This window comes from Clostridium sp. 1001283B150225_161107_B6 (genome assembly GCF_015556325.1).
Classification (GTDB): domain Bacteria; phylum Bacillota; class Clostridia; order Lachnospirales; family Lachnospiraceae; genus Enterocloster.
This window is the reverse complement of record NZ_JADNMD010000009.1, coordinates 57,672-173,014: the sequence shown is the minus strand read 5'-3', so window position 1 is coordinate 173,014 and position 115,343 is coordinate 57,672. Positions and strand designations below refer to the sequence as shown.

Annotated in this window: 111 protein-coding genes, 1 tRNA gene, 1 pseudogene and 1 riboswitch (2 of these 114 cut by a window edge); of the genes and pseudogenes, 19 read left to right on the top strand and 94 right to left on the bottom strand. The window is 50.9% G+C overall.

Annotated features, from left to right (window positions below; genetic code table 11):
• Window positions 1-1,131 carry the 5' portion of a sensor histidine kinase gene (locus tag I2H39_RS19735; protein WP_138311171.1) on the bottom strand. It extends 219 nt beyond the left edge of the window, so the window shows 1,131 of its 1,350 coding nt (coding positions 1-1,131); the start codon lies at window positions 1,129-1,131; the stop codon falls past the left edge of the window.
• Entirely contained in the window at window positions 1,128-1,853 is a 726-nt protein-coding gene (locus I2H39_RS19730) for a LytTR family DNA-binding domain-containing protein (RefSeq protein ID WP_138311172.1), read from the bottom strand. The genes I2H39_RS19735 and I2H39_RS19730 overlap by 4 nt, the downstream gene beginning before the upstream one ends.
• 184 nt (window positions 1,854-2,037) lie before the next feature.
• Here I2H39_RS19730 and I2H39_RS19725 point away from each other — a divergent pair, with 184 nt between their 5' ends.
• Complete coding sequence (locus I2H39_RS19725; protein WP_138311173.1) at window positions 2,038-2,403, top strand: hypothetical protein; 366 nt, start codon at window positions 2,038-2,040, stop codon at window positions 2,401-2,403.
• Between the two features lie 19 nt (window positions 2,404-2,422).
• A complete protein-coding gene (locus I2H39_RS19720) occupies window positions 2,423-3,448 on the top strand; it encodes a GGDEF domain-containing protein (RefSeq protein WP_195627341.1) in 1,026 nt (341 codons plus the stop codon).
• Here the strand turns inward: I2H39_RS19720 and I2H39_RS19715 are convergent.
• Both I2H39_RS19715 and I2H39_RS19710 read right to left on the bottom strand, forming a co-directional pair.
• Complete coding sequence (locus tag I2H39_RS19715; protein WP_195627340.1) at window positions 3,409-4,611, bottom strand: acyltransferase; 1,203 nt, start codon at window positions 4,609-4,611, stop codon at window positions 3,409-3,411. The genes I2H39_RS19720 and I2H39_RS19715 overlap by 40 nt on opposite strands.
• Window positions 4,592-5,431 (bottom strand): AraC family transcriptional regulator, encoded by an 840-nt coding sequence (locus tag I2H39_RS19710; protein ID WP_138311176.1) that lies wholly within the window; start codon window positions 5,429-5,431, stop codon window positions 4,592-4,594. The genes I2H39_RS19715 and I2H39_RS19710 overlap by 20 nt, the downstream gene beginning before the upstream one ends.
• Window positions 5,432-5,642: 211 nt before the next feature.
• On the opposite strand from I2H39_RS19710, the gene I2H39_RS19705 reads away from it, so the two are divergent.
• From I2H39_RS19705 to I2H39_RS19690, 4 genes are all read left to right on the top strand, one after another.
• A complete protein-coding gene (locus tag I2H39_RS19705) occupies window positions 5,643-8,144 on the top strand; it encodes a TIM-barrel domain-containing protein (RefSeq protein ID WP_195627339.1) in 2,502 nt (833 codons plus the stop codon).
• Window positions 8,145-8,213: 69 nt separating this feature from the next.
• Complete coding sequence (locus tag I2H39_RS19700; protein ID WP_138311178.1) at window positions 8,214-9,239, top strand: TRAP transporter substrate-binding protein; 1,026 nt, start codon at window positions 8,214-8,216, stop codon at window positions 9,237-9,239.
• A gap of 15 nt (window positions 9,240-9,254) precedes the next feature.
• Entirely contained in the window at window positions 9,255-9,755 is a 501-nt protein-coding gene (locus I2H39_RS19695; RefSeq protein ID WP_138311179.1) for a TRAP transporter small permease, read from the top strand.
• Window positions 9,755-11,056, top strand: a complete 1,302-nt coding sequence (locus I2H39_RS19690; RefSeq protein ID WP_138311180.1) for a TRAP transporter large permease — start codon at window positions 9,755-9,757, stop codon at window positions 11,054-11,056. Before I2H39_RS19695 ends, I2H39_RS19690 begins: the two co-directional genes overlap by 1 nt.
• A 75-nt stretch (window positions 11,057-11,131) precedes the next feature.
• On the opposite strand, the gene I2H39_RS19685 is transcribed toward I2H39_RS19690, so the two are convergent.
• From I2H39_RS19685 to I2H39_RS19675, 3 genes are read right to left on the bottom strand one after another with little or no spacing between them, the layout of a single operon-like run.
• Window positions 11,132-11,854: an amino acid ABC transporter ATP-binding protein gene (locus tag I2H39_RS19685; protein ID WP_138311181.1), complete on the bottom strand. Its 723-nt coding sequence runs from the start codon at window positions 11,852-11,854 to the stop codon at window positions 11,132-11,134.
• The gene (locus I2H39_RS19680; RefSeq protein ID WP_002573031.1) at window positions 11,838-12,506 is read right to left on the bottom strand and encodes an amino acid ABC transporter permease; all 669 of its coding nucleotides are present in this window, start codon (window positions 12,504-12,506) and stop codon (window positions 11,838-11,840) included. The genes I2H39_RS19685 and I2H39_RS19680 overlap by 17 nt, the downstream gene beginning before the upstream one ends.
• 25 nt (window positions 12,507-12,531) lie before the next feature.
• Window positions 12,532-13,437 carry an ABC transporter substrate-binding protein gene (locus tag I2H39_RS19675; RefSeq protein WP_195627338.1) on the bottom strand — a complete coding sequence of 302 codons (906 nt, stop codon included), beginning with the start codon at window positions 13,435-13,437 and terminating at the stop codon, window positions 12,532-12,534.
• A 226-nt stretch (window positions 13,438-13,663) separates the two neighbouring features.
• Between I2H39_RS19675 and I2H39_RS19670 the strand changes: the two genes are divergently transcribed.
• Window positions 13,664-14,563, top strand: coding sequence for a polysaccharide deacetylase (locus I2H39_RS19670; RefSeq protein ID WP_195627337.1), 900 nt, complete (start codon window positions 13,664-13,666; stop codon window positions 14,561-14,563).
• Window positions 14,560-15,390: a polysaccharide deacetylase gene (locus I2H39_RS19665; RefSeq protein WP_138311184.1), complete on the top strand. Its 831-nt coding sequence runs from the start codon at window positions 14,560-14,562 to the stop codon at window positions 15,388-15,390. Before I2H39_RS19670 ends, I2H39_RS19665 begins: the two co-directional genes overlap by 4 nt.
• Window positions 15,391-15,418: 28 nt before the next feature.
• On the opposite strand, the gene I2H39_RS19660 is transcribed toward I2H39_RS19665, so the two are convergent.
• The 7 genes from I2H39_RS19660 to gcvT all read right to left on the bottom strand — a co-directional run bounded on the left by I2H39_RS19660 (window position 15,419) and on the right by gcvT (window position 23,177).
• Window positions 15,419-16,018: an SOS response-associated peptidase family protein gene (locus I2H39_RS19660; RefSeq protein ID WP_138311185.1), complete on the bottom strand. Its 600-nt coding sequence runs from the start codon at window positions 16,016-16,018 to the stop codon at window positions 15,419-15,421.
• A gap of 111 nt (window positions 16,019-16,129) precedes the next feature.
• Window positions 16,130-17,530, bottom strand: a complete 1,401-nt coding sequence (gene lpdA, locus I2H39_RS19655; RefSeq protein ID WP_195627336.1) for a dihydrolipoyl dehydrogenase — start codon at window positions 17,528-17,530, stop codon at window positions 16,130-16,132.
• 35 nt (window positions 17,531-17,565) lie between these two features.
• Window positions 17,566-18,606, bottom strand: coding sequence for a lipoate--protein ligase (locus I2H39_RS19650; RefSeq protein WP_138311187.1), 1,041 nt, complete (start codon window positions 18,604-18,606; stop codon window positions 17,566-17,568).
• Between the two features lie 128 nt (window positions 18,607-18,734).
• The gene (gcvPB, locus tag I2H39_RS19645) at window positions 18,735-20,168 is read right to left on the bottom strand and encodes an aminomethyl-transferring glycine dehydrogenase subunit GcvPB (RefSeq protein WP_195627335.1); all 1,434 of its coding nucleotides are present in this window, start codon (window positions 20,166-20,168) and stop codon (window positions 18,735-18,737) included.
• Complete coding sequence (gene gcvPA / locus I2H39_RS19640) at window positions 20,165-21,532, bottom strand: aminomethyl-transferring glycine dehydrogenase subunit GcvPA (RefSeq protein ID WP_195627334.1); 1,368 nt, start codon at window positions 21,530-21,532, stop codon at window positions 20,165-20,167. Before gcvPA ends, gcvPB begins: the two co-directional genes overlap by 4 nt.
• An 86-nt stretch (window positions 21,533-21,618) precedes the next feature.
• A complete protein-coding gene (gene gcvH, locus I2H39_RS19635; RefSeq protein WP_138311190.1) occupies window positions 21,619-21,999 on the bottom strand; it encodes a glycine cleavage system protein GcvH in 381 nt (126 codons plus the stop codon).
• Window positions 22,000-22,070: 71 nt separating this feature from the next.
• The gene (gcvT, locus tag I2H39_RS19630) at window positions 22,071-23,177 is read right to left on the bottom strand and encodes a glycine cleavage system aminomethyltransferase GcvT (protein ID WP_138311191.1); all 1,107 of its coding nucleotides are present in this window, start codon (window positions 23,175-23,177) and stop codon (window positions 22,071-22,073) included.
• A 138-nt stretch (window positions 23,178-23,315) separates the two neighbouring features.
• Window positions 23,316-23,460, bottom strand: a riboswitch (glycine riboswitch).
• 296 nt (window positions 23,461-23,756) lie between these two features.
• On the opposite strand from gcvT, the gene I2H39_RS19625 reads away from it, so the two are divergent.
• On the top strand, window positions 23,757-24,647 hold the full coding sequence (locus tag I2H39_RS19625) for a DUF3881 family protein (protein ID WP_347708595.1): 891 nt from the start codon (window positions 23,757-23,759) through the stop codon (window positions 24,645-24,647).
• A gap of 264 nt (window positions 24,648-24,911) precedes the next feature.
• A tRNA-Arg gene (locus I2H39_RS19620) sits at window positions 24,912-24,988 on the top strand.
• Window positions 24,989-25,336: 348 nt separating this feature from the next.
• On the opposite strand, the gene I2H39_RS19615 is transcribed toward I2H39_RS19620, so the two are convergent.
• The 31 genes and pseudogenes from I2H39_RS19615 to I2H39_RS19465 form a co-directional block, all read right to left on the bottom strand.
• On the bottom strand, window positions 25,337-26,728 hold the full coding sequence (locus I2H39_RS19615) for a tyrosine-type recombinase/integrase (RefSeq protein ID WP_007862346.1): 1,392 nt from the start codon (window positions 26,726-26,728) through the stop codon (window positions 25,337-25,339).
• Entirely contained in the window at window positions 26,706-27,143 is a 438-nt protein-coding gene (locus I2H39_RS19610; RefSeq protein WP_002569113.1) for a helix-turn-helix domain-containing protein, read from the bottom strand. The genes I2H39_RS19615 and I2H39_RS19610 overlap by 23 nt, the downstream gene beginning before the upstream one ends.
• Before the next feature lie 104 nt (window positions 27,144-27,247).
• A complete protein-coding gene (locus tag I2H39_RS19605) occupies window positions 27,248-27,475 on the bottom strand; it encodes a helix-turn-helix domain-containing protein (protein WP_002569114.1) in 228 nt (75 codons plus the stop codon).
• 30 nt (window positions 27,476-27,505) lie between these two features.
• A complete protein-coding gene (locus tag I2H39_RS19600; RefSeq protein WP_002569115.1) occupies window positions 27,506-27,886 on the bottom strand; it encodes a type II toxin-antitoxin system PemK/MazF family toxin in 381 nt (126 codons plus the stop codon).
• A 487-nt stretch (window positions 27,887-28,373) separates the two neighbouring features.
• Entirely contained in the window at window positions 28,374-28,922 is a 549-nt protein-coding gene (locus I2H39_RS19595; protein ID WP_006059623.1) for a sigma-70 family RNA polymerase sigma factor, read from the bottom strand.
• A 300-nt stretch (window positions 28,923-29,222) separates the two neighbouring features.
• The gene (locus I2H39_RS19590) at window positions 29,223-29,759 is read right to left on the bottom strand and encodes a hypothetical protein (RefSeq protein WP_002592913.1); all 537 of its coding nucleotides are present in this window, start codon (window positions 29,757-29,759) and stop codon (window positions 29,223-29,225) included.
• Between the two features lie 104 nt (window positions 29,760-29,863).
• Window positions 29,864-30,478 (bottom strand): ImmA/IrrE family metallo-endopeptidase, encoded by a 615-nt coding sequence (locus tag I2H39_RS19585; protein ID WP_002592912.1) that lies wholly within the window; start codon window positions 30,476-30,478, stop codon window positions 29,864-29,866.
• Between the two features lie 11 nt (window positions 30,479-30,489).
• Complete coding sequence (locus tag I2H39_RS19580) at window positions 30,490-30,858, bottom strand: helix-turn-helix transcriptional regulator (protein WP_002569119.1); 369 nt, start codon at window positions 30,856-30,858, stop codon at window positions 30,490-30,492.
• A 131-nt stretch (window positions 30,859-30,989) separates the two neighbouring features.
• On the bottom strand, window positions 30,990-31,952 hold the full coding sequence (locus I2H39_RS19575; protein WP_006773000.1) for a WYL domain-containing protein: 963 nt from the start codon (window positions 31,950-31,952) through the stop codon (window positions 30,990-30,992).
• Window positions 31,953-31,980: 28 nt separating this feature from the next.
• Window positions 31,981-32,121, bottom strand: coding sequence for a hypothetical protein (locus tag I2H39_RS19570; RefSeq protein ID WP_006059618.1), 141 nt, complete (start codon window positions 32,119-32,121; stop codon window positions 31,981-31,983).
• Window positions 32,122-33,000 carry a DUF4261 domain-containing protein gene (locus I2H39_RS19565; protein ID WP_008816764.1) on the bottom strand — a complete coding sequence of 293 codons (879 nt, stop codon included), beginning with the start codon at window positions 32,998-33,000 and terminating at the stop codon, window positions 32,122-32,124. It abuts the gene before it with no gap.
• Window positions 32,997-33,872, bottom strand: a complete 876-nt coding sequence (locus tag I2H39_RS19560) for a hypothetical protein (RefSeq protein ID WP_054354337.1) — start codon at window positions 33,870-33,872, stop codon at window positions 32,997-32,999. Before I2H39_RS19560 ends, I2H39_RS19565 begins: the two co-directional genes overlap by 4 nt.
• Before the next feature lie 26 nt (window positions 33,873-33,898).
• A complete protein-coding gene (locus tag I2H39_RS19555) occupies window positions 33,899-34,678 on the bottom strand; it encodes a hypothetical protein (RefSeq protein WP_008816762.1) in 780 nt (259 codons plus the stop codon).
• Between the two features lie 27 nt (window positions 34,679-34,705).
• Window positions 34,706-35,350 carry a DUF3885 domain-containing protein gene (locus I2H39_RS19550; RefSeq protein ID WP_008723402.1) on the bottom strand — a complete coding sequence of 215 codons (645 nt, stop codon included), beginning with the start codon at window positions 35,348-35,350 and terminating at the stop codon, window positions 34,706-34,708.
• Window positions 35,351-35,365: 15 nt separating this feature from the next.
• Window positions 35,366-35,725, bottom strand: coding sequence for a hypothetical protein (locus I2H39_RS19545; protein ID WP_008816761.1), 360 nt, complete (start codon window positions 35,723-35,725; stop codon window positions 35,366-35,368).
• A gap of 11 nt (window positions 35,726-35,736) precedes the next feature.
• Window positions 35,737-36,273 carry a hypothetical protein gene (locus I2H39_RS19540; protein WP_006059612.1) on the bottom strand — a complete coding sequence of 179 codons (537 nt, stop codon included), beginning with the start codon at window positions 36,271-36,273 and terminating at the stop codon, window positions 35,737-35,739.
• A 26-nt stretch (window positions 36,274-36,299) separates the two neighbouring features.
• Window positions 36,300-36,851 carry a DUF4304 domain-containing protein gene (locus I2H39_RS19535; RefSeq protein WP_006059611.1) on the bottom strand — a complete coding sequence of 184 codons (552 nt, stop codon included), beginning with the start codon at window positions 36,849-36,851 and terminating at the stop codon, window positions 36,300-36,302.
• 9 nt (window positions 36,852-36,860) lie between these two features.
• The gene (locus I2H39_RS19530) at window positions 36,861-37,724 is read right to left on the bottom strand and encodes a CbrC family protein (protein ID WP_008816759.1); all 864 of its coding nucleotides are present in this window, start codon (window positions 37,722-37,724) and stop codon (window positions 36,861-36,863) included.
• 15 nt (window positions 37,725-37,739) lie between these two features.
• Complete coding sequence (locus I2H39_RS19525; protein WP_195627332.1) at window positions 37,740-44,432, bottom strand: DUF2185 domain-containing protein; 6,693 nt, start codon at window positions 44,430-44,432, stop codon at window positions 37,740-37,742.
• Window positions 44,433-44,474: 42 nt separating this feature from the next.
• A complete protein-coding gene (locus tag I2H39_RS19520; protein ID WP_002588993.1) occupies window positions 44,475-45,449 on the bottom strand; it encodes a hypothetical protein in 975 nt (324 codons plus the stop codon).
• An 11-nt stretch (window positions 45,450-45,460) separates the two neighbouring features.
• Window positions 45,461-45,871, bottom strand: a complete 411-nt coding sequence (locus tag I2H39_RS19515; protein WP_008816756.1) for a hypothetical protein — start codon at window positions 45,869-45,871, stop codon at window positions 45,461-45,463.
• Window positions 45,868-46,818 carry a hypothetical protein gene (locus tag I2H39_RS19510; RefSeq protein WP_008816755.1) on the bottom strand — a complete coding sequence of 317 codons (951 nt, stop codon included), beginning with the start codon at window positions 46,816-46,818 and terminating at the stop codon, window positions 45,868-45,870. Before I2H39_RS19510 ends, I2H39_RS19515 begins: the two co-directional genes overlap by 4 nt.
• 15 nt (window positions 46,819-46,833) lie before the next feature.
• Window positions 46,834-47,133, bottom strand: a complete 300-nt coding sequence (locus I2H39_RS19505) for a hypothetical protein (RefSeq protein WP_008816754.1) — start codon at window positions 47,131-47,133, stop codon at window positions 46,834-46,836.
• A gap of 25 nt (window positions 47,134-47,158) precedes the next feature.
• A complete protein-coding gene (locus I2H39_RS19500) occupies window positions 47,159-47,407 on the bottom strand; it encodes a S6 modification enzyme RimK (protein ID WP_195627331.1) in 249 nt (82 codons plus the stop codon).
• Window positions 47,404-47,844: an Imm51 family immunity protein gene (locus tag I2H39_RS19495; protein WP_006773011.1), complete on the bottom strand. Its 441-nt coding sequence runs from the start codon at window positions 47,842-47,844 to the stop codon at window positions 47,404-47,406. Before I2H39_RS19495 ends, I2H39_RS19500 begins: the two co-directional genes overlap by 4 nt.
• A 27-nt stretch (window positions 47,845-47,871) precedes the next feature.
• Window positions 47,872-48,818 (bottom strand): annotated as a pseudogene (locus tag I2H39_RS19490) (DUF4241 domain-containing protein).
• Window positions 48,819-48,823: 5 nt separating this feature from the next.
• Complete coding sequence (locus I2H39_RS19480) at window positions 48,824-49,150, bottom strand: DUF5713 family protein (protein WP_002588986.1); 327 nt, start codon at window positions 49,148-49,150, stop codon at window positions 48,824-48,826.
• Window positions 49,151-49,186: 36 nt separating this feature from the next.
• Window positions 49,187-49,690, bottom strand: coding sequence for a DUF2004 domain-containing protein (locus I2H39_RS19475; RefSeq protein WP_195627330.1), 504 nt, complete (start codon window positions 49,688-49,690; stop codon window positions 49,187-49,189).
• An 11-nt stretch (window positions 49,691-49,701) separates the two neighbouring features.
• Window positions 49,702-49,935: an immunity 17 family protein gene (locus I2H39_RS19470; protein ID WP_002576934.1), complete on the bottom strand. Its 234-nt coding sequence runs from the start codon at window positions 49,933-49,935 to the stop codon at window positions 49,702-49,704.
• A gap of 53 nt (window positions 49,936-49,988) precedes the next feature.
• A complete protein-coding gene (locus tag I2H39_RS28910) occupies window positions 49,989-50,159 on the bottom strand; it encodes a hypothetical protein (RefSeq protein WP_166434156.1) in 171 nt (56 codons plus the stop codon).
• 107 nt (window positions 50,160-50,266) lie between these two features.
• Window positions 50,267-50,809, bottom strand: a complete 543-nt coding sequence (locus I2H39_RS19465) for an SLOG family protein (protein ID WP_006059597.1) — start codon at window positions 50,807-50,809, stop codon at window positions 50,267-50,269.
• Window positions 50,810-50,966: 157 nt separating this feature from the next.
• Here I2H39_RS19465 and I2H39_RS19460 point away from each other — a divergent pair, with 157 nt between their 5' ends.
• A complete protein-coding gene (locus tag I2H39_RS19460; RefSeq protein ID WP_002576937.1) occupies window positions 50,967-51,281 on the top strand; it encodes a helix-turn-helix transcriptional regulator in 315 nt (104 codons plus the stop codon).
• Window positions 51,282-51,469: 188 nt separating this feature from the next.
• Here the strand turns inward: I2H39_RS19460 and I2H39_RS19455 are convergent, their stop codons facing one another.
• The 9 genes from I2H39_RS19455 to I2H39_RS29295 form a co-directional block, all read right to left on the bottom strand.
• Complete coding sequence (locus I2H39_RS19455; protein WP_195627329.1) at window positions 51,470-52,882, bottom strand: relaxase/mobilization nuclease domain-containing protein; 1,413 nt, start codon at window positions 52,880-52,882, stop codon at window positions 51,470-51,472.
• Between the two features lie 54 nt (window positions 52,883-52,936).
• Window positions 52,937-53,263 (bottom strand): hypothetical protein, encoded by a 327-nt coding sequence (locus I2H39_RS19450; RefSeq protein WP_006773027.1) that lies wholly within the window; start codon window positions 53,261-53,263, stop codon window positions 52,937-52,939.
• Window positions 53,260-54,114 carry a nucleotidyl transferase AbiEii/AbiGii toxin family protein gene (locus tag I2H39_RS19445; RefSeq protein ID WP_002595844.1) on the bottom strand — a complete coding sequence of 285 codons (855 nt, stop codon included), beginning with the start codon at window positions 54,112-54,114 and terminating at the stop codon, window positions 53,260-53,262. The genes I2H39_RS19450 and I2H39_RS19445 overlap by 4 nt, the downstream gene beginning before the upstream one ends.
• A complete protein-coding gene (locus I2H39_RS19440; protein ID WP_002588981.1) occupies window positions 54,111-54,707 on the bottom strand; it encodes a type IV toxin-antitoxin system AbiEi family antitoxin domain-containing protein in 597 nt (198 codons plus the stop codon). Before I2H39_RS19440 ends, I2H39_RS19445 begins: the two co-directional genes overlap by 4 nt.
• Before the next feature lie 121 nt (window positions 54,708-54,828).
• Window positions 54,829-55,128, bottom strand: coding sequence for a CD1845 family protein (locus I2H39_RS19435; RefSeq protein ID WP_002588980.1), 300 nt, complete (start codon window positions 55,126-55,128; stop codon window positions 54,829-54,831).
• A gap of 155 nt (window positions 55,129-55,283) precedes the next feature.
• A complete protein-coding gene (gene mobC, locus I2H39_RS19430) occupies window positions 55,284-55,622 on the bottom strand; it encodes a plasmid mobilization relaxosome protein MobC (protein WP_002588979.1) in 339 nt (112 codons plus the stop codon).
• Between the two features lie 2 nt (window positions 55,623-55,624).
• The gene (locus I2H39_RS19425) at window positions 55,625-56,443 is read right to left on the bottom strand and encodes a DUF3849 domain-containing protein (RefSeq protein WP_195627328.1); all 819 of its coding nucleotides are present in this window, start codon (window positions 56,441-56,443) and stop codon (window positions 55,625-55,627) included.
• Window position 56,444: 1 nt separating this feature from the next.
• Window positions 56,445-63,980, bottom strand: coding sequence for an SNF2-related protein (locus tag I2H39_RS19420; RefSeq protein WP_243281825.1), 7,536 nt, complete (start codon window positions 63,978-63,980; stop codon window positions 56,445-56,447).
• Window positions 63,981-64,099: 119 nt separating this feature from the next.
• On the bottom strand, window positions 64,100-64,456 hold the full coding sequence (locus I2H39_RS29295; RefSeq protein ID WP_081016879.1) for a TnpV protein: 357 nt from the start codon (window positions 64,454-64,456) through the stop codon (window positions 64,100-64,102).
• Between I2H39_RS29295 and I2H39_RS29290 the strand changes: the two genes are divergently transcribed.
• A complete protein-coding gene (locus tag I2H39_RS29290) occupies window positions 64,443-65,210 on the top strand; it encodes a hypothetical protein (RefSeq protein ID WP_243281824.1) in 768 nt (255 codons plus the stop codon). The two genes, I2H39_RS29295 and I2H39_RS29290, sit on opposite strands and share 14 nt — an antisense overlap.
• 95 nt (window positions 65,211-65,305) lie before the next feature.
• Here I2H39_RS29290 and I2H39_RS19415 read toward each other — a convergent pair whose 3' ends face one another.
• The 22 genes from I2H39_RS19415 to I2H39_RS19315 all read right to left on the bottom strand — a co-directional run bounded on the left by I2H39_RS19415 (window position 65,306) and on the right by I2H39_RS19315 (window position 86,175).
• On the bottom strand, window positions 65,306-65,521 hold the full coding sequence (locus I2H39_RS19415; RefSeq protein WP_002576226.1) for a transposon-transfer assisting family protein: 216 nt from the start codon (window positions 65,519-65,521) through the stop codon (window positions 65,306-65,308).
• A 1-nt stretch (window position 65,522) separates the two neighbouring features.
• Window positions 65,523-68,924, bottom strand: coding sequence for an LPD28 domain-containing protein (locus I2H39_RS19410; protein WP_195627326.1), 3,402 nt, complete (start codon window positions 68,922-68,924; stop codon window positions 65,523-65,525).
• Between the two features lie 6 nt (window positions 68,925-68,930).
• Entirely contained in the window at window positions 68,931-69,209 is a 279-nt protein-coding gene (locus I2H39_RS19405) for an immunoglobulin (protein ID WP_195627325.1), read from the bottom strand.
• Window positions 69,206-71,305, bottom strand: a complete 2,100-nt coding sequence (locus tag I2H39_RS19400; protein ID WP_195627324.1) for a type IA DNA topoisomerase — start codon at window positions 71,303-71,305, stop codon at window positions 69,206-69,208. The genes I2H39_RS19405 and I2H39_RS19400 overlap by 4 nt, the downstream gene beginning before the upstream one ends.
• A complete protein-coding gene (locus tag I2H39_RS19395; protein WP_009298984.1) occupies window positions 71,286-71,993 on the bottom strand; it encodes a hypothetical protein in 708 nt (235 codons plus the stop codon). The genes I2H39_RS19400 and I2H39_RS19395 overlap by 20 nt, the downstream gene beginning before the upstream one ends.
• 150 nt (window positions 71,994-72,143) lie before the next feature.
• Entirely contained in the window at window positions 72,144-72,896 is a 753-nt protein-coding gene (locus tag I2H39_RS19390) for a DUF4366 domain-containing protein (RefSeq protein WP_009298983.1), read from the bottom strand.
• A complete protein-coding gene (locus I2H39_RS19385) occupies window positions 72,886-73,137 on the bottom strand; it encodes a DUF4315 family protein (protein WP_008723337.1) in 252 nt (83 codons plus the stop codon). Before I2H39_RS19385 ends, I2H39_RS19390 begins: the two co-directional genes overlap by 11 nt.
• Window positions 73,138-73,166: 29 nt before the next feature.
• Window positions 73,167-74,876, bottom strand: coding sequence for a CHAP domain-containing protein (locus tag I2H39_RS19380; RefSeq protein WP_118583039.1), 1,710 nt, complete (start codon window positions 74,874-74,876; stop codon window positions 73,167-73,169).
• On the bottom strand, window positions 74,869-75,243 hold the full coding sequence (locus tag I2H39_RS19375; RefSeq protein WP_002569211.1) for a DUF3851 family protein: 375 nt from the start codon (window positions 75,241-75,243) through the stop codon (window positions 74,869-74,871). Before I2H39_RS19375 ends, I2H39_RS19380 begins: the two co-directional genes overlap by 8 nt.
• A 2-nt stretch (window positions 75,244-75,245) precedes the next feature.
• Window positions 75,246-77,645, bottom strand: coding sequence for a VirB4-like conjugal transfer ATPase, CD1110 family (locus tag I2H39_RS19370; RefSeq protein WP_195627371.1), 2,400 nt, complete (start codon window positions 77,643-77,645; stop codon window positions 75,246-75,248).
• On the bottom strand, window positions 77,602-78,057 hold the full coding sequence (locus I2H39_RS19365; protein ID WP_195627323.1) for a PrgI family protein: 456 nt from the start codon (window positions 78,055-78,057) through the stop codon (window positions 77,602-77,604). The genes I2H39_RS19370 and I2H39_RS19365 overlap by 44 nt, the downstream gene beginning before the upstream one ends.
• Before the next feature lie 20 nt (window positions 78,058-78,077).
• The gene (locus I2H39_RS19360; RefSeq protein ID WP_118020467.1) at window positions 78,078-78,947 is read right to left on the bottom strand and encodes a VirB6/TrbL-like conjugal transfer protein, CD1112 family; all 870 of its coding nucleotides are present in this window, start codon (window positions 78,945-78,947) and stop codon (window positions 78,078-78,080) included.
• Between the two features lie 69 nt (window positions 78,948-79,016).
• Window positions 79,017-79,235: a Maff2 family mobile element protein gene (locus tag I2H39_RS19355; RefSeq protein WP_003525154.1), complete on the bottom strand. Its 219-nt coding sequence runs from the start codon at window positions 79,233-79,235 to the stop codon at window positions 79,017-79,019.
• A 219-nt stretch (window positions 79,236-79,454) separates the two neighbouring features.
• A complete protein-coding gene (locus tag I2H39_RS19350; RefSeq protein WP_055224632.1) occupies window positions 79,455-81,284 on the bottom strand; it encodes a VirD4-like conjugal transfer protein, CD1115 family in 1,830 nt (609 codons plus the stop codon).
• Entirely contained in the window at window positions 81,281-81,781 is a 501-nt protein-coding gene (locus I2H39_RS19345) for a PcfB family protein (RefSeq protein ID WP_008723309.1), read from the bottom strand. Before I2H39_RS19345 ends, I2H39_RS19350 begins: the two co-directional genes overlap by 4 nt.
• 100 nt (window positions 81,782-81,881) lie before the next feature.
• Window positions 81,882-82,193, bottom strand: a complete 312-nt coding sequence (locus tag I2H39_RS19340; RefSeq protein ID WP_008723307.1) for a DUF5720 family protein — start codon at window positions 82,191-82,193, stop codon at window positions 81,882-81,884.
• Between the two features lie 23 nt (window positions 82,194-82,216).
• Window positions 82,217-82,984, bottom strand: coding sequence for a phage antirepressor KilAC domain-containing protein (locus I2H39_RS19335; RefSeq protein WP_002589066.1), 768 nt, complete (start codon window positions 82,982-82,984; stop codon window positions 82,217-82,219).
• 36 nt (window positions 82,985-83,020) lie between these two features.
• Window positions 83,021-83,899, bottom strand: a complete 879-nt coding sequence (locus tag I2H39_RS19330; RefSeq protein ID WP_006059572.1) for a DUF6017 domain-containing protein — start codon at window positions 83,897-83,899, stop codon at window positions 83,021-83,023.
• Window positions 83,900-83,966: 67 nt separating this feature from the next.
• Complete coding sequence (locus tag I2H39_RS28905) at window positions 83,967-84,155, bottom strand: hypothetical protein (RefSeq protein WP_006059571.1); 189 nt, start codon at window positions 84,153-84,155, stop codon at window positions 83,967-83,969.
• A 28-nt stretch (window positions 84,156-84,183) separates the two neighbouring features.
• On the bottom strand, window positions 84,184-84,456 hold the full coding sequence (locus I2H39_RS19325; RefSeq protein ID WP_007862445.1) for a DUF5720 family protein: 273 nt from the start codon (window positions 84,454-84,456) through the stop codon (window positions 84,184-84,186).
• Window positions 84,457-84,467: 11 nt separating this feature from the next.
• On the bottom strand, window positions 84,468-85,397 hold the full coding sequence (locus I2H39_RS19320; protein ID WP_195627322.1) for a ParB/RepB/Spo0J family partition protein: 930 nt from the start codon (window positions 85,395-85,397) through the stop codon (window positions 84,468-84,470).
• Window positions 85,354-86,175, bottom strand: a complete 822-nt coding sequence (locus I2H39_RS19315) for a ParA family protein (protein ID WP_195627321.1) — start codon at window positions 86,173-86,175, stop codon at window positions 85,354-85,356. The genes I2H39_RS19320 and I2H39_RS19315 overlap by 44 nt, the downstream gene beginning before the upstream one ends.
• Before the next feature lie 609 nt (window positions 86,176-86,784).
• On the opposite strand from I2H39_RS19315, the gene I2H39_RS19310 reads away from it, so the two are divergent.
• Window positions 86,785-87,642 (top strand): DUF4397 domain-containing protein, encoded by an 858-nt coding sequence (locus I2H39_RS19310; RefSeq protein WP_195627320.1) that lies wholly within the window; start codon window positions 86,785-86,787, stop codon window positions 87,640-87,642.
• Window positions 87,643-87,849: 207 nt separating this feature from the next.
• The gene (locus I2H39_RS19305) at window positions 87,850-89,046 is read left to right on the top strand and encodes an NADP-dependent isocitrate dehydrogenase (protein ID WP_138310258.1); all 1,197 of its coding nucleotides are present in this window, start codon (window positions 87,850-87,852) and stop codon (window positions 89,044-89,046) included.
• Between the two features lie 67 nt (window positions 89,047-89,113).
• On the opposite strand, the gene trpB is transcribed toward I2H39_RS19305, so the two are convergent.
• The 6 genes from trpB to I2H39_RS19275 all read right to left on the bottom strand — a co-directional run bounded on the left by trpB (window position 89,114) and on the right by I2H39_RS19275 (window position 98,812).
• Window positions 89,114-90,331 (bottom strand): tryptophan synthase subunit beta, encoded by a 1,218-nt coding sequence (gene trpB / locus I2H39_RS19300; RefSeq protein ID WP_138310259.1) that lies wholly within the window; start codon window positions 90,329-90,331, stop codon window positions 89,114-89,116.
• 57 nt (window positions 90,332-90,388) lie between these two features.
• Window positions 90,389-93,433 carry a GGDEF domain-containing protein gene (locus I2H39_RS19295; protein WP_195627319.1) on the bottom strand — a complete coding sequence of 1,015 codons (3,045 nt, stop codon included), beginning with the start codon at window positions 93,431-93,433 and terminating at the stop codon, window positions 90,389-90,391.
• A gap of 215 nt (window positions 93,434-93,648) precedes the next feature.
• Window positions 93,649-94,959 (bottom strand): O-acetylhomoserine aminocarboxypropyltransferase/cysteine synthase family protein, encoded by a 1,311-nt coding sequence (locus I2H39_RS19290; protein ID WP_138310261.1) that lies wholly within the window; start codon window positions 94,957-94,959, stop codon window positions 93,649-93,651.
• Window positions 94,960-95,092: 133 nt separating this feature from the next.
• Window positions 95,093-95,923 carry an AraC family transcriptional regulator gene (locus I2H39_RS19285; protein ID WP_138310262.1) on the bottom strand — a complete coding sequence of 277 codons (831 nt, stop codon included), beginning with the start codon at window positions 95,921-95,923 and terminating at the stop codon, window positions 95,093-95,095.
• A 299-nt stretch (window positions 95,924-96,222) separates the two neighbouring features.
• Entirely contained in the window at window positions 96,223-97,485 is a 1,263-nt protein-coding gene (locus tag I2H39_RS19280; protein ID WP_138310263.1) for a Glu/Leu/Phe/Val dehydrogenase, read from the bottom strand.
• A gap of 40 nt (window positions 97,486-97,525) precedes the next feature.
• Window positions 97,526-98,812: an aminotransferase class I/II-fold pyridoxal phosphate-dependent enzyme gene (locus I2H39_RS19275; RefSeq protein ID WP_195627318.1), complete on the bottom strand. Its 1,287-nt coding sequence runs from the start codon at window positions 98,810-98,812 to the stop codon at window positions 97,526-97,528.
• A 130-nt stretch (window positions 98,813-98,942) separates the two neighbouring features.
• On the opposite strand from I2H39_RS19275, the gene I2H39_RS19270 reads away from it, so the two are divergent.
• The 3 genes from I2H39_RS19270 (at window position 98,943) to I2H39_RS19260 (ending at window position 102,314) form a co-directional block, all read left to right on the top strand.
• Window positions 98,943-99,908, top strand: coding sequence for a LysR family transcriptional regulator (locus I2H39_RS19270; protein WP_138310265.1), 966 nt, complete (start codon window positions 98,943-98,945; stop codon window positions 99,906-99,908).
• Window positions 99,909-99,974: 66 nt separating this feature from the next.
• The gene (locus tag I2H39_RS19265; protein WP_195627317.1) at window positions 99,975-101,855 is read left to right on the top strand and encodes a PEP/pyruvate-binding domain-containing protein; all 1,881 of its coding nucleotides are present in this window, start codon (window positions 99,975-99,977) and stop codon (window positions 101,853-101,855) included.
• A 255-nt stretch (window positions 101,856-102,110) separates the two neighbouring features.
• Complete coding sequence (locus tag I2H39_RS19260; protein WP_138310267.1) at window positions 102,111-102,314, top strand: cold-shock protein; 204 nt, start codon at window positions 102,111-102,113, stop codon at window positions 102,312-102,314.
• 135 nt (window positions 102,315-102,449) lie between these two features.
• Here the strand turns inward: I2H39_RS19260 and I2H39_RS19255 are convergent, their stop codons facing one another.
• The 3 genes from I2H39_RS19255 to I2H39_RS19245 are packed head-to-tail and all read right to left on the bottom strand — an operon-like array spanning window position 102,450 to window position 103,571.
• Window positions 102,450-103,064: a manganese catalase family protein gene (locus I2H39_RS19255; RefSeq protein ID WP_138310268.1), complete on the bottom strand. Its 615-nt coding sequence runs from the start codon at window positions 103,062-103,064 to the stop codon at window positions 102,450-102,452.
• Window positions 103,064-103,366, bottom strand: coding sequence for a spore coat protein CotJB (locus tag I2H39_RS19250; RefSeq protein ID WP_138310269.1), 303 nt, complete (start codon window positions 103,364-103,366; stop codon window positions 103,064-103,066). The genes I2H39_RS19255 and I2H39_RS19250 overlap by 1 nt, the downstream gene beginning before the upstream one ends.
• Complete coding sequence (locus I2H39_RS19245; RefSeq protein ID WP_138310270.1) at window positions 103,359-103,571, bottom strand: spore coat associated protein CotJA; 213 nt, start codon at window positions 103,569-103,571, stop codon at window positions 103,359-103,361. Before I2H39_RS19245 ends, I2H39_RS19250 begins: the two co-directional genes overlap by 8 nt.
• Window positions 103,572-103,824: 253 nt before the next feature.
• Here I2H39_RS19245 and I2H39_RS19240 point away from each other — a divergent pair, with 253 nt between their 5' ends.
• Complete coding sequence (locus I2H39_RS19240) at window positions 103,825-105,165, top strand: sodium-dependent transporter (protein ID WP_178332055.1); 1,341 nt, start codon at window positions 103,825-103,827, stop codon at window positions 105,163-105,165.
• A 116-nt stretch (window positions 105,166-105,281) separates the two neighbouring features.
• Window positions 105,282-106,685: an MATE family efflux transporter gene (locus tag I2H39_RS19235; RefSeq protein WP_195627316.1), complete on the top strand. Its 1,404-nt coding sequence runs from the start codon at window positions 105,282-105,284 to the stop codon at window positions 106,683-106,685.
• Between the two features lie 7 nt (window positions 106,686-106,692).
• Here the strand turns inward: I2H39_RS19235 and otnK are convergent, their stop codons facing one another.
• The 9 genes from otnK to gdhA form a co-directional block, all read right to left on the bottom strand.
• Complete coding sequence (gene otnK, locus I2H39_RS19230; RefSeq protein WP_195627315.1) at window positions 106,693-107,925, bottom strand: 3-oxo-tetronate kinase; 1,233 nt, start codon at window positions 107,923-107,925, stop codon at window positions 106,693-106,695.
• Between the two features lie 14 nt (window positions 107,926-107,939).
• Window positions 107,940-108,602 (bottom strand): aspartate/glutamate racemase family protein, encoded by a 663-nt coding sequence (locus I2H39_RS19225; protein ID WP_138310273.1) that lies wholly within the window; start codon window positions 108,600-108,602, stop codon window positions 107,940-107,942.
• Window positions 108,603-108,617: 15 nt separating this feature from the next.
• A complete protein-coding gene (locus tag I2H39_RS19220; RefSeq protein WP_138310274.1) occupies window positions 108,618-109,286 on the bottom strand; it encodes a class II aldolase/adducin family protein in 669 nt (222 codons plus the stop codon).
• Between the two features lie 47 nt (window positions 109,287-109,333).
• Window positions 109,334-111,235: a BglG family transcription antiterminator gene (locus tag I2H39_RS19215; protein WP_207746894.1), complete on the bottom strand. Its 1,902-nt coding sequence runs from the start codon at window positions 111,233-111,235 to the stop codon at window positions 109,334-109,336.
• Between the two features lie 49 nt (window positions 111,236-111,284).
• Window positions 111,285-112,664 (bottom strand): PTS transporter subunit IIC, encoded by a 1,380-nt coding sequence (locus tag I2H39_RS19210; RefSeq protein ID WP_138310276.1) that lies wholly within the window; start codon window positions 112,662-112,664, stop codon window positions 111,285-111,287.
• Between the two features lie 22 nt (window positions 112,665-112,686).
• Window positions 112,687-112,968 (bottom strand): PTS sugar transporter subunit IIB, encoded by a 282-nt coding sequence (locus tag I2H39_RS19205; protein ID WP_138310277.1) that lies wholly within the window; start codon window positions 112,966-112,968, stop codon window positions 112,687-112,689.
• 4 nt (window positions 112,969-112,972) lie between these two features.
• Window positions 112,973-113,449, bottom strand: coding sequence for a PTS sugar transporter subunit IIA (locus I2H39_RS19200; protein ID WP_227147667.1), 477 nt, complete (start codon window positions 113,447-113,449; stop codon window positions 112,973-112,975).
• Between the two features lie 356 nt (window positions 113,450-113,805).
• Window positions 113,806-114,066: a hypothetical protein gene (locus tag I2H39_RS19195; RefSeq protein WP_227147665.1), complete on the bottom strand. Its 261-nt coding sequence runs from the start codon at window positions 114,064-114,066 to the stop codon at window positions 113,806-113,808.
• A 270-nt stretch (window positions 114,067-114,336) separates the two neighbouring features.
• On the bottom strand, window positions 114,337-115,343 hold the 3' portion of the coding sequence (gene gdhA, locus I2H39_RS19190; RefSeq protein ID WP_138310279.1) for an NADP-specific glutamate dehydrogenase. The gene runs 328 nt beyond the window's last position; the window shows 1,007 of its 1,335 coding nt (coding positions 329-1,335); its start codon lies beyond the right edge, outside the window; the stop codon is at window positions 114,337-114,339.

Genomic DNA, 115,343 nt, shown 5'->3' with positions numbered 1-115,343 from the left:
GTTTTTATTTTTCCTGCTGATGCGCAGGCGGATGGAGCATTTTGCATCCTTCTCCCGAAGGCAGGCCTCCACTGCATTTTCCAGCAGATTGCCCAGGATAACCGTCACCTCGGTATCCGATACAGGGCAGGGTTCCGGGTAGTCTGCCTGGGCTTCAAAGCGTATTTTATGCCTGCGGGCCAGGGAAGCATAGTAGCAGACCAGGGCATTGACCACCTGGTTGCGGCAATAGATTTCCTGGATATCCGGCGGCAGCTCTGTCTTGTAAATCTCAATGTACTCAGCCAGGCCGGACCTGTCATCCCGGTCTATATAGGACTGCACCACAGCCAGATGCTGACGCAGGTCATGGCGCGCCTTTTTCATGTCCTCCATGTGGGCCGACATGGTTTCATACTGCTTTTTCTGGGCCAGGAGGCTTCGGTCCGCATACTTTAACTCCTCCTCCAGCTGGGTCTTTCTGCGGGATATCTCCAACACCTTCAAAAAAACATAAGACACATAGCAGGTTCCAAGCAGCATCAGATACCTGGAAATCAGAAACTGCCAGGAAGCATATGCATATACATCCTGCACCGTACAGTAAAGCATGCCGAACAGGGTGGAAAACAAAGGGATTTTCCACATATACCGCCACATTCTCCGGTCGTCCATCTTCAGTGCCTCTTTTACCGTATGTTCCAGGAAATGAAGTATGAAAGGATAAGTGAGGAGCAGCAGTACCACCCTGGCTATATTATATATGAGATAAGGGTGGACCTCTGAAAAATCCCAAAAAAAGCGGCTCTCAATAAAATTGGCATTGCCAAACACAAAAAAGGACCAGGCCATCAGGAGCAGGTAGGTAAACATCAGTTTCTGGAACTGTTCCCTGATTAATAAAAATGAACACGTCAGATTAAACAGCATGAAGCTGTACCGCATCAGGGTAGTCCAACGGGCGGCAGCCTCATAGCCGCCCTGATTGATAAGGCAGAAGGCTGCGCTGTTCACACACGAAACAGCCGCCATCATCAGTACCACATACCTGTACCGGATTTTCAGCTTGTCCCTGTGGACCCAGTATCTGGGAAGGCCAAAGGGCATGAAATCCAAAAAGGGAAACAGCAGCGTCATAGCTGTATCCATCATAGTAAATCCTCCTCCCTTGCCCGCCGGAACATGTACTGTGAAAACCGGCTCCTGATTTCCTTATGGTCCCGCTTGCGAAACGGAACCCGTTGGCCGGTATCCATGAGGAACTCCATCTCCTCCATACGCCCAACACGGTCCATGTTAATGATAAGCCCCCTGTAACAAGGCAAAAACTGAGGATAAGCAGACAATACTGTCTCCAGAGACGCAAAGGGTACCCGGTATCTCAGGATACCCTGCCTCCCTGTATGTACCTGCACATAATGGCCGTCCCGGTCACACCAGAGAATATCCTTTAACAGTATCCTGTCATCCCCCAGGGCAATGAAACGGGCATTTAATATCTTTTCCACCCGCGCCAGCCTCATGGTCCTCTCAAATGCTTCATATGTAAAGGGTTTTATAAGATAACCGCAGGCCCTGACCCCATAGCTGTCCACTGCATGGTCATGGCTGGTGGTAACAAAAATCAGGGCAGCCGCCTCATCCCGTTTCCTTATCTCCCTGGCAGTGTCCATACCGGACATGCCATCCATGTACTGGTCAATGAAAATCAAATCATATACCTGGGGCCGGAAAGCGCCAACAAACCCGGTCCCGCTTTCAAACTCATCCAGTTCCGGTACTTCCCCTTCATAATTCTCACGGATATAGCGCATCAGATATTCTTTTATCTCCTGCCTGCACATCACTAAATCGTCGATAATGGCAACCCGCATAAAATTCCCCCTTTGATAGGCAAGAAATACCTTCCTGACTTCATTTTACATAAAACAGACACTTATGGCAAATGCAAAATCAGGCCAAAAGCTGCAAAATCAGGCCAGCTTATTGAATGTACGGCTGAAAAACGGTATGTTTGAATCAGATGTTTGAATCCACTTAAGAAAGGGGGAGCACTGCATGAACATCATTATCTGTAACGACAACCTGCCGGAACGGACCCTAATGATAGATTACATCCTTAAATGGGCCTCGGCTAAATGCCTGGAAATGCAGATTGGAACCTGTAAAAACTGGGCGGAACTGGCTGCTGCCCTGGAAGGAAGGGAGTGGGACCTGGTTATTGTTGCCCTGGACGGCGTGCGGGGCCTGGATACCGCAGCCAGTGCACAGCTGCTCTCCAGGCGGCTTATCTGGATTTCCGACCTGGATTTCGGGGTACAGGCATACCGTATGTGTGTCAGCTATTTCTTCATGAAGCCGGTCAGCTGCCAGAAAATGCAGCGGGCTCTGGAATGTGCCCTGGAAGTACAGAGCACACAGTAATATCTGGAGGGATGTTTAAATGAAACAGAGACAGCAGACAGATACTGTCAGGAAGACGCGCAGACAGCTGGAGCAGGAAAATTGTGCCCTCCAGTCCCTGGCGGAACTGGACGGACTGACCGGACTGTATAACCGTATCACCATGGAGCGCAGGGTAGATGACCACCTTCGCTGCAAACAGCCCGGAACCATGATTGTCCTGGACCTGGACCATTTCAAGCAGGTAAATGACCGTTACGGCCACATTGCCGGGGATATGCTGCTGTGCACCATTGCGAGCGTATTGAAAAAGATGTTTAACGGGCAAAATCTGGTGGGGCGCGTGGGTGGGGATGAATTCGTTATTTTTATACCCTCTATTCTGGAGGACGCCAGGACAGCCGGTGAATGCCTGCGGATTCAGGAACGGTTCCGCGAAGTGCGGCTGGGCGATTCCATCCTGATTAAACTGTCCATTACCATAGACAGTGCAGACAGCCTGACCTGCAGTAAATACCGGGATATGTTTGACTGTGCGGACCAGAAAATCATGGCGAAAAAACGTCTTCGCAACTTAAAGAACGGGACCGGCTATGCATCCCCTGCCAGGGAGCCGGCAGGCATACAGCCTGACATGAGCCTGATAGCCAGGGAGATGGAAGAGAAGGAAATCCCGCCAGGGGCCTACTGCCAGGATTACGAAACCTTTAAACAAATCTACCGGCTGGAGGAAAGGCGCCTCAGAAGGGATAAAAAAAGGGCCTTCATCATCCTGTTTACCCTGACAGACCGGAATAACGGTTTCCTCCCCCTGGATAAAAGAGATGCTGAGATGGATATGCTGGGGGAGGAAATCAAACAGAGCCTGCGCATGGGAGATGTGTTCACTAGGTACAGCAGCTGCCAGTACCTGGTCATGGTGCTGGATGTGTCCTTGGAAAATGTGGATGTCATTGCAGAGCGCATATGCAGCTCCTACTACCGGGTACACCAGGAAACGGCAGACAACCTGGTTCTGCACCGCAGCTATCCCTTAAAGCCCGCCCGCAGACGTCCCAGGACCTGACGGCCCCGGCAGGACTTTATCCTGTCAATTGCGCACTGGAACAACAGCGGCAGCGCGATGGCCCATATAAGATACACCACACGGAACTGAGGCAGATTTTTGGGGAAATAGCAGTACCAGAGATCTGCCTTGTACTGTTCAAAACTGAATCCCACAAAGAGAGGCGTGTACTTTGCCATGGCCGCAAACAGGGTTTTCAGTACCATAAGGGCCATAATATGGTGCATCATCACTGCATATGTATGGCTGCCGAAATACCGGAGATACCGGCTGTCCTCAAAGGCCCGGGCCAGGATACGGCATACCCTGAGCCAGAATGCGATGCCCAGCCCGGCCGTGATGTAGGGCAGCAGGATTCCCGTAAAACCGTTGCAGAAGGCCACGGAGTAGATGAGAGGGCGGCCGGACATGGCCAGAACCAGCTGGACTGCCAGGATGATGCCAAAGTACAGGCAATGGTCCGCCCTGTCCCTTTGCTCCAGCTTCTCCCTGTACAGGGTGCCTGCACCGTAGCAGGGCAGCAGGAACATCATGCGCACCAGTGTAAGCCATCCGTCCTGGTACCGTCCGGAGCGCGCCAGAAGGATGCCTCCGGCCCCTATGGACAGATACAGAAGAAAGACTGCATATTCAGAATCCATTCCCTTTAAAAGGCGGCGCAGGAGCACATTGGCCATCTCCACCAGAAACAGGGCAGGCACAAACCAGGCAGCCAGGTTATATTCAAACTGGTGTCCTGTAATAAATGGCTCCGCCAACAGATTCCACAGGTTCAAATCCCCCCCAAAGGCAAAACCAGCCAGATGAAGTACCTGTGCAATCATGCCGTAAATCAGATTGTATACCATATACGGTCCCAGCAGCCGGACTATCTTTTTCCTGGTGTATGCCCCCAGCCGGTTTTCGCTTCCCTTTTTATAAAAATACCCGGAGATAAAGGCGAACAAGGGCATGTGAAAGGAGTAGTAGGGCACCAGTCCCCCTATATCCAGGTAACTGTTATTGAGATGGCCGTCCACCACAAAAACCATGCCCAGGGCCGACAGAATGCAGAACTGCATATTGAGGCCGTCATGGGACTGTACCCCGGGGCGCGCCTGGCCTGCGTTGCACCGTTTCTCCGCCCCGCCTGTCCCTTTTCCGTCAAATCGTCCTTCTGCCATGTCCGGCCTCCGTTTTATATATTTTTCTGAAATTAGACGGGGTCATGCCCATGACCGACTTAAACACCCTGTTAAAGTGAGTGATGTTGGAGAATCCGGTATCACGGCTGATTTCCGTTATATTCTTATCTGTTTCCATGAACATCCTCTGGGCATTCATCACCCGTGTGACGTTCACATACTGGATGATGGTGCTGTTGGTATACCGCTTGAACTCCCTGCACAGGTAGTAGGGACTTACATAGGACATCTGGGCCAGCTGGTCAATGGATATATCCTCCTGGTAATTTTTATGGATATAGCTGATTACATCTGTAATCCGGTTGCGCTTTTCCGGCTTAACCGGTGTCTGTATTTTCCTGGCAATGGTCAATAACGCCATGTTTAACAGGGTATGGATATAATCCTCATGGTAAGCCTGAGGTTCATCCTGTTCCTTAAGCAGGTCGTCCAGCATGCGGTGCACAACCTGCTTTTCCCGCTGGTCCGGCTTATATACCCCGGTTCCCTGCTCCAGCACCTTTAACAGCGGACGGGAATCCACTTCCTCCCTGGCAAAATACACCAGGAGCCGCTTAAAAGGCACATTTTCCTGGCCGTAGGAGTGGTGCATCACATAAGGGGAAAATATAAGAAATTCCCCCGGATGAATGCAGTAGAGCTGGTCCTGGATGATATGGAACCGTTCACCCTCCTCCAGATAGTACAGTTCAAAATAATCGTGATAGTGGGACTTTGACATATTGTCATTGACCCCCTGTATGCGTTCGCCGGCAATGCTCCTTCCCTGGGCCATCATGATTCCAGCCTGGTCAATCAATCTGTTTCCCCCTTTCTTTGGTACATATATCCAATTCCCATGTTTTTATAACCGTAAAATACACGGAAACATCATAGCGCTTCCAAATTAATACAGCAAGATATGTTTAATTTCAACCATAAAACTGCAAATATTGTCTAGTTTAGGCGGCCTTAATTCTATATGATAATAACATAAAACCGGTTGAAATAAAACAAGGAGGCAACAATTTATGAAGGTTTGTACGAATGCTTACACAGTCATTAAAAAGGATAATTACTTTTCAGTGACGACAAACAGTGTGGAAATCCGCATTCTTTTTCTGACTGATTCCATCCTGCGCATCAGGGCCGGGTTTGACGGCGATTTCGCAGAGGAATCCTACAGCCTTGTGATGACAGCATGGGAGGACCGGATGGACGATTTCCTGAAAGGCCGCAGAATACGGGTGGCTGCAGCGGATGCAGTCCTGTCGGACGGGGACAGGGAGGCAGTGATTGAGGGAAGCCTCTTAAAGGTAGTGGTGGAGAAGGACCCGCTGCGCATCTGTGTATACGACAAAGAAGGCACCCTGCTTCACGCGGACATCCCAGACCTGGCCTATATGGAGGACAGCAACCACCGCCGGATTCACACCAGCGAGATTTCACCGGAAGATTGCTTTTATGGTTTTGGAGAGAAGAGCGGTGATTTCAACAAAGCCCAGAAATTTATGGGCATGAGCCCCAAGGACGCCATGGGATACAACCCTAAGGAAACAGACTCTCTTTACAAGCACATCCCCTTTTACATAAAATTAAGCCGCAGCACCAGGAAAGCAGTGGGATATTTTTACCACAATACCTACGAGTGCGACTTTGACATGGGCCGTGAGAAAAGCAATTACTGGAAACCCCACAGCCGTTACCGTACAGACGGCGGCGACATTGACCTGTTCCTTATTGCAGGCCCCTCTGTGCGGCAGGTCGTGGAGCGCTATACGGACCTCACCGGCAAATCAGCCATGCTTCCCCGGTATGCCCTGGGCTATCTGGGTTCTTCCATGTACTACCCGGAGCTGGATGAGGACTGCGATGATGCCATCCTGGATTTCATCGACACCACAAAGGAGGAGAAGATACCGGTGGACGGTTTCCAGCTTTCCTCCGGCTACTGCACCGTGGAGACAGATAAGGGTATCAAGCGCTGTGTCTTTACCTGGAACAAAAAGCGGTTCAAGGACCCCAGGGAATTCTTTGCCCAGATGGATAAAAGAGGCGTGTCCGTATCCCCCAACGTAAAACCGGGCATCCTTCTCATCCATCCCAAACTGGACGAAATGAAGGCCAGGGGCATGTTCGTGAAGGCCAGTGACAGCGACGAGCCGGGCATCGGAACCTGGTGGGGCGGAAAAGGCGTGTTTGCAGACTTTACCAAACCTTCCACCCGGACCTACTGGAAGGAAATGCTCAGGGAAAATGTCCTGGAATACGGCACCAGTTCTGTGTGGAACGACAACTGCGAATATGACAGCCTGGTGGATAAGGACTGCCGCTGTGATTTTGAGGGCAAGGGCGGCACCATCGGACAGCTGAAATCCGTTATGTCCAATATCATGTGCCATATTACGGATGAAGCCATCCATGAAACCTTTCCCAATACCCGTCCCTACATTGTGTGCCGCTCCGGCCACTGCGGCATACAGCGCTATGCCCAGACCTGGGCAGGGGATAACCTGACCTGCTGGGACTCCTTAAAATATAACATTGCAACCATCCTGGGCATGAGCCTCTCCGGCGTGGCCAACCAGGGCTGCGACATCGGCGGATTTTACGGCCCCTCACCGGAAGCAGAGCTTATGGTCCGCTGGATTCAGAACGGCATATTCCAGCCCCGTTTCTCCATCCACTCCACCAACACCGACAACACAGTGACTGAGCCCTGGATGTACGGTGACTGCACGGGCTATATCCGGGAAGCCATCGGCCTCCGCTACCAGTTAAGTCCTTACCTCTACTCACTGATGGAACGGGCCCATGAGACAGGACTTCCCATCATGGAACCCATGTGCAGCGCATTCCAGAATGATGTTAGGTGCTACGAGGAGGGCGTGGACTTCATGTTCGGCGATTCCCTGCTGGTAGCCAATGTGGTGGAAAAAGGCGCCTCCGCCAGGAAGGTATACCTGCCTGAAGGCGAAACCTTCTATGATTTCTACACAAGGACTGCCTATGAGGGCGGCGCCGTCATCGAGCTTCCCGTGGACCTGGGGTCTATCCCCCTGCTGGTGAGAAGCGGCGCCATCATTCCCATGGCGGAAGACAAGCTTGATAACCTGAAAACGCAGCAGACAGAGCACCTCAGGATTCTGTGTGCAGCTGACCGGGACGGCCGGTTTGCCCTCTATGAGGATGACGGCATTTCCATGGACTATGAGAATGGAAGTTATCTGAAGACAGACATAACCATGACAGCCGGGGAACGCACTACCCTGGATTTCCACCAGGAAGGCCATTATGAGACAGCTGTAAAGACACTGTATCTGGACATGATTCACCGTGAAAAGGCTCCCTACTGGGTCAAGGCGGACGGAGAAACCATTCCTCATTTCCTCCACCGGAGAAAATTCGAGGAGGCGGACTGCGGATGGTATTATAGCCAGAGGCTTAAATCCGTTCAGATTAAGTACCCTAATCCTAAGAAGGATTATCAGGTGATTGTATCCTTTGAGCAATTCGACCTGATTGGTATGTAAAAAGCGAGCATATGCTTCCCCTCCCGCTTACAGAGGGGAAGCTGCTACCATAGAAAGGGGATATTGAAAATGAAAAAATTTGCAGCAGCAATGGCAGTGGCTATGAGTCTGGCTGTGCTGGGGCTCACCGGATGCGCCCAGGGCGGCGCCAAGACCAGCGCAGAAGCTACCGCAGAAAACCCAATGGTGCTTACTCTGGCCCACGGCCTCAGCGAGACCCATACCGTACACATTGCAATGACAGAATTTGCAGACAAGGTGGAGGAACGGACAAACGGAAGAATCCAGGTCCGCATCCTTCCAAACGGACAGCTGGGTTCTGAAAATGAGAACATGGAGCAGCTGATGGCCGGTGTTATTTCCATGACCAAGGTGTCCGCACCCGGCCTTGCCACCTACAATGAATCCTATCACGCCTTTGGCCTTCCCTATATCTTCGATGACACGGAAGACTTTTACCATGTAATGGATTCCAGCCAGATGCAGGATTTCTTTCTTTCCTCCTCGGATGACGGATTCGTGACCCTGACCTACTATACATCCGGCGCCCGTTCATTTTACACCAAGAACAAGGCCATCCGCACTCCTGCCGACTTAAAGGGATTAAAAATCCGCGTGCAGGACATGAAATCCCAGACCGATATGATGAAGGCTCTGGGCGGCATTCCGGTGGCCATGTCCTACGGCGATGTATACACCTCCCTCCAGACCGGCATCATCGACGGCACTGAGAACAACGAGACAGCCCTCACCACGGGCAAGCACGGTGAAATCTGCAAGGTATACTCCACGGACCAGCATGCCATGATTCCGGATGTAATGGTCATGAGCGCCAAGGTATGGAAAACCATCAGCCCGGAGGACCAGCAAATCATCCTGGAAGCAGCCCACGAATCCACGGAAAGCCACAAAATTGCCTGGGACGCCGCCATTGATGAGGCCATCCAGGAAGCATCCGCCCAGATGGGCGTGGAATTCGTGAATGATGTTGACAAGGATGCGTTCCGCCAGGCCACAAGCGGCATGATTGACCAGTACTGCGCACAGTATCCGGGTGTGAAGAAGCTGCTTGACATCATTGATTCGGTAGAATAAAGGGGAGGTAATCACATGAATGAACTATTATCTGTCATCAAGAAGTGGATGACCCGTCTTCTGGCCGGCATTGCCACTGTGCTGCTGTCCGTCATGACCCTTCTGGTCCTGTACCAGGTATTTACACGCTACGTGCTTAACAGCCCCGCCGCCTTTACCGAGGAGCTGGTGCGCTACTTTCTGATTTGGACCGGTTTCATCGGAGCTGCCTATGCCTTCATCACCAGGGAGCACATGTGCCTGGTGCTGGTGCGCGACAGCTTAAGCCCGGCAGGCCGCCGGATTCTGATGACAGCCATCGATGTGCTGATTCTGCTCTTTGCCATCTTTGTCATCACCATAGGCGGGTTCAAGCTGGCATTAAGCGCCCAGAAGGTATTCTCAGCGCTGCTTGGGATTCCCAGAAGCCTGGTATATGCCATGGCGCCAATCTCCGGGCTGTTCATCATCCTGGCACAGATTATCAATATCTATGAGGATGTAACCGGAATCACCATTGAAGGAGGGAATGAGTAATGAGTATCGGACTTACAACAGTTATCCTGTTTGCGGTATTTGGCATCCTGCTGTTCCTCAGCTGCCCAATCTCCGTCAGCATTGTAATCGCTTCCATCGTAACCGCCATCTCCAGTCTGTCCTGGGACCAGATTACCTTCATCACCATGCAGAAGATGAACAGCGGCGTGGAAAGCTTTTCCCTGCTTGCCATCCCCCTCTTCATCCTGGCAGGCAATATCATGAATAACGGCGGTATCGCCAGACGCCTTGTAAACTTTGCAAAGCTGTTCGTGGGCTGGATTCCAGGCTCCCTGGCCCAGGCCAACATCGTGGGCAACATGCTCTTTGGAGCGCTGTCCGGTTCCTCGGTGGCAGCTGCATCCGCCATGGGCGGCTGTATCTACCCCATCCAGAAGGATGAGGGCTATGACCCGGCCTTTGCAACAGCGGTCAACATTGCCTCTGCTCCCACCGGACTGCTGATTCCCCCCACCAGCGCCTTTATCGTGTACTCCACGGTAGCGGGAGGCGTATCTATCTCCACCCTGTTCATGGCCGGATATATTCCCGGTATCCTCATGGGCGTCGGCTCCATGGTAGTGGCCTTTATTTATGCGAAAAAGCATAAATATCCGGTATCCGGCCGCACGCCCATGAAGGAAGCAGTTAAAGTGACCCTGGAAGCCATCCCCAGCCTGCTGCTCATCATCATTGTTATCGGCGGTATCGTGGGCGGCATCTTCACTGCCACTGAGGGAGCAGGCATCTGTGTGCTATACTGCCTGATTCTTTCCATCTGCTATAGGAGCCTTACCATGAAGTCATTCATGAAGATTCTGGTAAGCAGCGCATGCACCAGCGGCATCATCCTGTTCCTGATTTCCGCCTCCTCCGCCATGTCCTTTGTCATGGCATACTCAGGAATTCCGGCAGCCATCAGCCAGGGCATCATGTCCATCTCCACCAACAAATACGTGATACTGCTGCTGATGAACATAATCCTCATGGTTGTGGGCATGTTCATGGACATCACGCCCGCCATCCTGATTTTCACGCCTATCTTCCTTCCTATCGCCCAGAGTTTGGGAATGAGCGATATTCAGTTCGGCGTCATGCTAATCTTCAACATGTGCCTCGGCAACATCACGCCGCCTGTTGGTTCCGTACTGTTCGTGGGCTGCGGTATCAGCAAAATCAGTATTGAACAGGTGACCAGAACACTGCTTCCCTACTTTGCAGTACTGTTCCTGCTCTTAATGGCCGTTACCTATATACCTGCCTTGTCACTGGGTATTCCCAGCCTCATGGGATTGATTTAGTGGTATTATGAGATAAGCCTTTGTATTTAAAAAAAGAGGTCGTCCGGGTATTTCGCCCGGGCGGCCTCTTATTCTCTACAGCACCTTTTCCAAAAATCCTCTGGCCCTGTCACTCTTTGGATTCTTAAAGAACTCATCCGGATTGGCATCCTCCACTATCTGCCCGTCGTCTATAAAGCAGATGCGGTCCGATACCTCCCTGGCAAATCCCATCTCATGGGTTACCAGGGCCATGGTGATACCTGTGTGGGCCAGGTTCTTGATAACCTCCAGAACCTCCTTTACCATCTCAGGGTCCAGGGCGCTGGTGGGTTCATCAAACAGCATAATCTGCGGCTCCATGGCCAGGGCCCTGGCTATGGCGATTCTCTGCTTCTGGCCGCCGGACAGCTTACCCGGATAGGCATCCGCCTTCTCCACCAGCCCCACCAGCTTAAGAAGCTCCAGAGCATTTTCCGCTGCCTTGTCCTTGGAAATCCTGTTCACCTTCACCGGGGCATAGGTCATATTCTCCATGACCGTCATATGGGGAAACAGGTTAAAATGCTGGAACACCATGCCGATGTTCTTTCTGACCGCCTGGATATCTGCCTTTGGAACCGTGATATCCGTGCCGTCAATGAACACCTGCCCCCTGGTGGGTTTCTCCAGCAGGTTGATGCACCTTAGGATGGTGGACTTGCCGGAACCGGAAGGGCCAATCAGCGTAACTACCTGGCCCTTCCCGATATTCAGGTTGATTCCCTTTAATACTTCCAGGTTGCCGAAGCTTTTATGCACATCACGAAACTCTATCACTTCTGTTCACCCACCTTTCCAGACGGCTGGCAACTGCCGACAATATCATAACAAATACGTAGTAAATAACGGCAATGACCAGATAAGGTTCAAAGAACCGGAAGGTCAGGACCGTAATCTGGTCCGCAGCCCTTAAGAGCTCCACCGCGCCGATGTAGGACAGAATGGAAGACTCCTTCAGCAGGGCAATGGCCTCGTTCACCAGGCTGGGCAGGATATGTTTCACGGCCTGCGGAATGATGATGTCCTTCATCATATCACCGTAGCCAATGCCCAGGGACATGGACGCCTCATACTGTCCCTTGTCCACGCCCATGATGCCTCCCCGGAATATCTCGGAGACATAGGCTGCGGAGTTCAGTGTAAATGTGAGGATTCCGGACTGGGTGGTGGTCAGTGTGAATCCCAGCAGCTGCGGCAGTCCAAAATGGACAATACACAGCTGTACCAGGAGAGGTGTTCCCCTGAAGATGGATGTATAAAACCTTCCAAACCATATGAGAGGTTTATATTTGCTGATTTTAACAAGAGCCAGTACGATGCCCAGCAAAAACCCCAGCACGGCGCAGATGGCCGTAATCTTCAGGGTGAGCAGTGCTCCATGGTATAGGAATGGCCAATATTGCCAGACACTGGTAAAATCTAATTTCATATGTGCAGCCCCTTCTTACATTGCCTTAATCTAAGATGAACTGTTCGCTTAAATGGCTTGCGATGATTTCATCCAGTTCTCCGTTTTCCATCATTTCCTTCAGCGTGTTGTTGAATGTCTCATAATAAGGGGATTCCTTGGGGAAGCCAATGGCAAAACAGTCATCATCCACCTTATCCATAAGGCTCAGCTTAAGGCCCTCATTGTTCTTTAAGAACTCTGTTGCGCCTGCGCCGTCAACAATACACGCATCCGCCCTCTTACTCTTTACTTCCTCAATACAAGCAGGGCTTCCCTGGATGCCAACCGTTTCAGCGCCCTCCACGCTCTCCGCTACCTGCTGGTAATTGGTGCCGAATACATAGGCAATCTTCTTGCCCTTCAGGGAATCCAAATCCGGGTAATTGTCCTCTGCCCTGTATACAATTGCATTTCTGGGATAGAAGAAGATTTCGCTGAAATCCAGTGTTTTCTCCCTCTCTGCCGTAGGCGCCATGCCGCCGCTGCAGAAGTCAATCTGTCCTGCCTGGATGGCAGCCATCAGACTTTTAAACGGCATATCCACAAACTCCACCTGGCCGCCGTTCTTCTCCACAGCCGCCTTTATAATATCAATATTCATGCCCACATAGGTCTTGCTTCCGTCTGCCGCCATCTCGATGGACTCAAAGGGAACGAAGGTAGCGGAACAGCCCACCTTCACAGTCTTACCGGAAAACGGATTCTCAGCCGCTGCATTCTCTCCGGCTGCATCCGGCTTGTCCTCAGAGCCTGCTGCGGTATCCGCTGCGTCCTTGCCTGCCCCGTCCTTGTCCGCTGCCTCCTGGGTGGCTGCCTGCGCAGCAGCCGTGGTGGCATCCGCCCCGCCGGAACATGCGGTGAGTGCGCCTGCTGTCAGAACAGCGCACAGCAATAATGCAATTTTTTTCATAATAATTCTCCTCTCTGCTATATGTATATAAAAAATAAAAAGTCTGCATTCTGCAAACCTTATCCCCTCCCTCTGCCTTACCGGCATAAATAAAGGAAGAACTTGCATAATCATAGCATAAATATGCATCAGATTCAATAGATTCCAGGCTTTTTTCTGCCCCCCATCCGTGCTATAATGAAAACCGGAGACAAATAGCAGAAATGAATAAAAGGAGCAATTTACCATGTCATATGAAATAGACGGCAGGACAAACGGACCTGCCATGGCCTGGCCCGGCCGCGCCAGGATTGCTGTCATGGTCACCTTTGACTTTGACGCGGAATTCCTGCGCATGTCCAGGGCCGCTTCCAAAGGCGCCACCATTGGTTTCACGGATTATTCCCGGGGCCAATACGGCCCCCGGGAGGGCCTGAGACGGTGTCTGGATATGCTGGACACCCATGATATCAAATCCACCTTCTTTGTACCCGGAATCGTTGCAGAAACCTACCCTGACCAGGTGGAATCCATCCATGCCCATGGCCACGAAATAGCCTGTCACGGATACATGCATGAATCCGTCCGCGGCATATCCAGGGAAGAGGAAACAGAAATACTGGAGAAAAGCGAGACAATCCTGGAGCGCATCACCGGCAGGCGCCCGGTGGGACACAGGGGACCGGAAAGCATCATCCATCCCTTTACCCCGAAGCTGCTGGCAGAGCGCGGTTACCTCTACAGCTCTTCCATGAAAGACTGCGACTGGGCATATCTCTGGCAGCAGGACGGTCAGACACTGCCTCTGGTGGAACTGCCGTGCGACATCACCATGGACGACTTTACCTATTTTTATTTCACCTTCAGCGACCCTGCCGTGCGCTCCATGTACAGCAACCGTGAAGTATTCGGCAACTGGAAGGATGAATTTGACGGCCTGGCGGAAGAGGGGAATAAAATTTTCGTCTTAAAGCTCCACCCCCAGATGATAGGACGCGCCAGCCGGATTGCGGCCCTGGGAAGCTTCATTGCCTATATGAAGGGCCACGGCGCATGGATTACCACCTGTGAGGAGGCTGCGCGGTATGTACTGTCCCAGGCTGAATCCGATGGAGCAAATCATGAAAAAGGAGGTGACGCCCTATGATGGCCTGGCCTGACAATAAGCGAATCGCTGTCATGATGGCATTTGACCTGGACGCGGAAACCATGTGGACCACCAGGGGTGATGGAAACCACGACCATATAACCAATCTGTCCAGGGGTGCGTACGGACCCAAACAGGGCGTACCCAGAATCCTGGACATGCTGGATGTGTATGGGGTAAAGGCCACCTTCTTCATTCCCGGCGTCATAGCCCAACAATATCCCCTGGTTGTAAAGGAAATCAGCCGCAGGGGACATGAAATCGGATTCCATGGATATCTTCATGAGGAATCCGCCTCCACTGCCTATGAGGAAGAGGATGCCACCATGACCCGCTGCGAAGCCATTATAAAAGAACTGACCGGGCAGTCCATTGCAGGCCACCGGGGTCCGGGAGGCGTGATACATGATTACAGCCTGAGGCTGTTTCTGGAGCACGGCTATATATACAGCTCCAACTGGCGGGACTCGGACGGCCCTTTTATCCACAGGATAGACGGCCGGGAGGTTCCGCTGGTAGAGCTTCCCAAGGACTCCATCTTTGACGACACTGCCTACGATTTTTACACGGATTCCGCCCCGGAGCGGTATGAGCTGAAATCCCCCCGGGAAATGCTTGAAATCTGGAAGGATGAATTCGACTCCCTGGCTGCTGAGGGCAGAATGATTAACTTTGTCCTCCATCCCCAGTTCATTGGACGGGCCAGCCGGGTAAACATGCTGGGGGAGCTTATAGGCTATATGCTGTCCCGCGGGGCGTGGATTGATACCAACCGGGCAGTGGCCGAATATGTGCTGGAGAACCGGAATCTATTAATGTCTGACTGATAAACCGCATCCAGACCCTGTTCATGGCTCAGAACAGGGTCTGCTGTTCGTACTCGCAGTCCCTTTCCAGTTGGGGCGGTTCCTGCCCCAGCAGTTCTTTTGTCTTACCGCTGTCCAGAATCCATTCCCTTACCTGTTCCTTTTCAAGTACCAGGGGCATGCGGCTGTGGACAGGGGCCATGGAGGCATTGGCCTGGGTGGTCAGAATGACAAAGCGGTCTCCGTCCTCATACCTGCCGTAAAATCCTGCCAGAAACAGGACACGGCTTCCCGCCCTTGTAAATGTAAACTTCTCTTTATTCCCATTCCACTCATAAAACCAGGAAACAGGGACCGCGGCCCGGCGCAGCCTCACACTGTCCCGGAACATCCGCTTCTCAAACACGGACTCCGACCTGGCGTTAAAAACCAGCCCTTTGCCGCCGGGCCCGGGGTATCCCCATTTCTGGCGGCAAATACAGAGCCTGTTGTCCGGGCCTTCATCTGCTGCCGCCGCAATAACCGGCGCAGTGTCGCCTGGGCGGATGTCCCTGTCCAGCACTCCCAGCTCCAGCTTCCAGTCCCTCTGCTCTGTTAAGTCCCTTATCTCATCCAATAATTCCATACTGAAATGATATCTGCCGCACATGAAATCCCTGCCTGCCCTTTCGTGAGTATTCTATCCTTAATGGGTATTATATTCTTTATAAATATTCTACCCTTAATCCCTATTCTGTCCATATAGCGGTATTTTACCCGCCTATCTCACTGCTTCCAATATTCCCTCGCTAAATGTGGGATGTGGGAAAATAACCTTAGCCATATCCTCCAGCGTCAGTCCATTGGCAATGGCCACCGCAAACTGGCTAATCATATCCGTGGCCCTGGCGCACATCATCTGGGCGCCCAGGATGCGGTGAGAGCCGCTGTCCGCCACCACCTTTATGAATCCCCGTTCCTGCTGGGACAGAATGGACTTGCCGTTGGCGGACATAATATATTTCTTTGTCACGGTTTCTATCCCCCGGGCCTTGGCCTCATCTGCACTGATTCCCACGCAGCCGATTTCCGGGTTTGTATACACGCAGGACGGAACAATATCCGTACGGATTGCCATATCCCTGCCTGCCATATGGGCCACTGCGTTTCTGCCCTGGGCAGTGGCTGCGTGGGCCAGCTGGATGCCTCCCGTGACATCGCCGATGGCATAGATACCCGGTACGCTGGTTTCATATTTCTCATCCGTGACAATGCGCCCGCGCTCCATTTCCATATCCTTCACTTCCTGGCTGCTCTCATCTGTTATGAGACCGCCTGTATAGGCCCTGCGCCCCGTGGCGATAAGGATGCCGTCAGCCCTGGCCTCGCAGGGTTTGTCCTTTTCCGTATAGCGGCATATAAGCCCGGACCCATCCTCTGTCTGAAGGATTTCCTCCACCTTTGCCCCTGTATGGATATCTACATTCCTTTTTTTCATAATCATCTTCAGGTTCTGGGCAATCTCCTTGTCCATAGTGGGCAGGATGCGGTCCAGGGCCTCGATTACGGTTACGCCGTGGCCCAGCGAACTGTACACAGACGCAAATTCCATACCGATTACCCCGCCGCCTATAATAATCAGATGACCAAACATATCCTTCTTGTCCAGCAGCCCGTCGCTGGTAACCACTCCTGGCAGCGATGCGCCGGGTATGGGCGGGCATGCAGGCATGGAACCTGTGGCAATGAGAATATGGCTGGTTTCCAGAATAATCTGGTCCGGCCTGTCTCCGGCCTCTTCTGCCGGCGCCACCTTCACATGCTCCCTGTCCAGTATGATTCCCGTACCGTAATAAACAGAAATCTTGTTGGTTTTCATAAGTGAGGCAATGCCCTTTCTCAACTGTTCCAGTACCTCATCCTTCCGTCTCTGGACCATCTCCATATCGACTGCCGTGTCCCGGACTGTCAGTCCAATGGATGGGCCTGACTGTAATTCATGGTACAGCTCTGCTGTATGGAGTATTGTTTTGGTGGGAATGCATCCCCGGTTCAGACAGGTGCCTCCCAGCTCACGGTTTTCCACCAGGGCGACCCTCATCCCATTTTCCGCCCCTTCAATGGCAGCCTCATAACCGCCCGGTCCCGCGCCAATCACCACCAAATCAAATCTGTCAGCCATAATAACTTAACCTCTCTTCCATTCATGTTCTGCGTTTACAGCGATTCCCTGACAAGGGCCTTGATGTCCTCTTTTATCCTGCATGCCTGCGGTATGTCCGCCCTGTTTTCTTCACCTGCGGCCTCTCCTGCCTGGAAGGCATCCGGCCCAAGGGCTTCCACTGCCCTGCAGATATCTTCCTCCGCATAGGCGCAGCCCTTTAGCTGTTCCGCCAATTCTCCTATCATCTCCTGGTCCATGGCATCGGAGAATACATTCACGTCCTGTATCACTCCTGCATCCACATGGAACTGCATCTGTATATTACCCCATGGAAAACGCTTCTCCATCTCGTACTCAAAAGGAATCTTTCTGCCGTATTTCCACTGCCAGGATGCAAATTTCTCTGTCAGTGCATCTATGTCCGGCTGAGGCAGCTCCCCTTCCTCCATGCGGACTGCGGGCAGCCCGTATACCCTGGAAAATGCCTCCACCAGTGCGGATTTTACTTCCTCCAAGGTGATATCCGGCTTAAACTCACATAAATTGGCCACCCTGGATTTAACCGAGGTCACGCCTTTGGAGGCAAGCTTTTCCTTTGACACATTCAGATAACGGGACATATTTTCCTTGTCGGCCCGTATCAATATGGTTCCATGGTGGTAGCAGCCGTCACCGGTGCGGTAAAATGCATTGCCGGAAAACTTGCGCCCATCCACCGTTATGTCATTGCGCCCTGTCTTCTCAGCATGGATGCCCAGGCTCCTTACAGCCTCCAGTATCACATCCAGCTGGCGCGAAACATTATAATCCTCCGCCCCGGCAATAAATGTGAAGTTCAGGTTGCCCAAATCATGGAACACCGCGCCTCCGCCTGAGAGACGGCGCACCAGATAGCCGTCCTCCTGCTCCAGGAAGTTCACCCTGCATTCCCTCCAGCAATTCTGGTTCTTTCCTATCACCACCGTATGGCGGTTCTGCCACAGGTACATGATGCAGGTTCCCTTGGGAACATTGAGGGTCATGTACTCCTCCATGGCCAGATTCCGATAGGGATATGTATTATCTGTATCTATCCACACAAGTCTGTTTATCATGTCATTCTCCATCCTTATAGAAAGGCTGCCTGGGCAGTCCGTTCCCTGGCCGTATACAGATATCACGGATATCCGTACATGACCAGGAACATACCGGCTGTCCAGGCAGTCCTGTTACATTTTCATCATCATTCCCAAGTATAGCGCAGTACCGGCTTACGTGCCGCCGTAACCTCATCCGGTCTTCCAATGGGCGTCAGGTGAGGCGCGCTGTGAAGTGCCTCAGGGTCTGCCAGGGCCTGCTCGTAAATCTTGTGGAATACCTCGATGGCTTCATCCAGTGTTTCCCTGGACTCTGTCTCTGTAGGCTCCACCATCAGCGCCTCATGTACAATCAGCGGGAAGTACATGGTCGGCGGATGGATGCCGTAATCCAGAAGCGCCTTGGCGATATCCATGGCAGACACATCCTTGTCATGCTTCATCTTCTCCAGGCTCATAACAAATTCATGCATACATGTCTCAGTGTAAGCCATATCATAGACATCCGACAGCTTTACCCTCATATAGTTGGCATTCAGCACTGCATTGCAGGCTGCCTCCGGGATGCCCTCCTTTCCAAGGGTCAGGATGTAGGACAATGCCTTCACCACCACCAGGAAGTTGCCGTAGAACATCTTCACGTCCCCAATGGATTCCTGTGCCTTTACAAAGTGATATGTTTCCCCGTCCTTCTCCACCCGTACGCCTGGTATAAAGGGCTTTAAGAATTCCTTGCAGCCCACAGGACCGCTTCCAGGTCCGCCGCCGCCGTGGGGTGTGGAGAATGTCTTGTGCAGGTTCAGATGGACCACGTCAAAGCCCATGTCGCCCGGCCGTACAATGCCCATGACCGCATTCAGATTAGCGCCGTCATAGTAACACAGTCCGCCTGCATCATGTACTATTTTAGTGATTTCCAGTATGTTCTTGTCAAATAATCCAACGGTATTGGGATTGGTCAGCATCAGACCGGCTGTGTCGTCTCCTACCGCTGCCTTTAACTGCTCCAAATCCACACAGCCGTCCTCCCTGGACGGAATGCTCACCACGTCATAGCCGCACATGGCAGCGCTGGCAGGATTGGTTCCATGGGCAGAGTCAGGCACAATAATCTTGGTGCGTTTGGTGTCATTGTGATGAACGTGGTATGCCTTGATTAAGAGCAGTCCTGTAAACTCACCGTGAGCGCCTGCCGCTGGCTGGAATGTCATTGCATCCATGCCTGTGATTTCGCAGAGATATTTCTCCGCCAGATATAATACTTCCATGGAGCCCTGCACCGTAGCCTCCGGCTGCAGCGGATGGACTCCCTTAAATCCCTTCAAGGCAGCTGCTTCCTCATTGACTTTGGGGTTGTACTTCATGGTACAGGAGCCCAGAGGATAGAAACCGTCGTTGACACCGTGGGAACGCTTTGCCAGCTCCGTATAATGGCGGCTGATTTCATTTTCCGACATATGCGGAAGGCGCGGCTGTCTCTCACGGGTATGTGCTTTTTCAAACGACACCTGGGGCACGTCGCAGGGGCTGATTAAATCCAGCCTTCTCCCGGCTGACCCTTTTTCAAATACAAGTTTCATGAACCGCACACCTCCTTTTGTCCGCATTCCCTGTGAAGCGCCTCCCGTACAGCTGAGGCAAGCTCATCCATCTCTTCCCTGGTGTTCATCTCCGTTGCGCACCAGAGGATTTCCCTGTCGGACAACGGCAGTCCGCCCAGTATTCCCTTGCTTTCCAAAGCCCTTAATATATGGGCGCTGTCCGTACACTTGCCCTCCGGGCTTACGGTTACAAATTCGTGGAAGAATTCACATTCATGCTTTGGCTCAAGTCCTGCTTCCTTTAACACGTCCCTGAGATAGTGGGCCTTGGACATGCACTGGTCCGCTGCCTTAGCCATGCCCTCTGCACCCATGGCCGTCATGTATACAGATGCAGTCAGGGCACACCATGCCTGGTTGGAGCACACATTGGAGCTGGCCTTTTCACGGCGTATGTGCTGTTCCCGTGCCTGGAGGGTAAGGACAAATGCCCTGCGTCCCTGGTTATCAGCTGTCTCTCCCACAATACGGCCCGGAAGCTTCCTGGTCATGGCTGCCGTGGCTGTCATGAATCCCAGATAAGGTCCTCCGAATGCCAGAGGCATACCAAGGGGCTGGCCGTCGCCAACTGCAATATCCGCCCCGTATTCAGCCGGCGTCTTCATAACAGCTAACGCCATCGGGTTGCAGCCCATGATGTACTTGGCTCCTGCCCCATGGACAATGCGGCCCAGGGCATCCCCGTCTTCGATATTGCCGTAATAGTTGGGCTGCTGTACATAGAAGCATGCTGCCTGCGGGTCCGCCTTCAGAAGCTCCTCCAGGGCTGCCGCATCCGTTACCCCGTCTTTTTCCGGAACCATGACAACCTTTGTATTGCTGCCAAAGCAGTATGTCTTCATGACCTCGATAACGCCCGGGTTTGCAGCCGCGGAAATATAGGCTGTTGTTTTCTTTCTCTCCTTACACATGGCAATGGCTTCCGCCGCGGCTGTGGCGCCGTCATATATGGATGCGTTGGAGGCATCCATGCCTGTAAGCTCACAGAGCATGGTCTGATACTCAAATATGGACTGGAGGATGCCCTGGCTGATTTCCGCCTGATAAGGCGTATAGGCTGTGACAAACTCCTCTTTTGACGTTACACTTGAAACAATGGCAGGTATGTAATGGTTATAAGCTCCTGCACCTCTGAAAATATGGCGGAACACAACATTCTTACCGGCTATGTCCTCCATCCTGCTCTTAACTGCCTGCTCGCTGAGTCCTGAAGGGATATTGACCCCTTCCTTCAGCATTACCTCATCCGGTATATGGGAGAACATCTCCTCAAAGCTGGCAAACCCAATTTCACGAAGCATATCCTGCTGCTCCTGCTTCGTACCTGGTACATAACTTCCCATATAATCTCACCTCACCTCTCATGGGATGGAATACCTTCCCCGTCTTAATTTAATAAATCTCTGTTCCGGGCTAATCCGTATTCCAATTAATCCAGGGTCTTCACATACTCCTCATACTCTGCCGCGCTCATCAGCTGCGCTGTGCCGGTTACATTCTCCACCTTCATGAACCACGCCTCATAAGGCGCCTCATTGATGGATTCCGGAGCGTCCAGCAGACCCTCGTTGACCTCTGCCACCGTGCCGCTGACCGGTGAATACACATCCGAAACAGCCTTTACGGACTCCACATCTGCAAACGACTCTCCCTCTGTCACCTCGTCTCCTGCCTCGGGCAGGTTTACGAATACCAAATCCCCGAGAGCGTCCTGTGCATAATCTGACAGTCCCACTAAAACAGTGCCGTCCTCCAGGGTCTTTACCCACTCATGTGACTTCGCATACTTTAAATCTTCTGGAAAATTCATTCTTAATACCTCCTTGAACATGCTGTTCTTTATTATATTTATAAATCATACTTTTTATATCTGCTGTACCGTTACCGTTTATAAAATGGCAGCTTCACCACCTCTGCAGCCACGCGTCGTCCCCTTACATCCACTTCCAGTGCGGTTCCCGGCTCCTTGAATCCTATGTCAACCAGGGCCATGGCTGCCGGATATCCCAGGAACGGGCAGTGTGTGCCGGAGGTGGTCATACCCACCTGCTGTTCCCCTATGTAAACAGGCTGGTGCTCCCGGATGATGCCCCGTCCGGTTACCTTTAATCCCACACGTTTTCTGGTCAGAGGTCCCTTGTCCTGGATGGCCTGTTTTCCGATGAAATCATCCTTATCCATCTTCACAAAAATTCCCAGCCCTGCTTCCTTGGGAGAAATGGTATCATCCATCTCATGACCGTATAAAGGCATGCCGGCTTCCAGTCTCAGGGTATCCCTGGCGCCTAAACCGCATGGAATCAGTCCCTCGTCCTTTCCTGCCTCCAAGAGCAGTTCCCACATCTTAGGAGCATCCTCCGGTGCCAGATAAATCTCCACTCCATCCTCCCCCGTGTAACCGGTCTTGGATATAATGCATTTCATGCCGCCCACCATGCGGTCAAAAAGGCAGGTATAATATTTCTCAGGAATGTCCTCCTCCCTAGCCACCTTCTTAAGCACATCCATTGCCTTTGGTCCCTGCAGGGCCAGCTGCGCCACCTGGGAGGAAATGTCATCAAATACAACATCCCCCGACTGATGGGCCTTCATCCATGCATAGTCCTTATCCTTGTTGGATGCATTGACCACGATAAAATAGCAGTCATCCCTGACCTTATAGACAATCAGGTCATCCACCACGCCGCCCTGTTCATTGCACATGGGGCTGTACCTGGCCTGGCCCTCTGCCATGACCGTATAGTCATTGGTGAGAAGCATGTTCAGATTCTTAAGCGCGTCCGGTCCCTTGCAAATCACTTCCCCCATGTGCGACACGTCGAAAAGACCGCACTTGGTGCGTACTGCCATATGCTCCTCGATGACACCCTTATCGTACTGTACCGGCAGAAGATACCCTGCAAAAGGTACAATCTTGCCCTTATACTTTACGTGTGTGTCGTAGAGAGGTGTTTTTAACAAAACCTCCCCTGTTGCTTCTGTGCCCATAATCACTACCTCCTTCATGAAATTGTCTGGTCCTTAACAATATAAGATTATGAAAGCGCACGAACAAAAGATGTTCATGCGCTCTGTCCTTGGACCTGAAAGATTTGGCTTCTTCGGTGCTATGCTCTCCAGAGTATCGTCCGGTATCCGGTCCTTTTGCCTGAGAGTTTTCCGCTTCCCCTTCGGCGCTGCCCCCTGGGTGTCTGAATATACGTGGATATGCAGTTTCCCGCATCTCCTCTATCTTCCGCCCATGGCTGTCAGTCTCTCCCGAATCCATCTTCCGATGATATAAAATTGTCCGCAAACGCAATTCCCACCGGCTTGCCTTGTGCTAATCCCATACTAACACAGCCGGGATTTTCAGTCAATAGCTAAAAGGTGTTTAAATTTTAACACATTAATCGCATTTTTCGCCTTATTTTCCAAACTTATTTTCACGAATATTTTACGGTTTATTTAGAAAAAATACTGGTAATCTCCTATGAAGTAGTATATAATGAGCAAAGGTGATGAGGCGAAGGGGTTCCTTTGGCCTCATTCTTGTATGAGTACGGTTTTAACTGAGCAAAATCTCAAATGAAAGAAGGTGACAAGATGCATAAGTTTATGCGGACAGTAGGATTCAGTATGTACCAGAAAAAACAGGATATGGCGAAGCTTTTAAAACGCCTGGTAAAGGAAGCGGAGATGACCGGCCACCTGGCAGAACAGGAGGGCAGCCGCCTCTGTGAGCTGCGCGCAGAAGTGGCTCCCGGTATGGGAGTTGCCATGATAGGGGAGATGAGTCCCAAGGGTACGTTCAGCCGTGAATATTATTTTCCCTATGTCAAAAACCAGGATGTAAGTTCAGAGGCAGAATGTTCCATCCAGCGTCACACGGAGCGTGAAACTTATGCAGGCCTTCTTGATGAATACAGGGTGGGCATATCCCTGATTTTCTACATGGAGAATTCCATGGAGTACAGGATGCGCCGCAAAGCCCGTCAGCCTGTCCAGCCAAAGGGTGCTGCCCTTACGGGCCTGGCTGTTCAGGGAAAGGTGCTGCTGCCTGTGAATAAAACGGAAAAACAGGCCGAGGATTCCCGGCAGGCCGCCCAAAAACGCAGCAGCCTCCTGGAGGCAGCCAAGCACGGCGACGAGGATGCCATTGAGACCCTGACCATCGAGGATATCGACCTCTACTCCATGGTTTCCAGACGGATTGCCCATGAGGATGTATACTCCATCATAGAAACCTGTTTCATGCCCTGCGGCATAGAGTGCGACCAGTACTCCGTCATAGGGGAAATCACACAAATCAATACGATTGCCAACCGGATTACCAAGGAAGAGATATATGACCTGAAGCTGGACTGCAACGACATGGTTTTCCATGTGGCCGTCAACAAACAGGACCTGCTGGGCGAACCCAGGATTGGGCGGCGCTTTAAGGGGCAGGTGTGGATGCAGGGCACGGTGCTGTTTTAAGCGCGGGACGGAATATGGATTGGATATTCCCGGATATTGGTTCAAGGCGTCCCAGGGTGAATTGAGGATGTTTATTTAAAAATAGGACTTGATTTTTTTTAACACATAGGTTATCATATAAGGCGGACCGCATGAGTATCATACGGCCCGCCTTATATTTGTGTTTCTGTAGCTCAGCAGGATAGAGCGTCCGCCTCCTAAGGTTGTGCTCTACCAGCTGCCTTACGGGGAAAAGTGATCGTTGCCAGTCTCAATTTAATATAAGTCTCTGTAGCTCAGCAGGATAGAGCGTTCGCCTCCTAAGCGAAAGGCCGTGGGTTCGAATCCCGCCAGGGACGCCAGCAAACACGCCGAAAACCTTTGATTTATCAGGGTTTTCGGCTTTTCTTATTTCTGCGGCTTTTGTGGCTTTTTTGCAAAAAACCTTGGTTTGCTAACATTTGCTAACGAGATTTGGCCTTTTGCTAAGAAAGGCGGTAAGTCAGAGGTTCGATTTTTACCAAAGGAACTTGCAAACATTTGTTAGCAGAAATTAGAGGAAGTTGCAAACAAAATCGCGAATTTGCTAACATCGCTCAAAAATGCTTTCAGAACCTTGCTAACAAAAAAAGTGTTTGGTCACTGTGCAAAGTGGTTCAAACGAAGAAAACCTCTCACAAAGTGAGAGGCGTTCTTCTGAGGGAGGGACTTTATAAAGCTTTTGCCAGCTGCTTGAGCAGTGCGGCAGTTTCGGGATTTTTAAGCAGTTCCAGTATCTTCGCTGCATCACTTTCATCACTTTCAGTGACGGCAGTATCCGCAGTTTTAGGCTCTGTATCTTCAACAGGGTCAGGAGTCTTGGATGAGTAAAATGCTTCCTCCAATCGCTGAGCGTTTATGCAGCGATCCTCGTCGATGATGTGAGAGTAGACATCTGCAACCATTTTTACCTGAGCATGACCAGAGTCGCCCTGGACGGATTTCATATCGCCACCATTGAGTTTCAGCTTGTAGGTGATACTGGAGTGACGGAGAGAATGGAATACAACATGAGGCAGTCCGTTTTCTTTGATAAGTTTATTGAAAGCACGGTTAATCACCTGGCTTTCCATCGGACGGCCATTGCTGGAGCAAAAGACCAGGTTATTGTCGATGTATTCATCTCCAAACAGATCCATCAGCTCATCAATTTCTTTTTTTCTCTCTACCAGCATATAGGCAACTGTTTTCGGCAGGTACACGCGGCGAATACTGGTTTTGGTTTTAGGCTCTTTCAGGACCAGAGCAGTATGGGTACTGGCTATGCAAGGTGGAAACTTCTTAATAACACCTTTGTCGCTCAAATCGTCCAATGCACCTCGTGTAACCCGTTGCAGCTCTTTGTTGACGAATATATAAGCTGAACCATTTTCTATGCTCTGTGGTGCAATATCAATGCAGTCCCAGGTAAGGCCCAGCATTTCACCAATGCGTAAAGAGCAGGAGAACGCCAGATTTAAGGCAAGGGAGAGGATAGGATCATCACAGACTTCCATAGCCTTGCTCAGCGTTTCGGCAGTCCATATATCCCGTTCTTTATGTTCTTCTTTGGGAAGTGTCGCATTCAGGACAGGGTTACGGCTGATTAGTTCCCAACGCACCGCCTGATTAAAGGCACTGCGAAGTAGCTTGTGAATTTCTCTTACTGTATGCGGGGTCAGATATTCGCTTGTGGGTTTGCGGTTGTTGACGCTTACCGTTTTCACAGAGAGCAGATCACGGTAATACTTATCCATCATCCTTGGAGTGATGTCGGATAGTAACATATCTCCGATAATAGGAGTTATGTAGTTTCTCGCCAGACCACGGCGGCTTTCATATGTTGACATTGCCCAGGTATTTACACCATAGATGGACATATATTCATCGAGCAGATCGTTCAGGGTCTTTGCCGTAGGAATAAAGAAGGTTCCAGAGTCCTGCTCATACTCAATTTGCTTTTTTCGTTTTTTTGCTTCTGCATTTGTGCTGAAGGTTTCCCAACGCTGTCTGCGTTTTCCGTTTTCATCTGTGTAATCATACACCACAGAATATTTGCTTTTACGCTTCACGATAGATGCCATTTTCATTGCTCCTTTCTGAGATTTTCACATAATGAGTTTGCTTTTGATACCAGGCTTCAAAACTGCTGGTAATGATACGAATTCTTCGATCAATCAAGGTCGTCTCAAAATAGCCCCTTTTAACAAGGTCATAAGCTGTGCCAGATTTCAGCCCCAAAAGATCCGCCATTTCCGGAACTGACATCGTAGTATGCCTCCATTTCTCTCCGGGCGGTGTACCATCCACTTTTTTATAGTGGAACTGGCCGGCATACCAATCTTCAAAGCTATCCAGCATAACTCTCATTCGTCCGGCCACTTGAATTGTTTTGAAATAGTTCTTTTTAACCAACCAGTAGGATTCTACTTTACCAAGCCCAAGCATTTTGCCCATCTCTGGTACAGACATACTGGTCTTTACTCTTTGTTTTTGCATGGCTTTTGCCTCCTCTATAAAGTTTTTCTTGCTATGGCCTCATTGTAAGAGAAAGCAGAAAAAAAGTTAAGGATGTCGATTTGGAGATCGGCATCCTTGACAAATCATTCATCTGCGTGATCCAGCCAGTCATCAAAGCTCTTTTTGGAAATGCGGATATGACCGCCGACTCTGACGCTGTGGAATACACCCTGTTTTACCAGATTATATGCTGTGGGACGACTGATACCCAGAATGTCCTGAATCTCATCGACCGTATAGGTTCTTTTGTCATAGCTGACAGGATTTTGTTCATTAAAGCGGTTCAATTCCGCAATTCTTGCTTCAAACATAAAAACGCCTCCTTTATCCGGTAAGTGGCCTTACGGAGCCTCCATTTCCTCCGGAATATGAATATCTAAACTAACTTGCAGAGCATCATCAATCGCTCTCATTTCTTCGCGAGATACGCGCCCAATGTACGATAAAACACGCCTTTTATCAATCGTTTTAATTTGCTCCAGCAGAACAACAGATTTCAGTCCAAGCTCTGGAACGCTCTCCAGTGCATAGTGTGTGGGCAGCTCCTTTTTCTTAATCCATTTACTGGTGAGTGGAGCTACGATCAAAGTGGGGCAGAAAAAATTCCCCACATTGTTTTGAAGAACCAGGACAGGACGGGTGCCGCCTTGCTCTGATCCAAAATAAGGGTTCAAATTGGCATAATATAAATCCCCACGCTTATAAATCCAATCTTCTTTCATGTTCATCCTCCTATGTTTTGAGATTTGATTATGTAAGAAGGAGGCTCTGCAAATTACAGAGTCTCCTTCAATTTAGCGCCTGTTTTATCCCTTACTTGTCCACGACACCCCAGGGATTTGGGTAATCATTAAGCCGCAGGTGGCTGGCCTGCTTCTCAGGAGTTTCACCTCCACTTCGTTTGGTCTTACCCATGGCCTGCGACGGTTATTATCACGCTCGGACTATGGCTGTAAGAGAGCTTTCCTCCTTGTTATGCCATGACCGGATGCCATCCGATGTATTCCAGCCTGATATATTTCTGATAAACCGAAAACTCATCTATACAGCAAAAATGGGTTGGCCTGTTATGCGAGTGGCAGCTCTCAGAAAATATACCGCTGATGTAGCGGCTATTACGCCCAAAGAGGATCAAACTTAATGATTCGTATATGAGGTTGTCAAGGTGCAAGTGAAAGGATTTCCCTCTCACTTGCTACTGCCACTTTTTTAGAAAATCGCAACCAACTTTTTTATTTTTTCTTCAATTTTTTTCAATCGCTTATCTGCGGCTTGCCGAGTAATACCATATCGTTGGGCTAAACAAGTTGCATTTGGTATTTTCATTTCATAATAGGACAATATAAAATCTCGTTCTGCTGGACTCAGTTTCAATAGAGCTTGGTGTAAATCCTCAAGAAGTAAATTCTGAATAGCTTGTTCCGCAGTATCAACAGATTCATCCACAAACAAATCTGTATCCTGATAACCTTCCTCTGTGCCGTCACGATCTCCCACATGAGAAGCCGGGAATATAGAGCGACTTTTCTCATGTTCCTGGAGATAGCGGCTGTGGCGGTCCTCCTGTTGGTATTTTTCAAAATCTTTGCGAGAACATTCCATGATAATGCGGTCATCTTCATCACGGAACATTTTGACTGTTTCAACAAAAAAGCGCCCAGTAAAGCAACCATTGCGGCGTGCCTTACTGAACGCTGAAAAACTGATTTCCTCCCATTCCTGTGGGCTGTTATTTTTCCAAATGAATACTCTCGTCATATCCTTTCCTCCGTTCAAATTCTTGGTAGTCAGCGAATTTGAACGGTGTCATGGATATTTTGCTATGTACGCCTCCCAGCGCATACCGGCCTCCTAATACCGGGCAAAGAAAAAGGCCGGAAGTGTTTTCACCTCCAGCCATGTTCCTGCCGCCATATTGCAGCAGGAATGAAAAAAGCCCGGTTAATGCCGGGCCTTATGTAGAAAAGTATTCAATTTAGCGCATTCCTGCCACTATAACAAGTATAGCAGGTCGGAAGTCGGAAGGGAGTAGGGATTAGGTCGGGGATTTGTCGGGATTTAGTCGGGATTTAGTCGGGGCAGCTCCTCCAGGACTTCTGGAATAGAATATCCAAACAAGCAAACAGAAAATAAATAGATGGCTTCTCGTTTTCGGTCATAAAAGACACTGCGCTCTATATTTAGTTCTTCCAGCAATTCTTTCTCTGTACTGTTGAACCGATAGATAAATTGCTTAGTCAAAATTTCATAGTAAAGTTCTCCTCGATCCGGATACCGTTTCAGACGAAGGAGTGCACGGTCAATAATATTGACTAGCATTTGATTTTGAACAAGGCAGCAAACTTTTTCTTCAAAGGCTTGCAGTTCAATATCTGGTGCAAAATTTTCAAGATAGCAGAGGCCAGACTCTATATCTTGTTCTCCCATAATCCAAGCAGTTTCTTGTAATTCTTCTGCCCGTTCACTCAGAACCCAGACTACATCACGGTAAATCTTTAGAATCAGCTTACTTCTATGAAACGCAGCGTCGCTGTTAAGCCCCAAAGCTGTTAGCCTGCTGTTACATTTTTGGATTGTTGTGCTTTCTTTTCTCATAGAACATCCCTCCTTGTTCGCAATATTGCGAACATATTAGGTACAAAATAGCATAGCAGAGGAGCGTGAGAGAGGGCAGTGCCTCTCTCTATTCCCCCATTTGGTTATATCAGGTTTCTGGATTTTAGACGAATCTGCATTGCTTGCTTGGAAACCTCAAAAATATTTGCCATTTCAGCAATGAGCTGTTCATCTGTCCGGCCTATTTTAAGCCGGTAAAAACATTTTTTGATCTGCGGTAAAGGCATCAGCAGAGCAGAAGCCAGAGTATCCGCCTGACGCTCAATTATGCCATGACTTTCGTCGGAAGAAACATTTCCGTTATAAGCAGCAACATCTCCAGTACCAGAGTACAACTTCTTATGTAGTACCCAATGAGCCAGCTCATGGGCACAGGTAAAACGGAGCCGCCCTAATTTTGACGGATCACAAAGCCGTTCATCAATTAAGATTGTACCGGCTCTTACTGCAATCATTCGATACTGTCTCTGTATCTGGTCATATAAGACAACAGCACCGTCATCGAAAATTGTTTCCCCTAATATCTTGGGGTTTTTTCTTAGTGTATGAAACTCCAGGATTAGATCAAACTTTGTCTCGATAATGGTTTCGATTGGCACAGGACATGGTTGCCCGGATAGCAGAGAGGGATCATATTCCATCAGGATTTTTCGCCCTACTGCCTCGATTGCTTCTGTACGGATTTGTGGAATTGACAAAGCTCTCCCCCCTATCGTTTGCGCTCCTTTAGCATTTTCATAAATGTCTGCCATTCTTCATCGGTAGCATCTACTTCTTTTGCCACACGCAAGGCTGCCCGAACAATATCTTTTTCCATGATATAGTCTGGCAAATCAGCAGATACTGTATTGCGTGATTTTGCAGCCAGATCCAAAAGCAACTCATGTTCTGATTTATCCAAATTCAGAAAGGCAGAGATGCGTTCCACAAAATCTCCATTGGGTGCAGGACGGCGGCTTTGCTCAATATCACACAGATAACCGTAAGCAATATTCAAATGCTTGGCTGTATCGCGTAAATTGAATTTGTGCGCCTTGCGTTTCTCGGCTATAAATGATCCAAAAGTTATATTGCCCACAGCATTCACCTCTCATTTGTTCGACGAACTGCGAACATCTTGCTTATATTGTATATCGAACATCTGTTCACTTCAAGGATAAAAATTTCATTTGAAAAGAGGTGTTAAAAATCAATAACACCTCTTTTGCGCTATATAAATTCCTGAGCGATTTGCTGCATTTCCGTAATGCACTCTTTGGGAGAGAGAATTTTTATTTTCCCTTTGAATTTGAATATCCAGCCATAAAAAGTTCCACTGGGGTTCACTTCAATTTTGGCTGTGAAGTGTGTATCATCATACCTATCAACAGCAGCATCTTCTCCATAATGATCTATGATTACTCTCATCAATTCGTTTTCACATAGAAGGGTTACTTCCTTCGATGACTCCGATGTAAACATATCAACCATTTTATTTGTATAGGAGGCTACATCAAATCCCTCTATCGGCATAAAGTAAGTTTCCAGATTTTCTACACTTGTTAGCCGATCTACACGGAAGTGAGCAATTTTCTGATGCTTCAGAGAAAATCCAATCAAATAGTAATGGTCATTTTTCCATTCAAGCGCATAAGGATTTACGACATAATAATATCCATCATGCTTTAAGATTTTCTTTTTTTCTTGAGTATATTCATAGTATTGGAACCGAATTTGCTGATGGTTTCCAATCGCTGTTTGGATATTGTCAATGATGTAGTAAACCTTTTCATTATGCGGTTTGACACGGCTGGATAAAGCAGCAAATTTTTGAAGCTGCTTTGCCTGATGTAGACTGGTCAGACGGCATAATTTCTGCACCAGCTCCTCAGACTTCTTGGCAGAAATGATCTTCGAGGATGCTACTGCGTCTGTCAGCATTTTCAGTTCTGGATACTCAAACAGGCGGTTTCCCATAAAATATTGGTTTTGGGTACTCTTAACCACCACAATATCAATCCCCGCATCGATCAGCGCATTGGTATCTGCGTAAACAGTCTGCCGCACTGCCTGAATTCCTTTTCCATTCAAATGGGCAATGATGTCAGATACTGTGGCGGGATGGTTTTCATCGGTCCGCTCATAGAGAAACCGGAGTAATTCCAGTATCCGCATATTTGTTGAATTCTGCATACTTCACCTCCTCGATTCTTAAAATGGCCTATTTTGTATGGTGTCCAGCCCCAAAGACCAGAAGCAGGGCGACAGCACAGAGAAGCAGGCCGATCCAATTTCGATCTATAATCAGCTTGATCACCGCCACAAGCAGAAGTCCGCCTACCAGGAGCACAACGCCATTCATTCAGCGTCCTCCCGAAGCATAGTTTCCCATGTTGATGTCCAGCACCCCTCTGGGCGGCTGGATCAAGGCATCTTCATATTGGCACTTCCACTGGATCTCCCGGCACATCTGGCCATCCGCCACGCCGTCTATGGTTTCCCCATCCTCAATGGGGTTATCATGCTCCAGAATATAGGACGCTGCATTATAGGCGTGGTTTACCACCCAGTTGGGGTCCATGCCGTGGAAGTGGTACTGGAGATCCGGCAAAAACAGGGTGCTCATGCCCACCGTGTCGATGAGCATATCCTCCGTGCCCTCGATGTTGAAGAAACGGACATTGACGCCAAAGCGGATGAACCGATCCGGCCCCTCAATCTGATGGGAGCGCACATCCTCTGCCAGAAACAGCTTGCCGCAGTTCTGGAAATAGAATGCCTCACAGGTAGGATACAGCTCCGCCAGAGCCTCCAAAAAGTCGGCATCCAGGTTTGCACGCTCCAGCGCCGGAAGTGTCGCAGCCAGCATATCGGTGGCTACCACCTGATATTTGCACTCCCGGAAGATCCGCTCCCGGTCCTCCTGGCAGTCCCACATCTGGCTCATCAGGAAGGCATCAAAGCCTTTGCCCTTGAACTTGTCGCATTTCATCACCATCAGCTGCACCGGGCATTTTCCGTCCTTGAACTCTGCAATATGCTCCTGTGCGGCAAAGCCAGCCATTTTCTTATCATAACAGAAGCACTCTGTTGATCCGATGTGCTTCTCCATTACAGCAGTCATTTTTTCTTTATCCGGCATTTCTACCGGCTCTTTGAACAGCATCTGAATGAGATAGGGGCCACCGGGCTGGGGGCCTTTTTTGTCGTCCAGATTTTGCTGGAAAGCTTTATTGCTCATTTGGTTTCCTCCTTCTTTTCTGGGAACAGTTTCCACCGAAACTCCAGCTCTTTCTGGACAAACTCTTTCGGCAGGCCGCGGGGGTTGGCGATGAGATACCATACCCGAAAGGTGCGCTTCTTCGGATCTGTTTCCTGCCGGTAGAGCTGATAGCCCGCCTCATCCTCCTGTGTCCACTGTCCTGTCTGCCGCTTGGCCTGCACAAAGGGTTCCACCACCTGGTCCAGTTCCTCTCTGGTGCGGCTTGAGGCCCAGGCTTGATCCACATCATTGGCGTGGGAGAGGTGGAACAACATCGAACCCATCCAGTTCTTTGCCTTGTGTTCAGGCGTTCCGCGCAATTCCGCCTGATGGCGGTACTCCGCCAGCTGCTCCGATGTTCCGTACCGTTCCACCATCTGCTCATCCACATGAATGCACCAGCTGTAATCCTCCGGCTGGATAAAGGGGGCGCAGACCGGCTGGAGCGCCTCTGCTGGGTCCACCTCAAAGTGAGAGATAAAGTCAAGGTAGTGGGCTTGGATCAGGGGCAGGAAGGTGTCCAGCAGCCCGGTGTCCAACCGCAGATCCTCTGTCAGCATCCGAAAGAACGAACCGCCTGTTGTCGGTTCTATTTTGAAAGAGTAGAGACAATCATCTCCCTGCTTTATGATACAGGTGAAGCCCACCTCAACATTTCCATGGCCGATTTCGTAGTCTATGTAGTTGTAGCGCCTCCGATCAAACCAGATCAGGTAGGTCAGGCCGTTTTTTGTTCTCTTTTTGAAGTCGCCCTTTTTCAGCCGCTTCCAGCCCTTTTCCTCCAGGCCCAGGCCGTTCCATAGGTAGTCCAGAAGCTCCTGAAATATATCTGCCGGCCGTTTTTGTTCCACGGTCTCCACCCCCTGACGAATTCTCTTTAATAGTCAAGCAGGATAGGCACCTGCTGCTCCTCGGCAAACCGCATGGCCCGCCAGAACACGGAGAAGGCAAACTTGGCCAAGGATTGGGTGTCATACTGGGTGTGTTCCGGGATGTCTGCCTTGCTGTACTGTCCATCTGCGTCTACGGTTCCGTCTACCGGGTATCCCTCGGTGCCTGCCCAGCCAAGGACGGTGTCCTCATCGGCCTGCCATGCCAGCTGGTTCAGCTTTTCCAGCTCCTTCCGCAGTCCGCCCAAGGTGGCGATCATCGTCTGATCATCGGTGGGCAGAGGGCCTTGGAATAGAAAGCTGTCGGTGAGGGGAAGCCACCAAGTCGCGCCCCGAAGCAGGGACCACACCCGCTCCTCGTCCGATGCAAGGCGGGCAATCAGGGGATGCTCCCCGAAGTCCCAGTCCTTCTCCACGGTGAGAGGCACCGGTTCCTCGTATGTATGACAGGCAGCCACCAGCAGCATAGCGCCAAAGGCATCCCAATCCGGCTTATCGGTGTAATAGGGCCGCTCGTTGTCCTCCGGCCATGGAGTGTAGTGCGGCTGGTTCGGCTGGGAAATGGCGGCTAAGATCTGATCCCGCCAGTCCTCCACTGCCGCCTGGATCTCAGCCGGGGACAGCTCCTCCTCGTTGTCGGCGGGTTCTCCATCCGGGGTGATCCGGTTAAAGGTGTATCCGTTTTCCTCCGCCCACTGCTGAACAACAGTTTTCCAGTTGTGAGAATAGTACCGGGTCAGCGGCCCGGCGTAAATATCAAGTCCCATAGCAATGTCTCCTTTTCTGTTATGCAGTCATTCTTTTGCTGGAGCGAACATCTGGTCAATCTTCTCCAGATCGTATTCCAAAATCCAGTCATGAAATTGATGATAGAGAGGCAATAGCAGCTTCTGTGAGCCGCCCAGCACATCCAGCCCACGGTCATCGTACAAATGGTAGAGGAACGGCCCCGGCCCAGCCAGATAGACGCTGGACACAAAGCCGTTCCAGCCGCCGATGTCCCCCAGAATGATTTCCCGAAGAAGCAGCTCTGGTTGAAAGCTGATCTTGCTGAGATCCCAGTAAAACTGCACTTGTGCATGGGTATCCCCATCTTCATCCTGCTCTGTGGCCGAAAGTTGTTCATCGGGAACTGGGAGGCCCACTCGCTGCCGGATAACGGTCAGCAGGGACTCGGCGGGTTCTTCATCGGGATACCCGTCGATCCGCAGAAGGTCCGGCACCGCCGGAAGTGCCCGATAGATCGCGGCGGCTCGGTCCAGCGCCCCCTGAACATAAGCGGGGTTGGTTTTCAGCTTCGCCGCACGCCTATCCAGATAGATTGGTTCCTCCCCGCCGATCTTAAAACGAATGCCCACCGGTGCATGGTAGAACAGAGGGTGTTCCAGCCCAGCCATGCCCAGATCATGTAAAATGTGTTCAAACCGCTTTGCCAGCATGGTATCCCTCCGTTCTCATGTCATTTCATACAGCAGAGCAGCATCGCCCTGCACCAGTTCCAGATGGGAGCGCAGCGTATTAAGCCCGCTTTGCACCGCCTCGGTGGGCAGATCCCAGTCCGGGGCAATTTCAGCGGCCAGCTCCGGGAGATCCTGCTCCCGCAGAGCTGCCAGCAGTTGAGACGCCAGCTCTCCCTCCAGCAGAGCGCAGTCCAGGGTGTCTTCCGTCTGGGGAGCAGAAAAACGGACATCCAGATCCAGTTCGCTCTCACACCAGTCCCAGATGGCCATATAGACCGCGCCGGAGCAGTCACCGTCGGACAACTCCTGCCGCTGGTTATTTTTTATCAGATAAAAGGACGCGATCTGTGACATGGTGGTTCCTCCTAAATGTTATTCGCTTCCATCAGCCCTTCGGCCTGCAACCGGATCACATAGAAAGCCCGCACCCAGTCCAGTTCCTGCTCCATGGAGTCCTCCAAAGCCAGCAGGCGGCGCTTGCCAAGCCTGCGATCCAGAAGGGCAAAGATACGGACAAGGGGATTCTCGCTGACAAGGCTTTTCTCGATGCTCTGGTTGTCAAAGATCCCAAACGCCTCATAGAACACCTTTTGGTCAAAGGTGCCCTGCTCCAGCGCATAGGCATGAGCCTGATTGATGGCCTCTTTTGCGGAGTCGTGATCTTTCAGCGTGGTGGAGCGCAAGTGATGAAATTTCGTCCACACATTTTCAAAATAGGTGTAGTAGTTGCTCCGCAGCACTTCCACGCCGTCCACACGAATGGCGGCCCGGCCCTCATGGTCGGCGCTTTTGCTGTAACTGGTGGCAAAATACTGGATGTGGCCCCGGAGTGCCGGGCACAGGTAGTCATTCTCCAATTTGTTCCGGATTCCACTCCAAGTGGATACTCTACTGTTTGACATAGGTGTTGTTTCCTTTCTGCTGATTCCTACTGCTTTTGGAGATACTCCCGGAAGCATTCGATGAACTCCCGATTCCGCTTAGGGACATCGAACCCCTTCCGATGGGGGAAGAACCCCTCCTGTTCCACATCGTCCAGCAGCTTGGGCAGATTGGAAAACCGGGCAAAGAATGGTAGTGCATAGTCCTGGATCTGCCCGGAAATTTCCTGGATAGAGCGTTCCCGCTCCAGCAGAGTAGATACCTCATAGCGGGGGAAGTCATCATACCGGTGGGTCAGCCGGGCGATGGAGGTACCCACGATACCATCATAGGTTTCCTCCGTCCCTTCCTGCTCACTGCGCCACTGGGCAATCACCGGGGAACTCACATCGAAGAAGGCAGTAAAAGTGGTGGAGCCAAAGCGGATGGAGGGGGAAAAGTAAAAGGAGAACACAAAGATGCCGTCTTTTTTGTAGATGTCATTTTTGCTCTTGCGGTATTTGTAGCCCAGCGGGTTCAAAGGCTCCGCGATCCGCTCACAGGTATAGACGAAGATCTCACGGGGCTTGGTTCCCTTGGGAAAATCCTTCTTCTCCATGTTGCCACCTCAATCAAAATCCATCCAGACCAGGTGTTTTCCGCAGTGAAGGCACTGGAACAGATAGCATTGCAGATGCCCGCCATTGACAGATTCCCGGATCATTTCTTTTTGCTCATCGTCCCACATGGGGTCGTCCAGCACCTCCTCCAGCACACCCAGTGCCCGCAGTTCTCTGGCTCCCACATTACCCAGGTAGGCGCAGTAGTCGCCGCAGTGGGCGCGCCAGTATTCCTGCTGCCAGCCGGAGTAGCCGGGGGTGCGGTGGATCAGCTCGTCCAGCTTCTCCGGATCGTCTACACCATCATCCACAGAGAAATCATCTTGAAAACTACCGTCATATTTCCGGGCTGCTTCGCCGTTGGCGATGCACTCTGGGCACAGATATGCAATATCCTCCACGGCGTAAAAGGGGGCTGTATAGAAAATATGGGTCGTCTTGCCGCAGCAGTCGCAGACAACGCCGTCTGCGGATTCCTCAAAAGCCCCAGTTTCCAGAGGATTGGGGTGATACCGGAAGGCGGGCAGGCCCAGCTGGGCCTGCCGCTCCTTCTCTTTCTGCTTCTCCTCCGGCGTTTTGGGCCTGGGGAGGGCATAATGATTGCCCCAGTTTTCCGCATAGTCCTTCAAGATGCCCAGCCGCTTGAGGGTCTTCTTGTCGGAACGATTTCCGATTTGGCAGAGCAGTTCGTAGGCATCCTTCTTGAAGTCCAGTAGATCATACATATCCACCAGCACTTCCTTGGCCTGCTGATCCTCACTCTGCTCAAGTTCTTCCTTGAAAGTATATAGAGCGCGGACACTGTCCGGACCTTCATTGGTCGCAACAAACTGTTTTTTTAGTTCGATATAGGTTTTCTGATATTCTGTCATTGGTCGCACCTCCCATCAATCCCACCAGAAATACCAGACGGTGGACTGCCACAGGACATCTGCCAAGGAGCCAATGCTTCCATCCTCATTCTGATCCAGATCTGGGCAGAAACCATATTGCTCCACAGCCACCTCCATAGCTCTTTCCTTGGAGATCGGAGTTGGAAGTTCAAACTCCAATTCATCGTGGCTCATGGCGGCAGGGATGGCACCATGTTGCTCGAACCAGTATTTCGCCACTGCCATCAGGTCCGGTGTGTCGGGACACTCATTCCAATTTCCAAAGGGCAGGTAGGCGAAGATCTCCCAGGGGTTCTTTACCGGAATTTTAGCCAGAATGAGCGGATATGTCATTCCGGTATCATCGTTCCAATAGTTTGCGAAGCGGTCGTTGGGTTCTCCGCCCTCCATCTCGCCCAGGACTTCCTCCTCCCAGTCCAGATCATCGTCCTCGGCTTCTTCCTTGCGCTGGCCGGTCAATTCCTCCAAAATCGCCTTTCCGTCCTTAACAGGAGCGGAGAGCATCTTCTTCCGGTACTCCTCTACCGTTTTGAGGTCAAATTCATAGCAGTCCGCATCATGCTCCGGGTCGGCGTTCATTACCAGACATTCCAACAGCGTTTCATCATCCGCCTGGATAAGTACGGGAACAAAGCCCTCCCGTACCCCCAGCCGCTGGGCGTAGCTGTATGCCGACATGATGGGGTCATCATCTGCCATGGATGGGAAATAGGTACACTCGCAGTCCAGATACTCCATGATGGCATGAGCCACTTCGGAAGGCTCCAGCGTGTCCTCGTCGAAGTCCTGTCCCTGCCAGTTTTCAAAGCGTTCCTCAATCACTTGAGCCATGGTCTGATAGTATTTCTCATCAAATGGGATGAATAAGTATGCCTCCTGTTGAAATTCATTGGAGTGGTATCGGGACGGACCAAAATATTTCAGGGCATAGTCATCAATGTCGGCAGGATAGTAGGGACTGTCGCCCTCTCCGTAGTAATAGCCTGCAAAGGCACGGCCTTGCTGATTGAACAGCACAAAGAACAGACAGCCGTCCAGCTCATCCCGGATAAACTCCCGCAGATCCACGCTGGCAGGGTCGGCTTTGACCTGTTTGGCCACTTCGCTGTATTCTTTCAGGAAGTCCTCGCCCATCAGGTCGTGCTCCATGCACCAGCGCAAGTAGATGGCCATGTGGTTATAAGCATTGATGGGGTCAATAGGCAGTTCCTTCTCCTCAATGCTCTCAAGGTGATAGGAAGCGTCGTCCATCTCACCGTCAAAATTATCATTGGAAAGGGTGCCACGGGTGATCGCATTCTGACGAGTGGGGTTTACAACAAAACTGATCCCCCTCATCTTGTTCAGCAGAGCGTCTACATCATGTTCCAGTTTATAGTCCAACTCGTCCTCATAAAGCGGAATGACCTGATAGAAGTTGACCTCCTCGCCGCCCGGCAGGGTGCAGACCTCGCCGCCCTCCTCTGTACTTTGGGGGCCGGTGAGAATGGCGGCACACAGCTTCGTATTTTCCGCAAAGTTCTCCTTGTTATCCATGGTATGTCCAAAGCCCAGCCAGGTATCGCTGGCAATGGGAAGGCGGGCCAAGGATTTCAGCAGGCGGATGGGCCAGTACCACTTTTCGTCTTTCATGGACTCCTGATCCAGCTTCCAGTCCGCAGGCAGGGCAATGGCCAGCTCCGCCCGCTCCAGCTTATATTCCGCCAGTTCCTCCGGCACATTCATCCGGTGAGCGCCCATGCCCATGGTGACCAGGGTGCAGTAGTCCCGCTCCTCAGAGGGCGGCACCACGCAGATGTCCACATGGATGTCGGGAGAAACCAGCTCATGGAACACATTCTCGAACTTGCCGAAATACTGCTCAATGTGCTCCTCGACGGCTTCCATCTCCTCCTCGGTGTAGACTTCGGGATTACTGAATTCTTCCTCATCCTGCGTGTCATCATTGTCTGAGTGGTCGCAGCTGTCATCCTCCGGATCTCCCTTTATAGGCTCGTAACCGATCTTCAGGGTCATCTGTTCTTCTGGCAGAGAGATGCCGGGGCTGCGGGTGATGGTGTGCTTATCGTCCGCAGAAAAACCGATGGTCTCGCCGTCTTGCAGCGTCACATCACACGCCAGCACATAGGAGGCAAGGCTGGCCAAAAAGTCCCGCAGTTCCTCCGGCTCAGCGTCGGTGTTCAACACCTCCATTTCCTCCTTGCCAAACACATCCATGCCGTAGGTGTAGCCGTTTAGGCCCCCCTCGCTCCGGTACAGGCCGAACCAAACCCAGTTGAAGATGGGCAGTTCGTCCTTTTTGAGCATATCGGCAAGGCCCTCATAGAAACGAGGCTCAAATACCACGCCGCTGGTGTAGACACCGGTGGCGTATTTCTGCTTGCAGCACACTGCCATCGCCTTGGTGAACAGCTTGCCCCGTTCCAGCAGTTTTTCCTCCTCGCCCAATACAGCCACCATGATATGGGCCTTGTGCGCTTTGGCCACCTCTACGGCCTCTGGCCACATATAGTTGTTTTCGGCGTTGATCTCCGCTTCATTGTCCGGGATGTGACCGTGGAAGAGTGTCACGATCAGCATCATGCCGCCGACCCGCATTACCACAGCGTCATCGCTGTTCTCATCATCTTCGTCGCCCTCATCCGGCTCCTCATCTACGATGCCCCATTCTTCCCGTAGATTCCGGATCAACTGCTCCTTGTCCCATTCCGCTTTGGAGAGGAGCACAGACCCGGCAAAGGAGCCCTTACGGTCAGTTTTCTCCTCGTCGGCGTCATCCTCAAGATCCTCTACATCTTCATCCGGATCATAGAGGGATTCATGCTCCAGTCCGCGGACAAATTCCTCAAAGCTGTCTGCCAGATGGGTAATCTTGTAGTCGTTTTCCTGATCCACATGGACTACCGCAGGCTCTCCCTGGGGGCCGCAAGCTCGGTAGTCCAGGAAAATCATATCGTGTCCGGCGCTTGGACAGTCACAGATGGCCACACCGATGGCAGGATACTCCCACTCATCGATCATAAACTGGCTGCCCAGCTCTCCGCAGAGGGAGCAGCTCTTTTCTCGTCCGATGCCGAAAATGCCGGTGATGGCCACATGGTCATCTGCCCAGCTGGTAGGTTCATCGCAGGGATAGCAGGTGTTCACCGGAATGCCGCCGTTGTGCTGCTTCATCAGCCAGATGTAGGCGGCGGGCAGCTTGTAGCCCAGTTCCTCCTCCACGCTGGCGATCAGCTCATCGGAAGGCGGATCACTGACATATTCTTTCAGTGCATACCAATTATCATCCCAGAAGTTGGTGAGGTCGAAGCCCTCAAATGGAGTATCACCGGGCACGAATTTGGCCTTCTTCTTCCGGCTGCGCTGGCGTTTCCGAATCTCCGCCTTACACTCCCGAATTACTGCCGGGGCATTTTCATCCTCCGGGTCCAACTCTGCCCACCGCTGAGCGTAGGGAATGGCCTTTTCCTCCTGGCCGTAGAGATACTGATAGCCATAGGCCATCCGCATATTCCACTCCGCCTTGTCCTGGCCTTCCTCCCGGACGGACTCCAGCACCTCAATGGCCCTCAGAAGGGCTTTGTCTCCCTTGGATTTCAAAGTACCTTCGTCATGGTCCCCGATGATGGCGTAGTTCTCCAGTGCACGGGCCAGGGCGTAGGCGGTGCGGTAGTTCCTCCAGTTCTCCGGGATGGCATTCAGTGCCTGGATACAGCGGGTGTACTCGTCTTCGTCGTTCCACTGCTCCAGCTGAGCGAAGAATGCTTCGGCGTTCTGTTGGGTGTAAGGAATATAGTCCATGCCCGTCAGCGTTTCGTCCAACTCGTCATCCTGATTCTCAGTTTCTGTCCCATCATCTTGTTGCTTTAGGGATACAGAACCGGCTTCACGGCGGAAGGTGTGGAAGATGGCCCATGGGATGTCCGTGCCTTCAAAGAACTCTTTCACCATGTTCAGCGCCTCTTGGATGTCCCAGGCGATGAAGTCCACATAGCCACAGTAGAGGCCGGTAGCCCCGCCGGTGAGAGTGAGCACTTCCGAACCATCCCCGCCGGTGAGCACTTCCTCCAGTTTGTCCCGGAAGTCGAAAATTTTCTGACTGCCTTCCTCCTCCCGCAGGGTATCCAGGGGATAGCAGAAGAAGCCCGCCACCGCGCCGTCGGCATGGAGATCGTCCATAAAATCATTGTCGGCATTCAGATAGCCGTTGATGAGCGGCACACAGCAGGTGGAACCGGCCATTACATCCAGCCGCCAATCGGCGTCCGGGTCCTGTTTGGGTTCCATTTTGTAACCAAGGTAGCTCTCCAGATAGGCTTCCGGGTCGGTGGAGAGCTCCAGGCCCTGCTCCCGCAGTTTGTCGGGCAGCTGGGACAGGAGGAAGGACGGCTCTGCCTTGGGTTCCTCCAGCACATCAAAGCTGTCTATGTATCTCATGTGGGAGATCTCGCCCAGCACTTGGTCGGTGAGGGTAGTGAGCATCCACCAGGCCCGGCCTTCTTCCTCCCGGAGCATAGGCAGCAGCTTTTCGCAGTAGGCGGAGATGGCGAAGCTGTTTTCACCCTGCTCCTCCAGCCAGATCTGCACATCCTCCCCGGAGATGTCCCAGCCATCCTCAGTACGCAGGCCGATGTTCTGGAGAGGCTGACGGCCCACAAGGATATTCCAGTGCTCCAGCACCTCCTTGGGGGCGTGCTTCTGGAAGTAGACCAGCTCAAACAGTTTGACCTTATCCCCCTCCGGGGTGAGGATCAGCTCATGCTTTTCGCCGTTGAAGCCCATCTCGAAGGAAATCTCGTCAAAAACCAAATTCAGGGTTTCCTCCATTTGGGCCACGATCTCCGCACCGCGGGTGTGATCTTTGTCCTCGTCCATCATCTGGCGCAGCTCTGCTTCCATCTCGGCAAAGGTTTCCCACCAGTTCTCTGTCCGTTCCCGGAAGCACTCCCAGAACTGCGGCAGAGAAATACCCTTTTTGCACGAGTCAATTAGTTCCTCCATGTCCTGTCGGGTGTTGAGCTTAGGATCATCACCGGGATGCAGTTCCAGAGCTTTTTCAAAATGCCGCAGAGCGCGGCCCTCCTGATCCAGATAATAATAGGCATACCCCATACGGAAATTCCAGGAATAAGTATCTCCCAGTTCCTCCTCATGGGACTGCATCAGTTCCAGTGCCTGGTGAAGCAGCTTCCTTCCCTCCGGCTCGCTGGAGTCCGCCAGATTGTTGTAGGCGCGGGCCAGCTCCATATCCATTTCCGGGGTACGCTCCTCGGCAGAGATTGCCTCCAGTGCGTCAACGATTTTCTGGTGTTTGTCCTCCTCATGCCACTTCTGGCACTGCTTCAAAATATCCATATCAGGGTCCTCCTCGTCCTCATCTGGTTTCCAGTCTTTGATCTGCTGGAACACGCCATTTTCATCCCGCTCAAAGGCGCAGGGAGCGGGGGTGTTCAGCAAAGGGATGATGTCGGGATCGTCATTGCAGATCGTGTTCAGCTTGTAGATCCCGGCGTTGTTAGGGTCGTCCATGTACTCGTCGCTCTCATCACCGGCGGTAAAGCGCCAGCCGCTGTCCCAGCCGCCGTCCGGCTCCTCCCTGTAGCAGTAGCCCACCTTGCGGCCCTCTACTGTGATGCGGTTGGTGGCGATGCAGCCATCGGCACCCTTCCAGTCAGGGAGCAGAGATTTCACATCCTCCGCTTTCACATGGTAGTCCCGGTTGCGGCCAGCGGCCTCGTACAGTTCCTTCCGCAGCGCCTCCACATCCCGAGCCATCTCCTGGATCTCCTCGTTGTCCATCATCTCACTGAGGTCATATTCCAGCGGATTCTGGGCAAAATCCGCCAGTGCCTTGTTCATGGCGTCATGCTCCTCTGGCGTGACGGTGATGCGGATGCGGCGGGCAGGGGTGTTGTACTCGTCCAGATCCTGAAGGTTTACACTGCCGCTGACGCTGCACTCCAGCAGGATGGCGGCCAGATCAGTGACCACATCAATGGCGAAGTGGAAGTCCATCTCCACGCCATCGGAGTGTGTAAACTCCAGATACTCCACGGTCTGGCGGAAGTCCCAGTTTTGTTTGTCCAGCCCAATCTTGGCAAATATCTCGCTGAGGGGGATCTCCTCTTTCTTCTGGTCTTCCAAAAATGCCACAAGGTTCAGACTGTCATCGGAACCGCCAATAAAGTTGCCCCAGTATTTTTTGATATACATTTGTCGTGCCTCCGGTTCTGAATCCAGTCGATCAATGAGCTGATTCAAGTGTTCCAACCACGCAGGAGCGATCTCACCGCTGTCCTCGTTCTTCCAAAGATCCACAATCTCACGGATGCCGTCCTCGTCCGGCACCTCGTTTTTGATGTCGGTGAGCTGCCGCAGCAGGAAAGCAAGGGCTTCTTTGGATGCTGTGAAACCGGTGACTTTATCCCATATAGCTTCTTCATGATCGTAGTCCAGTTTGCTGTTATCCTTCCATTGGAAATACAGCTCCGCCAGAGCCATCGCAGTATTGTCAAAGAGGAAGTCGATTTGTGAGAAGTCAGATCCCAGCATGACTTCCTCTTTCATCAGTTCGATCATCTCGCCCAGATCCATTACCGGATGCTCCGGTACATATTCATTTTTGAGGATGTCCAGTACATCCAACCCTTCGTCACGCTCTAATGCTTTTATGCCCCATGCTCCCATGTCGGCACCTCTCTTTCTTTATTTCGTATCAAGCTTCTATTGTCAATCATAGTTCTCCAACCGAATGATAGGCCGATAAAAGTCATAATCTCCGTTTAGTTCATTGTCCTCCTGCACTTCTGGCTTACAGTGGGGCGAACAGGGTAGGAAACCGAGAAATGGGCCCAGCCCACCGCAGATATTGCATCCGCCGTCACCGCCGCAGGTGGTAAGCCTATCAGCCTGCACCACTTCCCGCATATAGGGATCGTAGGCGATGGACAGGCCGAAGAAGTTGGGCTCCTCCATGTCATAGGGCCGGTTCTCATCCTCATCCATGTTCTCAAACCAGTGCAGACGCATGGAGTAGTCTAACCCATCTCCCCATGGAAACAGGGTCCGACACCCGCCGCCACACAGGTAGGCCCACTCGTCCGCCGTGGGCAGGGAGAAGCCCCTGTTTTCCAGCATGGCAAGAAGCGCATCGTAGTCTGTGTGGTTATAGATACAGATCTGAAAGCCCTTTTCCGTCCGCTCAATGCGGGCCGACTGATGCAAGGTAAGACTGCTGCTGTCACTCCAGGCAAAATCACGGAATTCCTTCAGCCAGTCAGGGTGGACAGTCAGTCTGGGATCATCCATTTTGACTGGCTCCCAGTTAATTTCCTCCAGCTCCCGGCCCACCAGCATGGGTCCAATGGCCGCCTGCCGAACAGGAGCCATGCTTTCCCGAATCATCTCCTCCGGGTCCCGCTCCATTTCCCATTCTCGGAACAGATACTCCAATTCCTCCCGGCTCTCCTGATTCAATCCCACGGCAAACTGCTCCCAGCCCAGGGTGACGGTATCGCCGGGGACAAAGACGAACTCCCGACCATCTTTCTTGAAGATGCCGGTGGTGCAGCTCTGGCCCCAGCGGTCAAAAGTATGTAGACCGAGAAAGGTCATATCATAACGGGCAGCCAGGCTCTCCATCAGCACCTGCTTCTCGATGTTTTCCATTTGATTGAATTGGGTGCGGAATAGTCTTTTGTTCATAACAAGTCCTCCTACAGCCTATCCAGGTTTTCCTGTAAATCGCCCTGCATCAAGTGCTGGGCAATAGCTTGGTTCAGTGCCTTATGGGGGTGATAGGCTGCCTGCTCTACATCGTGCAGGCACTCCTCCATCAATGCCTCCGGAGAAATGCCTTCCCGTTTGCCATAAAGATGGCCGAAGGCATAGCACACGGACTTGAGAAAGTCGAAAATATAGTCGTGATTTCCACGCATACTGGGCAGGTCGTTGAACGAGCCCATACCTCCGTATGCCCGAAGATGGTGGGCAACCTCCCGCCGCTGGTTCCAGTCCTGAATGCCCCGCTCCAACCAGTCGATCCAGTTTTGGAACTCTGGATGGTCTGCCAGAAGGATGGAGCGCAGACAGGTCAGAGCCTCGGTATAAATATCAGACTGTTTCATTGGCCATCGCTCCCCCAAATACCTCCATAGAGCACACCATCTTTTCCAAGGAACAACATCCGGCTGCGAAGCAGGCTGCACTGCTCCACAGCGACCTTGTTTCCGTCACAGGTGGGAATAGCCTCCTGTTTTTTCCCAAGGTGATCACCATGAGCGGTAAGGAAGTAGAATTTATCCCGTTGCTGGTATCCGCCTTGAAACAGGAAGGTATTGCCGGACGGGGCAACAGAAAAAGCTCCGCTTCCTTCGATTGGCAGTTCAAATACAAAGTCCTCTTTGAAGTTCGTCCGCACCAGCCGGAATTCATCGTAATAATAAAACCACAGGTTTTCTTCTTCGTCCAGGCTGATGGCGTAGCAGTCATAGATGGAATAGTTCTCATTCTTCCAGAGAGGAGTTCCCTCCGATGTCCATGCAATCAGGCCGCAAGCACCCAGAGGTTCATCCCAACCGTAATTACCAAATACACCTTCGTCAAAGTAGCTGGTAATGATGGTGCCATCTTTTTTTACCACACAGTCTTGAATGCCATCCCCCAGGCAGAAACGGGACAGCACAGCTCCGTCCCGGCTGACGATCCAGGCGTTCTGGTCGGGGCCGTTTTCCCGATAGGCGCATCTTGCCCCCAGCAGGAGGAAGTGATCACCTGCGGGCCGCAAATAATGAAACTGGAACTTCAAGAGGCCAAGAGGAAACAGCGTCGTTTCCAGCACCCGCTGTTCCGCCCAATCCAGCTGGATTTCCACTGCGGTATAGGTGGAAGGAGTGCTGAGCCAGTCCTTACCCTGTGTTTCGGACGGCTGTTCCATGAGAAGATAGACTTTTCCATCCCTTGCCGTGAAAAAGTCTGTCACTTCTGTGTCCTCCAGATGTTTTTCCCGGCGCAGCTGGTCCAGGTCAATGATGGAGAACAACGGCAGATTTTTGGCTTTTATAGGTTTGTTCATAGTGTCTCCTCCTGGCTACTTTAACGCTCCATCATAGGTGTGGCTTTCCCAGGCGGCCTCAAATTCCGCCTGCTCTATGACGCAGGCGTGGAACTCCTCACCCCAGACATGGGCGTTCAATTCCTCCACGGTGGGGATCGGCGTGATCTCGATGGCGCCGTCGTAAAGGTCAGGGATATTGCGGGTGCGGCCATCTGCAAAGATGTCAATGGAGCGGAGGGCCAGCCGCTCATTTTCTGTATCCACTTCATAGAGGATCACCGACGGTTCTCCCTCCGGTGCGTCCTCCCCAAAAAGCTTGATGTACTCCATCATTCCATTTCCCTCATTTGAACCAATGTCACCCCGTCATGGTGCCGGTTACCTCATCTATCTGTATTGCAATATCATAATTGCCGCGACAGCCCAGCAAGGCCGCGAGATGATCGTTTTCCATAATCAAATCATAAAACTCAACCGCTATGTCTTGGAATTCCTTCGGAATTTCCAGTGCAGAGAAGAAATCCACTGATTGAGCATTTTGGAAAAATTCAATGGCCGTTTTACTGCATTTTACTATAATCCCTGTTTGAGTGGTCAAATCTTTCATGCTTTCGCAACCTCGCTCATGTTCAGATACATCCCCATCGTTTTTTCATTGTCACAGGCCGCCCGGATCATTTTGGACAGCAGCATCAAATCGTCGATGTATTGGGAGTACACGCAGAACACATCCTCGTCAGAGTCGAAGTGAAACAGATCCACGCCGCTGTTATTTTCCTCGAACTCCTGGATCACGCCCCGGACCAGCCGCTCCCAGTCTCCGCTGCTTCCAGTCAGTCCCAGCCGACGGAATACTTCCGTCCGGAATCCATTGTTGATTTTCAGCAGAAGGGAGAGCGCATAGGGGTGGTGGGGAATGAGAAAGAATGGCGCAATCTGCTCCGGCTTCACCCAGATTTTGAAGGGCGGACGCGGGTCAGGTATCCAGGGCAAGATTTCCCATTCGTCCTCCGGCCGGTTTCCGTATTGGCAAAGGTCTTTCATAGTGTTCTCCTTTGTTCTGTCACATTTTTAATCCTGCTCTCGATAACTGGCTTCAATGTCAATGAACCGCACATACACGGCGCAGATTTTGCCCTTGGCGTCATACCCGAAGTAGACAGGATAGTAACCATCCCCCCAGCCGGAGGCAAAGATGGGCAGGTTGCAGTCCGTGCCCGGCACTGTCCAGTTGAGCCAGTCGCCGCAGTCCCCCTGATATTTGGGGTAGGCTTTGGCGTTTTCTTCCAGAAGATCGCAGAACAGGTCGTTGTAGGGGTCGATGTCCGGGTCTTCTTCTAAACGCTTGGCCCAGTATGCCTTGAAGGCCGCCTGGGTCTGGATGTCCGCGACACAGCCCATCCCGGCGTCTACGCCAAAGCCAAAATACTCGTCCTCTCCCAGTTCCTCGTCCAGATCCTCGTTGCCCACCATGCCCAGCTCATAGCGGACAGGCTTTTCCTGAGAAACCTCCACCTTGACGCAGGCATAGCGGTCGCCGTATTGTTCGCTGGGCACCACGCAGATTTTTACGGGATAAGTTCCGGCGGGGATCGTTTGAAGGAACGGCAGAGTGTCCTCCAGTTCCACCAGCGGATCACAGGCGAAAATCTGCCCGGTGGGGAAATGGACGGTGCCGATGTCCAGCACATCCACCGCCATGTTCCCAATCACTTTCTCTGTAAAATGGGCCTCCAAGTCATCTTTACAGGTCAATTTATCCTTGATTGCTTCGTATTTGTTCAGCCATTCAGTTGTAGGCATATCAGTTTCCTCCTGTTGATTCTGCTTCTTGATGTACACACTCTTTGAGCCGTCCCAATAGCAGTTCACACACCGGCCATCCTGAAAATGATGGTCACAATTCGGGTAGCCATAGAGAACATGGGCACATTCTGGCACAGCCCCATCATCTGTGAGGAGCCTTTGAAAAACAGGCTTCCGCACTCATCACAAAGGGCCAGTTCTTTTTCTGCCATAGGGTTCACCAGTCCCGTTCCCGGATGGCCTCCTCGGTGTCAATGGGGATGCCAAACCACTCCAGAATGTAGGCCACGGTTGCCGCAATACATTCCCGCGCCACCGTTTCGATCTCGCTGTCGTTCTCGTCAAACTCCTCCTGGAGATCATTGATGCCGCAGACCGCCTCGTCCAGCGTTTCCTGCACCACTTCGGTGTCGGTTTCGCCACTCTCCAGCAGGGCGATGACCTTCTGAAGCTCGTCCTTTACCTTGTCCACCAGAAAAGCAGGATAGTAATCGTCCTGATACATCTCGTCCAGCAGCTTGTAATTGGGGTCAAATGCTTTCATAGGGATTGCTCCTTTCCTCGTGTATGTCAGTCACGCTCAGCTCTCATGTGTGATACAGAAAATCTCCTTGTTCAAATCAAAGTAGATTACCATCAGTTCGTCGGTAATCTCCGGGTTAAAGGACAGATCCAGAATGAAAACTTGCTGGTTCATCTCGCTATCCACCAGACTGCCGAACCGCTTGAGCTTCAAAAAGTCAACCATCTCAGCAAAGGACAGTTTGGCTGGGTCGGTTTCCGGAAAAAGTTCCGCCACAATATCCGGGCCTACATCGTCCCGATGGAACTCCATGAAAAATGTCACAACGCTATGGTAGCGGCTGTCCTCGTCTGCCAGCGCCGCTTTGATGGCGGCTTTGGCCTTCTCCGCCAATTTCTCCGCCTCATCCAGCATTTCTCCCACCGCATCCATGACAGCAGGATCGCCGGTCAGTTCTTCCTCTACATCGAAGATAAAGGGTAGTCCCGATTCCTCGGGAAAGTTGAAGATTTCCTCACCGGGTGTATATGTAAAATCAATGCGTTTACAATTCAGTTTCATAGATATACCTCTTATTTCAATTTCAGCACAAATCCCCAGATGCTCACCACGATCAAAAGGACGCCCAGCAGGAAGAACACCACCCGCCGGTATCCTCTGCTGTGGCGGTGGGCATCCCGCGTACCAGTGGGGTCGCAGAGCCAGTTCCAGTTGCGGATCGCCCCAATTAAAATCACGGCCCCGATGAGCACCGAGGCAATGTACCAATGCTCTTGCAAAAATGCTGTGATCTGTTCACTGTTCATTCTACTTCCTCCTCACGCAAATACCTGCTGGTATTTCTCTTTTCATACTCTTTTCAAACAATAAAAAAGCCCCACGCCGCACTGTCATAAAGACAGGCTGACGCAGGACATGAAGAAGCCGCGTTGAAGGAGCCGCATCCACCAGCAGATGTAGTTTCTTCAACAACCAAAATATTTTTTTCGTATCTTAAAGCAGCAAATTGCTGTCCAATATATTTGTTCATAGCGGCACCATTTGTTCTGAGCGTAGTTTTATATCTTATTATATCACAGCACCCCTTCAATGAAAATATTTTGTTGGAAATGCTAATGAAAAATTTTTGTGAATTTGTTAAGGCGCAGGGGCTGTTATCTCCATAGTGTCTGGATGGATCAGAGTGATTACTTTTCCCTGATGCAAGGCATAGTTGACTGTCTGTGCTGTACCTGAGCGCAGCTTTTTCTGATTATCAAACACACCGATAAGGTACTCTGCATGATCGACCATATAGTAATTCCTTTTTTTATAACTGGAAACATCCGCAGAATGTGAAATAACAATGGAATCGTTTGCGTTTTGGATCAGCTTTTTCAATCTATGTCTACTCTGATCCGGCCATTTAGAGTCATAACCGATGAAGGGAACTACAACGACAATTTTAATATCTTCGTATCCCGTTTGTGCCCTCAATGTCAGCAGCTGTTCTCCAGCCCACATATCCACACCAAGAGCACCGCCGACAAAAAAAGTACGGACAAATTTCTCGTCATGAAGTATCCGAAACTGCTCCAGGAGACATTCTTTTAATTTTTGGCATAGGGGATCTTCCTCATTATATCCAAAGCAAAATCTTGTTGGTCGGTGGCCGGTAATGGCGCAGGCATACTGATTCATATAAATCACCCTTGATAACTGCCTTGATTACGCATATAAAGCAAAAATAACGCAAATAATAATGCGTATAAAGGTTGTATTATAAAATTATAACACAATACATACGAAGTATCAAGAATTGCTTTCTGCTATGCTAAAAGAGCAGAGAGGTGAGCGTATGGACGAAGAATTTATCCGCAATCGGATCACAGAATTGCGATTGAAAAAAGGTGTTTCAGAATATCAGATGAGCATGGAGTTAGGGCAGAACAGAAGCTATATTCAGGCGATTTCCTCTGGGCGTTCTATGCCGTCTATGAAGCAGTTCCTCAACATCTGTGAGTATTTTGAAATCACACCGCTTCAATTTTTTGATGCACAGGAAAATAACCCTCAGCTTATCAAGAAGGCTTTGGACGGAATGAGAAAGATGTCAGATGACGATTTGATTATGCTGATTGGTTTTATAAGTCGCTTAAACACAGAAAACTAACGATAGGAGGCAGTAAGCGTCCCGTCGTTAGTTTTTCATTTTATGCGCAGCATATTGTGGCAAGCAATGCTTGTGGCTATCCATTTCGCCACAAACTGCTTGTTGAGGGCAGTGCCCCCAAGCCCCTTTGAACACAGAATTTCATTCTGTGGCTGCGCGTTCTACGAACGCTTTTGACCAGGACCAGCTTATCGCTGGCCGTGGTTTTTTTCTTTTTCAACATCCTGTTCTACCTCCATTTTCAGCACTCGATCCACATTGGCCTTTGCCGTTAAAAGCTCCCGCATTTCCTCACGGGAACGCCGGTACTCGGCATAGGTCTTTTTCTTTTCTTCCAGCAATTTCGCGTACTCCGTCTGTAACTCTTTGACCTTGGGCAGCTTCTTGACGCCCATCTCATCAAAGGCATTCTTAGCAGCCTGGTGGAGCAGAATTTCTTCCTCATGTTCCTCCCGGAATTTCTTAGAGTAGCCTGCCTTGCGGTATGCCACATAGACCTCACGGGTCTTGGCATAATTTACAATGTGAGTACGCAGAACAGCAATCTCTGCCATGCGCTTTTCAGCCGCTTTGATCTGCGCCGAAAGCTCATTGTGATGTGCCGTGGCAGCCGCTGCCTTTTCTTCCAAAACCGCATACTCCAGCAGGTTATTCTCTGACAAGTAATTCATGGTCTGCGCCATCTGCTTGAGGTTGAACACCTTGGCCCATCGAGCATAGCCAGCACCTTTTCCAGCCTGCAATTTTGCCTGAATGTCCACCAGCAGATTGACCTTCTGCGTCTCTGCCTGTGTAACTATTTTCTTTCGTGGGGTATGCGCTTTCTTCCCGGAGAGAACCGCCTGCAAATCATCTAATCCATATCCTTCGCCCAGGCTGTCCATTCGGGCGGCTTTCTCCCAGCCGGGGAGTTTCAAACGATACGATTTTCCGCGCTTTGATACTTCACAGCCGGACTCTTTTAGCAGCTTCAGCAGTTCCTCAAAATTAGCAGGACTTTGTGATAATGCGTTGTCAATCGCTACACGCAGCAGCTCTCGGTGAGAGGGCTTTGCCTGATCGCCCAGCCACTTGTTATAGCTCTTTCCGTGAGGTTTCGGATTCTCCACAATGGACAGTCCGTTTTCGACGCAGATGGTGTCACTTAACTGTCGGACTGCCTTGGTGCTGCCCCAAAAGTTTCGGAATTTCCGGTCATATTCTAAGCTGACCGATGACCAGATAATGTGATTGTGAATGTGCGACTTGTCTATGTGGGTGCAGACCACAAAGGCATGATTGCCCTTGGTGAATCGCTTGGCAAATTCCACACCCAGCCGATTGGCTTCCTCCGGTGTGATCTCACCGGGGCGGAACGACTGGCGCACATGATAGGCGATCACATCATCCGCACCTCGCACTCGTCCGGTCGCGGCAAGGTACTGCCGCTTTGCCAGAAGGAACTCTGCATCCGCAGTCCTGCTGTCACACGCATAGCCGGTAATGAGCCTGCCATTATCTGTTTTTTTGGGATTGGCCACATAGTCGATGATGTCACTGATCGCCCGACTTTCTGTGCGGCCCTTGCCGACATGAAGCGGCATGATTCTTGTGGTTGCCATAGGTCAGACCTCCTTCCCGAAAAGAAAACGGCCTGCCATAGCAGACCGCTTTCACTATTCTATAAAACTTTCTTCATCGAAAAAATTGAACTCATCATCTTCTAAGTGTCTTGGTGGAAATCTCATTTCATATTGCTCTTGCGCCAATGCACGGACATCAGGCCGCCTATCCTTTAGTCGATTTTTCAGCCAGGACAACTGCTCTTTCGATAGCCTCCATGGAAGATTCAAAAGACGATTCAGTGTCATCAGTTCAGCCTGCTTTTCTGCTGGTAGCGAAGCACAGGATTTACAAATGTGGGATGCATGACCTTTGCCTGAAAATTTTTCGTTGGCTTTGTATTCACCACAAACTTTACAATAGTGTCCATGCTTTTTCATAAGCTGATGCCCTTCTCGCAAAGAACATATAACCTGCGAATTGCTTTCATAATCACATCCCATTCCAAATCAGAAGCATAAGAAAACTTTTTACGGTATGCCTCCCAAAGTTTTTGCATAACCGAATCATTTTCCACTTCGTCAAAAACTTCTTCAGCCTGGTTAAGATACTTCTCCGATCCCCGTTTATGAGCAGTTGCCAGAAGCGCATCATGTAAAATTTTCGGGTTCAGCGTGGTTCCATGCAGCTGTTCTAAAATGTAAATATCGTAGAAATCTCTCATGCGGGTATTGGTTGTGGTTCTAGTAATAATGGTTTCCAGTTTTTCTGCCAGCACAGTTTCTAAATTATAAGCCCAAATATCAATGGAGCGATCTTCCAGCATAAGTTTGAATGAATACCGAACCTCTCTTGGAGTGATTGCATCTCCCGTAGAAATATCAATTTTCAAAGGGGTCACTACACCATCGAATGTTGTACTCATGCTGACACGAATCCCCGGATACTCTGCTTCATCCATAATCTCCGAAATACTTTTCAGCTGAAATTTAACACCATCATCAATCGGAACAGTTACGATTGATGAAATTAGATTCTCAATATCCTCCACATTAACATTAGCTCCTTTTATGGTTGCATCCAAATCCATCGTAGAGCGGGCATCCAATCCAACCATAGCCGCTACCAACATACCACCCTTCAAGATAAACTTATCACGATACTCAGAAAGAGAAATACGCTCCAAAAAACGCTCCATCATGTAGTTCCTCATTAAAATCTGAGCATCTGCGGATTTTTCTCTGGAAAGGTTTCGTATTAAATCTTTAAGCTGTCTTGCTGTTTTTATCATAAAAGTACCTCCAAATACTGTCGTAAAATTTTTTCCACCTTGAACATCCCAGCATATTGCATTAAAGCTCGCAGGTTCTTATCTTTTCTACGGGCATACGCTTTCAGTGCTCCCTGAAAGGTCTGAATTTCAATTCTGCTACGGCTTCTGAGCAAATCACAGATTGTTCGCTCCATATCATAAACCGGCACAGTATGCCCGAACGGAGTTTTCGCTGTTGTAAGTCCTACATCATGTAAGTCTGCTTTAATCGTAAAAACTTGAATGCCTTCTGCTTTCATTTTGCTTGGATTGCATCCAGTTTTGACCGTAACTGTATATTCTATTGGTTCACGATCTGTCAGATCGTGAAAAAATAAAGCTGTTTCATGTGAAAATACTGCTTGTTCAAATCGCAAATGAAGCAGATACATGGCATCCACCCAGGAATCTTTGGACAGATAAATCCCATGTGCGACTCTATCCAAATCTCGTGAACGCACATAATCATAAAATACCGGCTTTGAAATTCCAGAAGATACGACCTGCGATGTTCGCAGCATTCCTTCTTGTTCTGTTAGCATCTGATCCAGCTGTTCAAATTGTCCCATCATATCACTTCCTTTCACACTAATATTATACGCGATATTAGTTCAAAAGTAAAGTCGTGGATATATAGTTTCTCTTTCCAAATTTAACAGACGGTGTCTGGCATTTTTATGGTTTTGCGTATTTTTATCCATAAACCAACTCCTGAATTGCAAATTTCAAACTCTGCACCTTACCCATCAGCCAGATTGCAGCCAACGGCAGCCCCATAGGGCTAATCAAAAATGCCATAACCAGCAAAATCACACCATTCTGCGGGGAATAGGTAAGCAGCACAGCCACACCAAGCAGAGCAATCACGGTACTGAACAGGCCGAGCACCAGACCGGATATGTAGATCAGCCCTGTGCAGAGCCAGACAAAAAGTGTCAGAACCAAAATGACCGGTGCAGTTATAATCATCAAAAGCCCTTTCAAAATCTTCATGTCATTTCCTCCTTGCAGCGTTCTTGGTATCTTTTCTAATCATATTATCCGGTACGGACAGGCAAAAGACAAGGATACAGACAAAAAGAAAAAGCGGAGGAAGGTGCGGCGAAGAAACGCCGTTCCTCCCTCCGCAAATGGAGTATCTATCCCCGTTATAAAAGTTTGGAAAGCTGGGTAAGGATTTCCTTTACGCCCTCCCATAACTGTTCCTGCCGCTGGGATATATCCTCCAAGTCAGCATCATAAACCCGCCCGGTCTCATGCACTTTACGGGTCAGCTGGTTTAAGTTGTTGCTGCTTCGGCGCATCAGGGAAACAAGCTCCTTCAGCTCCGGCAGCTCCAGCTTGACTACATACCCATCCAGCGCCATTTTTCTTAGATAGGCTTCACGGTTGGAGGTTCCAAACTGAGACATTTTTTGCTCAATCACAGCAAGCTCCTCCGCTGAAACTCTAAAGTTTAATTGCATATCCCGCTTACGCTTTGCCATAGTTATCGCTCCGGCTCCCGTTTTTTCGGGGCGGCAGACTTATTGGCGGGCAGCTCCTGTTTGAGCTTATCCCGTACTGAGGGACGGGACGGTTCCAGTTTTTCTCTCTGGGTACGGCTGCGCTGCTGTTCTTCACGCACCAGATCAATAAAACCATCCAGCACAGCAGGGTGGCTGTTTAAGGCATAACCACAACGGACGGTTTCGGGATTCTCATTAGGAATGGTCTTGGCCCATTCTTTGTTGCGTCGGGAGTAGCGCCCATCCCAGTCCTGAAGCTGGATCGTGTTAGACAGAACCATAGATACACGCTCCATGCCATAGGTCTCGACCACACCCTTTGCCGCATCGTGGCTGAGATACATTCCGTCGAAGTGTTCCCGCACCGCCGCTTCAATGGACTCCTTGCATTGGAGATTTACATTGTTGGAAGCTCGGTACTGCTCCAGCTCCCCATGTTCTCTCGCATAGGCAGCTGAATGGGGATAGATTGGTGTTGTTCGCAGTTCCTCTTTAGCTCTGCACACATCGTCGGCACGGTTCTCAATGCTGTCCCGGATCATATCCATATAGCCGGTCTCCAGCTTTTCAAAATAACGGTACACATCCGCCAGCGGCGAGGGAGATTCCAAAAGCGCCTGGGCCTGTGCGTCGGTCAGCTCCAGCTCCTCCATCGCCATCACGATGTCCTCACGGATGGTGTACTCATAGGTGTGGTGCAGGATTTCTTCCGGGGGCTGGCTTTTCAGCCAGTCCCTGTATTTGTCCTGCTCAGCGGCCATCTTTTCATAAAGGGCCATATTCAAATCGTTGGTATTCATGTTATCGCACCTCCTCATGTTGTTTTGGTTTCTTGTCAGTACTGCGGGGCGGCACCGGGCGTTTCAGATGATCCAATACCGAAGGCCGTGTGCTTTTGGCAACGACAGCTTCATCGTGTGCCGGTCCCTTTCCGTCGATGTTGAGCAGGGTATCCAGCTCCACCAGACGGGCGTTTTTGCTTCTCAGTTCTTCTTCATAAAGGAATGGCTTTCCAACTTCCTCCTTTGCGGCAGCCTGCTGCTGATAGAGGTTATCCAGCTGGGCCTTTGCCGCCTCCAGACGCTGTGGCATCTGGGCGAGGGCATTGTCGATGCGGGTAAGATTTCCGCGAGGGTCTGTACCAAGGGTTGCCCTGTGGGTCATCTGGCCTTTCAACAGGAGCGTATATTCCTGTTTCCAAGCGGAAAATTCCACGGACATGGCATAGCCCCGGTAGCTGCCGATCTGTACCGGATCGGAGGTTTTGACCTCCTTGCAGGCATCCAAAAGGGCAGCACCGGCGTTCTCCTTATCGGTCAGCAGATCTCCACGGATCTCCATACCGGCAAAGCCGTCCTCCGGGTGCGGGTGCGCTGCCAAAACCTCCAGATCGGATTCAAAGCCCTTGATAAAACCTTTGTGCTTTTCAATCTCCTCCGGGAAGTATTTGAGCAGCTGGTCCTCCAGACGATATTGCTTGCTCTGGTGGTCGGCTTTCATCAGCTTCAGGCGGGATACCTCCACATCCAAATCCATGCGCTCCTTGATGCGGGGATCTCCGGCACACAAAGCCTTGATCTCTGCAAAACTGAGGGCTGTTTCATCCACATCATCGCAGGAGCGCACCGGCGATTTAGAAGTCATGATCTGGCTGATGAATTTTTGCTTATTCTCCACCGTCTGCCAGAGGTATGCGTCAAAGGTTCCTTCGGTCACATAGCGGTACACATGGACAAGAGGATTCTGGTTGCCCTGGCGCTCGATACGGCCCTTGCGCTGGGCAAGGTCTCCCGGTCTCCACGGACAGTCCAGGTCATGAAGTGCCACCAGACGGTCCTGCACATTGGTGCCTGCGCCCATCTTGGCGGTGCTGCCCAAAAGGACACGAACCTGACCGGTACGGACTTTAGAGAACAGCTCCTTTTTCCGCACTTCGGTATTGGCTTCATGGATAAAAGCGATCTGGTCGGCAGGCATCCCCTGAGCAATGAGTTTCTGACGAATATCGTCATATACCGTAAAGGTCGGTTCCTGTTCCGGCAGAGGCACAGCGCCTTCCAATGCGTGAAGCAGTGGATTATCCAGCGTTTTCGCCGCCTTGCTTGCAGGAGCTTTGGCCTGTGGTGTAGAAATGTCGCAGAACACCAGCTGGGTCAGCTTGTCAGCTTTGCCGTCCCGCCAGATCTGCATGATGTTGTCCACACACTGATTGACCTTTGTGCCAGGTTCGTCCGGCAGCATCTGGTTGACGATCCTCTGGTCAAGCCCCAACTTACGGCCATCCGAGGTAATCTTGAGCATGTTATCCTGGGACGGGTCAACAGTTCCGCTGTGTACCAGCGATGCGCGCTCCGAAAGGGTCTTGACCATTTCCTGCTGATGTTCGGTGGGCTGCGCCACGATGTTGTGGTACTCCACTTCCGGGGTAGGGAGATTTAACTGGTCGGCAGTCTTAATGTCCGCCACTTCTTTGAACAGGTTCATCAGCTCCGGCAGATTAAAGAACTTGCTGAATCTCGTTCTTGCCCGGTATCCGGTGCCTTCCGGTGCCAGCTCCAATGCTGTGACGGTCTCCCCAAATCGGGAAGCCCAGCAGTCGAAGTGGGTCATGTTCAGTTCTTGCAGGCGTTCATATTGAAGATAACGCTGCATGGTGTAAAGCTCGGTCATGGAGTTGCTGACCGGTGTACCGGTGGCAAAGATCACGCCACGGTTTCCGGTGATCTCATCCATATAGCGGCACTTGGCAAACATATCGGAGGATTTCTGCGCGTCCGATGTGGAAAGACCAGCCACATTCCGCATTTTTGTGTATAAAAACAGGTTCTTGTAGTTGTGGGCCTCGTCCACAAACAGCCGGTCCACACCCAGCTGCTCAAAAGTTACCACATCATCTTTTCGCCCCTCGGCTTGCAGCTTTTCCAGTCTGGCTTCCAGAGACTTTCTGGTACGCTCCAGCTGCTTGACGGTAAAACGCTCGCCGCCGCTGGCCTGCACCTCTGCGATACCCTCGGTGATCTCGTCGATCTGCTCATAGAGAAGCCGTTCCTGACGCTCCCGGCTGATGGGGATACGCTCAAACTGGCTGTGTCCCATGATGATGGCGTCGTAGTCACCGGTCGCAATACGGGCGCAGAACTTCTTGCGGTTATGGGTCTCAAAGTCCTTTTTGGTTGTGACTAAGATGTTGGCAGAAGGATAGAGGCGCAGAAACTCCGATGCCCACTGCTCAGTCAGGTGGTTGGGAACCACAAAGAGAGATTTCTGGCACAGTCCCAGGCGTTTGGCTTCCATCGCAGCGGCCACCATCTCAAAAGTTTTGCCTGCGCCTACTTCATGTGCCAACAGGGTATTTCCTCCATACAGCACATGGGCAATGGCGCTTTTCTGGTGTTCCCGCAGGGTAATGGCCGGGTTCATGCCCCCAAAAGTGATATGGCTTCCATCATATTCGCGGGGACGGGTAGAGTTCATTTCTTCGTTGTACTGACGCACCAAAGTCTGGCGGCGCTCCGGGTCTCTCCAGATCCAGTCCCTAAAGGCTTCCCGGATCGCCTGCTGTTTTTGAGCCGCCAGGGTGGTCTCCTTGGCGTTCAGCACGCGGCGCTCTTTTCCGTCTGCGTCCTCTATGGTGTCATAGATGCGGACATCCCGCAGGTTCAGGCTGTCCTCTAAAATCTTGTAGGCATTGGCACGACTGGTCCCATAGGTGGTATAAGCTGCCACATCGTTGTAGGATACAGAAGATTTCCCCTTGATCTGCCATTCAGCGGTAAAGGACGAATAGTTGACCTCGATACTGCGCTGGAGATAAAACGGGGTGTTGAAGGTCTCGTACATAAACTGCTGGATGTACTCTTTGTCGATCCAGGTAGCGCCCAGACGCACCTCAATCTCCGACGCATCCAGGTCTTTGGGCTGGGCGGCGGTAAGAGCTTCCACATTGACTGCATAAACCGGGTCCTGCTGTGCCGCCCGCTGCGCCTGACGCAGTTTGCGGCGTACATTGCCAGAGAGGTATTCATCAGCAGTCACATAATGGGGCGTTCCGTCCTGCTCCAACTGTCCCGGTATACGGAAGATGACGCCTTGCAGCTCTCCGGCCAGTTCTTCTTTTGTTTTTCCGGTAAGCTGGCTCATATAGTCCATATCCACGCAGGCTTTTTCCGAGATGGACACCGCCAGTGCTTCACTTGCCGTATCCACCACAGCCACCGCCTGATGGGGCTTGATGGTCCGTTTGGTGAACATATCTGCCTTGCGTTCCAGCTTTCCGTCCTCGTCGATGACTTCCAGCGCACAGAGCAGGTAATAGGAAGAATCATCTGCATAGGCCAGTCGGTTTGCACGGTCATTGATAAGGCCATATTTTTCAGAAAAGCTGTCATACAGGCTGTTCAGTTCCGCCTGCTTTTGGGTAATGGTGCTGTCCGGAACCGCTGCATCCATCTGAAGGTCGATCAGTTCCTGCACACAATCACGCAGTCCCACAAGACCTTTTACGCGGGCTTCTGCGGTGGTGTTGAGATCCGGGCGCACCATGCGGCTGTTTTCCCGGTAGTACACCTGCCCGTCTACAATGGCATAGGAATAGTTCTTCACATTAGGATCGGCAGGAATGAAGGTGTCAATGGCTTCGCCTTCGCCCAGCTCCGGCAGCTCTGCCTCCTGATAAGTGCCATGAATGTACTTCACAGCATCATGCAGCTGGTCGGAAAGCTCCAGTCCCTCGATAGGGTTCACGGTGTAATCCATACCATGAGCAGTGCTTACCGGCTCCTGTCTGCCCAGCACCATTTCCGGGTGGTCGATAAAATACCGGTTGATGGCAAACCCATCCTCCGTTTGTCCGGTCTGAGTCCATTCCGGCACGATGTCCAGCGGACGGTCCCGCTTTTGGAGAAAGATGATGTCCGACACCACCTCGGCACCGGCATTCTTTTTGAACGCATCATTAGGCAGACGGATCGCTCCCAGCAGCTCGGCACGCTGGGCAAGATAGCGGCGCACGGTGGAATCCTTGGCATCCATGGTATAGCGGGAGGTCACAAAAGCTACCACACCGCCGGGACGCACCTGATCCAATGCTTTGGCGAAAAAGTAATTATGAATGTTGAAATTCAGCTTGTTGTAGGCTTTGTCATTGACCTGATACTGACCAAAAGGCACATTGCCGATGGCAAGGTCAAAGAAGTCCCGCCTGTCAGTGGTCTCAAAGCCGCCTACTGTGATGTCCGCCTTGGGATAGAGCTGCTTTGCGATACGCCCGGAAACCGGGTCCAGCTCCACACCGTACAAACGGCTGTTTCTCATTTCCTCCGGCAGCATACCGAAGAAGTTGCCCACACCCATAGATGGCTCCAAAATATTTCCGGTCTCAAAGCCCATGCGCCCCACCGCTTCATAGATTGCCTGGATAACCGTAGGGCTGGTGTAATGGGCATTGAGGGTAGAGCTTCTGGCGGCGGCATATTCCTCCGGGGTCAGCAGCTCTTTCAGCTGGGTATACTCGGAAGCCCATGCCAGTTTCTCTGGGTCAAAAGCATCAGGAATACCGCCCCAGCCCACATAGCGGGAAAGAATCTCCTGTTGTTCGGGGCTTGCCTGCTGTCCGGCAGATTCCAGCTCTTTCAGCAAACGAATGGCATTAACATTTGCTTGGAACTTGGCTTTTGGACCGCCTTCGCCCAAATGCTCATCGGTAATGCGGAAGTTCTGTGCATTGCGGCGCAGGTTAGCCTTGTATTCCTCATAGGAGGCTTCCTCGGCAGCTTTGGCATTGGGGAAGGTCTGCCACTGGCCGTTGACCTGAATGGAAACCGGGTGTTCATCCAACACTTCCTCAAAGGTTTTTTCCGGCTCTGTTACAGGGGCTGGCGGCTCCGGCTCCTCAATATGCAACCGTTCCACCACCACATCATAAGGTAGATGGTTCTTATCGCCCGGATAGACTGCCACGGTCTCGGAATGAAAGGTCAGGGATTCAGCAGACGGTTGGGGCTGTTCTTGTCCAAAGCCATCCAGCTGACGGGCATACATCCCGCGCAGCAAAGGCGCAACCTCATCCCAGCGGAAATACAGCACAGCCAGACGCTTTTCCTCTGCATCCATGACTTCCAGCTCCATGCCCTGTGTCGTGGTACGGTAATCGGCAATATCGCCGTTCTCCAAATCCAGCGTCTCAATCTCACGAGGATAAGCCCTGCTCAGCCAGTAGGCGATCTCACTGTTGCTCCTGCCGGATTGAAGTAGCGTGGAAAGCTGCTGTTTATCTGCTTCATCCATCAGTCCATGGGACAATACATCCCGCAAGTCTTGATCTGCCTTGTCCGGGTCAATGGGAAGAAACTCGGTATAGTAAGCATTGCGGAGGTCTGCCCGAAGCAGCTGCTCGAACTGTTCTTTGCGCTCTGCCCGATAGATGGGATATACCATGCCGGTGGGCAGAAGCTGTACGGTGTCATCCCTCAGCTCGGTGATCTGATAAGCGTCATCCTCGATATACACGGTATCACCCACGGCATAAACCGGGGCGGCAGGGTCATAGGAGGTTCTTTGCGGAGTCGGGCGGCGAACTGCATCATATTCCTCATCGGAAATGGAAACCTCGGAAGTCTGTTCTGTCTCGGCAGCTGCGATCTGCTCGGCATCCGACATCACCTGTTGGATAAACGGGTCATTGTCCAGTTTTTCCGGGTCTGCCACCTGTCCGTTGACGATCCCTCTTTCCTCCAGGGCTTCCCGGATGGCGATTGGGTCGATGTCGTCAAAACGGTCCTGTTCTTCTTCGGTATAGAACCGGTCCTCCTGAATGAGCTGGGCAAGCCTGCGCTGTACCTTCGGCCAGGGCAGCTGTGTTTCCTCCGGGCTTCCGGCACGGACAACGAACGGGCTGTTGCTGCCACCGTATTCCTGAGCCAGCCATGCAGCGGTATCTTTTTCTCTTGCATGGTCTTTCATATAGCGGACAACAGCGTGTTTACTCTCAATATTGCCGTTCCATGCACAAAGGGCGGTATCAATATCCTCCTGAGAAAGAGGGCGCAGAAGCTCATGGAGCTTTGGATAGGTCTCGTCGATCACTTCCCGGTGCAGACGCTGACGGAACTCCGGCACATCGGAATAGAGCCGAATCAGCTCCATATCCTTAGAGCCAAGAACCGCACGGCGCACAGCGGCATTGCCCTCGATGACAGCATTTTCACGGTCGGAATGACCGCAGGCATTTCGATATGCCACATCCTCAGATATGGCGGCAGTCACCACAGGCTTATACTGCTCAAACTGCTCCCCAAGGGTAGGCTTTGGCGTTTCTTCCTCTATCTCCGGCTGCTGGGCATGAATGGCATCTTCTTCTGCCAGATCCTTTTCAGCCTGGATCTTGTCATACTGCGCTTGTTCCTGTTCGGTAAGATAGCGGCCTTTCCGGACAAGAGAGGTAATGCGCTTGGCAACCTTTTCCCAGTTCAAGTGAACATCCGGGCAGTCCTGCTTTTTATAGTGCAGTCCTTTCCCATCGTGATCTTCGCCGCTGTGTGTTGCGCCGGACAGGGCATGAGAGCGTCCGCCAATACCATACTCATCTTTGAGGAATCTTACTTTCTCCTTATCCGTATGGTTTTCCATGAAGAACGCATAGATACGGCCTTTTCCTCCGGCAAAACTGCTGCCGCCGGTCATGGCGGCGTCGATCTCATCCTCGGTAATGAAATGCTGGACGGTTGGCACTTGGGAAAGGTCTGAAGAAAAAGTCCTGCGGGGCAGGTCAAGGTCCTTCAGATTCTCCCAAATCTCCCTTGGTCTGTGGTAGTGAAAGCGCAACAGGTCACGGTCCTGCTGATAAGCGGTCCAGAAGGCGGCGTATTCTTCCTTGAGTGTCTGGCGGAAAGCCGGGTCACTCAGCTGCTCCGTCAGGCGGCGGGTCTCCTCTGGGAACCCATTGCCTTTGATCTCTGACAGGCAGGACAAATATCCGGCTTTTCTGGCTTCCTCGCTGAAATCGTGGTACAGATACCAGAGCTTTTCTGAAAGGAGGGAGCGTTCATAACCTGCCGCTTCTGCAAGCTCCACATTGGAGGCGAACTGACCACTCTCCAAAAGCTCCCCGATACGCTCTGCGGCACTCTCCCAGGAAATGACCTGGGCAGACCTGTCATAACGGACAGACTTCCCGTGGGAAAGATGGATACCATCCTCGGCATACCATGCGCTCACGCTGCCAAGGCCGTTGCCGCCGTGGTACAGCGTTTTCAGTATCTCGGCAATCTCAGCGGTGGTTTTCTGCTTTTCAAAGGCTGCAACCACACGCTCCCTTTGACGGTCTGTATTGCCGCCCAAACGCAACACATGGTCGATGTCATTTTGGGCAAAAGAAAAAGCAGAGGATGTATGCGCTACATTCTCTGCTTCATCTATGGATTGGATCTGTTCCGCTTCGGAGAGGAACAGGTTTAGAGTCAGCTGTTGATAAGCTCCGCCATCAGGATTTCCTCGGCCTGAGCTTTGCAGGTGTTCATCAGCCCCACCCACTTCATGGGATCGCTGGCTTTCAGTTCCTCGGTGGCTCCCGCTTCCTTCGCCAGCTGGGGCATCATCTGCTCCAGTCTGCTCTGGGCGGTCTCGTCGATCTCCAGAAGGTGCGGGTACAACTTCTCGCTCAGCAACATCTGGTTGTAGAGGATGGGACGATGTTCCTTCAGGTAGGTTTTCCTCATCCTGCCGTACTTGCCCAGGGGTTTCTCCGGCTGCTGGCTCAACTTCAGGTCGGGAATCAGATAGTCTCCGTTCTGGATATAGGTCATGGGATTGTTCATCTTGTTTGCTCCTTTCTTGGTTGGCTTCGCGCTCTGCATTTCGGACGGTAACGCCGATCTGCCGCAGCACCTGCTGGTTGATCTGGCTGACCGCTGTTCCCAGCGCCCCGATGGTGGACGGGGTATTGAAATCAAAGATTGCCATGAAATCTTCGTGGTCGAAGTAGCGTTCCGGCTCCAGTCCGCAGCGGGACATCAAAGCGTAAGTGATGCTGACGGTGGCTGCTGCCTTGAACTGTACTCCGATGTTAAACTCATCATATTCCTCCAAAAAGGAACCGTCAACGATATAGAAGAAGTCCTGCTGATGCTCCGTCCAATATTCCTCGGCCAGTTTTCCAGCTACCTCCGTGAGCTGTCCGGCAAGATCATCACCGGAAACATCATAGGTGCGCTCCAGCATGGCCTGCACGGAATCCAGATGGCGCTCCTCCAACTGCCACAGCCAGGGAGTGCGGGAATGTTCACGGGTTCCGGTGTCGGAAATGTCAAAGACATAACGCAGGCGAGGTCTGTCCCCGGAATCATCCACCAGAGCGATTCCCTTGGAACCGCGCCTTACATAACGGCCCATCTTTTCATTCCACAAATCGTACTCCGCACAGGCAGTGGCGTCCGGTCGCTGGGCGTAGATCATCAGCTGTTCATGGAACGGGTATTTGTAAAGTCGGGAAGCAGTGGTGAGAAACCCTGCCCATTCCTGCCAGCTCCCCGTGAGCTGCGTTGCCACCTTGTCCGCCATCTGTGCATATAGTTCAGCTTTGGTTGGCATAGTGTTCTGTCCTCCTTTCGGTTTTTGGGTAAAAGATGGGGTAGCATATTGCCACCCCATCCCTGCGATTATGGTGTTTACTGGTCAAAATCCGGGTACAATTCCAGCTCGGCAAACTCGGCATCACTCATGGCTTGGAGCTTGCCCAGTGCGCTGTCTGTCAACTCCCGCAGCTCGGTTTCCTCCGGGGCCAGCTCGCCGCGCATCTCACGCAGGCTGTCGATCAGTCCGGTGCGGCTGCCGGTATTGTAAATGCACATCAGGTTCATTTCCTCAAAAGTAAAGTTTCCCATATCAAATCTCCCTTTCCGCACTCTTTTTGGGTGCTGTCTTTTTGTGTTCCGCTTTGGGCTGGCTTTTCAGCTGATCCACAACGGATTTTTTCTTATCCCGTTCCTCCCGATGAACGGCATCAGCCAAGTCCATGAGGGAGATAGGCTGACCGCTTCGAGCCTGCTGTTCCAGCTCTGCCACCGTAGGCTCTTTTGCGCCATTGTTGATGATACCGTCGATCATGCCGTAATCGTCCTCCACGGCCATCTCTGCATTTTTCAGCGGATTTTCCGGCAGGAATCCGGGGATCTGGGTAAAACCAACACTGTCACAGTAATGACAGGATACCTTACCGTCCTGCTTGATCGCAACGATGTCACTAACACTCATAGAAGGACTGTGAAAATCCGCCGGTTTTTGCAGATTAAACTGCTCATATAGTTTTTCCAGCTGCTCCGGTACCGTGCCAGACTCCCTCAGCGGAGCGGTGTAAATGAGGTCATAATTGCTGCGGTCTACGGAAACATCATGGGACTCTAACCAGTCCAGATTCATAAAGCGCACATTCTGCGGATCGTCACGGCTCACCTGATAGATGGCAAAACAGTTTCTGTTCTGGGAGAGAAATGCCTGTTCTCGTTCCTGCTGATGTTTCTGACGCTCCATGACCTTTTCGTGGAACTGAGGGCTTTTCTCCCATTCCTCACGGTCCACACCGAAAATGCCGCCATGATCCATGATTTCCTGCGAGTCAAATACCATACTTTCCGTATTGTCCTCATGCAGCACATAGACAGTCAAACCGGCGGCATCCAGTTCCAGCGCCCGTTCTCTGGTAACAGGGAGCATCCCATCATAGGAGTATCCATATTCCTGCATATCCGGTGTAGAGACCTGCTCATCCGGCATGGGGTATTCATCCAGCGCCTGCTCTTGTGCTTCCGGCAGCTGAGAAGAAGCAGCCATCTGACTGGCCTCTGCCTGCATCTGCTGGTAGGCAGCTTCCTGCAAGGTCTCAATCATGGACAACGGTGCGTATTTTACCGAGTCTCTGCCCAAATCGTTGTCATCACAAATCTGGAGAACTGCCTTCATGCGGGAAATCTCCGGCATATCCAGCTGACCACCATCCAACTCTTTCATGGACGCGGCATCGTAAAGGGTATAGTCCCAGCCGCTGTCACAGGACTGGATATGAAGATAGGTGGCATCGTCAATCAGAAACAAAGCCTCCTGCTGGTTGGCATCCGCCCCCAGTACCTCCATTTCCGGCATTGCCGCAGCCAGTTCCTTTACCGCTTTTTGCACCAGAGGATTATCACGGTAATAGTCGATTGCCTGGATGGTGTCCAGGTCAATGGTCTGGCCGGTCAAAATCGGAAAAGGTCCTTCATAGTCGCTTCCGTCTTTCAGCTCAAAACCAATGCCCTTGATCCCGTTCATTCGTTCTGCCGGAATCTCCTGATAAATGCGGATTGCTTCCTCCAAAGACAGATTATCGTGGTATTCTCCGAGGTTTGGAAATTCCATGCACTCTGCTACATAGTAGGTCAGATCGCCGGTCGGCAGCCTATCAGATACCTTAATGGCATCTGCTGGCTGCTCTATCGGGGCGGTTTCCGACTCTGCCTTTGCATGAGGGTCGATTCCGCGCTCTTTGCAGATTTCCTTATAGTGGCGCTCAATGTCGGAGATCAAAGTGCCGGAGGTTTTGTTGATGGTCTCCAAACTGGCTCTCAACTCTTTCAGCTCTTTGCCCTGGCTCCAGCTTGCAATATAGCCGAAGCTGTTTTCTCCGGTCTCGATGCCAAAATATTTGCAGACCGCATAGGAGATGCTTTCAGCCTCCACTTCCTCCGTGTGGCGGTCTTTCCTCTGTTCTTGCAAAAACTGGGTGAGGGTAGAAAAGCCGCCAACAAAATTCAGCCCTTCTTCCTCGGTCAGCATCAGGCGTCCATCTTCCGCCAGCTCCAGCGGCTCTGTCAGCAGAACGGAACCTGCATGGTTTACAACTACTTGTTCTTCTACACAGACCGGCTCTCCGGGGTCGTAGTCAGAACCGCGCAGGTCATAGCAATAAACGCCCTCCGGCAGATTATCACGGACAATCCGCCCATTGGAGAACAGACCGGGTTTATCAAACAGCTCGATCTCCTGATATTGCTCGTCATTGGCAATCTGAATCTTTTTCTGATTGTGGAGCTTGCTGTGGGCAATCTCGTGTACTGTGGCCGAAACCGTCTGCACCTCACTCATGCCCTGACGAATGGCGATTTTCTGATGATCGGCAGAAAAATAGCCGTCCGTATCGGCGGCCATTGCTTCAAAAGTGATCGGCACCGGCGCACTGCGGCGCAGAGCCTCCATGAATGCCTCATAATTTGGCACATTGCCGGAAAGGGAGGAAGCAAGCTCAGGCAAAGGTTTCCCATCGGTCTGGCTCACATCAAAGACCTTGACCGGGCGAAACATGGGGATCTCGATTTCTTTTTCCTCTGTGACGATCTTTCCGTCTTTATCCAAAATCGGAGCCTTGGTATCCGGGTCCAGTTTCTGCTCCTCGATTTTCTTCTTATATGGTGTGGGAGCAATGATGGTAATGCCATGCTCGCCCTTTTTTACATGACGCTCAAACTGGTCTTTCCACTTATTGTATCCGGCTACCAATGTAGCGTCCGGCTTCTGCATATAGATGAGCATGGTGTTGTTTACCGAATAGCGGTGGAAGCGGGACATGACGGACAGATAGCGCATATACTTTTCACTCTCAAACAGTTCCTTGATCCCCTGCTCGATGCCATCTGTGATTTCCCTTAGCCGCTCTCGGTTGGTGGGTTTGTTCTCAGCCATGATTTTCAATCTCCTTTCCAAGTGTGTGATTTCTGCTGTGTGTTCTGCAATCCATGCCTTTTGTTCTTCTTCACTTTCATAAAGAAAAAGGTCCAACAGGTACTCTACATAGGTTTTCTTCTGGATTGCTTCCACAAAACGGGGGTGCGGTTCTTCCTCCGGTGTCCGGGGAGAATTGTCGGCCTCCCATTTTTTCAGCAGATAGTAGTAATCGGACAGTACGCGATAACACCGCTGCCGGTCCTCCCGAAACTTTTGTGCCTCTGTTTTCTGCCGGACATATCTCCTACGGGGAGGGGCCTGACTGTCATAGATCAGGCCAAAGTCCTGTGCCAATTTCTCTGCCGCTTCTTTTGGGGAGAGGTCAAAGAGCTTTGCGGTAAAGTCGATCACATCCCCATCTTCACCGCAGCCAAAGCAGTGGAACCGCTGGTCTACCTTCATGCTGGGGTTCTTATCCTCGTGAAAGGGACAGCAGGCCATACCATTTCGTTTGACCTCAATCCCATAAAACGCTGCCGCATCTCTGGTGCTGACCGACTGCTTGACCGCTTCAAATACATTCTCTGCCATGTGCCTTTAACTGTCGGACTTTCTCGCAGGGGGCTGGTATCCGGCAGCTTTCGCACGCTCACTGGCAGCTTTGCGGCGTTCTGCGCTATATGGCTCCCTGACTGATACACACCGCTTGGGGACGGTAAAGTTATGGGCGTCCTTTCGGGTGATCTGGTCGGGGTGCTTTTTTGCCAGCAGTTCCAGCTTCTCCATCAGACGGGGATCGTGGGTGTAGACCTCAGCCATTGGTTCTGCCTGGTTATAGAGGAAAATGGTTTCCCGTTCCACTAAAGAGAGCTTCATCGGCTGCCTCCTTTCCGCTGGTCAAATTCCAGCTTAAAGTTGGCGTACTGTCCATCGTCCTCCAAAACCACAGTGGCATCGTAGGTCTTGCCAGTTTTCTCAGAATATAGGCCCGTTACACGGACACGGCCATCTTTCAGCAGTGCAGACACCACAGCCTTGGTCGGCTGTTTTTTCTTGGCAGCCCACCATTTGTTATTTTTCCAGATTGCAAATTTGCAAGAATCATTCTGACAGAAGAAGCCTTTTTGCAGTTCTGCAACTTCACCGCCGCAGCGAGGGCATTTGCCTACCACATCACGGGGCGGGGAGAACAGGTACTCAGTTCCCTTGATGACCTGATAAGTTCCCACCAAGTCTTTCAGCATGGTGCTGATCCCGTCCAAAAACTCCTCTGGGGCAAGCTGCCCGCGCTCGATCTCGCCCAGTCGGTACTCCCACTCGGCAGTCAGAAGCGGCGATTGCAGTTGTTCCGGCAGAACGGTGATCAGGGAAACTGCATCGTGGGAAGGGAGAAGCTGCACCGTTTTCCTGCTCTTTTTTCGTTCCAGAAAACCGGCAGATACCAGCTTTTCCAAAATACCGGCACGGGTGGCCGGTGTCCCCAGACCCTTTCGTTCGGCATCCTCCGGCATATCCTCTTTTCCAGCAGTCTCCATCGCGGACAATAGGGTGTCCTCCGTAAAGTGCTGGGGCGGACTGCTTTTGCCTTCTTTGACGATTGCCGCAGCAACCGAAAGGGTCTGTCCTTCAGTCAGCTCCGGCAGGGCTTTCTCTGCGCCCTCTTTTTTCGGCTCCGCATCCTTCATTTTGGCACGGTAGGCGTCCTCCAGTGCTTTCCATCCGGGGTGCTTCACCGTTTTTCCTTTGGTAGTAAACTCCCCACCGGCACACGCTGCAATCACAACGGTTTCCGAATAGATATGGGGCTGGGCCACGGCACACAGCAGACGCAGGGCCACCAGCTCCAGCACCGCTTTTTCTCCCGCAGGAAGGGCAGAAAGGTCTGCATCCTTGAGATTTCTGGTAGGGATTACTGCGTGGTGGTCGGTTACTTTCTTGTCGTTGATGACCGTCTGCGGATCACAGGTAATGGCGATCCCTTTGCGAAATGGCATAGCATTGGCAACCAGATTCACCAGCACCGGCAGGCTGTCTGCCATATCACCGGTCAGATAGCGGCTGTCAGTACGGGGATAGGTGCAGAGCTTCTTTTCATACAGGCTTTGCAGATAGTCCAGGGTCTGCTGGGCTGTAAATCCAAGCAGGCGGTTGGCATCTCTTTGCAGAGTAGTCAGGTCATAGAGGGCAGGCGGCTTTTCGGATTTTTCCTTGCACTCCACTTTTTTGATTGTGACAGCTGCACCCTGACAGGCTTCTTTCAGCTGCTCTGCGCTTGCTCGGTCACTCATGCGCTCCCCGGATACGGTAAGACCGGGCAGCTCCAGCGCCACGGTATAAAAGGGAACCTGCTTAAAGGTGTCGATCTCAGCTTCTCGCTGAACAATCAGTGCCAGCGTTGGGGACATCACGCGCCCGATGTTGAGGGTGCGGTGGTACAGCACGGAAAAAAGCCTTGTGGCATTGATCCCCACCAGCCAGTCGGCCTTGGCACGGCAGAGAGCAGCATCCCGAAGTCCATCATAATCTACACCTGGGCGCAGGTTTGCAAAGCCCTCCCTTATGGCGGAGTCCTCCATCGAAGAAATCCAGAGCCTTTTCATCGGCTTTTGGCAGCCTGACAGCTCATAGACGCTGCGGAAGATCAGCTCGCCCTCGCGTCCGGCATCACAGGCATTTACCACTTCCGTCACATCCGGGGCGTTCATCAGCTTTTTGAGAATATCAAACTGCTTTTTCTTGTCCTTTCCCACCACCATCTGCCAATGCTCCGGCAGGATAGGCAGGTCATCATATCGCCACTTGGCGTACTTGGGGTCATAACTGTCTGCATCCGCAAGCCCGGCCAGATGGCCCACGCACCAGCTGACACGCCAACCGCTGCCCTCCAGATACCCGTCCTTACGGGCGGTTGCACCAATCACCGCCGACAGACTTTGTGCAACCGATGGTTTTTCAGCAATCACCAGCTTCATAATCTTCAACCTCCCATTCATTCTGCCAATTATCAGACAGTTTTTTTGCAATGCTGTGTTCTGAGGCAAGTGTAATGTCATAGCCAAAGCGATAATCATATCGGTACAACCTGCCAATCAAATCATTGATTATGATATTGCAGGCCATAATCACACGCTCTTTATCCACCTGCATCAGTTGATAGCGTTGATAATTGTTGTAATATTCTCGATGTCTGTGGGTTCTGCTGACCGTATCTTCCATCAGACAATCTATGGCATCTTTTTCACCATCTTCTTTGCTGCCCTGTGTATAAGACAACAGTTCCTTAACCATGGGAAAACTTTGTTCATCTACCGTTGCTTCTTCGCTCAAAAAACCGATATAAGCTTTTAGTAACAGGCTAACGGCTGTTTTTTCAGCTTCAGATAAAGCGTTCATGGTCTCCGCTGCATCAAGCAACAGCTCCTTTTCCACAAATTCATCTATCTCACCAGAATAAAGCATTCGGATTGAGTCCACACATAAAGAGCGCTTTTGGGGTGCGGTCTCAATTTCAAAATCATAAAGATCCAAGTCATCGTCCTTCTTTGACTTTTTTTGAACTTTGCTGATAGCAGTGAAAAGAATGTCTCCTCCAAAGTAAATTCCGAAGGCGACCAGATCAAAAATAATCAGAAAGTGTAATAACCAGTTCCAGGTGTTCATTGTGAGGTCCTCCTTTCTTTGACCATGTGCTGCTGATTTTGGGTGTGGATTTACAGTAAGAGAGTGAATAGAGCAGCAGAGGACAGGAATTTCTCCCTGTCCTCTGTCCCTTATCCCGCAATGATTTGAAATACGCTACGCTCAAATAGTTCAATCTGCTCTATCGCGTTCCTCATTAGGGTCAGAACCCTCAAAACCATCCTCAAGGACTTCCTCATCTTCGGTTTCCCATTCCTCGGAATCTTCCTCGCCATAATCATAATCGTCCAGGCTGTCATTGCCCTTGGTCTTAGGCTTATTCTTAACGAGCTTCAAGTAGGCAAATACGCCACCGCCGCCCAGCAGAGCCAGCAGAAGGATCAGGGCAGCCGGGTTCAGTCCGGCAGGCTTCTCTTTTTCCGGCTCCGGTGTTTCTGCCGGAGGTTCCGGTGCTTTGCCCGTACATTTGCTCATATCGGTTGCACAGACCGGGCAGGCCGTATTGACTGTCCCTGTTTCACATTTTGTCGAACAGCTGCACACAGCAGGCGGCTCCTCTTTGGGTTTTCCATCTTCCATCAGTGCCATCAGGTCCGCTTCATCCACCTGGTTCAGAAAGTGAACAGCAGTCTTTTTATCTTCGTTGGCCCTGTCGATCAGGATATAAAAATAGTTGCCTGCCTTGGTGGTAACGGTAATGAGCTGCTTGTTGCCACCAAAATCATCCACCAGAGCGGCGTTGCCATCCGGGGTCAGCGGAGGTGCTTTTTCCGTTTCTTCCACCACCACATTGCTGTCATTGGTGGTATCCTCTGCCGGGGGCGGCGCTGCGCCCTGGGCAAAAGCGGGAACAGTAAAGCCCGATGCCAGAACCAGCGTCAGGCAAAGGGCGGAAAGTGTTCGGAGCAATCGTTTATTCCTCATAGCTGTTTTCCTCCTGTTCGTTGTTGTCATCCACCATACTGCCGGAAACTGTGCCGCCGGACAGCATGGCGCTCAGCTGGGCAGGGGTCATACGCAAAGCGCGCACCATCTGGACGATCTCCAGATTTTCTGCCTCGATTTTCTGTGCCTCCAGCGCCTTGAGCTTTTCCTGATATTCTGCGATCTTCTCGCGGACCTTTGTAATCTCCTGGTCAATGCGTTCAATTTTGTTCTTTGCCATCGTCTATCACTCCTTCTAAAAAATCTCTGTTACCAGTTCATCAGGCCGTAGCCCTTGATACTCTGATAATTCAGGTCATAACTTTTGATCTTGCAGGCATCGCCGGAATTTCCCTCCACGGTATAAACACGGCTGCCATCGGTGCCGACAACAATTCCCACATGGTCTGCGGAACCATCCAGATCCCAATCGAAGAAAATGGCATCACCGGGGGCAATGTTTTCATATCCTCGTGCGCCCCACTGTCCATGAGACTGGAACCACGGAACACCCTGAGACTGACAACCAGCAAAGCGTGGTTCCGTTCGACCGGATTGACCATAGCACCATGATACAAAGCAGGCACACCATTCCACACGGGAGTCAAAGCCGTACCAGCTCCAATAAGGTTGTCCTCCCACATTGCCCACCTGACTTTTCGCCAGTTCCACCAGCTGCGGATTGCCGGGGCGGGAGCCATTGATAAATTCAACACCAGTCAAATCTTCAGAAACACCTGTATCGGGGGAACCGCCACCAAATAACAGCGGCTTATTGCCCATAGTCTGTCGGTAGACCTGGTACATCTCCATCTGCTCCGGAGTCAGTAGTTCTGGCGCAAGAGAGGCAATGGAACGGCTTGTTAAAGTTACATGGAGAATACGATATTCATATTCATGCTCATCCCCGTCTTCGTCAGTGTAAGTGCGAATCTGAATTTCTTCTCTCAGCGTGAGCTGATACTGTGCATCAAACACACGACTCAACTCTGCCTGTGCGCTGTGGCGTGTATAGCCTTGCAAGACAGCAGAGAGAACTGCCGCCAGCTCATGGGGGTCATGGCCAATCATATCCAGGTTATAGCGATACTCGTCATACCCTGGGTGGCTGCTTTCGATGTTGTCGATTTTCTCCTGCAACCGAGCTTCTCTGTCTGCATAATCTGCCTCCACCGCCAGCATTTCCGGGTCATCCGATGGATAGGTAGTGCCGGAAATTACAGAACCAATACTCTGTGCCATCATAGAGCAGGAGGACATGGTATTCATCAGCATACAGACGATGAGGAACAAAACCCCTGCGATCAGGAAGCCCTTCTTGTGGCGCATGACGAATGCCCCTGCCTGCTGTGCCTTTTCTTTTACCGTCCTTGCGGCTTTTCCGGTTTTGGACGCAGCCTGGGCGGTATTTCCGGCAGTCTGACCGGTGCGCTTGGCGACGGCATACTGCTTTTTGATACTCTGTTTTTGCTGCCAGCGGGAGAGAGGGTTGCTGGCAAACTGAGGATTTTCCCGTAGGGACTTCTGGTACAGGGCATTTACATTTGCCTTTTCCAGCTTCTGCTCGGCCTGGGCTGCTTTGCGGTACGGCTTCAGCTTGTGGCTGCGATAGCCCTCCCGCACCAGATAAGCGCTGGTCTCCACCGCCTCCTCGGACTTGTGGGCGCTTTCCACACCCACATTGTCCTGTTCTGTTTCCCGGATCTCTTTGTGAAACTTGCCCGCGACCAGATGGACGGGAGCTTCCTTAACCCCTTGAGAAAGTTTGGAAGGTGGTTTTTTCTTGTCCTCAAAGGTCAGCTTCGAGGTCTTTTTCCCGGTGTCCGGGTCAATGACCGTCTGTCTGACTTTTTTCTTTGGAATATTGGCCTGCGCCTTATCTGCTCTGGCCGTAGCTTTCTCCGTTTTGCGGATCGGCTTTTCCAGTGCAGGGTCAGCCCGTTCCTCATCAGTAAAGCGCAGGCGCGGCTCTTTATTCAAACCAATCACCCATTAGGATAGCATCCATCATGTGGTGCAGCTCCACATAGAGGGCCAAACCTTCCGGATCATATAGCGGATGCACGGTGAGATACGCATGGACTTGCGCCAGAATCTCAGAGAGCATTGTGATAGGTCTGCACCCTACAATGGTTGCTGCACCAGGGGCACACATCATATTCGCCCAAATCGAAAAGAGACGGGCAAGACCAATTTCGCCATCCTCATTCAAGGTTTTGAGTTCTTTGTCAGCGGTACGACACTCAACAACAGCGGAGGCCATTACCGGAAGCAACATGAATTCGTGAGCCTCCAATGCCTCACGGAAAAAAATCATGGTATCAAGTTCGCAAATATTCTGTTTCATAGTTATTCATCCTCCTTTTTCAGTTCCTGGGGTTTGGTGGTCATAATGCGGTAAAGCTCAGTATTCTTCGGGAAGTGGTCAACGAAGGGCAGGATGGTGGAGCCATAGAACAGCAGGCCCTCGCCCTCACCGGAGTGGGTCACATAGCTAAGCTGGTGCGTGGAAATGCCCAGCTGCTTGGCGAGAATCTGACGGTCTCCGCCTGCCTGGTTGAGCATATACACGAAGTCGGAGTTTTCAAAGATGTTCTCCACCTCGCGGCTGCTCAAAAGGTCTTTGACATTCTGGGTGATACCTGTCGGAATACCGCCCCATTTGCGGAATCGCTTCCAGATTTCCACCGTATAAGCGGCGGTCTGCTCCTCCTTCAAAAGCAGGTGCATCTCGTCGATGTAATAACGGGTGGACTTGTGGGCAGCGCGGTTAATGGTAACGCGGTTCCACACCTGATCCTGGACCACCAACATACCGATTTTCTTGAGTTGCTTGCCCAGCTCCTTAATGTCATAGCAGACAATGCGGTTATTGATGTCCACATTGCTCTGGTGGTTGAACACATTGAGGGAGCCGGTTACATAGATTTCAAGGGCCGTGGCGATATACTGGGCTTCCTTTTCCTCCTGTGAACGGAGCAGGTTATATAGGTCCTCCAGTATGGGCATATTCTCCGGGCGCGGGTCATTGAGGTAGGTCTGATAGACCAGACGCACACAACGGTCGATGATGGTTTTCTGCACCGGCTGCAATCCGTCCTTACCGCCCACGATCAGCTCACACAAGCTGAGGATAAAGTCAGACTTGAGGGACAGCGGGCTTTCATCATCCGAATAGTCCAGATTCAGATCCATCGGATTGATGTAGTTGGTTGAGGTAGGCGAGATCTTGATGACCTGCCCATGCAGACGCTCCACCAGAGGTGCGTACTCCGCTTCCGGGTCACAGATGATGACATCATCATTGGTAAGCAAAAAGCAGTTGGCAATCTCACGCTTGGCGCTGAAAGACTTACCGGAACCCGGCGTACCCAAAATCAAGCCGTTGGGGTTTTTCAGCAGCTTTCTATCCACCATGATGAGGTTGTTGGACAGGGCATTGATGCCGTAGTACAGCGCTTCCTTGCCGTTCTGGAATAATTCCTGTGTGGTGAATGGTACAAAGATAGCCGTAGAACTGGTGGTCAGCCCTCGCTGAATCTCGATCTGATTGAGTCCCAGGGGCAGACAGCTCATCAGCCCTTCTTCCTGCTGGAAGTCCAGTCTGGTCAGCTGGCAGTTATACTTCTGGGCAATAGAGCCTGCCTGAAAGATGTTGTTGCCAAGCTGACGGGGGGTGTCCGCTGTGTTCAGCACCAAAAAGGAGACCAGGAACATTCTCTCGTTTCGGCTCTGCAAATCCTGCAACAGCTTTTTCGCTTCGCTGCCGTAGGTGGCAAGGTCAGAAGGAATGATGTCCATGTCGTATCCGGCGCGGACTGCTTTTTTCTGTTCCTCAATCTTACTGCGGTCCAGGTCGGTAATCTTGCGCTTTACCGTTTTGATGGCTTTCACCTGATCCACCGACTGAATGTGCATACTCACAATGAGCGAGCTTTCCATATCCAGAAAATCAGCCAGCAGACGGTCATTCAGCTCCGGTGCAAGGATCTGCAAAAAAGAAACAGCCCCGTATTTCTTGCCCATACGGAACTGCTTGCCGGTGCGGAACTCAAAGGAGCTTGGTGCAATAAAATCTTTTGTGGACAGACCGGAAGGAGCCAGCCAATCCCATTCAAACTGAAACGGGAGCTGTTCATCCATGTGGAATACCGCATGAAGCTGGGAAAGCCTTTCCTTACCGTCCAGTGTCCTGGCAGCTACACCAAGACGCTTGAAGTTATTGAGTATATCAGTCTCAATACGCTCCAGACGGGGCTTGGCGGCTTTGATGCTGTCAGCGTCAATACCAAAGGTCAGGTATTTGGTCTTGATGAGACCGTTGTTGCCTCTGGCCAGCTGATTTTGCAGCATCGTGGTGTATTCCTCACGGATACTGTCAAAGGCATCCCCCTGGGGCGGGATGGAAATGGAGTTGGCAAAGGTCTCCTCCGATGCCGCAAGGTTCAAAAAAGACAGCTGGAAATGAATCGAGCTGTCGAAATAATTGAGGAAATCACACCAGCCCTCAAAGATCGCGGTCTTATCTTCATTTTGGGAGAGCTGATAGTTGATGTCCTGAAACTGAATGGTCTTTGTGTAGTGGTTGTCCGATACACGGCAGATCCCGTCCGGCCACATCCGTTCATAGGGGATACTGTCCTGTGCCGATTTTCCTTTTTTGTCCGTGCGGTTGGCGCGGGCAATGGCCGCTTCAATCTGCTTCTTATCGGCGCGGGACAGCTTTTTCTTTGTCTTTACCGGCTGCACGGTCTTTTCTTCCGGTTTTCCCAGCAGACGGCGCAGCCAGCTTTTCATTGCGGTGAACAATGTCATACACCTCCTTATCGAGCATTTCCTGCCGCTTTAATACGGCATAAAAGTTATTGGTCTGGTAGGGACGCTGCTTGGGACGGATCACAGCTACTTTGAGAATGTTGCCCACGATCTTTTCAAGGGGCTGTCCATGCTTTTCGTACATAGCCAGCATAAAGAAGGGCAGCATAACCAGCATCATACACATAGCCGCTACACTGTTTCCGGTAGGTTTTCTGAGCAAAAAGAAAAGCGGTACGCCAATAAGCGCTCCGCCCGTGAAGCAGGTAAGCTGCCGCTTGGTCAGATTGAACATGACCTTTGTTTTGACTTTTGTTAAGTCCTTGGGTACGGGTACATAAGCCAATGTGGGAACCTCCTTCCGTTTTAATGCGCCTGAAAGACTGATTTTGCGAGGCTGCCGGTTTTGAATAGTGTAAAGCACAGCAGTACGGTGTAGCCCACGCAGCTCCAGATCGCCATGATGATGTCATCTTCCAGAGCGATGTTCTGCACCAGCACAGCATAAATTGCCACGCAGACGATAATGAGAAACGCCTGAAAGCCCAGCGCCAGCAGGGATCGGAGGTAATTCTGTCCCATACCGCCCCATTCTTTACCCATCATTGCAGCCATTGGAACGGGAGCCACCGAAGTCACAAGGTAAATCTCGATCATACGGCCATAAATAACGATAAAGATACAGATATACAACGCCCACATGGTAATGCCAATAAAGAGGGATTGGAACCACAGTCCGAACAGCGGTCCCAGATCCATTTCCATCAGCCTCGGTTCCAGATCGGTCATAACTGAGGAAATGTCAATGGACGCATCCGAATTGATAATCCCTGCCGCCTGCGCCACCACGCTCTGCGCCATATCAAAGACGCCCATCACGATATTCCATGTGTTTGTGACAATGAGGATGGCAGCAGCTGATTTGAACACCCACTTGAAAATCATCCAGGTATCCACATCATGCAGGTTGTTCTTGTCTGCAATCATCTGGATCAGGTCTACGGTCATCACGATAGCCAGAATCACACCTGCAATCGGCACCATGATGGAGTTGGACAGATTCTCAATCATGCTGAAAATATTGCCATTCCATCCCTGTGGAGTCTGGCCTACCTGTACGGATATATCCGCGACCTGCTGATTTACACTGTCAAACATCCCCGAAAGGTTGCTCATAATGCCGCCCACCAGCATTTCTTTCAGCCAATTTGTCAGGGCTTCAAGTAAGAAATCCATACGGTGTCAACCTCCTTTCCGCCGCCCCCGCAAAGCTGCGGGAGCGGCAAGGATTTCATACGGAGACGCTTAGACAGAGAAAAGCCCGGAGAGCAGAGGTACAAGGACCATGCCTACCACGGCTACACCAGCACCGGCCATGAGCTGCTTCATGCCCTGGCTCTTGGCGCCGGGGTTGTCGTTGCCGTAACCTTCCAGCAGGTTGATAACGCCCCAGATACCGAGACCGGCACCGAGCGCGATAACGAGGGTCTGAAGAACGGTGATTGCCTGTTCAAAAAATGCCATATAGTTTGTTAGCCGGAATCTGATTAAAAAATAGGTTTGTCATGTTTCATAGGCATACAAAAGCCGGAACAATCTGCCGCCCGGTTTCCGGGGGCATGATTCCGGCTGTCCTCCTTTTTCATTATTTTTTCTCGCGATTGTCCGCTTTGTACGCCAATGGCCCATAGAGGGCAGATGCGGCGAATAGATAAGATCACTCCCTTCTAAAGCGGAACGAAATTAAGCGCCCTTTGTGTCTACTTCATATACATCGCAGACCTCATTGGGCTTGAGTTTCAGCCTTGCGGACAAGAATGCTTCAATATCAAAAGCGTTCTTGTCATCCGCGTCGGCAGTGTACTTGAAATTGGGGTGCTTGGTGATGTCGTACTTATCCGAAAGGAAAGGACGCACACCGCGCAGCTGGAGGATACACTTGCCGCCATCCATAACAGCAAGCTCATCCTGGCTCATCAGCTCTTTCCCCAATTTTTGATAGTTGAGTGAATGGGATGTTTCCCTCCCACGGCTCTCTCCGGTGTTGTAGGTGTCGATGGTTTCCTTGCCCAGCACGGCAGCCAGCTCTTTGAGGGTAGTCGGCTCTTTACCGCCCAGGAAGATGGATGTATCCATGTTACCGATGATGGTATCTGCGTTATCCTTATAGATCGCCTTGAGCTGACTCTGTGCCTGCAACACCAGACAGGCAGAGATTTCACGGCTTCGGATGGTGGCCACCAGCTTTTCCAGTTTCGGAATCTGCCCGATGTTAGCACACTCATCAATCAAACAGCGCACATGAACCGGAAGCCTGCCGCCATACACATCGTCGGCTTTTTCGCAGAGCAGATTGAAAAGCTGGGTATAACACATGGAGATCAGGAAGTTAAAGCTGTCATCCGTATCACTCATAATGAGGAACAGAGCAGTTTTCCTGTCTCCCAGAGTATCCAGCTCCAGCTCATCATAAGCCGTGACCTCACGCAACTCTGCAATGTCGAACACGGCAAGGCGAGCGCCGCAGGAAATCAAAATCGACTTGGCTGTTTTTCCAGCGGCCAGCTTATATTTCTTATACTGGCGCACCGCAAAGTGGTTTGGCTTCTCGGCTTCCAGTGCATCAAACATCAGGTCTACGGGGTTTTTGAACTCCTCGTCATCCTCACGGACTTCCATGGCGTTGATGAACTCAATGAGGGTGGAGAAGTTTTGTTCCTCCACCGGAGCCTCATAATGGATATAGCCAATAAGCGCGCAGTACAACAAGGTTTCTGCTTTTACCCAGAAATCGTCTCCGGCCTTGCCTTCGCCTTTGGTATTGGCGATCAGCGTTGTTACCAGCTTCAAGATGTCCTTTTCGCTATGGATATAGGCGAAAGGGTTATAGTGCATGGACTTCTTGAAGTTGATGGTATTTAGGACCTTGATTCGGTACGGCTCATAAATGACCTTGCCGTGCTTATCCTTCATAGGCTTTCCGTCTTTCCCCAGCTTGGGTGCGCCCCTTTGGAGCATTTTTCCGCACTCCACCAAAATGGTTCCCTTCGGGTCTGTGACCACATAGGAACTGTGCATCTGCATCAGATTCGGTTTGAGCCAGAAGCGGGTCTTACCGGAACCGGAGCCGCCAATCACCAGCACATTTTTGTTTCTGGCGGTCTTTGGGTCCTTGGGGCGGCTGTTCATTGTCAGGCTCTCCGTTTTCGTCAGAATCACATTGTTCTGGAATACCGGGTCGATGTAGGGTGCAATGTCCTCATGGGTTCCCCAACGGGCGGAACCGTATTCCATGCCGTGCCTGTACTTCTTGGCGTTCTTGCTTTTCAGGTACACAGCCAGCCGCAGGCCGCCGCCGCAGCACAGGCCCACCAGCAGGTCCAGCGGGTGCAGGCTGGGCCACCAGCTGGCCAGCGCCACCGGCAGCGTGGAGAAGAACGAGAGCATTTTTGCCGAAGCGTCCGCACCCACGGCCATCCGCCACGCTTCACCGAAGTTGGTGGAGAAAAGCCCCATCAGGATATACGGCAGATTCAGCAAAATGAGCTTTTTGATGTTCAGCTGCTTTTTCATCGTTCCAGCTCCTTCCGCTTGTTCCGGTCCACGACGGCGTGTTTTACCAGTTCTTTGAACTGGCTCAGCTTTGCCAGCACGGACGGGCGCTCGGATTTCTCCGCCTTTCTGACCTTTTTCCCGGTGTACTCGGTAAAAGCAGCGGTCAGGGCATCCGCGTCCCGACCCTTGAAAAAGATCAGGTACTTGGGTGGGGAGCTGCTGCGGTCCTTCTTCACCGCATAGTCCACGCCGTATTTCCGGGCGATCTTCTCAAACTCCTTGATGGAGGGGTCGGTGATCTCGATGTTGGAAACCCCTTGGTTTTGACCAATCAGCTGTTTCACCGTCTGCTTGCCCTGGGGCTTCACAGGCGCGTCACGGCTTCTCTGCTTTTGCAGCTTCTTTTCCTTGCGGTGGGCAAGGTACTTGCTGATGGCGGCTTTGAGCAGCCTGCCGGTGAACTTTGTTCCGCTGACAACCAGCGTCAAAGTCCTGTTTTCCACTTCTTCCTGCATTTTCATCGCCTCCTTTCCACAAAATGTGCAGGGGTGGTGCATTTATTTCTAAGGCGGGACCACCAGCCGCCGGAGAAGGTATTTCTTCATCGAACCGCCCTCAACGAATTTGCTCAGAACGGTCATAGAGCAAATCTCCATTTCTGACCTTTGCATGACTGAGAATCTTGATCTGTCCCTTTGCCTGACTGTCCAGAGCTTTTTCATAGCCCTTATCTGACAAAAACAGGCGGGTTCGTTCACCTTTCCAGCCCACCGGGGAGTCATGCGTCAGCACATCAAAAATAATCATGTGCCGGGTGTTCTCAGCAAATCGCTGGAGATCCATGTAGTCATGGCCGTGATAGTTCTGCGCTCCAGCTTTCTGGCGCATTTCTTCCATCAGCTGACCGATTGTTTTGCCTTCTGGCATAAAACTCACTTCCTTTCCCACTCTCATACAACCATCAAAATCATGTCTCTCAGCTGAGCAAAGTAGAGTTTGCCTTGCGGGGTTATCAGCGTATAGGAGCCGATATGCCCGTGATTGCAGTAGTCTTTGACACAAAACAGTCCTTCATTGGCTGGCTTTGCATAGGGCAGTACATTACCGGATGCGGTGCGGTACACAAAACGCTTTTCCAGAAGGAAACGGACAAACCGACGCTCCGGGACAAGCAACTCTTTGGCGGTGGTGCGGAGGTTGGTACTGTGATTGAGGTCGATGAACAAATCATAAAAGGCTGCCTTACTCTCCAGCAGGGCATTTTCCTCTCGTAACGACGCATTTTCTTCCCGCTCAGCAAGCAGCTCGGAGCAGAGCTTTATCAGAGCTTCCGGAGAAGTGGCTATCTCCCACAACTTCTCTTTTGTGAGATAGGCTCCGTGCTTGCGAATGGCAGGTAGAACTTCATCAAACACCCATTGTTCAAACCGTTCCGCTGACGGCAGTTTACTATGGGCGATCAGACGATATAGATCACCTTCGGGGATAAAGAGCATTTCGACCATTTGTACCGCGGGGCTTCCATCTGCCTTTTTCCCAGTCTGGACCCCTATGGAACATTTCGTTCCACCCCTGGTATGGTCGCGGACGGCTTTGCGTGGATTGGTATATCCCAGCGCTGTTGCCACATCTGTACCGCAAAATAATACTTTGCCATTCTGTTCCAAAGTGCGAATGCTTCCGAACTCTGGACTATTGAAAATTTCAATCTGATTCATGCTGTGCCTCCTTTGGTGTAATACAAAAGCGGCTGATTACCAGCCGCCTGCGTGCATATCGTGATTTACCAGTGAAGTGTAGTGGTTATTCATGGTGGTAGGAGCGTTGAACAGCACTGCAAGCAGGTACTGCTTGATGTTGTGTACCTGGGTGGTGTTCTTTTGCAGACAGTCCATGACAAACTCGATGTGAGAGCTGTCCAGCTTCAAAAAGCGGGAGCGTACAATTTCATGAGGAAAGTCCGCACCAGAGATCCGGGTGGTCTTTCGTTTGGCACAGACCGTTTCTACCAACAGCTCTACGATCTCATTCAGGTCATCCAGGTAGAGAGGATAACGCTGCTTCAGACAATCATACTCGATATTCTCCAAAATCAATTCCCGATAATTTTCTATCTCTGTGACAGACATCGCATCCCTTCCTTTCCGTTCCGGCGGTATTACCGCCGCTGTTTCCCGGAAGGGAATGGAATCGGTATTTGATCCATGAGTATTTTGTTTTTGGGTATTTGATTTCTTAGTATTTAATTGTGTTGGATTTTCCGGTAACGGATTTACCGCTGACGGGTTTACCGTTATCGGGTTTTCCGACAACGGCTTATCCAACATCGGTTCTCCCTCGATGGGACGCTCAAAAATGGTATACTCATTGGCTGCGAATTTACCAGAAGCATCAGTTGTCTGTCTGCGCCGAATGTATCCGGCTGTTTCAAGCTCATTGACAGCAGAGCGGATTGCATCTTTGCTTTCTCGATTGATATAGCTGAGTCCTGACAGCGTATAATCCCAGTCATCAGGCAGAGATAACATTTGCGACAAGAGACCCTTTGCCTTCAAAGAAAGTCGTTTGTCTTTTAGATGAAAATTGCTCATAACCGTGTAATCGCCAGTGCGTTCTACACGAAAAACAGCCATTTACTTCACTCCTTTCATTTCTCAGGTATGAAAAAAGCCGCAATTCATAAAAGAATTGTGGCAGCGGTTAGGGTCTGTCTGTATCTTTTTTCTTGCGTCGGTAGGGGCGTTTTGGCATTGGTGGTTTATCAAACAGATCCCTTTCCTGAGAAAATGGTAAGGTTTGAAAAACACGGTCAATCTCGGTGGATTCCATATCACGCTGTGAGCGGCAATCTTCTTGAATAGCTTCTCGGATTTCTCTTACAGTACACATATTCATTCCTTTCCTTTCGTTGTATCGGTTATGAACGACGGTGTTTTTTAGGCTTGAAGTCGAGGATATGCCCCTCAATAACATGGGCATATCTCTTAATTTTGATTTCTCGACGCTGCTGGCTTTGCAGAGCTGACTGATACCCGTCCTCTGTGAGAAAAAGCCTCATTTCGTCACCAGGTTCTCCATAAGCAGTAGGGCGCAAGACAGTAAACTCAATCATCCAGAAAGTGCTGTCCCAAAATCGCTCCACTGCAAGAATGTTGTGGCCTTTCAGTTCCCTTGCTGCAATATCTTTCATAGGCTCTCCCTTCATCGTTCCTGATCTCGTTGGCGTTTTTTCTGCCATTGTTCCAGCAGTTTAATAATGGTTTCCTGCATTTTGGCCGGTGTATAGCTTTTGGGGAAATACTTTCGCAAGGTATCGCTGCTCAAGGTCACTTTATCCAGATCACCCTTTTTTTCCTCTGACATGATGGCAAGCATCACATCTTCTGACAATTTCCCTTCCTGGCTGAACTTTTTCATTCGCTGAGCCTGAGAGAGAGAAGGGGTAGCCTGCTCATAGTCCATTGTTTCCACCAGCATTTGCTGTTCGTCCGGTTTCAAAAAAGAGAGTTCATAGGCTGGGTTAAATGCGATTTTCTTTTCATCCACCATATCCAAAAGCTCTGGAATCAGTTCAGTCAAACGAACATATCGCATTACCTGGATACCGCTTCGTTCACCGGCTTCTTTTGCCACCTGGTCTCTGGCGCTCAACTTCTGTTCAACTTGAACAGAAGTCAGGTCTGTTCTTGCTCCTTGATGTTTAATGGCTTCCAGCTTCATTTTGTAGGCAAAAGCCCTTTCACTGGGGAGCAGATTTTCTCGCTGCAAATTGCTGTCAACCATAATAATTGTGGCAGCATCGTCATCCAAGTCGCGCACAATGACAGGCATGGTTTCTTTTCCGGCCAATTCGCTGGCTCTGCGGCGTCTGTGACCGGCTACCAGCTCATAACCGCCATCAGGCAGTGGTCTGGCAATCGCAGGAACCAACACACCATACTTTTTGATGCTGTCTGTGGTTTCTATCATTGCATCATCATCCTTGACCTTGAAGGGGTGATCCTTGAACGGATGCAGTTCAGATAGGGGAATTTCCTGAATTTTTTCCAGTTGCTCGTCTTGCCGACTTTCTTCAGTAGAAAACAGGTCATCTACTGAGGCCAGCTCTATTTTTTTCGCGCTGCTTTTCAAGTTTCAATACCTCCTTCGTCAGATTTTTGTAGCCCTCAGCCACTTTGCCATTAGGATCATGGGCATAAATGCTTTTTCCTTCAGCACTGATTTCTTTAGCCCTGACAGAATGAGGAATTTCTGATGTAAACACCTTGATCTTACTGCCATAGGTTTCGCGCAGGAGAGCGGAGATTTCTTTGGCAAAATTGGTTCGGCTGTCTACCATCGTCAGCAGAATCCCATCAATTTGCAGCTTGGGATTGATTTGTCTGCGAACCTTATTGATAGTTTGCAAAAGCTGCTCCAAACCTTTAGCGGGAAGATACTCTGCCTGGACGGGGATTATAACCCTATTAGCGGCAGCCAGTGCATTGACCGTAAGCATACCCAGGGAGGGCTGGCAATCAATAAGGATATGGGAGTATTGCCCCTTCAGCCTATCCAGATATTGTCGCAGAATGGTTTCTCGGCTCATAGCGTTTACCAGAGATACCTCCATACCGGATAGCTGGATGTCCGCAGGCATCAGGTCTACGCCCTCAGGGTGGTGCAGGATACCCTCGCCGGGACGAATTGGTTCATCCATCAAAATACGGCCCATAGCGTCTGACAGTGTAAAGGGCAGCTTATCAGGCTGAGGATTGCCCAAGCTGATGGTCAGGCTTCCCTGTGGGTCTCCGTCAATCAGAAGGACTTTCTTCCCGGACTGCGCCAGACCAATTCCAAGATTGGCACAAGTGGTTGTTTTGCCGACACCACCTTTTTGGTTGGCTATGGCAATAATCTGTGTATTCATGATTTCACCTCATTTCTTTCTAAGTTTAGATATGAAAAAAAGTGCCTGCTTTACCTTTCCTGAGAAAGATAAAACAGGCACTTTCACTGGCTCAATACCTCTTGTAATGAACCTCTATGTATGGTAAACTATGTCCACGATACCATGAATATAATTAAGTCTCGACGGGAATTGAACTTTTGGCTAACGCCAAATTTCGCGCCTTTGCAAACAGAGTGCAAACAATAGGGGGCTAAAATCCTTTGTTTTTGCTTGATTTTGCTTGTACAAGGTTTATAGAGAACATGGAGAAAAGCCTTGATATAACTGCATTTTCTTTATCCCTGTTGATAGGGAATATATGCACTGGGTCCATCTCCTAAGCGGAAGGCCAGCGGTTCGAATCCGCTCAGGAACATACAAAAACACGCCGGAAACCCTGGTTTAAGGGGCTCCGGCGTGTTTTCTTTTCCGTTTGCCAAAATTGTACAGGGCTGGGCAGCTGCCCTATATACAGCTATAAGGCTACAAATGCTGCAGTTAAATTCATTTTTTATTTCTCTTTTGCCGTACACCTTCTGCGTGTCAGACATATATTATCATAAAAGCACCAACTGAGGACCATTGTATATGAATAACAATAACCCCTACTCTGAACCGTTACTTAGGATGACCCAGGCAGAAGACCCGATTGACCCAGGTTTCACATATCCTGACACTGAAATGATGCTTCCGTCCCCTGACGATGATATCGACCCTGATTTTTCAGTCATGCCTCCTTACTATCCGGACTACCCCGTACGTCCTGATTATCCGGTACGCCCTGACTATCCCGTCCGTCCGAATTACCCTGTGCGCCCCTATCCGCCATATTATCCCATCCCCTGCGTGTTCTGCAACAATAACCAGTGGATTCACGGCGGAATACGCCTGTTAAACGGGGCCACCGGGTATAACCCATTTACCGTGTATATAGATAACCGGCCAGTATTCTCCGGGCTGGAGTTTTCTGAAGTGACCCAGTACCGCCAGCTGTCCCAGGGCTACCATACCTTCTCCGTCATGGGCTCAAACGGCTATGTATATCTCCGCAAATCCATGTATGTTGGCGACGGAATGGCCACCATTGCCATTGTCAACTCCTCCACAGGCCTGGACCTGGTATCCATCCAGGATACGGCCTGCCCCACGGACCGGACCTCTGCCTGTTTCCGGGTCTGCAATTTAGCCTACTACAGCGGGCCCATCAATGCCTCCCTGGGCAATATTTACTTTAACTCAATCAACTTTGCCGATGCAGCCAGCTTCAGCCGGCTCAGCTCCGGCAGCTATACCCTGCGTGTGGCCCGTTCCGCCCGGCCGGAAAATACCCTGGTTACCACGCCGGTAACACTGAATCCCTCCCGGATTTATACGCTCTATGTACTGAACTGGAATCCTTCCGTGGATACCATACAGACACTTCTGGTGGAGGACCGGAGAAGCTAATCAACAGCCTCACAGGGAGAAGGATGCAAAATTGATGCATCCTTCTCCCTTTTTTTGTATAAAAGCCTGTATTTTTCGGCCCTGTTCATGATAAAATAAAGGAAAGCCGGCGGATGAAACCCACGCCAGATGAGAGAGTTTTCTCTTGTGCGAAATACCAATCCGTCGTATACTATAAAATAATGCGAAAATTCAGGAGGATACAGTATGGACAAGATTAAGATGACCACCCCGATTGTTGAGATGGACGGCGATGAGATGACCAGAATTCTCTGGCAGATGATTAAAGACGACCTGCTGCTGCCATACATAGATTTAAAGACTGAGTACTATGACCTTGGACTGGAATACAGGGATGAGACCAACGACCAGGTAACCATTGATTCCGCCAATGCCACCAAGAAGTACGGTGTGGCTGTGAAGTGCGCTACCATCACCCCCAACGCGGCGCGTGTGGAGGAGTACCACCTGAAGGAAATGTGGAAGAGCCCCAACGGAACCATCCGCGCCATCCTGGACGGAACCGTGTTCCGCGCCCCCATTGTTGTAAAAGGAATCGAACCGTGTGTTAAGAACTGGAAGAAGCCTATCACCATTGCCAGACATGCTTACGGCGATGTTTATAAGGGTTCAGAGATGAAGATACCTGGACCCGGTAAGGTAGAACTGGTTTACACTGCCGCGGACGGCGCAGAGAGCCGCGAACTGGTTCACGACTTTACCTGCCCGGGCATCGTACAGGGCATGCACAATATCAACCAGTCCATTGAAAGCTTTGCCAGAAGCTGCTTCAACTACGCTCTGGATACAAAGCAGGACCTCTGGTTCGCCACCAAGGATACCATCTCCAAGAAGTATGACCATACCTTCAAGGATATCTTCCAGGAGATATTCGACCGTGAATATGCAGGAAAATTTGAAGCTGCCGGCATCACCTATTTCTACACCCTGATTGATGACGCGGTCGCCCGTGTCATGAAATCCGAAGGCGGTTACATCTGGGCCTGCAAGAACTATGACGGCGATGTCATGAGCGACATGATATCCTCTGCCTTCGGTTCCCTGGCCATGATGACCTCTGTTCTGGTATCTCCTGACGGCAACTATGAATACGAGGCTGCCCACGGAACCGTACAGCGCCACTATTATAAGCACTTAAAGGGAGAAGAGACCTCCACCAACTCCGTTGCAACCATCTTTGCCTGGACCGGAGCACTGCGCAAGCGCGGCGAGCTGGACGGCAATAAGGAACTGATGGAATTTGCGGACAAGCTGGAAAAGGCTACCATCGATACCATTGAGGGCGGCGAAATGACAAAAGACCTGGCCCTGATTACCACCATTCCGAATCCGGTGGTTCTTAACAGCGGGGACTTTATAAGGGCAATTGCAAAGAGGCTGTAAAACAGAATACAGGGTCTAAAAAGACATCCGGTCCGGGATAGGATTCCCTGACCGGATGTCTTTTATTCTAATCCATAAACTGGTCCCCATAACCATAATGCTCCACCACATAGTCGATATCCTTATCGCCTCTGCCGCTTAAGCACACCAGGATGGAGCCCTGTCTCATCTCCTTTGCCCTGCGCATGGCGTACGCCACAGCGTGGGAGCTTTCCACTGCCGGTATGATACCCTCATATCTGGACAGCTTGAAAAATGCCTCCATGGCTTCCTCATCGCTTACCGTGTCGTATTTAACCCGGCCCAAATCGTGGAGGAATGCATGCTCCGGACCTACAGACGGATAATCCAGCCCGCTGGCAATGGAGTATACCGGCGCCGGCTCTCCCTTCTCATCCTTCAGCATAATGCTCTCAAATCCATGCATAACTCCCTTTTCACCAAATTTCATGGACGCAGCATGGTCCCCCAGCTTTTCGCCTCTTCCCAAAGGCTCCACCCCTGTGATGTCCACCGGGTCGTCCAGGAAGGGAATGAACATACCGATGGAGTTGCTGCCCCCGCCCACGCAGGCGCAGACCTCATCCGGCATCATGCCTGTCATTTCCAGGAACTGGTCCCTTGCCTCATATCCCACAACAGACTGGAAATCCCTGACCATAAGCGGAAATGGATGAGGGCCCAGGGCAGAGCCGATACAGTATATGGAATCCTTATAATTCCTGGCATAGGATTCAAAGGCCGAATCCACTGCCTCCTTCAGCGTCTTAAGACCATGGGTAACCGGCACCACCTTTGCTCCCAGAATCTTCATCCTGGTAACATTGGGCGCCTGCTTTGCTATATCCACTTCTCCCATATGAATCTCGCACTCCAGGCCGAAAAATGCAGCTGCCGTGGCCAGGGCCACCCCGTGCTGGCCTGCCCCAGTCTCTGCGATAAGGCGCTTCTTGCCCATGAATTTGGCCAGCAGTCCTTCCCCCATACAGTGGTTCAGCTTGTGGGCGCCTGTGTGGTTCAAATCCTCCCGTTTCAGATATATCTGGCAATTTCCAATTTTTCCGGACAGACGCTCGCAGTGGTAAACCGGAGTTGGCCTTCCCTGGAATTCCTTGCGGATCCGCCTCAGTTCATTGATGAACTGTGAGGAATGGCAGATGGTCTGGTATGCGTCTGCTATCTCCTCAAAAGCCGGTATCAGCTCCTCTGTAAGATAAGCGCCTCCGTATTCACCGAAACGGCCGTCCTTATCCGGATAATTCTTTAAATAGGTTCTGTAATCCATGTCCTTCTCCTTAGTCATATATTTTTCTATCCATTATAGCTTTATTTCCCCTGGTTTTCAATCTGTATCTCTGGGTTTGAACCTGCAGAATCCCCGTTCATACGCCTCTGTCTCCATGGGTCTTCCGTACAGATACCCCTGGCCTGCGGCGCACCTGCACTGAATCAGATAGTCCGCCTGGGCGGTTTCCTCCACCCCTTCCGCCACGGTCTGTATCTTTAAATCCCTGCACATGGCTATCACATGCTTGACAATCTGCCGGCTCACCTTATCCCTTCCGATTTTGTCCACCAGGCTCTTATCCAGCTTCAGGACGTCAAATTCTATATCGGACAGGATGTCCAGATTACTGTATTTGGTGCCGAAATCATCCAGGCAGATACGGTATCCCCGTTTCTTGAACTCCCGCAGCGCCTGATACACCACATCCCTTCCCAGGGCCCCGATGCTTTCCGTCACCTCTATCTCCAGCTGTTCCGGCCTTACATCATATTTCTGTACAATGGATTCCACGGAATCCACGATACCCTCGCTTAATAGGGTCAGCCGGGAAAAATTAAAGGACAGAATCTGCTCTGTATAACCGGCTCTCTTCCATTGCTCCAGCAGGCGGCAGCACTCTTCCATAACAAATAAATCCACATAGCTTATAAGGTTTTCCCGTTCCAATACACCGATGAACCTGGAGGGAAGCACATCCCCGCCTTCCTTTCCCTTAACCCGTACCAGAGCCTCGGCGCCAGCGCATACGCCTGTGTCAAAATACAGCTTAGGCTGCAGCAACGCACGGAATTCCCCCCGCTCAATGGTGGAAAGCAGCTCCTTTATAAGCTCCATCCTTCCCTTGCCGTGAAAGGACGGCTTGCTTTCATAATATTTCTGCTTGTCAATCCGCATCAGCTCACAGGCCTGCTTCACAGCCCAGTCCAGGTTTTTCTCCCTGTCATCCCATATCTTTCCCACTGCCGCGGACAGCTGGCTCTGCGCCCCCAGCTCCTGCAAAAGAAGGCCCGCTCTCTGCTCGAATTCCACCGAGGATATATCCTCCATTATGATATCAAATTCATTGCTGTTCAGGCGGAACACTCTGCGGTCCGGAAAATGCTTCTTGATGATATCCGACACACTGCATATGATTCTGTCTCCCTGCTCAGTACCCTTTGTGTCATTGATGGATTTCAGGTCGTTGATATCCACCACAATCACGCCCAGGGAAACCACCCGGTCCGCCCTGTACTGCCTGCGGTACTCATCATAGCTGCCCCGGTTAAGCAGTCCGGTAAGGGAATCATGATATATGCTGTAATACAGGCTTTGGGAGTCCTGTCTCCTGTTGATTTCCTGGGCAATGAAATACACCAGCATATCCATCAGCGCCAGAGGCCGGCGGCTCTTGCGTTCAAACATGACAATATATCCCTGAAGCCCTTTGCGGCTGACAATGGGAAATACCGACATATCTGCGAGCCGCTCCCTCTCCATGCCCTGGAACACCTCAAAGGACTCCCCCAGCATGTCCTGAGGTTCCACGTAGTCCATAACGCCGGAGGGCCGCTTATGGCTGAGCCACGCCTCCATGTCCTGCTCCAGGGTCAGGCTTATCCCGGGCCTGCCGTATTCATCCATGCGGCAGATGCAGCTGATACCGAAGGAATCCTTATCCTTCAGGAACATCCGCATATGGGACGCCCCGTAATAATCTGCCAGAATATCCATCAGACGGCTCATGGCCTCCTCCATGTCCGGCGCATCTGTCATGGCATAGATACCGCTGATAACCTTATAGGCAATTTTCTGTCCATCCTCCTCCCCGGGCCGCGGTCCCCGGCCTTCAGCCTCTTTAGCGGCCTGCAGGATTCGCTCAGACAGCTTTTCCCGGCCTGCCCCGCAGACCTCTTTGTCCTGCGAAAGGCTGTGCTCCGTCATCTTATACCGGTGAATATCCTTCATACAGAAAAATGCCCGCACATGGTCCCCGGCAGGGTCCATATACATGTATAATTCCACCCGTACCCAGCACAGCATGTCATGCCCCATCAGACGCCTGTATTCCAGCGCCGTCCTGCATTCCCCGTCATCATACTTCTGCAGCAGGCCGGTTCTGCTAAATGTCCGTAAAAATTCTTCCCTGTGTTCGGGTTTTACTGTCTCCTCAGCCATCTTCTGCACAAAACAGCTGTAGGAACAGCCAGCGGCTGCTTCCCGAATCTCCCGCCATTTTCCGGAGGCCCCTGTCACCCTATCCTCTGTCAGGTCCGCGTCCCCGTATGCCAGCATACCCTCCAGCAGAAACTGGTTTACACGCCTGGATTTCATATATGCCTGCTCCAGCTCCTTCTGCCTGGATATATCCTGAATCCTGCCAAGAACAATTCCCGGTAAATCACCCTCATAAGCCATGATTTCCAGCTCCAGGCTGAACCACCCATAGTCCCCCTTCCGGTCTTTAAGCCGGACCTCGCACCGCGCAGTTCTCCCGCCCTCCTGTAACACGCGGAACGCCTGCAGGAACGCATTCCGGCTCTGCGGATGGACCACCTGGTTCTTTACCACGCACTGGGGAAAATCCTTAAACTGCCGTTCCTCCCCGTATGTAAGCTTGCGCTCCGTATAAACCAGGGCTGTCCTGGTATTGATGTTGTACTCAAATATCTCCTGGCCGCCAATATACAGAGGCCACCGCATCATCTGGTCCAGGATGCCCATGTTCTGGTGATACCCCGTGATGAGCACTCTTCCGTCCTCCATCTGCCTGGACCGGCCTGCGCACCGCACCAGCATATCGCCCCACTCAGGATGATTCCATGTATACTGGATTTCACACAGCTTATCCGCTGCCAGTATACGCTGCATGGCCTCGTTAACGTACACATAGTTTCCCCGGTTAATCCTTCCGTACCAGAATTCAAAGCATGCCTCGGGCTCCAGTTCCTCTTTAAGGCCCAAAAGCCAGGCCATGGTCCGGTCCACATACATCCCGGCCCGGCTCATGCTGCGGTCTGTAACCATGGCCCATAACCCCATCTGCGTATGCTCCAGGATATGGCCTGACCACTCTGTATCATGAAAGATAAAGCATTTCCTTAAATCACTGTAATCCATATGTTTACCTCAGCACACGGACAAGCGGCGCCCGTCCAAATATTCAGTCCCACTTTATTATAGCATCTCTCACCCAGGATACGATAAAAAAATGTTTTATTTCAAAATTTCACCCGGCATCCGCTGCTTCAACGCAAAAAGCGGTCAAATAGACCGCTCTGCATGAATATATGTATTTTGTTTTCTCCAGAAAAATCCTCGGATTATCCGGGAATCTATGAAACTGACCGGAAGGCCTCCTCCAAATCCTCCAATATGTCGTCTATGTGCTCCGTACCAATGGACAGGCGGATGGTTCCGGGACGGATTCCCTGCTCCAGAAGCTCCTCCTCGTTCAGCTGGGAATGGGTGGTGGAAGCAGGATGAATGACCAGGGACTTTACGTCCGCCACATTGGCAAGAAGGGAAAACAGTTCCAGGTTGTCGATGAAGGCTCTTGCCTTCCCCGCCCCACCCTTGATTTCAAAAGTAAAGATTGAACCGCCGCCTCTGGGGAAATAAGTTCTGTAAAGCTGCTGCTGAACCGGGTCCCGGCTTACACTTGGATGATGGACCGCTTCCACCTGGGGATGGGCGTTCAGGTACTGCACCACCTTAAGGGCATTTTCCACATGGCGTTCCACCCGCAGCGACAGTGTCTCCAGCCCCTGCAGAAACATAAAACCGTGGAATGGTGAAAGGGTGGCCCCCGTATCCCTTAAGAGAATGGCCCGTATCCTTGTGACAAAGGCCGCAGCCCCCACATCCTGGGCAAACCGTATGCCATGATAACTGGGGTTTGGCTCTGTAAGTCCCGGAAACCTGCCGGAGGCCGTCCAGTCAAACCTGCCGCTGTCCACAATCACGCCGCCCACCGTGGTACCGTGACCGCCGATGAACTTTGTGGCTGAGTGTACCACAATGTCAGCGCCGTACTCAATAGGACGGACAAGATACGGCGTGGCAAAGGTATTGTCTATAACCAGGGGAATCTGGTGGCGGTGCGCTATGGAAGCGATTCTTTCTATGTCAGCAATATCGGAATTGGGGTTGCCCAGCGTCTCTATGAAAACAGCCTTTGTATTATCCCTGACGGCTGCCTCTACCGCCTCCAAATCGGCCGGGTCCACAAAAGTGGTCTTTACCCCGTATTCAGGAAAGGTGTGGGCCAGGTAATTGTAGGTGCCTCCGTAAATATGGCTGGATGATACAATATGGTCCCCTGACCGGGCCAGGTTCTGGAATGTATAGGACAGGGCCGCTGCTCCGGAAGCCGTTGCCAGGGCAGCCACACCGCCCTCCAGCTGCGCCATCCTCTGTTCAAATATATCCAGGGTAGGATTGGTTAGACGGCTGTATATGTTTCCGGGGTCGCTGAGATTGAACCGGGCCGCCGCATGGTCACAGCTGTCAAATACATACGACGATGTCTGGTAAATCGGCACTGCCCTTGCCCCGGTGGAAGGGTCCGGCTGCTCCTGCCCCCCATGAAGCTGGGTTGTCTCAAATTTAAAATGCCTGTCTGCTCTCTTACGCTTCTCTCCCATGATACTGTCCTCCGTCTCTCTATTCCTACTATTTCTATAGGTTTAATTGATAGTATCATGGTATTTTTTTCCTGTCAAGAATTTATTTCAATACATTTATATAACTGCATCCTCTATTCCCGGCCGGGCATTCTTAAACAGAGCCCCCCTTATCCATCTCAGGCATTCCCGGCCCATTCTTATCAGAAGGCGCACATCCAAACATCTTTTTGTAAGCCCTGAAAAAGCTGGAGTAGTCTCCGAAGCCTGCCCTGGACGCCGCCTCTGCTGCCGGCGCCCCCATGGCCAGTTCTTTCCTCACAACAGCCATGCGCTTATAGAGGATATACCGGGCCACCGTGGTTCCCGTGGCCCTCTTAAATACAGCAGTCAGATGGTTCTTACTCATATAGAAGGTCTGTGCCAGCCCCTCCAGTGTCAGGGATTCAGAGAGGTTCTGGTTGATATAGCGGATGATTTCCTGGACCTGCCCCTCCTTTCCCCTGGATGTCCCTGCCGCCTCCCTGTACATTGCAAAAATCTTAGTCAAAAGAGACAGTACCCGTGTGCGGATTGCAATATCCTGTAAATCCTTTCCATAGCCCCCGCACTCCTCCAGGGAATGGAAGTACCACTCCAGCTGAAACTGTTCCTCATAACAGCACCATCCTGTCCCAAAGGGCTTCAGCAAAAGGGCCTGCTCATTTTCCTCCAGAAGCTCCGGTGCAACGTGCAGCCGTATCCGGTTGTATTCATCCGAATCCAGGACCCTTAACCCGTGAAAGCAGCCAGGCGGTATGATAATCAGGCTCCCCGGCCTGGGCGTGTAGGTCCTGCCCTCCAGCAGATACTCCACATTGCCTGAAATCATGTAATAAACCTCATAGACATCATGGCAGTGCATCCTGTACTCCATATCCGCCTCGTCGCTGCGCGTATGGGCATAGACCACCTTCTGCGTCTTAAAGCTCTCTTCCTGGTACATGGACCTCCTCCTTTTAAAATCCGGTTTCTTTCATTCTAACACAGATTGTGCTGATTGCAATATTTCTTTGTCTTCTGACAATGGTTTTTGCAATATACCTGTATTATAATGTGTCCTGTAAGCAAGAGAAACACAGCAAATAAATTGTTGCAAAAACCGAAAGGGCCCTCCCCCTTTCACACATTTTATCCCCCTTTATACGCAGTAAAAGACCAGGCATCCCCAGTGCCTGGTCTTTCTGTAACTGCTGCTATATTGACTGGCTTTGATATTATCTGTAATAAATTCTGTGATGTGCTCTAGGGCCAGATTGCCCTTGCTGCCTTGGCTTCCACTACCCGCTTCACGGCAATCAGGTATGCGCCGGTGCGCATAGTGGCATTCTGTTTCTGTGAAATATCCCATACAGCCTCAAACGCAGGGTCCATAATATCCTTCAGCTTTTCGTTGACTTCCTCCTCAGTCCAGCTCACGGACTGGATGTTCTGGACCCACTCAAAATAAGAAACCACCACGCCTCCTGCATTGGCCAGGATATCGGGCACAACGGTAATGCCTCTGTCCCGGAGTATTTCATCCGCATCCGCGGCCACTGGTCCATTGGCTGCCTCCACAATGATTTCCGCCCGGATTTTATGCGCATTGGAAGCATTAATCTGGTTCTCAAGGGCTGCCGGCACCAGTACCCTGGCATCCATCTCCAGAAGCTCCTCGTTGGTAATGCGGCTCATGCCCTCCTCCGTGTAATCCTTTAACAGATTTTTCCTGTTAAGGGAAAGGTAATCCAGGATAGCCGGCACATTAAGCCCCTCAGGACGATAGATTCCCCCGGACACATCGCTGACAGCTATGATTTTCATGCCTTCCCTGTGCAGCAGCTTGGCTGTGATGCTGCCCACATTTCCCATTCCCTGAATGGCCACCGTGGTTCCCTCAGCAGGGATTCCCATTTTTTTCAAGATGTTCTTCGTGGTATACATAACGCCCCGTCCGGTGGCCTCGTTCCTTCCAAGCGCACCGCCCAGGCAGATGGGCTTGCCTGTAACCACTCCGTGGATGCAGTGGCCCTTAAGCATGCTGTAGGTATCCATCATCCATCCCATAACAGCCGCATTGGTGCCCACATCAGGAGCCGGGATATCCTGTTCCGGCCCAATGAGCGGGGCGATGGCTGCCGTATATCTTCTTGTGATGGCACGGATTTCATTTTCAGACAGCTCATTTGGGTCGCACACAACGCCGCCCTTGCCGCCGCCGTAAGGAATGTTTACCACGGCGCACTTAAATGTCATCCAGGCTGCCAGCGCCCGGACCTCGTCAGGGTTAACGGCCGGATGGAAACGTACGCCTCCCTTGGCCGGTCCCCGGGATGTGGAGTGCTGTACCCTGTATCCCTCAAATACCTTGGTGGTGCCGTCGTCCATACGCACCGGAATCGCAACCTTAAGCTCCCTCTCCGGGTATTTGATGGCTTCTATATCGCTGTCCGTATAGCCCAGTATATCGGCTGCTTCCTTTACTACCTTTAACACATTGTCATAAGGATTATATGTTTTCTCCATACCTGCTCTCCTTTTTCTGCCTGATTGTTTACACTGTAACTTAGTTTCCCTGATTCATCACTGACTCGATTCCTGCTATCTTCACGCACAGAATGAATATGTCCATGGCAGCCTTCAGTTCCTCCGGTGTGGGATAGGTGGGCGCAATGCGGATATTCCTGTCCTCCGGGTCTTTTTTGTAAGGATAGGTGGCTCCTGCGCCTGTGAGCGTGACACCGGCCTCCCCGGCCAGCTGTACCGTGCGCTTCGCACATCCCGGGAGGGTGTCCAGGGAAATGAAATAACCTCCTCTTGGATGGCTCCACACCGCCAGTCCGGTCCCTTTCAGCTCTTCCTCCAGACGGTCCAGCACCATGTCAAATTTGGGCCTCAGCACATCTGCCAGTTCCTTCATATGGCGGCGGATGTTCTCCGGCGTCTTAAAATACTGCACATGCCTTAACTGGTTCAGCTTGTCATGTCCGATGGTCTGGGAGGACATATGTCCTTTCAGCTCCTTCATGTTGTCCGGGCCTGAGGCAACCAGGGAAACGCCTGCTCCCGGAAACGTTATTTTGGAGGTTGAAAAGAAATAGTAGGCCCTGTCCGGGTGTCCGCAGGCCCGGCATGCATCCAGGATGTTCTTAAGGGCCACTTCACCGTAGATATGATGTACGCCGTAGGCATTGTCCCAGAATATCCTGAAATCCGGGGCAGCTGTCTCCATGGCTGCCAGACGGTCCACCACCCGGTCGCTGTAGCAAACGCCCTGGGGATTGGAATGAAGGGGAACACACCAGATTCCCTTGATGGACTCATCCTTTCCTGCCATGGCTTCCACCATATCCATGTCCGGCCCGTCCTCCAGAAGAGGTACGGGAATCATCTGGATTCCCAGCTCCTCGCAAATCTGGAAATGCCTGTCGTAGCCGGGCACAGGGCACAGGAATTTTACCGGACTGCCCTCATATCCGTAATGGCTCCATGGCTTTTCTCCGCCGGTCCCAAAGAGGCAGTGAAATGCAATGGTGTCAAACATCAGGTTCAGGCTGGAATTGCCCCCCATGATAATCTGGTCCGGATTCAGCCCCAAAAGCTGTCCAAACAGACGCCTGCATTCCGGAATCCCTTCCAGGACGCCGTAATTCCTTGCGTCCGTGCCGTCCTCCAGCACACAGTCCTTCGGAAACTCCAACAGGCCCATGTTCATATCCAACTGGGCTGCTGCAGGCTTTCCCCTGGCCATATTCAGTTTCAAATTCAGTTTCCTGGCTTCCTCAAACTGTATGGTAAGCTCTTTTAACATATCATGCAGTTCCTGTCTGGAATATTCCGTTACATGGTTCATTCATTGCCTCCGCATCAAACATTTGTCAGATATATTTGTTCTTGCCTTTATTATAAAAATAACCTAGAATAAAAACAAATATTTATATTTGAATAAAACTTATAATTAAAAACTTATAGGAGGTGCAGCTATGTTCAGCGGGATGAATTATGTGTATGAAGTCTATAAGGAACAGAGCTTTTCCAAGGCTGCTGAGAACCTTTACATATCCCAGCCAGCCCTCAGTTCCATGATTAAGAAGATAGAGACAAAGGTGGGAATGCCGCTTTTTGACCGGAGCACCAGTCCCATCCAGCTGACCGAGTGCGGCAGGAAATACATCAAGACAGCGGAGAAAATCATGGACCTGGAAAATGAATTTGCCTACTATGTGGGCAATCTCCAGGAGCTGAAAACCGGGCGGCTGTCCGTAGGCGGCACCTACCTCTTTTCCTCCTTCATCTTTCCTCCCATCATTGATAAATTCCGCAGGGCGTATCCTCACGTGAAGCTGAACCTGTTCGAGGGCCACACCCCTTTGCTGGAGCAGAAGCTCTTTGCCGGGGAACTGGACATTATCATTGACAATTATCTGCTGGATGCGGGCATCTACGAAAAGGAGCGGTTCATGGAGGAACGGCTGCTGCTGGCCGTCCCCTGCTCCTTTGACAGCAACCGGCGTGCAGTGAAATACCAGCTGAAGGCTGCCGACATAAAGCGCTGCCTCCACCAGAACGACACATTTCCGGCCGTATCCTTAAAGAAATTCAAGGATGAGCCCTTTGTGATGCTGCGTTCCCACAACGATACCAGGGAACGTGTGGACGCCATACTGGGCCGGGCCGGAATCCAGTTAAACTACACCTTAAAGCTGAACCAGCTTTTAACCACCTATCACCTGACAGAGTACGGCATGGGCGCCTCCTTTGTCAGCGACACCGTGGTCAAGTGCCTTCCGGAAAACCCGGATATCATATATTATAAGATTGACGACCCTGAGGCGGTAAGGGAGGTCTACCTGTATTACAAAAAAAATAAATACCTGACCCGGAGCATGATTGAATTCATCAAAATGGCCATTCCGGGCATTGAAAAAAACTCTGAGAAATATCTATAAGCGTATGCTTATAAGTGTTATAAACAGCATTTTTGTCAAAAAAAAACACATACGGGGGTAAGAAATATGGTAGGATGGCCAGAAATCCTTAAGAAGGAAAACCTGACAAGAGAAGAGAAAAAATGTATCTGCAACCGGCTCATGACCACGGAAAGCCATATGGAGCAGCTGATACTGAAGCATTTCACGGAGGAGGATTTCCGCCGGGTCTGGATGCGCAAGATTGGAGGCGGCGTCATCGGCGGAAAGGCCTGCGGCCTTTTAGTGGCCAGGAAGCTGATTGAGATGAACATGCCGGAATACGCCGGACATGTGGAGCCACATAACTCCTTTTTCATTGGCACGGATGTGTTCTACCGGTATCTGGTGTATAACCGCTGCGCGGAATTAAAGGCCAGGCACCGGCTGGAAAAGGAACATTTTAAGGAAACAGAGGAGCTGACCAGACGGCTGCGAAACGGCTCCCTTCCCGAAGATATCCGGGAAGAGCTCAGCGACATGCTGGACCACTACGGAACCACCCCCATCATTGTCCGCTCCAGCAGCATCATGGAGGACGGATACGGCAATGCATTCTCCGGCAAATATGAATCCATTTTCTGCATGAATCAGGGTACCAAGGAGGAACGGATGGAGGAACTGGAGGAAGCCATCCGCCGGGTCTACGCCAGCACCATGAATGAACAGGCCATTGAGTACCGGAGGAAACGCCATTTGTTAGATGTGGATGAGCAGATGGCCCTGCTGGTCCAGCAGGTGGCGGGCCAGCAGTACGGTGACCTCTATATGCCGGTGGCAGCTGGTATGGGCTGTTCCTACAACCCTTACAAATGGATGGAGCACTTAAACCCTGAGGCAGGAATGCTGCGCATGGTCATGGGATTAGGCACAAGGGCAGTGGAAAGGACACCCGGCGATTATCCGCGCCTCATCGGCCTGGACAGGGCCCAGGCCAACCTAAGGACCACCCTGGCTGAACGCCACAAATTCTCCCAGCGCAAGGTAGATGTCCTGGACTTTGGCACTAAGACGCTCTGCACCAAATCCCTGGAAAAAATTCTGGACCTCTTTCCCAAATGGCAGAAAAAAATGGTCCTCAGCAGGGACACGGATGCCGAGGACCTGCTGGCCGAGCGCCACATTTACAGGACCATCTATTTTGCGGACTGCCAGGGCCTGGTGGACAACCTGGAGTTCATACGCATGATGCGCTCCCTTATGAAGATGCTTGAAAAAGAGTATGAGCGTCCCGTGGATGTGGAGTTTGCCGTCACCAGCCCGGAGGAAGGCGTGTGGAGGCTGAACCTGCTGCAATGCCGCCCCCTGCAGACCGCCAAATCCGAGCAGGTACATATACCGGACGGCGTGGACCATGAATTCCTCTTTGATGTCCGCAGGACCTCCATGCGCCGTTCCAAGGAGGAGCGCATCGACTATATTGTGTGGGTGGACCCGCAGAAATACTATGAATATGAATACTCCCGGAAACCGGATGTGGCCCGCCTCATCAGCCGCATCAACCAGCATTTTGAGGACACGGATAGGAAGCTGATGCTTCTGGTGCCGGGCCGTATCGGGACATCCTCCCCGGAACTAGGCGTACCCGTGGTCTATGCGGAAATCAGCCAGTTCAGCGCCATCTGCGAGGTGGCCTATGGAAAAGCCGGCTACCATCCCGACCTCTCATACGGCAGCCACATGTTCCAGGACATGGTTGAGGCGGATGTGTATTACGGTGCCATCAATGACAACAGCAAGACCAGGCTGTACCACCCTGAGCTTCTTTCCAAATACCCAGAGGTGTTAAGGGACATCCTGCCCGATGAATCCCAGGAGCTGGCTGACATCGTAAAGGTCCATGACGTAAGCCAATCCAGGGCCACCCTGACCCTGGATGCCCAGGAGGGCCGGGCCGTGTGCCGGATACGCGGCGCAGAGCAGGAATGATTTCCCGCCTGCAATCATACGTTTTCCCGCAATGTATACCCGCCTTATTATCACGCGGGATATACATTGCGGGAAATAAATTATTTTGTACCATTGACAGACACCAAAAGTCATGATATAGTTATCTTATATTTTTTATAAGATTTTGATTTCACATGTTTTTGTAAGTCATTATTCCTATGATGATTTACAAAAATATGTGATTTTTTTATTTTTATCGAAAATATAATAATATTATATCAGGAGGTATCTTTCATGAATAAAGGTACAGTAAAATGGTTTAACTCTCAGAAGGGCTTTGGCTTCATTACGAACGAAGAGGATGGAACAGATGTGTTTGTTCACTTTTCCGGTATTGCTTCCGATGGCTTTAAGTCACTGGAAGATGGTCAGGCAGTTACGTTTGACATCACAAACAGCCAGCGCGGATTACAGGCCGTTAACGTTTGCGGCGCTTAATCACCAGCGCATTAAGGGGACCGTCTCTCAGAGGCGGTCCTTTTTGTAATTATCAGCTGCACCGGATATGGGTCCGGAACTGTTAATGAACTATGTATGGGTACCAGGATAAGCCTGATACCCCAATGCCGCAGGTTACTGCTGTTTCACAAACTGCTTGTCAAACTCAGCATTAAAATAATAAAAATTCTTTTCATCCAGCTTGGATTTAATCTTTTCCAGGGCCTCCCCAAACCGTTGGAAGTGTACAACCTCACGCGCCCGCAGGAACTTAAGCGGTTCACGTACTTCCGGATTTTCAATTACACGAATCAGATTATCATAGGTGGTTCTTGCCTTCTGCTCTGCAGCCAGGTCTTCATGCAAATCTGTGATGGCATCTCCCTTTGACTGGAATTCACAGGCATTGAAAGGCACGCCTGCAGCAGCAGTAGGCCATAGTGCTGTGGTATGGTCAATATAATAAGCAGCAAATCCATCTGTTTTAGCCTGTTCAGGCGTTAGGTTTTTGGTAAGCTGGTATATGATGGCGCAAATCATTTCCAAATGAGCCAGCTCTTCCGTACCGATATCTGTAAGCAATCCGCCCACTTCCTTGCATGGCATGGTATAACGCTGGGAAAGATAACGCATGGAGGCAGCCAGCTCCCCATCCGGTCCGCCGAACTGGCTGATAATCAAGGAAGCGGTCTTCGGACAGGTTTTAGTAATATTTACAGGAAATTGAAGTCTTTTCTCATACGTCCACATTATACGGCACCTCCTTCATTATCCCAGGGAAGAGGTCCGTCGGACCAGGTAAAATGCTTCTGTCCCGGGTATTTTGTCTTGGTTTCTGTCTTGTTATTTGTGTCAGGACAGATACAGTTCAGGGTCAACGGCTCATATTCCTTTGCAAAGGCGTCCAGCAGCTGTTTTCTCTGGTTCAGGGCCTGACTGAACGCATCCAGGGCATCCTTATCCAGAGGATGGGTGTCCAGATACAGGTTCAGGTCATTGACTACGAAACTGGTTTCATTAATCTGTTTAAGAAGCTGGCAGCGGTCAGGCATGAGGTTCACCTCCTACTAAGAAAAATGGCAAATCCAGACATGGAAAAATGGTTCCCTGTTTCAGGGCCTTCGACGGCTCATACGGCGTCTCCCAGGGCTGCATGGGAACAGTGGCTATGGCCAGAGAAAGTCCGGGTCCCGGGGCCGGAAGCTTATCCCCGCATCCGCAGGATGCCGGAGCCGGCTTGCAATCACATAAATTCATAAGAACACTCCTTTCATCATGAACTTAACAACTCGTGTCCTTATTATTATCCCTTGGTGCCGGTTTTTTACCTTGCCAAAATTCTGTAAGATAATCCATAATTTTTTCAAACCGCCAGTTTCATATCCTCCTCTCCCGGCCGCAATATGTATGCTGGTATTCTGACTGCATATATTAAGAAATAGACAATATGCAATTTTTGATTTACAATAGGACTTTATGCATTCATCTTACTGAACATTGGAGGTTTTACGTGAATAACCCAGCTGACACTCAAAGGGACTCCTGGAAAACCAATTGGGGGTTCATCCTTTCCTGCATCGGCTCTGCTGTGGGCATGGGCAATATATGGATGTTTCCCGCCAGAGTCTCCAAATACGGCGGAGGCACCTTTCTTCTGCCCTATTTTTTCTTTGTTATCATCATCGGTCTGTCCGGCGTCATCGGAGAGATGGCCTTTGGCAGGGCCGCCCGCTCCGGTCCCATCGGCGCCTTTGGCCAGGCCACGCAGAGCCGGGGAAAAGGCCGGCATCTGGGTGAAGCCATCGGCTATGTCCCGGTTTTGGGCTCCCTAGCCCTGGCCATTGGATATTCCGTCATTGTAGGCTGGATACTCCGATACAGCATTGGCTCCTTTACCGGTTCCACGCTGATTCCCGGCGATGTGGAAGGCTTTGCCCTTGCATTTAATTCCATGGCTGGTTCCTTTGGCAATAATTTCTGGCAGACCGTGGGCCTGGCTCTTACCTTTATCATCATGGTCCTGGGCATTTCCGGCGGCATAGAGAAAATCAACAAGATAATCATGCCCCTGTTCTTCCTCATGTTCCTGGGACTTGCCGCCTACATGGCGTTCCAGCCCTCTGCCGCGGAGGGATACCGCTATATCTTCCGGATAGACCTGAAGGGTCTGGCAGACCCCATGACCTGGGTTTTCGCCCTGGGCCAGGCCTTCTTCTCGCTGTCACTGGCAGGCAACGGCACCTTGATTTACGGTTCCTATCTGGATGACCGGGAGGATGTGACAAACGCAGCATGGAAGGTGGCCCTTTTCGACACTCTGGCAGCCATGCTGGCCGCCCTCGTCATCATACCAGCCATGGCAACCGCTGGTTCCAGGCTGGATGAAGGCGGGCCGGGCCTGATTTTTATCTACCTGCCCAACCTTTTTAAATCCATGCCCGGAAGCCGTATTCTGATTATCGTATTCTTTACAGCCGTATTGTTTGCAGGAATCTCATCCCTGATTAACCTGTTCGAGGCCCCCATCGCCGCCCTCCAGCAGCAGTTCAGGCTCAGCAGGAGAACATCGGTCACAGTGATTGCTGCCGCAGCTCTGGCTGTGGGACTGTGCATACAGGGTATTGTATCCGGATGGATGGACTTTGTTTCCATTTACATCTGCCCTCTCGGAGCCGGTTTGGCAGGCATCATGTTTTTCTGGGTACTTGGGGAGAATTATGTGAAAAAAGAAGTGGAAAAAGGCCGTCCCCGGCCAGTGGGTCCCTGGTTCCGTTTCATGACAGCCTATCTGTTCTGCGGACTTACGGTTGTTGTCTTTGTTTTGGGGATTGCCTTCGGAGGAATCGGCTGAGTTCTTGACGTTTATTCCCGGACCGTAGTATAATCATATCAATGATACATGTGATTCCCTGTCACCTGCAAGCTGACAGGGAGTCTTCTTTTATTCACGAAAGACGAGGTAACCTTATGACATCTTCATCATCTCACGAAAATCCATTGGGCGTTCTGCCTGTAAACCGGCTTTTGGTCCGCTTTGCCATCCCCAGTATCATAGCCATGCTGGTCAGCGCCCTGTATAACATTGTAGACCAGTTTTTTATAGGAAGAAGCGTGGGCATGCTGGGAAATGCCGCCACCAACATGGCATTTCCTCTTACCATCACCTGTACTGCCATCTCCCTGATGTGCGGAATCGGCGGCGCAGCCAATTTCAATCTGTCCCTTGGCAGCGGCGAAAAGGAGGAAGCCACCCGGTATGCGGGCAACGCTGTTTTCATGCTGTTTGCCATTGGGGCTATTCTCTGTCTCACGGTCAGGCTTTTTCTGAAGCCCCTCATGATTGTCTTTGGAGCAACCCCGGATGTCCTGGACTATTCACTGACCTATACAGGCATCACATCCCTTGGCTTTCCATTTCTCATCCTGACCACAGGCGGCTCCAACCTGATACGTGCGGACGGCAGCCCCAGATTCTCCATGATGTGCACCCTGACCGGCGCCATCCTCAACACCATACTGGACCCCCTGTTCATCTTCGGCTTCCGCATGGGAATGGCGGGCGCTGCACTGGCTACCATCATCGGACAAATCATATCCGGCATCATGGTCATCCTGTACCTGACACGGTTTAAGACCGTCCGCTTGTCCCTTGGCTCCCTTACCCCCATCCCATCCCATATAAAGGCCATTGCCGCCCTGGGCATGGCCCCCTTCTTTAACCAGATGGCCATGATGGTGGTACAGATTGTAATGAACAATATCCTCCGCTATTATGGCGCCCAGTCCCATTACGGCAGCGAAATTCCTCTGGCCTGCGCAGGCATCATAACCAAGGTAAACATGATATTCTTTTCCCTGGTCATCGGTCTGTCCCAGGGACTGCAGCCCATTGTCAGCTTTAACTACGGCGCCAGGAAATTCAAGCGGGTCCGGGAGGCATATCTGAAAGCAGTGCTCATTGCCACCACCATATCCGCCATGGCCTTCCTGTGTTTCCAGCTGATACCCAGGCAAATCATCGGCATCTTTGGTTCAGGGAGCCAGGAGTACTTTCACTTTGCGGAACAATACTTCCGCATCTTCCTGTTCTTCACCTTTTTAAACGGACTCCAGCCCATCACCGCCAATTACTTTACATCCATCGGAAAGGCTGCAAAGGGTATCTTCATCTCCCTTACCAGGCAGATTATCTTCCTCCTGCCCCTGATTGTGGTGCTGCCCATGTTTTTCGGCATTGAAGGCGTCATGTACTCTGCGCCGGTTGCAGACCTTATGGCCGCCCTTCTGGCCCTGGTATTTGTCACCAGGGAGCTCCGGAGGATGCGGTTGGCGGAAGACGGGATGGAGGGTAAGGTGGGTATTGCGGATTAGTCCCGGCTCAGATGTCCTTCATTGCCCGGATAAAGAAATCCTCCCGGCCGAAGTTTCCGGACTTAAGAACCAGTTCCGGACCTTCCTGCCCCGCAGGATACATGACCGGGACGCCCGGGGCAATGGATTTTCCGATATAAAATGTATGCATTCCCAGTTTCTGCATGACTGCGCCTGAAGTCTCCCCTCCTGCAGCAATGATTCGTTTTCGTCCGCATTCCAGGGCATAGGCGGCTGTCCGGGCCAATATATCCTCGTTATAATGTCCCAGAGGCGGAAAAGCTTCCTTCCATTCCGCTTTTATATGATTTACTTCATCAGGAGGTGCCGAGGTGTAAACCAGGACCGCCTGATTTTTGTTATCATCCAGAAACGCTTTGATATGGTCCATTGTCTGGATGCCCTGCACAAACTGCAGCGGATGGATGCGGTAAGAAGCTCCCCCCTGTGACTCATAATACCTGATTTGTTCCCTGGTGGCCTGTGAACAGCTGCCGGCCAGTATGATTGGGGCTGAACAAAGGGAGGGATTAAACCTTTTCCTTCCCTCTTCCGGTTCCCATGTCCGGGCAATCATCTTAAGCAGACCGGACCCCCCTGACAAAAGCGGGTGATTCCTGTATTTGTCTGCAATCATACTTCCGTGTCTCTCTTCATAATAATCCGGTATGAGATAATAATGCCCCGGGTCCCCAGAAGGCCTGAACTCCCGTTCAAGGGCACCCTCATCCAGATTATAACAGGGATACCGGCTCTGTCTTTCCATCAGGCGCTTTAACCGGGAATCCCTCATTGGGTTAAGGGGATGGTCCCTCATGGAACTTTCCTCCAGCAAAACCCCATTGACATACAGCTTTCCATCCCTCACGCTTCTCCCGTTTTCCAACAGCGCAGGGCATAAAAGTGTGTATGGTATGTTCCATTGTTCCAGGACAGCATCCAGAACCGGTCCTATATTTCCCTTTTCCGTGGAGTCAAAGGTGGAACAGTATTTAAAATACAGCATACGTGCCCCGTGGGCTTTCAGCCATGAAAACGCAGCCAGGCTCCGTTCCACTGCCTCACAGGGAGGGCAGGTACGTGTCTTCAGTGCTATCACCACTGCCTGGGCCGGCATAATATCCTCATTCTCCCCCTCAGGTATCCCATTGCTGAGAATCACCTTGGCGCCTCCTGCCTGAAGGAAGGAGGCTGCATCGGCGGCCCCTGTGAAATCATCCGCCACACATCCTAATATCATATCTCTGTCCTCATTTATAATTCCTTCAGTGCTGCAGCAGCTGCCTCCACTCCTGAGTCCATGCTGCTCAGAATTGGCTTGGAAATGTCTGACAGACACGGAATCAATACGCTCATGCTGGCCTGCGCCAGCACCAGAACATCATACTGCTCCTGGGTATCACGAATCAGCGCCTCCAGTATCTGATTATGCTTGTCCTGGTTCTTCTCCGCCGTCAGCGCCTCAAAGGCATCTGAGGCCAGATAGGAATCCACTGCCACATCCTTTTCTGCTGATTCGGCAATGCGTCTTATCAGTCTTGCACTTGGCTCCAGCGTGGTCTTGACCGTACCGTATACAGCTATTTTATCTCCCCTTTCCACAGCTGTACGCGCCATGGGTTCATCGATTTTAAGATAAGGAATCGTTAGCAGCGGTCTTATGACATCCACGCCTTCCCCCACAGAGGAGCAGGCATTAAGAATCAGCTTTGCTCCCCAGTCCTGGGCTTCAAAAGCATATGTCATAAGCCGCCTTGTAACCTCCTTTGTCAGCTTTCCCTCCCTCTTCACATCATTCAGAAGACTGTCGTCCACAATGTTCATAACCTCTGCATCCGGCGCCAGCGCCTTAAGCCTGCTGTTGATACCTTCGTAGGTAACGGCTGTTGTATGGATTACTGCAACCTTTCTTCCCATATGCTCCTCCTGATTCTATAAAACTACATTTCTTCTTGCCAGTGACTTTTTCTTTGCCATTTCCATATAATCCTCCGGCAGCTTCCTTACCTGCCGTCCCGCGCCCAGAATTGCCAGATACATCTCACAGGCCCTCTCCACATTGTCGCTGGATATCATGGCATCCTCCATGGTAAGTCCGGTGCCAATGGCTCCGTGATTGGCCATGAGCAGGCCTGCATTTGTTCCAATGGTATTCCTTACATGGGCAGCCAGTTCTGCGGAACCCGGAGGCGCAAAGGGGGCCACCAGTATCTCCCCGCCCAGGTACACCACACCCTCAATATCAATCACCGGCACCTTATGAACACCGTCCAGTGCGCTGACAGCCGTGGCAAATTTGGAATGTGTATGTACAATACAGTTCACCTCCGGCCGTTCCCGGAAGATTCCCAGATGCATGAAACATTCAATGGAAGGTTTATAGGGACCCGACACTATATTTCCATCCATATCCCCCACTGCCAGGTCCTCCGGCTTCATGGTAAGATACGGCCTGGCTGAAGGGGTAATCACAAACAATGGCTCCCCTTCCACCCTGGCGCTGATATTGCCTGCTGTTCCCAATGCATATCCCTTATCCACCATGGTCCTGCATCCCCACATGACCTGCTCTTTTGCTTTTTGTACTGCTTCCTGTAACATATAAGTTTCTCCCCTCTTTGATTCATATTAGTTTCATCACTGTTTACTCAAATATATTTCCGTATCAGCCTTGCAATTTCGTGTACATCCCCGGCCCTGCGCATGGCATTTATATTACCCTCGTCCTCCAGCAAATCAAACAGCTGATAAAGCGCCGGCAGATGCCCTGTCTTATCCGGCGTGGCCAGAACCACAATAATATCGGCATCCATATATCCGTTAAAGGACAGCTTTTCAGGCAGCCTAAGCAAAGACATTCCCATGCAGTACACGCCGTCATCCACGCCCGCATGGGCGATAATCACGCCATCTGCAATCATGATGAACCGCTTTTCCGTCTCCACCATATCGATGGCCCTGTCAACATAATTCCTGTTAATGAATCCATTGTCCAGCAAAGGCGCTGACGCCATCCGGATTGCATTCTGCCAATCCGTTCTTTCCTCTGTAATCTGAATCCGTTCATCCGGCAGCAGAAAGGGCAGACGGCTCTGAAGCTTTACCTGTCCCTCTGATATCCGTATATTTTCCAGTACCTTTTCCCTGAATGATTTCTTGGCAATATCATTGGCAAAGGGAAATACCACAAATTGTTTCTTGTCTGTCTCCAGCCTTACGGTAGAAAACACAATCTGGAAATCCTTATCATATTCGTAAAAGTCCCTTAAGGACAGGCACTCTAAAAATTCAATCTCAGGCAGAAGCTCTGACAGCGAAACGAAAAGGTACTGCGATACGGTAAGCCCGTTGGTACACACCACCACTGCCCGTTCCTTTTCCCGGACCTGTATCAGCTTCCCCTCCTTATGGAGCCAGGACGCAAAGAGAACCGTAATATACACAAGCTCAGGGTCCGGAAATGTACATTTGAGGTAGATTTCATAGGGCCTCACTGCCCTGCGCACAATTTCATGGAGATACTGGTATTTAGGCAGTATCATATCCGTGATATCAGGCTCCACATGATATCCATACCATATCCGGTACACAGCCGGCTTCATGTGCTGATACAGGATTTCCAGAAATTCAGCCCTTCCGTCCAGGCGGACACAGCTGATGGACTCAAAGCGTTCCAGCATATGCATTCCCGCATCCCTCAAAAGCTCCAGGTTTCCCATATCTTCATGGGTCCTGTTATGGACCTTTGAAATCTGTATCTGGACTGCAAAATAAACAATTTCATTTTCATCCTTTATTCCGTATATGTCCGCAAACGCAGCTACCACGGAATACTCCCTGGTAGTTGTTACCAGACGGTACTGGTCCATGGCTTCTATGGTCTTTTGATTCTTAATCCTCAGCATGGTAAAATAAAAAATATACTGAAGCTCTTTCAGCCGTTCATCTGTAAACTGAAGCTGAAGCTTATTTTCTATCTCTTCAATATTGTCCTTAAGGTCTTCCGCCTGTGCTTCCTCTATTGCATATACCCGGTTCAGGTTTTCCTCACCGCCCGGCATGTTTAAAAGCTTTCTGAGAGCGTGGGTTAAAAGCTCTCTTTTATGGTATTCGCTTCCGTAAAGGCGGTATCCTTCCTTCCTGTTATACGCCAGCTCCAGGCTGAATTTATTAATCCGTTCCTGCACCTTTTTCAAATCACTGAGCAGGGTATTCTTACTGATTTGAAGCTCCTCTGTAAAATGGTAGGTGGAAAGCTCGTCCTCATGGCACAGCAGCCTGAGCTCAATCCAATACGCCCGCTCTTCGTCTGAATAAGTATAAGAAGACTTGGTGACCGCTGCCTCTTTGGTGGAATAATGCTCAGCCACCGGACCGGGCACCATGAAGTACCCGGTCTTCAGCCGTTTAATCTCTGGATGGCCGTTATCCTTAAGATAGTCATTGATTTTGTCAAAGCTATAACTGAGCTGCTTTCTTGTAAGGCGGAATTTATCCTCCAGGCCCTTGCCTGTAGCGGATGTATTATTCACTATTTCCTGAAAAATCATATAACTTCTGCTATCCAGATACACGATATCACCTCGTCAATTTGCTTGCTTACTGTCCTGCCTTTGCATTCTCAGCCTCCAGAGCTGCGTCTTCCCTGGCCTCACGCATTAAATCACGGTAGTATAATATAAAACCTGCCAGCCAGACTGCAAATATAATCAAAGGCACAAAATTCCCCTTTAAGAACATGAACAGATGTGAAATGGAATACGTAAATACAGGACCATTAATCAGGCTGTTGCTAATCAGTTCACCTGCCTGGAGGTCAATACTGCCTGTTGCTATGGCTAACTCAGTCATAAACGGAGCAAATGCAGTCCCCACCCACAGGAACACGGGCGCTCCGATAACACAGAGAATGGACATCTGGAGCAGGTTTCCCCTTGTCACCAGAAATGCCGGCAGTGCCAGGGATGCGCTCATAAGACCTGCAAAAGGAAGGATTCCATTGCCCGGCAGGAACATGGAATAGACCAGCATGAACGGAATGCTCCAAAGAATTGCCAGCCATATCTCATTACAGCCCCCCAGGATAGGCCAGTCCAGCCCCACAATCAGGGTCTTTCCCTCAAACTTCTTATTCATGAAAGCGCTGACCGCCTCGGAGATGGGAGACAATGCCTGCATAAAATATTTGGCTACCACAGGGAACAGTGTCATGGCGGCGGCAGCCTTGATTCCAGTGGTAAGAATCTGGGCCAGGGAATATTTTGCCAGAATTCCGAATAAACAGCCCAGCAAAAATCCCATTACGTGATTTTCTGCAAAGATACCCACCTTATCCTTCAGCATTTCTGTGTCAAATTCCCTGTTTAGCCCTGGAATCTTTCTTAAAATCAGGGCAATGGGATATAGGATGGCGCCGAAAAACAACGTTGCATGGGTCACGGACACACCGGGAATACCTGTCAGCTTCTCAATACGGTGCTGATGCGCATCCGAAGATTTAAGTTCCAGTATAATCTGCACAGCCGCAATCACAAAGGCCAGAATCACACTGTGGGTAATGGATACCACAGCAACTGCCGTAAATATCTTAAGCCATACATTCCATAAGTCAGCATTGATGGTATTTGTCTTATTGAGAAGTATCATCACCACATTGACTGCAATCAAAAGCGGAAACATGAGAAATGCATAGGGCCATGCCCATGATATGGTAGCCATGGTGCTCCATCCGCCGTCAACAATGGGCAGTGAGATTCCTGTTGAGGTCATGATGGCTTGGGCCGCCGGGGTTATGCTGTCCTTCATAAAGGATATCAGCAGGTTCATGCCTGTAAACGCCACGCCAAGGGTGATACCGGACGAAATAGCATCCTTTATCTTCATTCCCACCAGTATACTGCCAATAATCATTATGATTGGCACAAATATGGGAGCCCCCAGTCCCAAAAAGAAGTTGACAACATTTGTTAATACTTGCATACCTTTCCCCTCCTTCTACATATCAGCTTTTGTTGACCGCATCAATGAGCTTTTTCAGTTCGTCCTCCTGCCTGACCCCTGTCAGGAACGCGATTCCGTTAATAACTGGCACCGGATATTCCTTTACCGTCTTAGTGATGGATATATAAGCCACACAGTCTTTTATATCCCGGTCCAGGGACTTAATATTGACCGCGTCCACCATGGCGTCCACCTTTCTTTCTTTTAACAGACGGTTTACCTTGCTGGCAACTGCCTGTGATGTAGCAACTCCATTTGCACATGCCACTATGATTCTCTTCATATGTTCACCCTATACCTTCCATTGATAATACCAGATTAAAATATGTCTCTGCCGTTGCAGCCTGCCGCAGCCTTTCCATAAAATCAGCCCTTTGGCAATTGTTCACCAGTATCTGCAGCAGTTCCACATGGGCATCTCCCACATCCTCCTGTTTAAACCCAAGCAGGAATACAAACCGCACCATATGGACTACCTCATTGGCAGCCATCTCCCTCCATGGAATCGGTTCCTTCAGGCGGATACAGGCAATGAATGCGTTCTTAATGCACTCCGGGTCCGTATGGGGTATGGCCACTGCGTACGGCTCTATGGGAAGGGCCGTAGGATATTCCTTTTCCCTTTCTTTTATGCTTTCAAGGAAATCCCCTGTCACATACCCCAATTCCATAAGCTGCCCGGACATGACCTCAAATAATTCGTCAGTACTTCTCACATCCAAATCCAGTTGAATCAGGTCCTTGTATACTATATCTCCCGTCATGATTTGGTACTCCTTATTAATTAATATTAAAGCTACACGCGCGCTCATGTATCTTCTCCATATCTGCATTATAAGGGTCCGGCATTGGGATTTCAATTTAAATAGGGTCCATATTTTGTGCAATATGATGCTCATTCCTGTGATGCGCAATTATTTTATACATAATTGTGCCTTATTTTCACTGTTATACCCGGATGGTGCGGCATTATACACAACCGTATCCCTGTTAACTGACCGGAACAACAGACCGCTTCATGGTTATAAAAAAAGAACCCTGACAATGGTTCCTTCCAAAACCGTCATCCGGATTCTTTCCTATTCTTTTTCCATCTGCTGTCTTATATTCTGTTCCGGCCTCAAACCCAGCCATCCATCACATCAATGGAAAACTTAAAATGGTCTTCCGGCATGCCCTGTTCCTTCAGACGCCTCCTGATGGTCTTCATATAATGGTTTGATATTGCCCTGCATATATTCTCCGTGTTCCCGGTGCGGCACACATCCACCAGCTCCTTATGGATTGGGTACTGGCGTTCTATCATAGCCCTGCTGTCAGGATTGCCTGCATAATAATTAATGGCATTCCCATAATTTAAATCCGTCCACCCCTTAATCATCCGGGGCAGACCGGTGGACCGGATAATGGCCTAATGAAAACCTTGTTTTTTATGCACTATTTCCAATTTCTGTTGATATTGCTCCATAGCGCCCTAATATGTTCCGCAGGATTTCCCATGTCTCCATTTCCGACCCGGGAAATTCCGACATGCCCAACAGGCTAAAGCCCATTTAAAAAAATTCCGCAGACAAACTTTTTTAGCCTGCCTGCGGAATTCATTGCGCATACTCTGTTCCTATTCTATTACGGCTGCGTGATACCTTACGGACTACACAATACCCTGTCCCAGCATTGCCTCAACCACCTTCTCAAATCCGGCAATGTTGGCGCCTGCCACGTAGTTGCCTGCAACTCCGTAGCGCTCTGCTGCCTCTGATACCTTTGCAAAGATATTTACCATGATTGTGTGAAGCTTATCATCCACTTCCTCAAAGGACCATGACATCCTTAAGGAGTTCTGGCTCTGCTCCAGTCCGGAGGTTGCCACGCCGCCTGCATTGGCAGCCTTGCCCGGCATGAAGAGAATCTTCTTCTCCACAAACAGGTCGGTTGCTTCCCTGGTAGACGGCATATTAGCGCCCTCTGCCACTGCAAAGCATCCATTGGCAAGAAGTGCCTGGGCATCGTCTAAGTTAAGCTCGTTCTGGGTTGCGCATGGAAGGGCGATATCGCAGGGGATGCTCCAGATTCCCCTGCCCTCTGTGTATACTGCGGTTGGAACCTCATCCACATACTCCTTGATGCGTCCTCTGCGCACTTCCTTGATTTCTTTGACAATATCCAGCTGTATGCCGTCCTTGTCATAGATATAACCGTTGGAATCGCTTAACGCCACTACCTTTGCTCCCAGCTGCTGTGCCTTCTCGGTTGCGTAGATAGCCACATTGCCGGAACCGGATACAACTACTGTCTTGCCTGCCATATCCTTGCCATTGTGCTTTAACATCTCATTCAGAATATATACAAGGCCGTATCCGGTTGCCTGTGTCCTGGCCAGGGAACCGCCGAAGGTAAGTCCTTTGCCTGTAAGTACGCCCTCATACAATCCGGTAATTCTCTTATACTGTCCGAACAGGTATCCTACTTCCCTGCCGCCCACGCCGATATCTCCGGCCGGGATATCCGTATCTTTGCCAATGTGGCGGTACAGCTCTGTCATGAAGCTCTGGCAGAAGGCCATGACTTCACGGTCTGATTTACCCTTGGGGTCGAAATTGGAACCGCCCTTGCCGCCGCCCATGGGAAGTCCGGTCAGGGAGTTCTTAAGTGTCTGCT

Excerpts from the sequence above, each read along its gene's own strand:
- I2H39_RS19730 (WP_138311172.1), bottom strand. The coding sequence starts at position 1,853 with ATGCGGGTTGCCATTATCGACGATTTAGTGATGTGCAGGCAGGAGATA.
- I2H39_RS19725 (WP_138311173.1), top strand. The coding sequence starts at position 2,038 with ATGAACATCATTATCTGTAACGACAACCTGCCGGAACGGACCCTAATG.
- I2H39_RS19720 (WP_195627341.1), top strand. The coding sequence starts at position 2,423 with ATGAAACAGAGACAGCAGACAGATACTGTCAGGAAGACGCGCAGACAG.
- I2H39_RS19715 (WP_195627340.1), bottom strand. The coding sequence starts at position 4,611 with ATGGCAGAAGGACGATTTGACGGAAAAGGGACAGGCGGGGCGGAGAAA.
- I2H39_RS19705 (WP_195627339.1), top strand. The coding sequence starts at position 5,643 with ATGAAGGTTTGTACGAATGCTTACACAGTCATTAAAAAGGATAATTAC.
- I2H39_RS19700 (WP_138311178.1), top strand. The coding sequence starts at position 8,214 with ATGAAAAAATTTGCAGCAGCAATGGCAGTGGCTATGAGTCTGGCTGTG.
- I2H39_RS19695 (WP_138311179.1), top strand. The coding sequence starts at position 9,255 with ATGAATGAACTATTATCTGTCATCAAGAAGTGGATGACCCGTCTTCTG.
- I2H39_RS19690 (WP_138311180.1), top strand. The coding sequence starts at position 9,755 with ATGAGTATCGGACTTACAACAGTTATCCTGTTTGCGGTATTTGGCATC.
- I2H39_RS19680 (WP_002573031.1), bottom strand. The coding sequence starts at position 12,506 with ATGAAATTAGATTTTACCAGTGTCTGGCAATATTGGCCATTCCTATAC.
- I2H39_RS19675 (WP_195627338.1), bottom strand. The coding sequence starts at position 13,437 with ATGAAAAAAATTGCATTATTGCTGTGCGCTGTTCTGACAGCAGGCGCA.
- I2H39_RS19670 (WP_195627337.1), top strand. The coding sequence starts at position 13,664 with ATGTCATATGAAATAGACGGCAGGACAAACGGACCTGCCATGGCCTGG.
- I2H39_RS19665 (WP_138311184.1), top strand. The coding sequence starts at position 14,560 with ATGATGGCCTGGCCTGACAATAAGCGAATCGCTGTCATGATGGCATTT.
- I2H39_RS19660 (WP_138311185.1), bottom strand. The coding sequence starts at position 16,018 with ATGTGCGGCAGATATCATTTCAGTATGGAATTATTGGATGAGATAAGG.
- lpdA (WP_195627336.1), bottom strand. The coding sequence starts at position 17,530 with ATGGCTGACAGATTTGATTTGGTGGTGATTGGCGCGGGACCGGGCGGT.
- I2H39_RS19650 (WP_138311187.1), bottom strand. The coding sequence starts at position 18,606 with ATGATAAACAGACTTGTGTGGATAGATACAGATAATACATATCCCTAT.
- gcvPB (WP_195627335.1), bottom strand. The coding sequence starts at position 20,168 with ATGAAACTTGTATTTGAAAAAGGGTCAGCCGGGAGAAGGCTGGATTTA.
- gcvPA (WP_195627334.1), bottom strand. The coding sequence starts at position 21,532 with ATGGGAAGTTATGTACCAGGTACGAAGCAGGAGCAGCAGGATATGCTT.
- gcvH (WP_138311190.1), bottom strand. The coding sequence starts at position 21,999 with ATGAATTTTCCAGAAGATTTAAAGTATGCGAAGTCACATGAGTGGGTA.
- gcvT (WP_138311191.1), bottom strand. The coding sequence starts at position 23,177 with ATGGGCACAGAAGCAACAGGGGAGGTTTTGTTAAAAACACCTCTCTAC.
- I2H39_RS19625 (WP_347708595.1), top strand. The coding sequence starts at position 23,757 with ATGAAAGAAGGTGACAAGATGCATAAGTTTATGCGGACAGTAGGATTC.
- I2H39_RS19615 (WP_007862346.1), bottom strand. The coding sequence starts at position 26,728 with ATGGCATCTATCGTGAAGCGTAAAAGCAAATATTCTGTGGTGTATGAT.
- I2H39_RS19610 (WP_002569113.1), bottom strand. The coding sequence starts at position 27,143 with ATGCAAAAACAAAGAGTAAAGACCAGTATGTCTGTACCAGAGATGGGC.
- I2H39_RS19605 (WP_002569114.1), bottom strand. The coding sequence starts at position 27,475 with ATGTTTGAAGCAAGAATTGCGGAATTGAACCGCTTTAATGAACAAAAT.
- I2H39_RS19600 (WP_002569115.1), bottom strand. The coding sequence starts at position 27,886 with ATGAAAGAAGATTGGATTTATAAGCGTGGGGATTTATATTATGCCAAT.
- I2H39_RS19595 (WP_006059623.1), bottom strand. The coding sequence starts at position 28,922 with ATGACGAGAGTATTCATTTGGAAAAATAACAGCCCACAGGAATGGGAG.
- I2H39_RS19590 (WP_002592913.1), bottom strand. The coding sequence starts at position 29,759 with ATGAGAAAAGAAAGCACAACAATCCAAAAATGTAACAGCAGGCTAACA.
- I2H39_RS19575 (WP_006773000.1), bottom strand. The coding sequence starts at position 31,952 with ATGCAGAATTCAACAAATATGCGGATACTGGAATTACTCCGGTTTCTC.
- I2H39_RS19570 (WP_006059618.1), bottom strand. The coding sequence starts at position 32,121 with ATGAATGGCGTTGTGCTCCTGGTAGGCGGACTTCTGCTTGTGGCGGTG.
- I2H39_RS19565 (WP_008816764.1), bottom strand. The coding sequence starts at position 33,000 with ATGAGCAATAAAGCTTTCCAGCAAAATCTGGACGACAAAAAAGGCCCC.
- I2H39_RS19555 (WP_008816762.1), bottom strand. The coding sequence starts at position 34,678 with ATGGGACTTGATATTTACGCCGGGCCGCTGACCCGGTACTATTCTCAC.
- I2H39_RS19550 (WP_008723402.1), bottom strand. The coding sequence starts at position 35,350 with ATGCTGGCAAAGCGGTTTGAACACATTTTACATGATCTGGGCATGGCT.
- I2H39_RS19545 (WP_008816761.1), bottom strand. The coding sequence starts at position 35,725 with ATGTCACAGATCGCGTCCTTTTATCTGATAAAAAATAACCAGCGGCAG.
- I2H39_RS19540 (WP_006059612.1), bottom strand. The coding sequence starts at position 36,273 with ATGTCAAACAGTAGAGTATCCACTTGGAGTGGAATCCGGAACAAATTG.
- I2H39_RS19535 (WP_006059611.1), bottom strand. The coding sequence starts at position 36,851 with ATGGAGAAGAAGGATTTTCCCAAGGGAACCAAGCCCCGTGAGATCTTC.
- I2H39_RS19530 (WP_008816759.1), bottom strand. The coding sequence starts at position 37,724 with ATGACAGAATATCAGAAAACCTATATCGAACTAAAAAAACAGTTTGTT.
- I2H39_RS19525 (WP_195627332.1), bottom strand. The coding sequence starts at position 44,432 with ATGGGAGCATGGGGCATAAAAGCATTAGAGCGTGACGAAGGGTTGGAT.
- I2H39_RS19520 (WP_002588993.1), bottom strand. The coding sequence starts at position 45,449 with ATGAACAAAAGACTATTCCGCACCCAATTCAATCAAATGGAAAACATC.
- I2H39_RS19515 (WP_008816756.1), bottom strand. The coding sequence starts at position 45,871 with ATGAAACAGTCTGATATTTATACCGAGGCTCTGACCTGTCTGCGCTCC.
- I2H39_RS19510 (WP_008816755.1), bottom strand. The coding sequence starts at position 46,818 with ATGAACAAACCTATAAAAGCCAAAAATCTGCCGTTGTTCTCCATCATT.
- I2H39_RS19505 (WP_008816754.1), bottom strand. The coding sequence starts at position 47,133 with ATGATGGAGTACATCAAGCTTTTTGGGGAGGACGCACCGGAGGGAGAA.
- I2H39_RS19500 (WP_195627331.1), bottom strand. The coding sequence starts at position 47,407 with ATGAAAGATTTGACCACTCAAACAGGGATTATAGTAAAATGCAGTAAA.
- I2H39_RS19495 (WP_006773011.1), bottom strand. The coding sequence starts at position 47,844 with ATGAAAGACCTTTGCCAATACGGAAACCGGCCGGAGGACGAATGGGAA.
- I2H39_RS19480 (WP_002588986.1), bottom strand. The coding sequence starts at position 49,150 with ATGAAAGCATTTGACCCCAATTACAAGCTGCTGGACGAGATGTATCAG.
- I2H39_RS19475 (WP_195627330.1), bottom strand. The coding sequence starts at position 49,690 with ATGAAACTGAATTGTAAACGCATTGATTTTACATATACACCCGGTGAG.
- I2H39_RS19470 (WP_002576934.1), bottom strand. The coding sequence starts at position 49,935 with ATGAACAGTGAACAGATCACAGCATTTTTGCAAGAGCATTGGTACATT.
- I2H39_RS28910 (WP_166434156.1), bottom strand. The coding sequence starts at position 50,159 with ATGAACAAATATATTGGACAGCAATTTGCTGCTTTAAGATACGAAAAA.
- I2H39_RS19465 (WP_006059597.1), bottom strand. The coding sequence starts at position 50,809 with ATGAATCAGTATGCCTGCGCCATTACCGGCCACCGACCAACAAGATTT.
- I2H39_RS19460 (WP_002576937.1), top strand. The coding sequence starts at position 50,967 with ATGGACGAAGAATTTATCCGCAATCGGATCACAGAATTGCGATTGAAA.
- I2H39_RS19455 (WP_195627329.1), bottom strand. The coding sequence starts at position 52,882 with ATGGCAACCACAAGAATCATGCCGCTTCATGTCGGCAAGGGCCGCACA.
- I2H39_RS19450 (WP_006773027.1), bottom strand. The coding sequence starts at position 53,263 with ATGAAAAAGCATGGACACTATTGTAAAGTTTGTGGTGAATACAAAGCC.
- I2H39_RS19445 (WP_002595844.1), bottom strand. The coding sequence starts at position 54,114 with ATGATAAAAACAGCAAGACAGCTTAAAGATTTAATACGAAACCTTTCC.
- I2H39_RS19440 (WP_002588981.1), bottom strand. The coding sequence starts at position 54,707 with ATGATGGGACAATTTGAACAGCTGGATCAGATGCTAACAGAACAAGAA.
- I2H39_RS19435 (WP_002588980.1), bottom strand. The coding sequence starts at position 55,128 with ATGAAGATTTTGAAAGGGCTTTTGATGATTATAACTGCACCGGTCATT.
- mobC (WP_002588979.1), bottom strand. The coding sequence starts at position 55,622 with ATGGCAAAGCGTAAGCGGGATATGCAATTAAACTTTAGAGTTTCAGCG.
- I2H39_RS19425 (WP_195627328.1), bottom strand. The coding sequence starts at position 56,443 with ATGAATACCAACGATTTGAATATGGCCCTTTATGAAAAGATGGCCGCT.
- I2H39_RS29290 (WP_243281824.1), top strand. The coding sequence starts at position 64,443 with ATGGGATTGTTCATCTTGTTTGCTCCTTTCTTGGTTGGCTTCGCGCTC.
- I2H39_RS29295 (WP_081016879.1), bottom strand. The coding sequence starts at position 64,456 with ATGAACAATCCCATGACCTATATCCAGAACGGAGACTATCTGATTCCC.
- I2H39_RS19415 (WP_002576226.1), bottom strand. The coding sequence starts at position 65,521 with ATGGGAAACTTTACTTTTGAGGAAATGAACCTGATGTGCATTTACAAT.
- I2H39_RS19410 (WP_195627326.1), bottom strand. The coding sequence starts at position 68,924 with ATGGCAGAGAATGTATTTGAAGCGGTCAAGCAGTCGGTCAGCACCAGA.
- I2H39_RS19405 (WP_195627325.1), bottom strand. The coding sequence starts at position 69,209 with ATGAAGCTCTCTTTAGTGGAACGGGAAACCATTTTCCTCTATAACCAG.
- I2H39_RS19400 (WP_195627324.1), bottom strand. The coding sequence starts at position 71,305 with ATGAAGCTGGTGATTGCTGAAAAACCATCGGTTGCACAAAGTCTGTCG.
- I2H39_RS19395 (WP_009298984.1), bottom strand. The coding sequence starts at position 71,993 with ATGAACACCTGGAACTGGTTATTACACTTTCTGATTATTTTTGATCTG.
- I2H39_RS19390 (WP_009298983.1), bottom strand. The coding sequence starts at position 72,896 with ATGAGGAATAAACGATTGCTCCGAACACTTTCCGCCCTTTGCCTGACG.
- I2H39_RS19385 (WP_008723337.1), bottom strand. The coding sequence starts at position 73,137 with ATGGCAAAGAACAAAATTGAACGCATTGACCAGGAGATTACAAAGGTC.
- I2H39_RS19375 (WP_002569211.1), bottom strand. The coding sequence starts at position 75,243 with ATGAAACAGAATATTTGCGAACTTGATACCATGATTTTTTTCCGTGAG.
- I2H39_RS19360 (WP_118020467.1), bottom strand. The coding sequence starts at position 78,947 with ATGGATTTCTTACTTGAAGCCCTGACAAATTGGCTGAAAGAAATGCTG.
- I2H39_RS19355 (WP_003525154.1), bottom strand. The coding sequence starts at position 79,235 with ATGGCATTTTTTGAACAGGCAATCACCGTTCTTCAGACCCTCGTTATC.
- I2H39_RS19350 (WP_055224632.1), bottom strand. The coding sequence starts at position 81,284 with ATGAAAAAGCAGCTGAACATCAAAAAGCTCATTTTGCTGAATCTGCCG.
- I2H39_RS19345 (WP_008723309.1), bottom strand. The coding sequence starts at position 81,781 with ATGCAGGAAGAAGTGGAAAACAGGACTTTGACGCTGGTTGTCAGCGGA.
- I2H39_RS19340 (WP_008723307.1), bottom strand. The coding sequence starts at position 82,193 with ATGCCAGAAGGCAAAACAATCGGTCAGCTGATGGAAGAAATGCGCCAG.
- I2H39_RS19335 (WP_002589066.1), bottom strand. The coding sequence starts at position 82,984 with ATGAATCAGATTGAAATTTTCAATAGTCCAGAGTTCGGAAGCATTCGC.
- I2H39_RS19330 (WP_006059572.1), bottom strand. The coding sequence starts at position 83,899 with ATGGCTGTTTTTCGTGTAGAACGCACTGGCGATTACACGGTTATGAGC.
- I2H39_RS28905 (WP_006059571.1), bottom strand. The coding sequence starts at position 84,155 with ATGTGTACTGTAAGAGAAATCCGAGAAGCTATTCAAGAAGATTGCCGC.
- I2H39_RS19325 (WP_007862445.1), bottom strand. The coding sequence starts at position 84,456 with ATGAAAGATATTGCAGCAAGGGAACTGAAAGGCCACAACATTCTTGCA.
- I2H39_RS19315 (WP_195627321.1), bottom strand. The coding sequence starts at position 86,175 with ATGAATACACAGATTATTGCCATAGCCAACCAAAAAGGTGGTGTCGGC.
- I2H39_RS19310 (WP_195627320.1), top strand. The coding sequence starts at position 86,785 with ATGAATAACAATAACCCCTACTCTGAACCGTTACTTAGGATGACCCAG.
- I2H39_RS19305 (WP_138310258.1), top strand. The coding sequence starts at position 87,850 with ATGGACAAGATTAAGATGACCACCCCGATTGTTGAGATGGACGGCGAT.
- trpB (WP_138310259.1), bottom strand. The coding sequence starts at position 90,331 with ATGGATTACAGAACCTATTTAAAGAATTATCCGGATAAGGACGGCCGT.
- I2H39_RS19295 (WP_195627319.1), bottom strand. The coding sequence starts at position 93,433 with ATGGATTACAGTGATTTAAGGAAATGCTTTATCTTTCATGATACAGAG.
- I2H39_RS19290 (WP_138310261.1), bottom strand. The coding sequence starts at position 94,959 with ATGGGAGAGAAGCGTAAGAGAGCAGACAGGCATTTTAAATTTGAGACA.
- I2H39_RS19285 (WP_138310262.1), bottom strand. The coding sequence starts at position 95,923 with ATGTACCAGGAAGAGAGCTTTAAGACGCAGAAGGTGGTCTATGCCCAT.
- I2H39_RS19280 (WP_138310263.1), bottom strand. The coding sequence starts at position 97,485 with ATGGAGAAAACATATAATCCTTATGACAATGTGTTAAAGGTAGTAAAG.
- I2H39_RS19275 (WP_195627318.1), bottom strand. The coding sequence starts at position 98,812 with ATGAACCATGTAACGGAATATTCCAGACAGGAACTGCATGATATGTTA.
- I2H39_RS19270 (WP_138310265.1), top strand. The coding sequence starts at position 98,943 with ATGTTCAGCGGGATGAATTATGTGTATGAAGTCTATAAGGAACAGAGC.
- I2H39_RS19265 (WP_195627317.1), top strand. The coding sequence starts at position 99,975 with ATGGTAGGATGGCCAGAAATCCTTAAGAAGGAAAACCTGACAAGAGAA.
- I2H39_RS19260 (WP_138310267.1), top strand. The coding sequence starts at position 102,111 with ATGAATAAAGGTACAGTAAAATGGTTTAACTCTCAGAAGGGCTTTGGC.
- I2H39_RS19255 (WP_138310268.1), bottom strand. The coding sequence starts at position 103,064 with ATGTGGACGTATGAGAAAAGACTTCAATTTCCTGTAAATATTACTAAA.
- I2H39_RS19250 (WP_138310269.1), bottom strand. The coding sequence starts at position 103,366 with ATGCCTGACCGCTGCCAGCTTCTTAAACAGATTAATGAAACCAGTTTC.
- I2H39_RS19245 (WP_138310270.1), bottom strand. The coding sequence starts at position 103,571 with ATGAATTTATGTGATTGCAAGCCGGCTCCGGCATCCTGCGGATGCGGG.
- I2H39_RS19235 (WP_195627316.1), top strand. The coding sequence starts at position 105,282 with ATGACATCTTCATCATCTCACGAAAATCCATTGGGCGTTCTGCCTGTA.
- otnK (WP_195627315.1), bottom strand. The coding sequence starts at position 107,925 with ATGATATTAGGATGTGTGGCGGATGATTTCACAGGGGCCGCCGATGCA.
- I2H39_RS19225 (WP_138310273.1), bottom strand. The coding sequence starts at position 108,602 with ATGGGAAGAAAGGTTGCAGTAATCCATACAACAGCCGTTACCTACGAA.
- I2H39_RS19220 (WP_138310274.1), bottom strand. The coding sequence starts at position 109,286 with ATGTTACAGGAAGCAGTACAAAAAGCAAAAGAGCAGGTCATGTGGGGA.
- I2H39_RS19215 (WP_207746894.1), bottom strand. The coding sequence starts at position 111,235 with ATGATTTTTCAGGAAATAGTGAATAATACATCCGCTACAGGCAAGGGC.
- I2H39_RS19210 (WP_138310276.1), bottom strand. The coding sequence starts at position 112,664 with ATGCAAGTATTAACAAATGTTGTCAACTTCTTTTTGGGACTGGGGGCT.
- I2H39_RS19205 (WP_138310277.1), bottom strand. The coding sequence starts at position 112,968 with ATGAAGAGAATCATAGTGGCATGTGCAAATGGAGTTGCTACATCACAG.
- I2H39_RS19200 (WP_227147667.1), bottom strand. The coding sequence starts at position 113,449 with ATGACGGGAGATATAGTATACAAGGACCTGATTCAACTGGATTTGGAT.
- I2H39_RS19195 (WP_227147665.1), bottom strand. The coding sequence starts at position 114,066 with ATGATTAAGGGGTGGACGGATTTAAATTATGGGAATGCCATTAATTAT.